This is a genomic window from Flavobacterium soli DSM 19725 (assembly GCF_000422705.1).
GTDB lineage: Bacteria > Bacteroidota > Bacteroidia > Flavobacteriales > Flavobacteriaceae > Flavobacterium > Flavobacterium soli.
On record NZ_AUGO01000006.1, the window covers coordinates 288,358 to 400,553 of the forward strand.

Sequence of the window (112,196 nt, forward strand, 5' to 3'; positions counted from 1 at the left end):
CTTAACGGAAATAATGAGGCTGCTTTAGTAGATTGGGCTCATATCATAAGCGGACCTACTACGTTAGAACAAGGAAGATCTAATTATAATACTACTGAAAATTGGGTAGAACTTACCAATGTAAACGTAGGTGTCTTTTTTCAACCGAATTTTGGGCTGGTGGAACTTACTCTGGACGAATATGAAGCAGGAACTGCAATATGGGATGGTTCAGAGAGTACGTCCTGGACAACTGCAGCAAATTGGGTAGGAAATGCTGTTCCATCAAGTATTACCACAGTTATTATTCCCGATGGGGCAACCACACCAAACGATCCTACCATTAATCCTACTACTGATATTGGAAAATTAAACATTGAAACTGGAGGAATTGTCAATGCACCAGCAGGTTCACAATTTAATATTCATGGAGCGGGAGGGGCTTGGATCAACAATGGGACATTTATTCCAGTTGCTACAAGTACGGTTTCTTTTTTAAACTTAGATGCAACGATTGCAGGAGAAACTACTTTTAATAATATTACGATTGAAACAGGAGCTGGACTCAGACCCCAAACTGGAAACATAATGCACATATCGGGCGTTTTTAATAGGATAGGGATTTTTTCACCTGGTGCTGTAGAAAATACGGTAGATTTTACAGGAACTAACCAAACTATTCCTCAACTCACTACTGGTCTTGTGGCCTATAATAATTTGACCATTACTGGCTCTGGAGCTATTTTTCCAACTCCACTCAACATTACTGGAAATTTGACCTTGAATAACACTGTTGATTTTACGGGGAAAACAATTGTCATGACTGGATTAACAACTCAAAATATATCAGGCAGTACAAGTCCAACTTTCGACAACCTGACAATTGCCAATACAAATGGCAATGTTCTACTTGGAATTAATTCAAGCATAAACGGAACACTTACGCTAAATTCTGGACAGCTTATCGTAGAAAGTACAATTCTAAATCTCGGCACGAATCCAGTTGCAGGAACGTTTGATGCTACGAAGATGATTGTAACAGGAACGACAGGGGAAGTACGAAAATCGTTCACAGGTCTAGGGAGTTATTTCTTCCCGATAGGTGAAAATACTACTCCTGCCTATTCTCCTATCGAAGTGAATATTACAGCAGGATCATTTTCAAGTGCCTATGTTGGCGTTTCAGTAAAAGATGGTAAACATCCTGATAATAACAGCATACAAAATCACCTCACTCGTTATTGGAACGTAAATCAATCGGGGATAACTGGTGCCGTTGCTACTATTACCGCTACTTATTTGCCCGAAGACGCTTCCGCAGATGTTACTACAATTGCTGCAGCACAACTTTCTGGTAACTTTGACCCAATCACCAATCCTTGGGTAAAATTTGATCCCCTTTCAGGTACCACCTTGTCAGTTGTGGGTGCAACTTTAACTTCTGGAGAGACTTCTGCATTTACGGGTATTAAAGGTGGAGATTTTACAGTAGTTCTTTCAGGCTATGGTGAATTTTGTCAAAACCAAGCAGTAACATTATCTGCCGTAACTTCTGGTGGTGATGCTCCATACACCTATGAATGGTCGGATGGACTAGGTAACTCAGCAACAGCGACACCTCCAACGAACACAATTGGAACCGAAAATTATTCGGTAACTGTTAGAGATGCAAACGGAATTGTAGATGTTGATAGTGCTGATGTAACCGTTCTAACTCCATCTTTAGGTGGCTCTTTGAGTCCAAGTCAGGATGTATGTCTAAGAACCGAACCTGGTGAAATTACCCTAACAGGCCATACCGGAAATGTCTTGTACTGGCAACGTTCCGAAGATCCAACATTTGCAACTGGTGTCACTAACCTTTCTAATTTTACTGATGTTTTAACGAGCGAAAATGCAGGTATCATTTTGGCAACGACCTATTTTAGAGCTGTTATCAGCAATGGAAGTTGTGCCGAAGTATTTTCAGGAACTACTAGTGCTATCATTCAAACTACAACTTGGGATGGATTTACTTGGTCTGCAGGTGATCCTGACGGAACTACCAATGCTATTATTACAGATGATTTTACACCCGTAGCAGATTTGATTGCCTGTAGCATTACGGTAGAAAATGGTGCCGATGTAACAATTCCAAGTGACATAAGCATCACATTAAATGGTGCTGTAATTATAGACGATGGAACCTTTACAGTAAATAATGATGCAAGTTTAGTACAAACAGATGATTCTGCTCAAAATTTAGGAAACAACTTTACCATGCAAAGAGATACCGAGCCGATGTATCGCTTTGATTACACTTATTGGTCATCACCAGTTATCAATCAAACTTTATTTGATCTTTCTCCAACTACACTTTTTAATAAGTATTTTGGATGGAATGCAACAACTGATAGCTGGAATCAATATTTAAATGGAAATCATGTCATGGAGCCAGGTGTTGGATACATTGTTAGAGCACCAGAAACTTATTCTACTGATCCACTAACTGTCGTTTCTTATGAAGGTTTCTTTAACGGAACACCTAATAACGGAATCATAAGAGTCCCTGTCATAGGTGATGATGCATTTAATTTGCTTGGAAATCCTTATCCTTCAGCAATTAATGCTGATGAATTTCTTCAAGATGTAGAGAATACTTCGCTCGACGGTACCATTTATTTATGGACCCATAACACGCCAATTGCTCCAGTAGGACAAGTTTATTCCTACTCATCAGATGACTATGCAATTTATAATCTTTTAGGTGGAGTAGGAACTGCCGCTGCACCTTCCGAAGAATTTCCATTAGATCCAGCCAATATTCCAAACGGTTTTATAGCTGCGGGACAAGGCTTTTTTATCCAAGGAATTACAGATGGAACGGCAACTTTTAATAATGATATGCGAGTTGCTGGAAACAACGATCAGTTTTTCAAAAATCCAGTTGTGAATGAAAAAAGTAGAATGTGGATTAGTATTAGTAATTCAGAAGGATTCAAGCAGCAACTAATAGGTTATGCTACAAATGCTACCAACGATTTTGATCGAGGCTGGGATGGAACAGCTAAGGGATCTAGTCTTGAATTTTATTCTTTCATTGCAAATAAAAAACTTTCCATTCAGTCATTCCCACTTCCTTTTGATGATTCTCAAGTAATCTCGATTGGTTTCAAAACAACTTTAGCTGGATTTCACAGCATCAATTTCAATGATAATGATGGTTTATTTGTAAATCAAAATGTTTATCTAAAAGATAATTTACTAAATGTTATTCATGACTTAAAAGCCAATAGCTATGAATTTACAACCCATGTGGGAACTTTTGATGATCGTTTTGAAATCGTATATGTCAATCAAGCATTAGAAAACCCTGAATTTACAAATCAAAAAGGAGTCCTGATCTACAACCAAGAAAGTACAGTTTCAGTAAAATCCTATGACCACGAAATTAGTTCAATAAAAATTATTGATATGCAAGGCAGGATAATTTATACTGTAGAAGATGTCAATAGTTTTCATTCTAGTTTTGAACTCAATCTTCCTAATCAGGTGTTGATTGTTGATGTATTGACCAAAGATGGAAAAATCCACAATAAAAAAATAATCCGTTAATTGAAGCTAAAAAAGCTCTAAAGTTCCAAATGTCCGGATAATCATTACTACATAAAAAGACACAAATTGCACTAATTTTCACGAATCAGATTGTGAAAATTAGTGCAATTTGTGTCTAAGTTTTTTTTCAAAAAAAATTGGTGTCAAATACTTTTCTATTTTAAAACATCGATATAAAATTGATTGGTAAGAACTTCTAGATTTGAAATATTTTTAATACTTGAATCCAATTTTTTCCAATCGGTTGTAGGAAATAATCGAATTTCTTTTTGATTGTAAAGTACATCAACTGGCATATCAAAATCAGCCACATTAGCTTTCCATCTATATTCAAAACCCTTTCCCTTTTTTTGAAATTCAAGAACAGGAATATCTTTAAATTTCAAATATTGATCAAAAATAGGGGTAAGATTCATTTTGCTTTGACTGTTAAAAAAATCTATAACCGTTTTTGTATCAATAATTTGATGTTGATAATTTTCAGAAAATTTTAAAATCATACTCCACCACTTTTCGTCATTATCTATAACATGTCGCAAAGTGTTGAGCAAAAGGGCTCCTTTGTAATATTTATCACTGGGTCCAGCATCATTCACACTGTAGTTGCCAATTATTTTTTTTTCATTTGATACAAGTCTTTTTTGTCCATTTATATATTCGATTGCTTTATCATAGCCATACAAACATTCCACAAATACGGTTTCAGAATAAGTTGTAAATCCTTCATGTATCCACATATCAGCAATATCACGAGAAGTAATGCTGTTCCCAAACCATTCATGTCCTGTTTCATGTATTGTAATAAAATCGAAAAGCAAACCAATTCCGGTTCCAGAAAGATCGCCACCCAGATATCCTTTTCTATATTTATTACCATAAGCTACAGCACTTTGATGTTCCATACCTAAATATGAAGTTTCAATCAATTTATAACCATCACCCATAAAAGGATAAGGTCCAAATTTCAATTGAAAACAATCCATCATTGGCTTTACTTCTTCAAAATGTTTTTTTGCTTTTTCTTCGTTTCCACGTATGACGTAATAATCCAAATCAAGTCCTTTGTGATGGTCGTGCAAATGAACATAATCTCCAATATTAATCGTGATATTATAATTATTGATCGGATTTTTAACTTCCCAATTCCAAGAAGTATAGCCATTTTTCAATTCTTCGGAACCTAAGAATCTTCCGTTTGAAACATTCATCAATCCGTTTGGCACAGCCACTTTTATCGAAGCTCCAAAATCAGGTTCATCACTTTGAGAGTCTTTTACAGGATACCACAAGCTTGCTCCAGTTCCTTGAACCGCAACGCCAATCCAAGGTTTTCCGTTTTTATCTTTATTAAATACAAAACCTCCATCCCAAGGAGCATTTTCTGCAACTTGTGGCTTCCCAGAATAATAAAACCGTAACTTTTTATCAAGAGTATCAACTAATAATTCCTTTTCAAAATGGATAAAAACTGCTCCAAATTCTCTTTTGTAATCCAGTTTTTTATTTTCAAAAACAATACTGTCAACTTGCATGTTTTCGAATAAATCCAACTGTATTGTTTTGGATGGTTTTATAATCTTAAAAGTTATATCGTTGTAACCGATAACGGAACGGTCATCAGGATTTACTTTTATATTCAAATCATATCGTTGCACATCAAAACACATTCTTTCAAACGAAAATCCGCCTTGAAGTGAATCTTTTCGCGTGAAGTTTTGTGCAGAAACAGAAGTTGCAATTGTTAATAATGTCAGTATAAATATTTTTCTCATTTTTTATAATTCAAATATCTGTTTGTTATAAAGTAACCTATGTAAATTCCAAATAAAATAGTTATAATTATATTGATTGTTGAAGGACAAGGATGTGAACCGTTCCATGAAGGAAAATCATAAAATAAATCAATAAAGATATTTGTTGGATGTGAATGGTAATAACATATATCAGGAAATATAATTAATTCAAACCCGAAATTTATAATGTAGGCTAAAATTATCCCAAAAATTGATGAGATAATGTAAAGAATAGTTTTATTTATTTTTGACATTTTTTTAAACGTGTTGCGTATTAACCCTTCATAGAATCTATTTTAGCTACAATTCCATTCTTTTTATATCCTCCAAAATCCAATCCATTTCAGGATCAACTCCATTAATTCTATCTTCCAAAGTTGGCAAAATGGCTACATCTGGAAAGATACCACGACCCACAATATCAGTCTTATGATAAGGAGCGATAAGCATCAATCCCACGCGAACTTTTAATTTAGAATGTGGTAATTTTATCAGTGGCATCCTTCCTGCAACTGTGCCGTTATAAGTTCCTCCTGTTTCTTCACCTACAAATGTGGCCCTTTTTGAACCTTGCAAATTGGAAGATAATATACAAGAAGCCGAAAAACTTCCGCCATTGATGAGAACATAAATCTTTCCGTCAAATGCATTTGGCTTACGATTTTTAAGTCTAGATTCACTCGTTGCATAATAGTATTTATTATCATCGGCTTTTTTTACCTTGAAAAAGGTATAGCCTACATACACAGGATAAAAAATTCCTTTTAATATTTTTATTCCAACTCCGCCACCTTTGAAATAATCGCCACTCAATAAACTCGTTTTAGTTGCAACTTCGGATTTATCGGCAAAAACCATAGTAGTATCTGTAAGATAGGAATATAAATCGCTAATTTCACTCAATCTTCCGCCAGGATTATTACGCAAATCGATGATTAATATTTTGGCGTTGTTTGCTTTAATTTTTTCAAAACTTTCCTTGTAGAATGTACTGTAATTTCCAATAGCGAACGTATTTATTTTCATAACCGCAATACTGCTATCCGCTTCCATAAACATTAGATTGCGGTTGTAGGTTTTCGTTTCAGGATTATAACCATAAACACTTTTCTTGGTTCTTTCAGCTTTTTTTTGAGCTTTGGTTTTAACATTTTTTTCAACTGGATTTGGAATTTCTGTCTTTACCGTATCGGTTTTTACAACTTTTGCCGAATCATTTGGTTTTCTAGCAATCCAAACTGATTTAATAGAATCATTATATTTGAAATTGTAAAGCAAACTGTCTTTTAAACCGTTTTCATTCGTATAAAAACCTCCGAAACCTTTTCCTAACTTGTATTTAAAATAAGTGGTATTGTAACCATCAGAAGTAAACAGATGTTGATAATCTTGTAATAAATCGGCAGTATTTTTACCATCAATTCCTATAACTTCGGCACCTTTTGGTATAGATTTGTCTTTAGAATTGTTTTTTACTACAAACAATTTATCATCAAAAACCTGAAATTCAAATTGCGAAAAAGGTCCGGTTCCTTTTTTCATGATTTGCTTTGTTTCTTTCTTCGTATAGCGTTTCGTTACTGGAAAAACCATCATGTGTCCTTGACGGACTTCGTTCACAACAGGAGCTATTTTTTTGTAAAAAGCAAAACTCGTCATTGGTTGTGTGATAGTCGTTTTTAAGCTATCAAATTTATAATCCAATTTTTCCTTGCTGATGTACCAATATAAATTAGGATGCAATTTTTTGAGTTTCTTATACGTATAATCAACATCTTTTTTCAAATCCTTCACAGATTTTAAAACCGTAAGTTGGCGATTATGTTGCTGAACAGATGAGCAGCTAGCTAAAATGAACAGTAGGAGGAAAGAGAATGCTATTTTCTTCATAAGAAAAGGATCTTTTAATTGCTTTTGGTGGTAGAAACAAAAATAAACAAAAATGGTTCTCTAGATACATTTGTAAATAGAAAACCATTTTCCGTGTTTTTATTTTGCAATTTAAACCTGAATCACACCCAAATTAAATTGCTTTTCAATTGGAGCATGATTGGCAGCTTCAATTCCCATCGAAATCCAAGTTCTGGTTTCCAGAGGATCAATTATGGCATCTGTCCAAAGTCGGGAAGCTGCATAATAAGGAGAAACTTGTGCATCATATTTAGCTTTTATCTTGTCAAATAGTTCTTTTTCTTTTGCTTCATCAACAATTTCGCCTTTTCCTTTTAGGGAAGAAGCTTCAATTTGTGCCAAAACTTTAGCAGCTTGAGTACCACCCATAACAGCCAATTCCGCACTTGGCCATGCAAAAATTAATCTTGGATCGTATGCTTTTCCACACATGGCATAATTTCCAGCTCCATAGGAATTTCCAACGATCACGGTGAATTTTGGTACAACTGAATTTGAAACAGCATTTACCATTTTGGCACCATCTTTAATGATTCCACCGTGTTCCGATTTTGAACCTACCATAAAGCCTGTGACATCTTGCACAAAAACGAGTGGAATTTTCTTTTGATTACAATTTGCAATAAAACGTGTCGCCTTATCGGCAGAATCTGAATAGATTACACCACCAAATTGCATTTCTCCTTTTTTAGATTTTACCACCTTTCGTTGATTTGCAACAATCCCAACAGCCCAACCGTCGATTCGAGCATAACCTGTGATGATGGTTTGACCATAACCATCCTTATAAGGTTCAAACTCTGAATTATCGACCAATCGATTGATGATTTCCATCATGTCATACTGTTCGTTTCGTGCTTTTGGCAAAATTCCGAAGATTTCTTTTTCATCCAAAGCTGGTTTTTCAGCTTTAATTCGGCTAAAGCCAGCCTTACTATAATCACCAATTTTATCGACGATGTTTTTTATTTTATCCAAAGCATCTTTGTCATCCTTAGCCTTATAATCGGTTACACCAGAAATCTCGCAATGTGTCGTTGCTCCTCCAAGTGTTTCATTGTCAATATTTTCACCTATTGCAGCTTTTACCAAATAACTTCCAGCAAGAAAAATACTTCCGGTTTTATCGACAATCAAGGCTTCGTCGGACATAATAGGAAGGTAGGCTCCACCGGCAACACAACTTCCCATAACAGCAGCAATTTGGGTGATTCCCATGCTACTCATGATGGCATTATTGCGGAAAATTCTACCGAAATGCTCTTTATCAGGAAAAATTTCATCTTGCAAAGGCAAATAAACTCCTGCACTATCTACCAAATAAATAATAGGCAACCGATTTTCCATTGCAATCTCTTGAGCACGAAGATTCTTTTTTCCTGTAATTGGAAACCAAGCACCCGCTTTTACGGTAGCGTCATTTGCAACTACGACACATTGTTTTCCTTTAATATAACCAATCTTGATTACAACCCCACCAGATGGGCAACCTCCATGTTCAGCATACATACCTTCTCCAACAAAAGCCCCAATTTCAATACTATTACTATTTTTGTCAAGCAAATAATCGATTCGTTCGCGAGCTGTCATTTTACCTTCGGCATGCAATTTTTCGATTCTCTTTTCGCCTCCTCCTAATTTTACTTTCGCAAACCTTTGTTTTAAATCAGATAGTAAGAGCCTGTTATGATCTTCGTTTTTATTGAAGTTAATGTCCATATTGATAAGGTGTGATTTTTTATTTATTGTTTATAAATTCCTATATTTTTAGGCATTTTTTAGGGATGCTAAAATACGAAAACGTTTGAAATAAAAAAGTATTGAATATAGGAGATATAAATGTTAATTTTTTTTATTGCATAACCAGTAATTGATATTAAGTTAATGTTAACTTAACATTAGAGGAATACATTTGCACCGTAAAACAAAAATTATGTCTATAAACAGTATTTTCCAGTATTTTGTTCCGAAAGATAAAAAATTCTTTCCTTTATTTGAACAGGCTACAAGTAATTTAATTTTGATGGCAACAGCTTTGCACGAAGTTGTGAATTTACCAATCGAAGAAAGAAATGAACTTTTTCTAAAAATTGAAGAATTAGAACAAATAGGAGAGGATATCGCAAGACAAACTAACCTAGAGTTGAGCAGTAATTTCATTACTCCGTTTGACAGAGAAGACATTTATTCTCTAAGTACTGCAATTGACAACATCGCTGGAAACATTCACGGTGCTGCAAGTAGAATGAAATTGTACCACGTTGATAAGATCACAAAATCTATCCGAAAATTAACTGAAATTAACCTTGAAGCATGTCAAAATATAGATGTGGCTGTAAAGGAATTGCGTAACTTCAAGAAAATCAAGAACATTACTGATGCTTGTGCAAGAATCAACAAGCTAGAAAATAAATCGGATACGGTTTATGATAAAGCTGTAGCTGATATTTTTGAAAACGAAACTGATGCTAAAACAATTATCAAATATAAAGAAGTACTTTCTGTATTGGAAACTGCTGCTGATAAATGTAAAAGTGCTGCAAATGTTTTAGAATCTATCGCTGTAAAGCATTCTTAATATCCTCAATTTCATCCTGAAATTATTTTTATGACGCTACTTATCATCATTATAGTACTTGCCCTGATTTTTGATTACATTAATGGTTTTCACGATGCTGCAAACTCAATCGCTACAATTGTTGCTACAAAAGTATTGACCCCATTTCAAGCAGTAGTTTGGGCAGCTTTCTTTAACTTCATGGCCTATTTCATATCGAAATATTGGATTGGAGAATTTAAAATTGGTAATACAATTGCAAAATCAGTAAACGAAGATTTCATTAACCTTGAAGTAATTTTTGCAGGTCTTATAGCTGCAATTATTTGGAATTTAGCTACATGGAAACTTGGAATTCCATCTTCCTCTTCACATACACTATTAGGAGGTTTTATGGGAGCGGCTTTGGCACATGCTGGAGCTTTGGCTGTTAATGGTGTAGATGTTGTAAATTATGTAAAAGTAATTCCAACAGTTGCTTTTATCTTTTTGGCACCATTAATAGGTATGACAATTGCCTATTTCTTGACAATTCTCATCATGAACATCTGCCGAAAGGCAAATCCTAGTAAAGCTGATAAATGGTTCAAAAGATTACAATTAGTATCTTCTGCCTTGTTCAGTTTAGGACACGGAGCTAACGATGCTCAGAAAGTTATGGGTATTATTGGAGCTGCTGTAATCTATTATCACTTAAAAATTGATATGGATCCAAATTACATCAATGCTCCTGATTCTTTCAAATATTTCGTAAACGATTATGCCTGGGTTCCTTTTGTGAGTTTCACGGTTATTGGTTTGGGAACCATGAGTGGTGGGTGGAAAATTGTAAAAACAATGGGTACAAAAATCACCAAAGTAACTTCACTTGAAGGTGTAAGTGCTGAAACTGCTGGAGCGATGACGCTCTATCTTTCGGAACATTTTGGAATTCCAGTTTCAACAACTCATACCATTACCGGAAGTATCATTGGAGTTGGAGTAACAAAACGTGTTTCGGCCGTTCGCTGGGGAGTGACCATCAACCTGCTTTGGGCTTGGATTTTAACGATTCCAGTATCAGCCATTATTGCTGCTATCATTTATTTTTTAATTAGCTTATTCTAAAAAAAAATATTTATTCATACAAAAAGCATCCGTCAATAGCGGATGCTTTTCTTTTTGATAACTATTCATACTTTCAAGCAAACTCATCAATTAGGAAAGTTTTAGCAATTGACTATTCCGATTTGTTAAAATTTAATTGTAATTTAGAATTTCAAACTCATTTTAGAGTAGTAAACCTTAACCTAAATAGCATCTATATATGAGATTATCCATCGAAAGAAAAGAGGTAAAAGTATATCCTGACCCCAAACGTGTAATTGCTAGGTATTTTTTTAACGGCGAAGAGAGAGCTTTATTTTTGATAGAAAAGATTTTAGAAATGAGTAATGAACAAGTCTTTTCCATCGTTTCGCCATTGCTTCAGGATTTCTCCAAAAGGCATCGGAATATTACGAAGAAATTACTCAAGCATTGCGAAAAAGTAAGACATTGCATAGAAAAAAAAGGTGCTGATTTTGACCAAATGAATATTTATACAAAGTATTTAATAGGTGCCTATTTTACACACGAATATTCCATAGAATCGGCGGCTTTTTTTAATCCATCCATTATTTTAGATCCAGATCAAAGTCATCTCGAAGAAGGACAATCCCGACTTATAATTAGTTTTAGGGCGGTTGGAGAAGGACATATATCGTCAGTAGTTTTTCGTCGGGCAATGATTGACAAGAACATGAATATTATTGTTATTCCAGCCGGAAACTATGTAGACGAAGCCGAAAAAATGCATCAGATGATTTATCAAAAGAGTCTGTTTTTGAAAAAAGGCGAAGAAGCTGATATCAATGCAGATTTTCTAAAAGATGTAGATGAACGACTCGAAGAACGCTTTGATTATGAAAGCCTAAAACGATTAGTACTTGAAGCAAAAGAACAAACCAAGGACGAAAAAACCATCAGGCAATACAATCAAATTTTAGCCTTATCGGATAGTTATCGAAAAATAAGTTTTTCAAGGGATACGGATATTAGCGATCGAGTTATTTTTCCGATATCCGACTTTGAAAGCAAGGGAATTGAAGATGCTCGATTTGTAAAGTTCACAAAAGAAAACGGTCAGACGGTTTATTATGCAACTTATACGGCTTATGATGGTGTTCATATCATGCCGAAACTGTTGCAAACCACCGATTTTTATGATTTCAAGACTTCACCTTTAAATGGAGAAGGAGCAAAGAATAAAAATCTGGCTCTATTTCCTCGTAAAATTAATGGCAAATTTGTCATGATGTCCAGAATTGATGGATGGAATAACTATCTCATGTATTCAGACAATATTAATGTATGGGACGATCCAATAAAAATTCAAAGTCCATTATATCCATGGGAATTAGTTCAAATTGGAAATTGCGGTTCACCAATTGAAACCGAACATGGTTGGCTAGTCATGACACACGCCGTCGGACCAATGAGAAGGTATTGCATTGGTGCTTCATTATTAGATTTAGAACATCCGGAAAAAGAAATTGGTCGTTTGAGAGAACCTTTGATCATGCCAAATCCGGACGAACGTGAAGGATATGTTCCTAATGTTGTTTATTCTTGTGGATCAATTGTTCATAATGGGGAATTGATTATTCCTTATGGATTATCCGATCATAGTTCGGGTTTTGCAAGTGTAAATTTGGAACTTTTATTAAATAGGTTAATGAATGGCGGATAATTTTTATACAATAAAAAATATAAAAAACGGATAGCGATCTAATTTCTATCCGTTTTTTATTTAAGACCAATATTTAGCATTTCAATAAAAAATTACCACTAAAATTAAGTACTGCATAAAAATAGAAACTATTTTTTGCACTTTTCTTTTTTATATATTTGCTAAAATAGTATATTTATGCAAAATTTATATACATGGAGATTTTAGCATGTCCAAAATGTCAGGATAATCATATCGTAAAAAGTGGAATCATCAAAGACAGGCAAAGGTATTTGTGCAAAAAATGCAACTACTTCTTTACAGTCAATAAAATCGGAAAAAAGATTGATAATTACTATGTTACCAAAGCCCTTCAACTTTATTTAGAAGGCTTGAGTTTTCGTGAAATCGAGCGTATTATTGGGGTTTCACATGTAACGGTTAGCAATTGGATAAAGGAATTCAACATCAAGAAACCTGCTCAAGCAGATTATCATCCAACCTACAAGATTTTCAACCATTTAGAACTGGTAGAGTACCTTAAAAACAAAGATCAATTATCAGGTGCTGGAATGATTATTACCGAACTTGGCGATAAATTTATGCTTATAAAATGGGAACGTTTTAAAGATTAGCTATACTACTTTACAATTATATATATTAAAATATTTCTACAACGATATAATTATGCAATTTGGTACTGTCGAAAGACATTAACCCGTTAACCAAAAAGCATTATGAAACGAATTTATCTGATAGCAGCCTTAGTCTGCTTTACAGCGAAAGCTTTCTCGCAAGGTTCACCTGATTACGGTTCTGGAATGAAATTCAACCTAAAGGAAGATGGTTCCAAATACCTCAGGGTTTTAGCTTGGAACCAAGTTTGGCTCCGCTCTAGCCAAATGAATCCCGGAACGATGATTAATGGTGAAGAAGCTTCTTCAAGCACGGACATCGGAAACAGACGACTCAGAATTCTTCTTCATGCACAACTTTCGCCACGTTATATGATCGTGACGCATTTCGGAATCAATAATCAGACATTTACAAATGGAGGTGCGGCTGGAACTACAGGAACAGGAGGATATGGACAAGGAAAAAAACCAGGTTTATTTTTCCACGATGCTTGGAACGAATATGCTTTAGTACTTCCGCAACCCGACAAAAAATTCAGTCTTTCTGTTGGAGGCGGTTTGCATTATTATATGGGACTTTCACGTATGACGATGTCTTCAACCTTAAACTACTTGGCTATTGATGCACCCATTTTTAACTGGCCATTAATCGAAAATTCTGATCAATTTGCCCGTCAAGGGGGATTATTCGCTAAAGGAAAATATGGGAAATTTGAATACCGTGTGAGCTACAACAAACCATTTGCTACTAATTTGACTCCAACAGATGTTCCAACTTCAGATTTGGCTGTTGCTGTTGACAATAGTGGCAACACAAAATGGTCGAAAGCAGGTTATTTTGAGTACCAATTTTTAGATGTAGAATCAAATGTACTTCCATATAAAGTGGGTTCCTACCTTGGAACAAAAAAAGTTTTCAACGTTGGGGCTGGTTTCTATAATGCCCCAGATGCAACTAGAACTTCAGTTGCAGGAAATGTTGAAAAACATGACATCACTTTACTTTCTGCCGATGTTTTCGTTGATATGCCAATCGGAAAACCCGAAAAGAAAATGGCCATAACGGCTTACAGTGTTTTCTACGATTATGATTTTGGCCCAAATTATTTGAGAAATTTAGGAATCATGAATGTGGGAGTTGCAAATCCTGATTTTACTGGATCAACTGCATTGGCTGGAGCCGGAAACCTTCAACCAACAATCGGTTCGGGAAATATCTGGTACACCCAAGCGGGAGTTTTGCTTCCAACTTCTCAAGAAAAACCAAAAGTGAGAATCCAACCTTATGGAGCTTTCACCTATAAAGATTTTGATGCTTTGGAACAATCGAGCAGTCAGTTTGATATTGGAGCGAATTTTTTCATAGACGGTCATCACGCCAAAATTACTACACAATATTCAACGCGACCTGTTTACACAGCACCCGACACAAAAACCTCAAAAGGCGAATTTACACTTCAATTGCAAATTTATCTATAAACTAAAAACAACTTTATATGAGTACAACATCTACAAAAGGCATTTGGAAAGTCATCACGGCTTCCTCACTCGGAACACTGATCGAATGGTATGATTTCTACATTTTTGGAAGTTTAGCCGTAGTAATTTCTACCAAATTCTTTCCAGCCGATAACCCAACGGCAGCATTTTTATCTACATTGGCAACCTTTGCAGCAGGTTTCGTAGTTCGACCATTTGGAGCCTTATTCTTCGGAAGATTGGGCGATTTGATCGGAAGAAAATACACCTTTATGGTAACGCTTTTATTAATGGGAGGTGCTACTTTCCTTATTGGATGTGTTCCTGCCTACGAAACCATTGGTTTCATGGCACCGCTTTTAGTATTGATCTTGAGGTTATTACAAGGTTTGGCCCTTGGTGGAGAATATGGTGGAGCAGCAACTTATGTAGCCGAACACGCTCCTAAAGGCGAACGCGGTTATTGGACATCTTGGATTCAGACCACTGCAACTTTCGGATTATTTATTTCATTGATGGTAATCCTTTTAACAAGAAGCGTTTTGACTCCAGAGCAATTTGACGAATGGGGTTGGAGAGTACCGTTTTGGGTATCCATCCTAATGGTTTTTGTATCGTATATCATCAGAAAAAAGATGGATGAATCTCCTGTTTTTGCCAAAGCCAAAGCTGAAGGAAAAACGAGTACAAACCCATTAAAGGAAAGCTTCGGAAACAAATACAACTTAAAATTCGTTTTATTAGCTTTATTTGGAGCTGCAATGGGACAAGGTGTTGTTTGGTACACAGGACAATTCTACGCAATGAGTTTCCTTAAAACGGTAATGTTTGTAGATTCTTCTCAAGCAGATGGATTGTTAGGTTTGGCATTGTTATTCGGAACACCATTTTTCTTGTTTTTCGGATGGTTGAGTGATAAAATGGGAAGAAAAGTAATCATGATGGGAGGGATGCTTCTGGCCATTTTACTATACCGACCAATTTATAAGACAATGTATGAAACTACAGATATCAGTCTGAAAACGGAAATCGTTCAAAACGCAAAATTGGTAGCGATTACCAAAGAAAACAGCCATCAACAATTGGATTCCATCTATACAACAACCAAAGAATTTACTGATGGCACAAAATGGCAACAAGTCAAGACACTACATTTAGAAAACGGCAATCCAGCTTTAGATGAAAAAGGTGTCGCTAAAGCGGATACAAAAACAACCGTTACCATCAATTCATCTGATAGATGGTCATTAATTTGGTTGATTTTTATCCAGGTAATTTTCGTAACGATGGTTTACGGACCAATTGCAGCATTCTTGGTAGAAATGTTCCCAGTAAAAATCAGATATACGTCGATGTCCTTGCCATATCACATCGGAAATGGTATCTTCGGTGGACTTCTTCCGGCAATTTCAACTTATTTTGTAACCAATGCAAAAGAAGGCGGAAATCCAGAATTCTACCTAGAAGGGTTGTGGTATCCGATTGTAATTGCAGCCATAAGTTTCTGTATAGGAATGGTGTATTTGAAAAGAAAAAATAATATTGAAAACGATTAAAAGATAAAAATATGAATTTAATAAAAAGATTTCTCGGATTAATATGGTTGGCATTAGCCCTTGCCGCAGCTTATTTTTGTATTTTTGAGTTTGGATACCCAAAATTCGTTTCTGGCAAACAGGAGGATTTGGTTTTTGGAATAATCATTCTTTTTGTCCTGACACCGTTAATTGTTTTAGGACTTGGAACCTTCGGATATTTTGCCATAACGGGTGAATACGACGATAAGAAATAATAATAGTTTTTAGTTGAAGTTATAGCTCCTGAATTTTCGGGAGCTATGGCTTTTTATAAATCCAATGAAAAAAAGACACGAACAAAAATTAATCATTCTTTCGCTAATATTGATACTTTGCTTCAATATGCCACTGTTGCTCATTTTTGACAGTGCTACTTCAGTTGGAGGAATGCCATTGGTGTATGTGTATTTTTTCTCGCTTTGGATATTTTCCGTATTAATTTCATTGCTGGTTATAAAAAGATATTATGAGTAGCATAGGTTTATTAATCGTCTTATCCATTTATTTGGCTTTGCTCTTTGTAATTGCACACTGGGCCGAAAAGCGAGGCAATTCAAAATGGACCAATAATCCTTATGTTTACACCTTGTCGTTGGCGGTTTATTGCAGTGCCTGGACCTATTACGGAAGCATTGGTGTTGCCGCAAATTCAGGACTGAACTACCTTCCCATTTATATCGGTCCCATCATCATAATACCAGCTTGGATTATTGTTTTGAGAAAGATCATCCGAATTTCCAAAGTAAATAAAATTTCCAGCATTGCCGATTTCATTTCCCTCCGATATGGAAACAGCCGTTTTTTAGGAGCTTTGGTAACTCTGATTTGTATTTTTGGAATTCTGCCTTACATCGCTTTACAGCTAAAAGCAATCTCTGAAACGTTTCACGTAGTAACGAAAACCTCCTCAAATTCCAATATCTTTAATGATACAACCACTTATGTAGCTATTGCATTAGCCTTATTTGCTTCCTATTACGGCACTCGTTATGTAGATGCTTCGGAAAAAAGAAAAGGAATCGTAACCGCTGTTGCAATGGAATCCATCCTGAAATTATTCTTTTTTATCCTGCTAGGAATTTATGTCACTTTTTTTGTCTTTGATGGCTTCGATGATATTTATGCACAAGCAAGTTTGCTCGAAAATTTCAAGGAAAAAAATACAATTGGCGGACTTCCACAAGCTATAAATTGGTTCTTTTTGTGTGTACTATCGTTGTTTGCCATATTTCTTTTGCCGAGACAATTTCAAATGTCGGTAGTTGAAAATAACCGTGAAAGCCACATCAAGACTGCTGTTTGGCTTTTTCCGTTGTATCTTTTATTGTTTAATATTTTTGTGTATCCTGTCGCTTGGGGCGGAAACATTTTATTTGATGGTCAGAATGCAAATCCTGATACGTATTCCTTATTGATTCCTCAATTTTTTAATAATCAGCTTGTTACGGTTATGGTTTTCCTTGGCGGGTTTTCGGCAGCTATTTCAATGATTGTAGTTTCCTCTATTGGACTTTCTACCATGCTAAGCAACAATGTCTTGATTCCATATGGTTTTCTGGGAAGATTGCAGAGTGAAGTCCAAGAAAGCAATACTAAAAAGATTGTAAACATTAGGAAAGTCGGTATTTTTTCACTCATCATTCTATCATATTTTATTTACAGATACTTTGTTTTAGAATACAATCTCTTTTCAATAGGAATGGTGTCATTTGTCATCATTGCACAACTAGCTCCAGCTTTTTTTGGTGCAATTTTGTGGCGAAGAGGTTCCCGAAATGGGGCTGTTACTGGAATGATAATTGGATTCATAATTTGCACTTATACTTTATTGATTCCGTATGCCATCGGAATTACAAATTTTGATAGCAATTTTATAGCAAATGGCCCTTTTGGAATAGCGCTTTTAAAGCCTTTTCAATTGTTCGGAATTGATTATCTCGATCCGGTTCCACAAGCTTTATTTTGGAGTATTTTATTCAATACATTGGCCTATTTAGCTGTTTCTGTAAGCTTCAAGGGAAATTATCGAGAACGAAATTATGCCGAAATGTTCGTTGATATTGACAAATATATTACGATGCACGAAAACGCCTTCATCTGGAAAGGAACAGCTTACACGAGTGATATCCAAAAAGTATTGAATCGATTTTTAGGCGAAGACCGAACAAAAAGAGCACTTAATCTTTTCCGCTTAAAATATAATGTTGAAAAAACCCAAGAATTAGCCGATGCCCGATTGATAAAATTTGCCGAGAATTTACTGACAGGTCATATTGGTACGGCTTCCGCCAAAATTTTAATTGCGAGTGTAGTCAAGGAAGAAAAAGTATCACTTCCGGAAGTGCTGAAGATCTTGGAAGAATCAAAGGAAAATATTATCATCAATAAAAAACTGACCGAAACTTCACGAGAACTGAATACGATCACAGCCCAATTAAAAAAAGCTAATGAAGATTTAATCAGTAAGGACAAGCAAAAAGATGAATTTTTGGATACCATTTCACACGAATTGAGAACACCGATTACTGCAATTCGCGCTGCAACCGAAATCCTGCACGATGATGATGATGTGCCACACGAAATGAAAAAGCAGTTTCTTCAGAATATCATCACTGAATCTGACCGTTTGAACCGATTGATTTCAAAGATACTAGACCTCGAAAAATTTGATTCCGGTAAGCAAAAAATTTATGTGACCAAGAATAATATCTATCACACCATTTCTGAAACATTAAAACAACTCAACCAGCTTATTGAAAATAAAAACATCAAGGTGGATCTTGTTTCCGAAAAAAATATAGTGAAAGCATTTTATGACGAAGATAGAATTACGCAAGTCTTAAATAATTTGCTATCAAATGCAATAAAATTTTGCCCTGAACAAGACGGAATAATTACTATCTTTATTAAAGAAACGGATCAAATAATAGAGGTTGGAGTAGAAGACAACGGAAAAGGAATTGATGTAAACGACTTCGAATCCATATTTGATAAGTTTTATCAATCATCAAACCAAAACATCAGGAAACCTGTCGGAAGTGGATTAGGTTTAGCTATTTGTAAAAAAATAATAGAACATCATAGAGGTAAAATTTGGGCTGAAAATATTCCGAAATCAGGAGCACGAATTATATTTACAATTCCAAAATATATTAAAGAGGAACATTAAATGAAAAAGATATTAATTGTAGACGACGAACCAAATATTGTGATGTCATTGGAATATACTTTTAAGAAAAATAATTTCGAGGTTTATATTGCCCGTGATGGACAAGAAGCGTTGGATATTCTAGAAAGTTCCCAACCCAATATTATCATACTTGATATAATGATGCCAAATGTTGACGGATACAATACGTTGGAACAAATCAAGAAAGATGATCGTTTAAAAGATACTAAAGTCATTTTTCTAACAGCAAAAAACAAGGAAAAAGACATTGAAAAAGGGCTTGCTCTTGGAGCAAACTTATATATTACGAAGCCATTTTCTGTAAAAAAATTGGTAGAACAAGTCAATGAATTACTAGAAAATTAAGGAATATCGTATATACTAATTTAGCATAAATATATGAAATAATAACCTAATGTTATTTATATTTACAATATCAATACAATTAAAAAATTAGACGATTATGAGTTACTATCAAGTCAAAAATCTAGAACAATATTTCAAGCACTATAATAAATCAATTCGCGAGCCTAGAAAATTTTGGGGTAAAATTGCCGAAGAAAATTTCACATGGTACCAACAATGGGACAAAGTGGTAGAATTTAATATGGCTGAAGCCGAAATTAGTTGGTTTAGTGGAGCAAAAGTAAACATCGTTAAAAACTGCATTGATAGACATTTGAATAGACGAGGCAATAAAACTGCCATCATTTTTGAACCAAATGATCCCAAAGAAGAAGCACAACATATAACATATAATGACTTACACCAACGTGTTTGTAAAATGGCAAACGTATTGAGAGAACAAGGCATCGAAAAAGGGGATAGGGTTTGCATCTACCTTCCGATGATTCCTGAATTGGCTGTATCGGTGTTAGCCTGTGCCCGAATTGGAGCCATACATTCAGTTGTTTTCGCTGGTTTTTCAGCTTCGGCAGTTGCAACAAGAATCAATGATTCCGATTGTAAAATGGTAATTACTTCTGATGGAGGATATCGTGGAAACAAGACTATTGATCTGAAAGGAATTATCGACGAAGCTTTAACAACTTGCCCATCCGTTAAGACAGTTTTGGTAGCAAAAAGAATCAATTCCGATGTGAATATGACTGCAGGAAGAGATCAATGGTTACAGCCTCTTCTGGATGAAGTTTCGGATAATAATGTGGCCGAAATCATGGATGCTGAAGATCCTTTATTTATACTTTATACTTCTGGTTCTACCGGAAAACCTAAAGGAATGGTACACACAACGGCTGGATATATGGTGTACACAGCTTATACTTTTAAAAACGTTTTCAATTACGAAGAAAATGATATTTATTGGTGTACAGCTGATATTGGCTGGATTACAGGACATTCCTATATTCTTTACGGACCACTTTTAAATGGAGCGACAACCGTCATTTTTGAAGGAGTTCCATCATATCCTGATTTCAGCAGATTTTGGGAAGTTATTGAAAAACATAAAGTTACACAATTTTATACGGCTCCAACCGCAATTCGTTCATTGGCAAAAGAAAGCCTTGATTTTGTGCAAAGATTTCCTTTAAGTTCTCTAAAAGTGATTGGATCTGTTGGAGAGCCTATCAACGAAGAAGCTTGGCATTGGTACAACGACCATGTAGGTGGAAAACGCTGTCCATTAGTAGATACTTGGTGGCAAACCGAAACGGGCGGAATCATGATATCACCAATTCCGTTTGTAACCCCAACAAAACCAACCTATGCAACTTTACCATTACCTGGAATTCAACCTGTTTTGATGGATGAAAAACGTAATGAAATTGAAGGCAATCAAGTGGTTGGAAGTTTGTGTATCAAATTTCCTTGGCCAGGAATCGCAAGAACCATTTGGGGCGACCATCAAAGGTATAAGGACACATATTTTTCAACTTTTCCAGGTAAATATTTCACAGGTGATGGGGCTTTGAGAGACGAAGTGGGTTATTATAGAATCACTGGTCGAGTTGATGATGTAGTGATTGTTTCGGGTCATAATTTGGGAACTGCTCCAATAGAAGATGCCATCAACGAACATCCAGCTGTTGCGGAATCTGCAATTGTTGGTTTTCCACACGACATCAAAGGAAATGCTTTATATGGTTATGTGATTTTGAAAGATACAGGTGAAAGCCGTGACAGGAAAAATCTTTCGAACGAAATCAATCAATTAATATCCAATCAAATTGGGCCAATTGCAAAACTGGATAAGATTCAGTTTGTATCAGGTTTGCCAAAAACACGTTCAGGGAAAATCATGAGAAGAATTTTGCGTAAGATTGCTGAAGGAGATTTCTCAAACTTTGGAGATACCACTACTTTATTGAATCCAGAAATTGTAGATGAAATTAAAGAAGGAAGATTGTAATTGATCAGTAAAATTTTTATTTAAACTGTCGCATGAATTTATTCTGCGGCAGTTTTTTATTTGATAAAATACATATATTAGCAAAAAATACTATCAATGATGAACATCGATAATTTAATAGAAGCACTCCAGTTTTCGCCTAACAATATTCCACTAAAATTATTACTCGCTAATTCGCTATTAAAAGTCAATAGATATGAAGAAGCTGCCTTGCATTTCCAAGAAACAATTGCTTTAGATCCAACTAATATTGAGGCCAAAATGGGACTTTCAGAACTGCATTTTCAAGAAAGTAATTATTCAAAATCTGTTGTAATTTTAGAAGATATCCTAAGAAATAACAGCAATCATTTGGAAGCATTATTACTGTATACAAAAGTTTTAGTAAAGGAAAATGCTATTCAAGACGCCATTAAAAGTTACCAACAAATTTTACAAATCAATCCTAGATTTGAAAACGAGGAACTGGATAAAATTTTAAGAGTTTCTTCTCAAAGCAAAAATATTTTTGAAGATGAGGATAGTGATTTTGAAGATTTTGGAAGCGAAATGTCCTATTTGATTTCGAAACCTGACATGAATTTTCAAGATGTTGGCGGAATGGAAGAGGTTAAAAAAGAAATCGAGATGAAAATCATACATCCTCTAAATTTCCCAGATTTATACAAAGCTTATGGCAAAAAAGCAGGCGGTGGAATTTTACTGTATGGACCTCCTGGCTGTGGAAAAACATATCTGGCAAAGGCTACAGCAGGTGAAATCAAATCAAATTTTATTTCAGTAGGGCTAAATGATATTTTAGATATGTGGGTTGGAAATAGCGAAAAAAACCTTCACGAAGTCTTTGAATATGCCCGGAAAAACAAACCTTGCGTATTGTTTTTTGACGAAATTGATGCTTTGGGAGCCAGCCGAAATGACATGAAACATTCAGGAAATAAAGTACTCATCAATCAGTTTTTGCAAGAATTAGACGGTGTTGATACTGATAATGAAGGGATTCTGGTTCTTGGTGCTACAAATGCACCTTGGCAGTTAGACAATGCTTTTAGAAGGCCTGGTCGTTTTGACCGAATCATTTTTGTTCCGCCACCAGATGAGGATGCAAAAGAATCAATTCTTAAAATAAAACTGAAAAACAAGCCCGTAAATGCAATTGATTATAAGAAAATCACTAAGAATTTGGCCGATTTTTCGGGTGCCGATATTGAAGCCATAATTGATATCGCGATCGAAAGTAAGTTGCAAGACGCCTTCAAAACTGGAATTCCGCAACCTCTTGAAAATAAAGATTTGGCCGAAGCCGTAAAAAAGCATCGCCCAACAACTAAAGAATGGTTTCAAACCGCAAAAAATTATGCTCTATATTCAAATGAATCAGGACTTTATGACCCTATTTTGAGTTTTTTAAAAATAAAAAAATAAGCTATGCAAAACGATTTGTTAGAAAGAGCATCGGTGTTGTTTGAACAAAAAAGGTTTACCGAATCACAAAAGATTTTAAATGATATTCTAGTTTCTGATCCCAATAATGTGATGGCATTAATCATGATCGCTGAGATCAAAATCCAGCAGGAAAATTGGGACGAAGCACTGAAATTAATCGAAAACGGAATTGCAATTGAGCCTTATTATGATGTTTTATTTTATCTAAAAGCACGTATGCATCTACTTCAAGATCAAACTGATAAAGCGTTGTCTAATATCAATATTGCGATTGAAATGGATCCTTATGAAGCCAATAATTTTGCATTCAAAGGACATGTTTTATTAATAAAAAAACTTTTTTCTGAAGCTCTTGAAGCTGCAAATCAAGCTTTGGAAATTGATGGATCACATATTTTTGCTTTAAATGTTAGAAGTACAGCTCTTTTAAAATTAAATCTAAAAGATGATTCTTTCAGTACTATACAAGGTGCTTTGAACGAAGATCCAAATAATGCTTACACTCACGCCAATTATGGCTGGGGACTATTAGAAAAAGGAAAAACGGATGACGCCTTGAAACATTTTTCAGAATCCTTAAAAAATGATCCCACTTCTGAATATGCTCAAGCAGGAATGACGGAAGCTTTAAAATCAAAATACTTTATTTATAGATGGTTCTTAAAATATTCCTTTTGGATGAACAATTTGACCTCAAAAAATCAGTGGGCTTTTATCATTGGTTTTTTTGTTGTTTCGAGAATTTTGAGAACAACTGCGGCAAAAAATGAAGCATTACAGCCTTTTCTAGACCCAATTATTTATCTTTTGGCTGCATTTGCACTTTCGACTTGGTTAATGACACCATTGAGTAATCTTTTGTTCCGATTGAATAAATTTGGAAAGCATTTATTGACTCCAGAAGAAAAGAAAAGTTCAGTGTTTGTGGGTCTGAGTTTACTTTTTTTGATTTCAGGCGGTATTTTGTACCTGATTACACAAAATAGTATCGCAATTGCAATGTCGATTTTCGGCTTTACAATGATGTTACCGCTAGGACGTTTTTATGAGAAACCAGCAGGCTTTTTCAAAACCTATATACTTGGACTAGTACTGTTGATTATTTTATCCTTTATACAAATTTCTCAAACAGGTGAAATTTTCAATCTCTTTACAACCTTATATTTTATTGGCTTTTTTGTATTTCAATGGGCTGCAAATTATTTTTCAATTAGACAGAATTAGTCTTTTGCTGATCCAAATTTTATAATTTTATAAATTAAAACACAAAGCCTTTCTGCTTTCAAATCTTTATATTTACTCATTATGAAAAATAATGGAGTAATTATAATTGGAGGTGGTTTGGCAGGTTTGACGGCTGCTATTCATCTGTCAAAAATCGGAATCGATGTAACACTTGTCGAAAAAAATGACTTTCCAAAACATAAGGTTTGTGGCGAATATATTTCCAATGAAGTCTTGCCATATCTAACTTGGCTTGATCTTGATATTGAATTTTTGCAACCTCAAGCAATCTCCAAATTTATTTTTGCTACAGCTTCTGGAAAAGCAGTTTCAGGAGAATTGCCGTTGGGAGGTTTTGGCGTAAGCCGATATGCATTGGATCATTTTTTGCATAAAAAGGCTTTGACGAATAAATGCCAAATAATAAAAGATAGTGTTACTTCAATTGATTTTTCAAATGATGAATTTACCGTAAACCTTTCAGAAGGTGGAGAATTAAAATCTAAAATTGTTATTGGCGCTTTTGGCAAAAGATCGAATGTAGACCAAAAACTCAATAGGGAATTTATTCGGAAAAAATCTCCGTGGCTGGCGGTGAAAGGACATTTTAAAGTTGAATTTCCTTTAGAATTAGTTGGCTTGTATAATTTCAAAGGAGGTTATTGTGGTGTTTCAAACGTGGAAAGCAACACTGTCAATATCTGTTATTTAGCTGATTATAAAACTTTTAAAAAATACAAAAACACTAGCGATTATCAAAAATCAATTTTATACCAGAATCCGTTGCTAAAAACTATTTTTGAAAATGCAACACCCCTTTTTGAAAAACCGCTAACCATCAGTCAGATTGCCTTCGACAAAAAGAAGTGTGTAGAAAACCATATTTTGATGATTGGGGATACAGCCGGACTCATACATCCCTTATGTGGAAACGGAATGGCGATGGCAATTCACAGTGCTAAAATTGCTTCTGAACTTGTTAGTCACTATTTTTCAGGACAATTGGATCGTAAAAATTTGGAACAAAAATACACAGATACTTGGAATCAAAATTTCAGTTCTCGATTAAAAACAGGCAGAATGCTATCAAAGATTTTACAAAATAAAAAATTGTCCGAAGTCATAATGCAAGGTCTGAGTGTTTTTCCTTTTTTATTGCCTAAAATCATTCGGAAAACACACGGAAAAACTCTCACGATATGAAAATAGATACTAAATATCGTAGCCAAGCTCCAGAAATTATGGACGATTTTTCGCTGGAAGGTGAAGAACTTCGTGATGCACTGGATAAAATTGCAAAAATTAATCAGCTTCTTGGAGGCAATAGCCTAACTTTAGATGGTGTAAAGCAGTTGCTCAAAAAAATCCCCACGAATGAAGAAATTACGATTGTAGATATTGGTTGCGGAAACGGAGATATGCTTCGGAATCTGGCTGATTTTGCCAATGAAAATGGTTATAATTTTAACCTTATCGGGATTGATGCCAACTCTTTCACCATAAATTATGCCGAAAAATTGTCTATCGATTACAGTAATATTGCTTTTAGATGTGAAAATATTTTTGATGCAGCTTTTGAAAAATTAGAGTATGATATTGTGGTATGCACCTTGACACTTCATCATTTTAATGATTCAGAAATTATTGATTTACTTAATATTATCAATATAAAAGCAAAAATCGGAATCGTAATTAATGATTTGCATAGAAGTAGTATAGCCTATAAATTATTCAAAATTTTATGTTCCGCTTTCAAGTTGAATAAAATGTCTGAACAAGACGGATTAGTTTCGATATTGAGAGGATTCAAAAAAGAAGATTTGGTTCTTTTTTCTAAAAAATTAAATTTAAAAAAATATACAATCCAATGGAAATGGGCTTTCCGATACCAATGGATTATTTCAAAAATATGAGTGTAAAAATAGTAACAGTTGCCAAGCAATTACCCAAATATTCAAGGACAACAGCCGAAATAATTCCATTTCTAGACAGTTGGCTTTTTGGAAAAGACGAACGTTTTATTAGAAAAGTAAAGAAAATATTCGAAGGTGCAGCCGTTGATAAACGCTACTCGATAATGGAACCTTCGGAGGTTTTCACAGCCACGTCTTTTGCTGATAAAAATGATATTTACAGTAGGGAAGTGGTCATTCTTGGAGAACAGGTGCTACAAAAAGCACTAAAAAAAGCAAACTGGAATCCCGAAGATTTGGACTATATCATCACAGTAAGTTGCACTGGAATTATGATTCCGTCACTTGATGCTTATCTGATCAATAAATTGAAATTGCGTCAAGATATTGTCAGGCTTCCTGTAACCGAAATGGGCTGTGTAGCTGGAATTTCAGGAATTATTTATGCCAAGAATTTCCTAGATTCAAATCCTGGAAAACGAGCTGCCGTAATTGCTGTAGAAAGCCCAACAGCAACTTTTCAGCTCGATGATTTTTCGATGGCAAATATCGTGAGTGCTGCTATTTTTGGTGATGGGGCTGCTTGTGTTTTGCTTTCTTCTGATGAAAAAGATAAAGGCCCGGAAATTATAGCCGAAGAAATGTATCATTTTTATGATAACGAACACATGATGGGGTTCAAGTTGACAAATTCAGGCTTGCAGATGGTATTAGATATTGAAGTTCCTGATACAATTGCTTCTCATTTTCCAGCGATAATACATCCGTTTCTAGCGAAACACGATCTTAAGATAGGGGACATCGAGCATTTAATTTTTCATCCAGGTGGAAAGAAGATTGTACAAACAGTTGAAGATTTGTTCAAGGATTCCAATCAAAATATTGATGTTACAAAAGACATTTTGCGTTTATATGGAAATATGTCGAGTGCAACGGTTTTATATGTATTGGAAAGTATTTTGGCAAATCATCCAAAAGAAGGAGAAAAAGGCTTGATGCTGAGCTTTGGTCCAGGATTTACAGCACAAAGGGTCTTGTTACAATTTTAATTTTTAAATATGACAACAAAAGAAATACTAGAAAAATTGCCCTATTCAAAGCCTTTTTTGTTTGTAGATGATATTTCCAAAATCGATAAAAATGGGGTAGAAGGTTGTTATACTTTTGATGAAAATTTGGATTTTTACAAAGGTCATTTCAAAGACAATCCTATAACTCCTGGAGTGATTTTGACCGAAACAATGGCACAAATTGGAGTGGTTTGCTTAGGGATATTTTTATTAAATAATGCATTGAATAAAAAAATGATAATCTCCTTAACATCAAGTAGTATTGATTTTTTTAAACCTGTTTTTCCAAATGAAAAAGTAACAGTAATTTCAGAAAAAATATATTTTAGATTTAATAAATTAAAATGCAATGTCAAAATGCTAAATGAGCGAAATGAAGAAGTTTCTTCGGGAACAATTTCAGGAATGATCATTAGCAAATAAAGCTGTAGCGTATGCAAAGAAGAGTTGTCATAACAGGACTTGGCGTTGTTGCTCCAAACGGAGTAGGAATTGCTGCGTTTTTGGATGCCATAAAGTCTGGAAAATCAGGAATCAAATTCGATCAACAATTAGCGGAATTGCAATTTTCATGTCAGATTTCTGGAACACCAGAAATTGATGAAAACTTAAAACTAGAATATTTTACCGAACTGGAACTCCGAAATTTTAACTCAACCGGAATTCTATATGGCGTTATTGCGGGAATCGATGCTTGGAAAGATGCTGGTTTGCCTATAGAATTGAACGAACAACCCGATTGGGACAGCGGAACCATATTTGGAACAGGAACTTCTGGTATCGAAAAATTTCGCGAAAGCATCTACAAGATTGATGATTTACAAACGCGGAAACTAGGAAGCACTGCTGTTGCTCAAACCATGAATAGCGGCATCAGTGCATATCTTGGAGGAAAATTGGGCTTGGGAAATCAAGTTACAACCAATTCATCGGCTTGTACAACCGGAACTGAAGCTATCATGATGGCCTACGAAAAAATAAAATCAGGCAAGGCAAAACGTATTTTAGCAGGAAGCACAAGTGATTCAGGGCCTTACATTTGGGGCGGATTCGATGCAATGAAAGTATGTACTTTTAAGCATAATCAAACACCCGAATCAGGCTCAAGGCCAATGAGTTCGAGTGCTTCCGGATTTGTTCCAGGAAGTGGAGCAGGAGCTTTATTGCTCGAAGATCTAGAATCGGCTTTGGATCGTGGAGCTCGAATTTATGGAGAAATTTTAGGCGGCAATATTAATTCTGGAGGTCAAAGAGGTGGCGGAACTATGACAGCACCAAATCCAGTTGCAGTTCAAAAATGTATTGTAGATGCTTTAAATGACGCTGGAATTCTTGCCGAAGAAATCGACACTATCAACGGACATTTGACCGCGACTTCCAAAGATTGTTTGGAAATTTTCAACTGGAGTGAAACTTTGGGGCTAAGAGGAATATCATTTCCTTATATCAATTCACTGAAATCAACAACCGGGCATTGCCTGTCAGGTTCTGGAAGTATTGAAAGTGTTGCATCAATTTTGCAATTGCATCACGGGTTTGTTTTTCCAAATATTAATTGTGAAGATTTAAATCCCGAAATTACAGCAATTATTAACCACTCTAGAATCCCGCAGGAAATTATCCATAAGGAAATAAATATTGTTGCTAAAGCTAGTTTTGGTTTTGGCGATGTAAACGGATGTATTATTTTTAAAAAATTTTAGATATTATGAGAGAAGAAAACTTAATCAATAAATTAAAGATTATTATAAAGCCTTACGTTAAGGACGAAGAAGCTTTAAAAAACTTAAATGAGAAAACAGATTTCATCAATGATTTAATGATTAATTCTGCAAATCTTGTAGATATAGTTCTAGACATAGAAGAAACTTTCGATATAGTTATCGATAATGAATCGATGGAAAAAATGCTCAATGTTGAAGCTGCTTTGCAAATTATCGAAACCGAATTGGCAAAAAAATGATTGGCAACGACATTGTAGATTTGGCTTTAGCCAAGACAGAAAGCAACTGGAAACGTAAAGGCTTTTTAGAAAAGATTTTTACTGAAAATGAACGAAAAATAATTCTATCCTCTAAAAATCAAGAACTAATGGTTTGGATTTTATGGAGCTGTAAAGAAGCAGCTTATAAAATTTATAATCGAGCCGCACAATTTAGAGGCTTTATTCCTTTGCAACTTGAATGTGAATTAGAATATGCTGAAAATAAGATTTCAGGAAAGGTGAGGTGTTTTGGAAATGAATATTATACAGAAACAGATATAACTTCACAGTTTATTTATACGGTTGCAGCCACAAATAAAAATAAATTGCAATCAATTAAAGAATTTGACAAAGACTTAAAAATTATTAAGAACAACGGAATTCCATACCTCGAAAGCAATAAAAACCCAATATCAATCACACACCACGGAAAATTTGACAGAAGAATTTTTCTTGAAATTAATTGATTCCCAAGCGGGATTTTAATTTCAAAAACAATAAAGCGATCGTATACGCATCTTCGGAAGCAGAAACTCTATCACTTGTTTCGATCTTGAAAAGTTCGCTCAATTCATCCAACGAAAATTCCTTGCCATCACTGAGTTCCTTCCATTTTCGATACATGACTTCTATATCAAGAGCTTCATTTTTGAGTCGGCCACATTTTAATTTTTCTAATGCTTTGTTGATTACTTCAACATCAAAATCAATTCGATGACCAATTAACACAGAGTTGCCCAAATACTCTACAAACCCCTGAATTGCTTGAGGTTCTAGCGATTTTGGTTGTTTGCTTTCAATAATGAATTCATTCGAAATACCATGATCATGATTGTAGATATATTGCAACAGGACCACCTCAAAAACATCTCCAATTAGAATCGTATTGTTTTCGATCGCAATGGCCCCAATCGAAAGAATGACATCACTATTAGCATCCAAACCAGTAGTTTCGGTACTTAGAACAACAAACCTATTCGATTTTTTTTCAAATTTCGAAAGATATTGTTTCCAAAATTCAGGATAATCCTTGTTGATGTTTTTTAACCAATCGATCATATCTTAGGTGAAATAAGTTAGTTGGAATTTATTTTTTATAATTTCTTCAAGATCTTTCATTGGAAGGAAAGCATTTTTGAGTTTTTCCTTATCTGATTTTGAAAGTTCTTCCAAGTTTAAATACTGCCCCGTCGTTCCATTTTTTATACCTTCTTGAGTTCTAAATTTTGATAAAGTCAGGAAGGCATCGGCTGCATTCAAATATACTTCAGCGTATTTAGGTTCTGTAATCGCTAATTGCTTGAATCTTAGAAATGTATTATTAATTCCTTTGATATTGTGGCTTATTGTCAAAACTCTCGCTGCATCTACAAAAGGCATTATGGCACGCGTCTTCACATCAAACTTATCTTTGTGTTCGCCTTCTTCCTCCAGATTGAATTGTTTGAAAAAACTCAAGGGAGCTGGTTTTTTTAACGTATCAGTTCCTAAAAAAGCAAAGAATTTTTTATTTTTTTCGGCATTCTTAAAAATCATTTCTGTGAGTGCTTCTTCCAATAGAATTTCACCAAAAGCAATTTCATAATCGAAAAAAATACTGCAAATTTCATCCGTTCTCTCACCTGGAGTATTCATCCAACTACTGTATTGGTTCTTCCAATCAGTCAATGACTTACACCAAACTGAATTGCTAGCCATGTGACCATAAGGACAATAAGGGTAACCGGCATTTTCTAAAGTTGTAGTAACTTTCTTGGCCAATTTCAAAAAGTATTCTTTTACCTCTCTATACTTATCTGGAGCAACATCTTCAAACACTAAAATACTATCCTGATCCGTTTGCAAAAGCTGCTCTTTTCTTCCTTGGCTTCCAATGCTCAACCAAGCAAATCGAGCAGGAGGAGAGCCAAACTCCAAAATTGCCAAATCGATAGCTCGTTTGATTATTGCCATGTTTACTTCACCTGCAATGTTGTTAATATGCGAAAGCGGAATTTTTTTATCCATAGAAGTTCGGATAAATTCGGCTAATTTTTCTCTCAAACGTTTCAGTTCATCGGGATTTTGAGCTCGCTTGATTTCTTTTATTAAAATTCCCGGATTATTGGCTTGAGCTGCAATAATATCGTGTTGTGAAATTACACCCTTAATTTGTGTTTTATCCGAACCATCAACAGTAACACACAAATGGGTCACATTATGACGTAACATAAAAAGTTGTGCTTCGGCAAGCGAAAGATTTTCTGGAACGGTAACCACTGGTGAGGACATTATATTGCTAACCAATGCCGTGATGTAAAATCTTCCCGTTGCAATTTTTGAACGTAAATCCATATCCGTTACAATTCCGATTGGCAAATTATTTTCCTGAATAATCACACAACCCGAAAGATTATCGGTCATGATTTGTGCAACATTTTGAATAATTGCGTTAGGAGTGGAGGTCAGCGGATTTTTATTATAATCTAAAGATTGAAAATATTGAATTTCCGATTGATTATCAATATGTCTAACAGAATCATTCAGCAATTTTCCTTGGGAACGTTCGGCTGGATTTGATGATGTATTGGCAAAACTCAGCAATAAAAAGTCTAAAACCTCAGCATTTTTGGCTACAAAAGGTCGAAAAGTTGCAATAGGAATGGCATAGACAATACTTTCCTCACGAGCTTTTGCTGTCATCATATAATTGTTTTTGGCAAAAAACGGACGTAATCCTAAGATATCACCTGGAACACATTTGTTCAGTAACGTTTCTTCAGCATCCGAAATTACCGACAGATTGATAACTCCGGAAGCTACAACATAGAAGCTTTCGTGAAGCAAGTCGTTGATTTGGAAGAGAGTTTTGTTTTTTTCTAAATTTAAAACCCTAATATCCGAAGCAATATCGGTTATCTCATCATGCGACAAATCGGAAAAAGGTGGATGGGCAATAAGGAAATCGGCAATTCTCTCGGCAATACTATTTTTCATAACTTAGATAAAGCCTAAAATTAATAAATTAAAACCTGATTATGAAACTATAAACTCACGAAAATAGAAATGATTTTAATTTTATGAAAGTCACAATAAATTAAGCTAAAATCTTAAATGTATTATAATTAACACTTCATAATTTAGGTCTTGTGTTTATATTTACTGTACATATTAATCTAAACTTTTAAAATTATGAACTTAATAAACAAGATTTGTGCTGTATTTTTTACATTAACAGCAGCACTAGCTGGAGCTCAGGAAAAAAAAGCGGCTGCTAGTCCGGCAGAAACAGCTCAGGGAAAAGTTAACGGAGCTGCAATAACAATTAACTATGGAAGTCCTTCTGTGAAAGGAAGAGAAATTTGGGGTGGATTGGTTCCTTACGGAAAAATTTGGCGTGCTGGAGCTAATGATGCCACAACAATTGAAACTGATAAGGATTTGGTTATAGAAGGAAAAACATTGCCAGCTGGAAAATATTCGATTTTTATTATTCCTGAAAAAGATGAGGCAACTGTTATTTTCAATAAAGTAGCAAAACAATGGGGAGCTTATAAATATGAAGAAAAAGAAGATGCTTTGAGAGTAAAAGTAAAACCGGTTGCAACAAAAGAAAAGACTGAAAAACTAGTTTATAAATTTGAAAAGAATAGCATAGTTTTGAGTTGGGACAATTGGAATATTCCAATTAAAGTTAAATAATTTCCAGAAGATTATTATTTGAAGAACACCACACATCGTGGTGTTTTTTTGTTAAAAGCTGTCAATGGAAGTATATATTCTGAAATATTCTATTTTACATAATATAAATTATAGTGCAAAAATAATAAAACTTAAAATTCGCAACATGGCGAATCTAAAGGACTTACGGACTATTTCAACGAACGTGATATTTCGATTATTTGATATAGCAATACTACACAATGATTTTGAATAAAGCAAATTTATTTTTAGAGCAGTTTTAAGGCTGATTTTAACACATTTTTAAGAAAACTTCAATTTCTTGTGTTAATCGTTTGTAATACAGTTTAATAACTTAAAAAAACTGTGCGTAATACGGACTGTGGGAGGACATAGTTATAGGCGATGTCCTCAAAGTTCTGACCCACTCCCCGATTAAAATTTTAACATTTATTTTTGTAGGAAAATAGTACTTCGTACAGCCAAAGGAAGTATTCCGTTTATTTTTCCATTGTTTGAACTCACACGAACAGCCTAACCATTGCATGAGTTTCAAGTCCCTGCCATTTTATAACAAATGTTCAAAATCAAAATTCAAACACAAATAACGAAACCGCCTTAAAAAGGTTTGCAGTCGTTTGGCAGAAAAAGCCAAACGACGCAAAGCTAGATTTAAACGGTTTGTTTTTGCTTATTGAATTATTGCTTTTGGTGTTAGGGTTATAAAAGGGCAAGAACTCAAAACTCAAAGGATGCAATGATTTAGACAGGCGGGTGTTTTCCTTAAAACGAAAAATAAAGATTAAAAAGGGGCTTCAAATCTAAAATCTAAATCTGCAATGAAAATTTTTAAAAACTTAAATTTTTGAATCATGGAAGAAAAAAAATTAGATGAAACCGTAAAGGAAAAAGTAGAGGTTTGGGTCAAGGAATCAAGCAAAAAATTGGATGAATTGTTTGTTGACAACAAGGCATCTAACCTGTTTGATTTGAGCCTTTTGGCAATTGAGGAAATGGAGCGTTTACGATTTTACAAGAGCCTTGCAAAAGATACGTTTGAACAGGCAAAAAAAAGAAGCTTCATTGTTGCAAGGGAAGATTTGAAATACTGGTATTTTGACAGCAACTATAACCGCTTACCTAAACTATCAGTTGAAGTAAAAAATATGATTGAAAAGGTTGCAGAGGCTTCAAGATTGGATGTGGCGCTACGCACACATACTTGGCTGAAAAGCATTGAAAGCGGAACAGCCAAACAAGCGGATATGTTTGATATGCTTGACGAGAAAATAAAATTTGAACCGTATTTACAAATCAAAGAAAATATAAAAAACAATTTCTAATCATGGGAAAAATAGCAAAAAAAGAGATACCGTTAAATGAAATGGTAAAGGAAATAAATAAAAATTTTATAATCCGTTATAGCTTCCATAAGCTTGATAAAATAACATCATTGATTGGTGCAGGGAAATATAACACCATTGTGGGGAGAGAAAAGCAAATAGAGCACTTTAGAAAGGTTTTGGAATCAAAGCAGGACAAAGTGACCTTTAAGATAAGAGGAAGCCTTAAAATTGATTTTATAAATAAATAACTTTAAGATTATGACAAAAGTAATAGCATGTTATGTGAATGGAATATTTACATTGAGGAGTGAAAAATCGTTTCAAAAAATGGTAAACGAATTAGAAGTTAAAGAACCATTGGATTTATCAAAACCCGATGGGAAACAAATTTCTATGTTTGAAACAAAAGGATTTATTAAAACAACTAAAAAAAGGAGAAAATGAATATAGATTTAAGGAATATAGATTTTGTGTTCGAGGAAGATGTTAAAAGGATTATGAGTGAAAAACGTATCAATACAGCTACAAAGGCTGTGCGATATGCGGTTACAAACAGCAAGATAAAGGATTTAGAAATTGAACAACTAAAAAAAGATTTGGCCAATGCAAAAAAAGAAAAACTTTACCAAATAGGCTTAAAAAAAGCTCTTATAGAGGAAAAGGAAAGAACAATTGAAGCTTTGGAGTTTCTGAAAAATTTAACGTGAAAAAAAAATCAGATCCGTTTCCTGGTCGAGCTGAAGGAAAAAAAAATAACGTGATAATTTTTCTGCAGACAAAAGCCAGGACAAAAACCGGAACAAAAAATAACGTGAAAATCTAAGATCATGATACAGATAAAAATAAAATGCAAGAAGTTGGAAAAAAAATTGCAGGAAGTAAAGGAAATAGAAGCCATAAAATGCAACACGAAGCTAATAGCGTGGCTATTGCAAAAATATGATGAGGATATAAGGAAAGAACAGATTGAAACGAAAAAACCCCACCAAAATTAATCTGGCGGGGTTTTGAATTATGAGGGTAAAGGATTGGCAACATAACCGATAAATTGGGTCTGGTCGCTTCCTGCCACCACCCTATCAAATAGAACCTTATTATCGTATTCGGTATGGATAATATTGCCGTTGTAACTGCAGTTAGAACCTGCATCGGACAAAGTTCCGAAATAAATTCTGTCTTGGCTAGCAATCAAATCGGTCGTTAAAACTACTGGTTCGATATCAAACTTTTGATGTACAAAATTCTTTTTTAGCCAAGCTTGAAAAAAACACAAATCAACCATTCTTTTGGGTATTAAAGTTATTGTTTTGGTTCGGCTGTCTTGTTCCGTAGAAAAAGGACATAACTTGAGAACCGCCGATAATAAAAGTGAAGCTATAGTACATCATGACTAATTCCTTGTTAGCTTCGGGGAAAGCGACAAAGAAAGACATGAGACCCGCAACAATGGAATTTAGCAGGACACCGAGAGAAAGGATATAGATAAAGCGTTTAGAAAAATTATCGGTTTGGTTTAACGCTACCTTTTGCATGTCCCTAGCATCCTGCACATCCTTAAGATAAAAATCAAGTTCCTTTGTCAAGGATTCCCTAAGCTGAAATTCAAATTTCAATTTGTCGGACTTATCAGGAAAGAACTTATCTAAAATGGAGGTTATAGGGTTACTTGTCAGTATCCCCGATATTATTTTTGGAATTTCGAACATAATCTTTGAGTTTTAATCGTTCGTTAATGGTCTTGTAAACTGTAAAAATCAACGTTGCAATCAAAATTAAAAATTGAACGCAATCGTTGACAAGGTCGAGATTTGTCAATATGAATGATATGACGGCTAAATAATAGACTTTCATACTATCCAAAAAATAACAAGGCACCAATTCCCAAAGCAACTATCTCGTTAGTCACGTTCTTTGCGCTTGGATTGATAAAAGGTAAGATTCCGTAATCCTGCATGAAAAGAGCCTTTTCCGACTCTCTCCTACCGATTATACCACTTGGCTTATTCCAAACAAGAAACTGTTCGGAAGCACCGATATAGTCATTAGCGTTAAGCTTCTTTAAAAGTGTTGATTTTCCGAAATTTCCCTGACCTACATTGAAGCAGAAAGAAACAAGCGCATCAAATTGATTTTGGTTATAATCGACCTTTACAAGCCTTACGACCTGTTTTTCAAAATAGTCCAAATCCTGCCTTAAAAGTTCGGTTGCCTTTTCCTTTGTGATGGTCTGATTCGGAAAGGCTGTTTTTGTGTGACCGTAACCTATGGTCAAAGTTCCCAAGACTTGCGTTTCGCTTGTGATGGTCTTGTTAGGCTGTTTGTCATCATACGCTCTTAAGCGCAGACCCTCATGGTTCTGTAGATGACGAATTCCGTTTTCTGATATTTTCATGATTTCTAGGTATAAAATGTTTGGCATTCTTGATTGCATAATCAAAAAAGCTTGTAGGTTCTTTTTCTCTTGGTTTCTTTTCGGTAAAAAGTGCCAGTATAAAATACAGAGTAGCAAAAGGTATTGCAAAAAGGATGATGAGTACCAAAAAGGGAAGAAAAAAAAAAGCCAACAGGATTAATAAATATTTCATTACTCGAAATAGTTTTCAGGGTTCAAGTAAACGCCCTGTTTTTTTAGTGTAAGGTGCAAATGAGCGCCTGTGACCCGACCAGTAGTACCAACGTAGCCAATTAATTGACCCTTTTTAACGTTATCGCCCGATTTTACAGCGTAATCGCTCAAATGGGCATAGCCTGTCACATAGCCGTTAGAATGCTCAATTATTAGCTGTTTACCGCCTGTTGCATTTTCATAACGATTTATGACCCTGCCCGATTCGGGGGATAATATAGGAGTTCCGCTTGGTGCAGCAATATCAATTCCGTTGTGGAATGATGGAGATTTTGTAACAGGATGGATTCGGTTGCCAAAAGGTGATGAAATTCGACCCTTGACAGGATAGGGAAAAGTATCTTTTGCCATGATATAACGGATTAAGAGGATTAATAAAAGAAATTCCATATTTTTGAGATTAAATTTTAAATGATTGAAATATGGCGGAGTTTTTAAATACTAGGGAAACATCTAAAGAAATCAAAAATATTCTTACAGAAGCTAAGGAATTTGTAGTTTTTGTAAGTCCTTATATACATATTAATCAAAAACTGAAAGAAGATATTTTTTGCAAAAAAGGAATAAACATAACACTAGTTTTTGGTAAAAAAAATATGAAAGAAGAAGAACTAAATTTTTTAAAGGTTTGTAAAAACGTTAGTATTCTTTTTCACAAAGACCTACATGCTAAAATTTACATGAACGAAAAAAATTGTATTATTAGTTCAATGAATCTTTACGAATACTCTGAAATAAATAATATAGAGGCTTCAGTAATAGTAGATAAAAATGAAAAGGCATATAAGGATATTTCTAAACAAATAGACAAACTATTAGAAAAAAGCGAAATAATACAGTTTTCAGAAGAAATAAAAAAGTTTACTAAAAATATAGGATACTGCATACGTACAGGGGTAAAAATAGATTTCAATCCTAAAAGACCATTTTGTTACGAAGCGTATCAAAGCTGGGCGATTTTTGAAAACGAAAACTATAAAGAAAAGTTTTGCCATTACTCAGGAGAACCAAGCAACGGCAAAACTTCATTTTCAAATCCAATACTTAAAAAATATCTTTAAAAGAAACTTGGAAATTGTTTTGCAAGCTTTTGAATGGTTGAGACAGAACAATCTTTTATAAGATATTCAACCAAAGACAAAGCCTCGCCAAATCCACCAATACCACTTCTAACATAACCAAATGATTTGTCAATCATTATAAAATCAGCCTCATTCAAACCTTTGAATAAGGAAAGAATTTTTGAATCTGAAGTTATTGCAAAAAGTTCCTCATCCAATTGCCTTGCAATAGCTTCCGCCTTTGCCTGACTAATAGTTGATTTTACAGTTATTGAACCATCGGGGTTAGTAGTTGTAGAACCTGCACCTGCAGGAGGGGTCGTATAAGAGCCTGAACCCTGCTGATAATAAGCAGGGTCATCTCTTGGATCATCTTTTCGAAAGAAAAAGAACCAAATAAGGATAAGAGGAATAAGAAAAATCATAAAATAGAATATTTTAACCACCAAGGACGCTTCTTTATTGGTTTACGTTTTACAAAACTCTTCTTAAAGGTATAATCACTATTTCGAACAGAAGAGGGTGGCATGGGATAAAAAGAAGTTCTTCCAGCATCATATAATTTTACCCATTGTCTATATTGATTCCAACTCATGGCTCGCCTAGCAGGTAGTCTATCGCCTAGCCTTCTTCCTGCGTCATAAAAAGCATCAAAACTCATAACTAATAACGTCTTCTTCGTGGTTTAACTCTACGAACAACAGCGTTAACAATCTGTTTTTGAGAAGCATTTAGGCCTCTTTTTCTAGAAGTTCTTCTTCTTCTAGGTGTAGAACCTTTGAACATTTTGAACAAAGGGTCATTTTTTAAAATATTGCCAAACATAGACATAATATTAAGGTATTAAATTAGTAATTGTTTTTTTAATCGTTTTCGATATCCTTTTCAATCATGCGTTGCAAATACTCCTGATTGGTGTATTTCATAGCCAAAAATTTAAGATACACGAATAAGATTGGAGAAAGAAGATAGAACCACTTGTTCTTGAAAATCTTTGCATACATGGCTTGCATTTGGTTTTCACTTTCAGGAAGAGCTTCACGGTGAAATGAATGCAAATCATTAAAAGTCCTGTCCATATCAAACTCAGTATCAAAGGCCCATGAAAACAAATCCATGTAAATCTTCTGGAACATCATTATTAGATTCATAATGTTTTTTTGTAAAAAATCCGCTTCTAGGTTAGAAGCGGATTTTGGTTAATAATTAAATAAATAAGATACCGATAAGCCACCAAGGAAAAAAACCGCCACCGTCAGGCGTTGGCTGTTTTGGTGGAGCTTTTACGGTTACGGTTTGGAGCGTTCCGCCATCAAAGGTTTCCAAATCAACTTCCGCCTTGATTGCAAGTGCAGGCTTGATAGGTAGCTTTGTATTGCCAACAAGAACATTCTTTGTACCGCCTGTTCCGTCTTCAACCTTTGGCTTTGTGGTAGAAGTCATGTAAATCTTTGAAAGGTTCATCATGTAGGCGGTGGCTCTTTCAGTTCCATTCTTGTCGATGGTTTCTGTTTTTCCATCAAGGAAAGTCAAAGTAAGTGGTCCTTTGACTTCGTAAGGTGTGGATGTTGCACCCAAACGAACGTACTCACTAATCAAAGGAGTGACAGCAGAGTTATAGATGCCAACGGCCAAATTACGAAGCTCTTTCCAACCGTCCCTAGTGCATTTAGCAAAAGAACCGTCATTAATATGCACCTGCTTGATAACCATGTACAAAGAAAGTTGCTGTATAAGGAAATTCAGAGCCTTTTCATGCTCGACACGGTTTTCAACGGTTGATGTTACACGGTCAATTAAGCTTTGCCAATAGGGAGCGTATTTCTTTGCAATTTCCTGTTTTGCCTCGTTCGGAGAATACGAAGAACCCCAACAGGACAAATCGCCACCATTGGAAAGGACATTGCCAATTGTACCGCTGACAATACCGCCAGCACCGATTGCATCAAGCGCACCATCCAAGGTTGAGATTGCGGAATTAATACCCGTGACAGAACCGATAGTTCCGACAGGGTCTTTAATTGCACCCTTGACATCACCGATAACACCAATAGCACCTCTTACAGAACCGATTGCAGTTGTTAAACTCATAATGTTTTTTTTTAAAGTTAGTGAGTACAACCGCACATACCATCATTTGATTTGAGGTGTGCGATATTTTCAGCTTGGTGTTCGGCTGTCTTGCGTTGCAAGTTATTGAAAATCTGAGGGTTCTGAACAGCTCGGCAAACAATAAGCTGACGGTTTGGAGATGCATTAGCACACTCTAAAGTAACCTTCAAATTATTCAAAATATTTTTTGAAGAAAGAAGAATTACAGGAGCTCCAGAAGAATCTAAACCGCCCATATAAGTGCGATTTTGAATGTAGATCAATTCTTTTGATAATTGAGCATCAAGCTTATCTGATTTAATGCTAAGCTTCTTTAAAGGAGTTCTCAAAAGAGCAGTTACAGCGTTAGGAAGCTCCCTTTGTAGAAAAATAATCTTAGAAACGTCATTACCAAAATTAAAATCATACTTGGTCAACTGGGTATCAACATTGTAAACATCAAAAACAGGCACAAAAGATTGCAAACCAATTGAAGGAATAGTTTCAATGACAGCAGAAACAGGCTCGGCATTAAAAGAAGTGTTTGTGAATTCCAAACGGAAATACTCTCCATTTTTTAGGACAAAATTAGTTCCGATTAAAAACTGCAACAAAAAGGTATTTGAGCCGAAAAGACCAGTAAAAAACGAATTTTGTGTAAAATCGTTATCGCCAGCATGTACGATAGCGTAAATCTGATAGAGAGAAAGCCTAAAGAGGTCACCTTGGCTTTTGCCATCAAGGAAACGGGAAAGAGTGACGATGTGATTGTCAAAAAGATGAACAGAAGAAGCATCGAGAGCTCCGTCGGTTGTCAATTTAAAAATAAAACCGCCTATTGTTTCCTCTTTGATATCGATAAAAACCTTTTTATCGGTATCTCTTACAATTAATTCTGCCATTTTTTAAGGGTTTTGGGTTGCTGTTTGAGTACCACGCAAGGCATTAGCCACGCTTGGTGCTGATTTGTCCAATTTACCCATAATCTGAGGGTAAAATTTGAGAATGACAAAGCCGACAACAAAAATTGTGAAAATCGGCAATTTCTTTAGTAAATTCATAGATGAAAATTTTTAAATGATTATTGTATAAGTGCATTATAAGGCACGTTTTGAAATTGTTTCAAAATGGATTCATTTTTTTTCATTTATTTTTTATTGGGTAAAATTTGTATGTATGGTATCGAATGAAATAAGGTAGGGATTTGGGAATAATTTTCGGTGATAGTTGCGGTCTAGAAAGAACTTTTCGTAATAGTCACGGAAATCCGTCCTTATGTGTTTTGGATTGAACTTACTCCTTACCGATTGCTTATGGATGTTGAAGATTTTCAAATCGTTTTGGAGCTGGTAAGCTGCAGATTTTGAAATAGCCAATTTGGTTGCAATCTGTTCAAGGCTCAAACCTTGGTCTAGCTTTTCGAGGACATTAACCAAACGTGGCTTATTGAGTGTTGAATAGCCAAGCTTGCGTTTTTTGGTGTGTGTAAGTTTCTTTAGGGCATCGTTGCCGAATTGCTTCTTATAGAATTCAATCTTTTGCGTTACCTTTTCGTTATAAAGGTCAATTTGCTTGATTATACTCATACTGTCATCAACTTCCTTTATCTGAAAAAAGTCAATCTCTTCCTTGAACTTGGTAAGCATGAGCTTTAGCAAATCATGGCTTAATGTAGCCTCGTGGCTTTCCTCAAGTTTGTATTTCTTAAAGGTTGAGATATTGGAATAATCCAAAAAGCGTTGTTCAAAGAGTTGCGTGCGTTTTGGGGTTTGGATGAAAAAGGCGTGTTTCTTATGGAGGCTTCGGTCTATAGCCTCATAGATAAATCGGTCTTCGGGATTGAGCGAGTATTTGAATTTAAAATGCTTTGCCTTGTTTTGTGAGCCTTGCGATAGTAACAAGTCGTACCGCTTGATAAGGTTGTGTTTCTTTAGCAGTTTTTTCCAATTGGTATCGTCTTTCCTGTAGATTGATTTTTTATAGATGGTAGAAATGTATGAAGAGGTAAAAGACATCTCATATCTCAAAATCTTTTCAGCTTCATTTTTCAAGAAGTTCAATTTGAAAGGAAAATGCGCTTCTATTTCAAAGCAAAAGGAATCGTACTCCCTTGATTTGGAATAGGTCTTATAATACTGAAAAATCAAATCTTGGACATTTCCGTTATGCTTTTGATAAGCTTCGGGAAAGTGTTTCCTGAATATGGAAGAAAGTTCGGGGTAAAGTTTCTTAGTGTTTTCGCTGTAGAATGTATTGTTTATCTTTTGAAGCCTTGGAAAATCGTTCGCCATAAACTCATCGCCCTTTTTGTAAATCTTGAAGAAAAAACCATCGGTTGAATGACGGTAGTAAAGGGATGTGTTACGGTCATCGGCAATTTGTTTGGATGATATTCCTTGAGAGTTTGCACGACCCCTGTAAAATTTCTTTTGGCATTCGATAAAATCGGTAACCATTGCGGAATCTTTGAAGCATTGGTTGTAACAGAAATCAAGGCGTTTTATCTCAACATCTGAAATGTCAAAGTTGTACAATTCCGGAATGCTTAACATAACGGACAAATCGGCAAAGAATGTGAAAATGAATTCCCTTATACGGTCATGCAAAATATTGGTCTGACCAAAAAATTCACGGACTGAAAAAGGATTGTCCTTAAACCGTTTGCTGTCTATGTTTGGAACAAATTGAGCAATGTTGTGACCGTAAAAATATTTGGGTATTGCCAAAGTAAACTCGATAGTATCCTTATTATCCAAAACCCGAAAATTAGTGTGATAGTCGGATGATTGGGATTGCATCTTTCCACTAACAGGAAAAAAAAATACTTCCGTCTTTTCCTTATTGTCATAGATTGCCCCGTTACGGTTCATCATGAAAATCTTTTGATTTGATTGCCTTAAGAAATGGGTATCGAGGTCATTTTGAATCTCGCCCTGTTCCTTGAATTTTATGGAGCGTTCGATATATTTGGACTCATAATTTAAAAGCCTTTCGTACACAAGACGGTTAAAGTTGGATTTATACACCTTACCGTTCTTTACATCGGGAGCTAAATTTATAGTCTTGGAGTTTATCGAATGCAATTGAAATACTATAGTATCAATCACGTTTCAGGTGTTTTTTGGTGTAGTAATAAATGAGATAAAAAGGCATTGAAATAATGCCTACCAATAACCTAATCATAACGAAAGGAGTAAAAAAATCGTAATGAAAAAGATTATGATTGTAATTATATCAGCTTGGTTTTTAGGTTCTTTTGCTGTCATCTTCAAGGATATTTTTAATTAAATCACAAGCCTCACCATAAGCGGAACATTTACCCATTTCCAAATAATAATCAGCGTTTTTTGTTTCTGTTCCTGCATAAGAATTAAAAGATTCATCTGCCAAATTTTCTAATTGCGTAAGCAATAAAATAAATTGTTCTTTCATCGTGGGTACTTGTTAAATTGTTCAACATCGAGAATGTGGAGAAATTCCACGTATGAATAATAGGCGTTGCAGACTTGGAAAGAGCAATCGGTTTCGGGTACGGTCTTATTTTGGTTTACCCTGTCATCAAGATTTTTTAAAAGCTTGACAGTATCGAAAGAACTGACATTCAAAAGGGAAGTCAGGGAGTTAGTAAGCAATGATTTTAGAAGATTGTCAGAAATTGACAAATTAATAGTTTGCTGTTTTTCGGTTGTCATGATTTCAGATTAAAAAGGTTATAATCAATGATGATTTTTTGCAAAAACTCACGTTCATTCTTTACCCAAACCGTAAAGGGATAGCTTTCGCCAAATTTGGTTGAAACAACCTTGAAACAATACAAGCCGTTAGCATCTTCGAGTAGCCACGCATTGATTGAAAGGCTGGTGTGTTTTAGGTTAAGACCTAAAAAAGTAGTTGATTTTCCGAGGGTAAAGGTTCGGAAGAAAGGACGGGTTTTTATTCGAAGATTTTCAATGTTAAAGCCTTCCCGATTGTGCATTTTTTTTAATGCAAATAGCAAAGCTTCGCCATTAGCCAATGATTGCAAATGTTGCTTTTGGGTGATGGGTTTTTCTATCATGTTGTTTTTCTTTGTAAAACAACACGAACGTGAAAAAGTGGTAAGTGAGTGTTTTTATGTTAATATTAACATAAAGTCTTATATTCTGCTGAACTTACTATAAATTATAGTGCAAATATTGCTCAGATAATTATGTTGTGTAAATTTACTTTAAACCCAATAAAAGCTACAGTTTATAAGCTTTTTGGCAGGTATATAATAAAAGTCGAACCAATACCAGGATTGCCTTGAGCTTTTATAAAACTGTTATGGTTTTCTATAATATTTTTACAGATAGCCAATAAAAGCTACAATTTATAAGCTTTTTGGCAGGTATATAATAAAAGTAGCACCAATACCAGGATTGCCTTGAGCTTTTATAAAACCGTTATGGTTTTCTATAATTTTTTTACAGATAGCCAAACCCAAACCAGTTCCTGTATATGACATCTCAGTTTCTAATCGTCTGAAAAGTTGAAAAATCTTTTCAGAATATTCTTGTTTGAATCCGATTCCGTTGTCCGAAATTATGATTTTAAAATAGGTTTTATTGGTGATGATTTTATCTGATTTTTCATTGATAGAATCCTCTAAATTATCAGCAAAAAAATCATCGGTCGTAATTTTAATTTCTGGAGTTGTATTCGGCTTAGTATATTTCAATGAGTTGGAAATCAAATTGATAAACAATTGCTGTATTTGAAATTTTGTACCCAAAACGTTCGGAAGCTCATCAATAGCTATTTTGGCTTTTGTTTCTTCGATGGTTGGCTGCAATTCTTCCAAAATTTCTTGCAGAATGGCATTCAGATTTATTTCTACAAAAATTTTATCGCTCTTTATCGTTCGGGAATAATTTACCAAATCAATCATCAAATGCTGCATTCTATTGGCAGAAACCTTGATTTTAGAAAAATATCCTTGGCTTGCTTCTGAAATTACAGACAAGTCATTGGCTTCAATTCTAGAAATGAACATTTGAATTTTTCGCAAAGGCTCTTGCAAATCGTGACTTACAATGTTATTAAAAGACTCCAATTCAGCATTGATGGCAATTAATCTTTTATTGTTTTCTTCTAATTCAAAGGTTTTTTTAAATTGCTCGGTAACATCATGGATTACACCTATTTTAATATTCTGACCTTTATCGTTTGTTCTAAAATTAGCCGTAGAAATTACATATTTCAAGACTCCTGATGGCAAAATATAACGAAAAAGCATCGAAGTTGGAATCTGATTATCTATGGACTCTTTATTGGTTTTAATGACATATTCATAATCTTCTGGATGAATATATTTGTTGAAATTTTCCCAATTCGGCTTAAATTTTTTCGGATCTTCCTCTAAAAGCCTGTATAAATTATCCGAAAAAGTGTAGGCATTTGTAGATAAATCAATTTTCCAATATCCAAAACCAGCAATCTTTTCGGCACTATTAAAAGTATCATTCAACAATTTAAGATCATTGTTTATCTTCTTTAAATACAGTAAGTTATCATTCATCTTGCTATACGATAAAAGAAAAATTACGATAGAAACCAAAGCTAAAATAAAGACCGTTTTTCTTGTAGTTGCAATTTTTTCTGGATAATTGCTGTCGTGCAGCTTGATTCCATTAATGTTAGGCTGTACATCGTCTTCAATAAACTTGTAAAGCGAATGATTAAATCTTTTATTTTCAAAAAGTTTTTCAGTAAAAGTATTCTCGTCGTATGGAATAGCTTTTGAAGAGGCCATAATTTCATCGAAAAGCGTATATTTCTTTTCAATAAAAGACGCCAATTTTAGAATACTTTGATGCAAAAACCTATTATTTGCAGAAAGTTGTTCTAGGTTTTTAATTTTTTCGCTAGCCTCTTCCCTATTAAAAATTCCTTTTGAAATTGCTACATCATCTGCAATTATTAGATTGGAAAGCTTTATTTCGTCTTCTTTTAGAATAGAAAAAAGTTCGTCCAATTCGTTTTGAGTAGCATTTATATTTTCAATAGATTGAAAGGAAGAATCCAGATCTTTCATCTGGAAATAGAACATTGTGGTCAAGTAACCAATGGCAATGATTGAAATTCCTAAAGCAATCCTTAATAAAAAGAAATATTTATTTTGTTTTAGGAATTTCATTCTATGTTCTTAAATACTCAAGAAAAAAGTTTCTTTGTTTAAGCCAGATGTATGGTATTGCCAGTTCATGTTAACCACATCCTTGATAACTTTCTTCAGTTTTGAAAAGTCATTTGGTTTTTTAATGTAAATATTTGCTCCACCAATAAAGGTTTCTTCAATATCTTTTTCGGATGATGAAGTAGAGTAAATTGCAATTGTCAAGTCTTTGAATTTAGGATTTGCCCTAATTTCCTTCAAGCATTCCGCTCCTGTCTTGCAAGGCATGTTAAGATCCAGGAACAAGATATGTGGCAACAAAGTTGTTTCGGGATTTTCTAAATAATCCATTAAATCACGTCCGTCTTTAAACGTCATCAATCGATTATTCATCTTCAATTCATTGATAGCATCGTTAAAGAAAAGGCGATCATCTTCGTCATCTTCCGCTAAAAGTATTCGCATTTGTGAACTATCAGAATTCATTTCTTTTAGAATTTAATTTGTTATTGGTTTAAATTTCTACGTCTGTCAACAATTCTTTTGAACATTGAAGGCGTTAATCCGGTTACTTTTTTAAACTGAGCCGATAAATAGGCAACACTGCTGTAGTTTAATTTATAAGATACCTCGGTCAAAGTTAAGCCATCTTCTACAATTAATTTCTTCGCACGTTCAATTTTTTGAATAATAATAAAATTCTCAATGGAAGTATACGTATATTCCGAAAAAACATTCGCAATATATCCATAACTCAGGTTCAATTTATCAGCAAGATAATTAGAAATAGTAGAAGTTGGAAGTTTATCCTTTTCATAAATCATCTCAATAATAGTATCCTTGATTCTTTGAACCAATTGACTTTTTTGATTGTTAATGATCTCAATTCCATAGCGTTCTAGGCTATATTGAAGTTCCGTGAAGCTTTCATCAGAAACAGAATCGCTGATTTCGATTTCTCCAAATTCTAAAAGCTCATATTTAATTCCGAGTCGTTCAAGCTGTTCTTGGACAATTATTCGGCATGCCAAATTGATATCGTATTTTACGTACAGTTTCATTAAATGTGGGTTGTTTTTGGTTCTATAAATATATACATTTTTTTTTACTTCAAAGAAGCATAATAGAATATTTAATAATCCCACAAGCTCCTCATTATCAAATTGTTAATTTAATCACAATTCAAACAACAAAAAAGTGGAGTAGCTAATATGGCTACTCCACTTTCTCGTGATGTTATAAATTTATAGATGATAATGATGTAAAAACTCCTATATATACGGCTACAAATTTCTAAATAATTCCGAAATAGAGTTTATAAGATTTTAGTAAATTGTTATACAATTCACACTTTTTGATCGATTGTTTTGGTTCTTTTTTCTGGACGAATAATCATTCTGAAAGATTGATCCTTTGCAAAATAAGCAATCATCCAATTGTAAAAAGTTTGCAATCTATTTCTATAGGTTATTAGAGAAATCAAGTGAATAAAAAGCCAAACCATCCAGGCTATGAATCCTTTGAAGTGCATTTTTGGTTTCGGAATATCAACGACTGCTTTGTTTTTTCCAATGATTGCCATTGAACCTTTATCATTATATTCAAAAGGTTTTTGTGGTAAATTTTTCAAAATCGCAACAAAGTTTTTTGCCAGATTTTTTCCTTGCTGTATCGCTACTTGCGCAACTTGTGGATGTCCACCAGGAAAATTTTTATCTGTCAATTGAATACAAGTATCACCAATGGCATAAATATTTTTAGTCCCAATGATTTTATTAAATTCATCCGTAGCCAATCGTTTTCCTCGTCCATAACTTTCTGGGGCAATCCCCGGAAATTCCTTAGCCGTTACACCAGCTGCCCAAATTAAGTTTTTAGTAGCAATCGTTTCACCATTCCCAAAAAAGACCGTATCTCCATCATAATCAACTACTCTTGTATTCAATTTTACGACGACTCCCATTTTGGTCAATGCATCAAACGTATCTTGTTGCGATTCCTTACTCATTGGCGAAAGTAACGCATCTCCACCATCAACTAAGTAAATATTACTGGCAGATGTAGCCAGTTCGGGATATTCTTTTAGCAAAACACCTCTTCTCATTTCGGCAAACATTCCTGAAACTTCAACCCCCGTTGGTCCCCCTCCAGCAACAACAATAGTTACTAATTTTCGTCGTTTTCTAATGTCTTTACAAATAGCTGCTTTTTCCATATTTTGCAGTAATTTGTTTCGCATTTCGATGGCATCATTCAATGTTTTCATCGGAATGGCGTTTTTCTTTACATTTTCCATTCCAAAATAACTCGTTTCGGCACCAGTTGCAAAAACAAGATAATCATAGCTTAATTCGCCATTGCTCAATTCAATGGTATTTTGCTCCTGATTCACTTTTATAAGTTCCCCCAAACGAAACGTGAGATTTTTTTTGCCTGCAAAAAATTTCCTAAAAGGATAACTGATACTCGAGGGCTCAAGATAGGCAGTCGCCACTTGATATATTAAAGGTGGAAAAAAATTATAATTATTTTTATCGACCAAAGTCACTTCGACATCTTTCACATTCGTTAGTTCCTTTGCTAAATTTATTCCTGCAAATCCACCACCAATAATCACTATTTTCATACAAGTTTATTTAAATTTTGAACTTTAGTTAGCTTTTTTTGTTGTTTTATTTCGGCTAAAATTCATCTTTTAAAGTTAAATAAAAATCAGCAAATGATCGCTAAACCAATGCTTTTTTATCGAAAAATTAATAAAAACATTTCTTTTTAATCAATTGATTTTCGCTTATTGATATTTGTATCGACTTTACTTCAATAATAGAATCAAAAATCATAAACTTATATATTTTTCTGAATCAAGAATTCCAATGCTTATCTTTGCATTTTTATAATTAGCCCTTCCCTATTTTTATAATGGACAAAAAAAAATACTTCTCGCTCATTCTAGTTTTAGGTTCTTTAACCGCTCTTGGCCCATTTTCTATCGACATGTATCTTCCTGGTTTTAGTGCAATTGCAAAAGATCTGAATACAACAGTAAATAGTGTTTCCCTTTCTTTATCAAGCTATTTTATCGGGATTTCAGCTGGACAGTTGCTTTACGGACCATTATTGGATCGTTTTGGAAGAAAAAAACCACTCTATATTGGGCTTCTAGTTTACATTTTGGCATCTCTCTGTTGTGTTTTTGTAACCGATATTGATAGTTTCATAATACTTCGTTTAATACAAGCCGTAGGAAGCTGTGCCGCTTCTGTTGCAGCAATGACAATGGTTCGCGATTTATTTCCTGTAAAAGAAACCCCAAAAGTTTTTGCAAAATTAATGCTGGTTTTAGGGCTTTCGCCGATGTTAGCTCCAACGATTGGTGGTTATGTAACAGCCGATTTTGGCTGGCATGCCGTTTTTATAATCCTAACCTTAATGGGTTTTGCAATTTTAACTGCCGTAAAATTTGCCTTGCCAAGTAATTATAAGCCTGACACAACCATTTCTTTGAAACCAAAACCTATTATTGCCAACTTTTTATTGGTTTTAAAAGAACCTCAATTTTATACTTATGCTTTTACAGGTGCCGTAGCATTTGCTGGATTATTTACCTATGTTGCTGGTTCACCCATGATTTTTATGGACATATATAAGGTAGATGAAAAAACATACGGTTGGATTTTTGCACTATTATCTATAAGTTTTATAGGCTCAAGCCAATTAAATTCATTGCTGCTTAGAAAATATTCGAGCGAACAATTGATTCGCGTAGCTTTAATTTCGCAATCCATCATTAGTGTGTTTTTTCTAATTGGTGTGATGAATGGCATCTTTAATTTATACGGAATCATCGCCATGTTTTTCCTTTATCTTTCTTGTCTAGGATTGGCTAGCCCTAATACCGCCGGACTCTCGCTAGCTCCTTTTGCAAAAAATGCAGGAAGTGCATCGGCTCTGATGGGTGCTGTTCAAATGATTTTGGGGTCAATTGCTTCAATTGCTGTCGGAATTTTCGTTAAAGATTCAATGACACCTATAACCTTAATTCTATTGATGTCTTCTACCCTAGCCTTATTAATTTTGACCATCGGAAAAAGAAACATCAAAAAAACGCAAAAAAATTAGTTTCTCATTTAATTGTTTAGATATATCAACTAAAATTATATTTTTGCTCTAAATCAAGTTTTACAAATGGATACTACAAAAATCATCGAGTTACTAAGCTATACTTTACCTGCCATAATCACTGGAGGTGTTGCCTATTTTTTATTTACATCTTATTTCAAGGACCAGCAAAATACCAGAAGATGGTTGTTGCAGAAAGAAGCTCAAAAAGATGCATTGCCTTTGCGTTTGCAAGCTTACGAACGATTGTCACTTTTTTTGGAACGTATCAATCCATCGAAATTATTGATTCGGGTTGCTCCAATTTCTAATGATAAAAATGATTATGCCAATTATATCATTGCACAAATTGAACAAGAATTTGAGCATAATTTGACGCAGCAGATTTATATCTCGAATGCGTGCTGGAATTATATCTCGACTGCAAAAAATGCAACCATTCAAATGATTAGAAAGGCTTCTACATTAGAAACTGTTAAAGATGCAAACGATTTGAGGGAAGTAATCTTGAAAGATTTATTCGATAAAGAAGTTCCAAGCAATGCCGCTTTGGCGTATATCAAAAATGAAGTGAGCGAATTATGGTAGTTTATTCTCACTCATAACTTCACTTTTGTTTTGAGCATATTCAAAACCGTCGTGCCACCACTTTTTCATTTGTTTCTTATTAAAAATCAAAGCATTATCAGTTAGTTTTATCGGAGTATGGTAAAGATTTAATTTTACATCTTTATTTTTAGCCGATAATTTTCCTATCGTAATATCGTGCTTTTCAACCTGATCCAGCAAAATTTGGAATAAATCGACCATCAATGAAAAGGGATTTTTCCCGATGATTCTAGGAGCAGTTTGGGTTTCGGTTTCCAAAACAATCACATCAATTTCTGTCGCACCACGATTAATGGCTTCACGAATTGGAACCAGGCTCGAAAATCCGCCGTCGCCATATTCGCATTCGTTTTTGGTAACCAAGCTCATAAAAGGAATGTAGTTACAGGAAATCCAAATCCAATCGCAAAATTCCTCGTATTCAAAATCACGAATGCACTTGTATTCGACATCATTCTTGGACAAATTGGTAACCGTGATGACAATATTACAATTCGAAGATTTTAGTTGATTGAATTCTGCCAAAGAGAAATTCTGCTTGATGTATTTCTTTAAATTTTGGCTTTCGCCGAAAGTTCGCTTGCCCTTAAAAAACTGCTTGATTACATTTAAGTGATTGATAGTCACAATATCAACTTCATTTTTTTGCTTGATCACAAACGGATTAATACTGAAAATTTTTTCCATATTGACATTCGTATAAATGTCATAAATTTTATCAATATTTCCCAAAGCCAAGTGCGGAATCAGCAAACTACCTGTTGAAGTTCCCAACAATAAATCATATTGGTATTTCTTTTCCTGCATCAAATATTGGGCAACACCACCAGCAAAAGCACCTTTACTTCCACCTCCTGAAATGACTAATGCTCTCATATTTTTTCGTTTAGCAATCGGTTCAACTGAAATTGTTCGTTCTCTGGAAGTTCGGAAATAATTGACTCAAAATACTTTCTGTGCTTGTCACTTTTCAACAAAGCTCGGATATTATCCCTCGAATATTTCGAAAATTGCCATCTGTGACTTACTAATCCGTTTACCAAAAATTTCATCGGATTGATATCGTTTTTATCCAAATATAAAAGCTTTGTCAAGGCATTTTGTCGGAGTGTACTTTCATAATTTGGCGAAGCATAATGCAACAATTCTTCATAAAACTGCACTTTGTTTTCTTGCTCATAATCTTTGGCTCTTAAAGCAAGAGTCAACCAAAGTACCCGAAGATTTTTATCATTGAAACCTACCCAAGTTTTCGTCTTATCCAACAACCATTTTTGTTGCTCAGGAAACTCTGAAAAATAAACATTCAAGGCAATTTCTTTGGTAATATAAGAATCGTCATCCAACAACGTTTCATATTGGGATTTAAAATCTGCTGGAACCTCACGCATTGTTTTGGCAATTGCTTGACGCGTTTTGAAATCTTTTGTTTGCATGGCAATCTTCAAAAAATCGGCTTTTTCTTCGTAAGGCAAATCCTGTAATTGATAAATAATTTCTTCTTTTATAGGATAAAAAACATCAGATTTTAAGAGTGCTTCAATTTCATTTATCTTTTGAGCAAACGGCATATCTTTCAATTCCGAAACTTCAAAATACTTTTGGATGAATTTATTTTTATTTAAGATTGCCATCGCTTCTTTCACTTGAAAAACAGGACTTTCCAACCAAAGCTGTTGGAATTTCTTCGTATCGTACTTTGAAACTCTATTGATTTCTGATAAAAAATTATCTGTGTTTACATTTTTAAAACCATACTTTTTCAAGTAACTTTTTACCGCTTTTTGAAAATTTTTAGCTCCAACGTTTTCACGCAAAACATGCAAAGCCCAAGCTCCTTTTTGGTAAAACGTCAGCGAACTTGCCTTTTCATTCAAAATCGGTATTGTATCTGTTTTGGAAGCTTGTTGCAATCGTTCAGCAATTTCATACATTTCCCAATTAAAATGGTCTTCGCCAAAGAGTTCCTTCTCGGCCAAAAGTGCATAATACGTTGCAAAACCTTCCTGAAGCCAATGATGCTTTCCCGAAGTTGCCGTAATCATGTCGCCAAACCATTGATGTGCCAATTCGTGGGCATTTACATTGATGTAAGTCAGATCATTAAAACCGATTTTATCTACTACATAATATTGCGAAAATATCGTGGAAGTCGTGTTTTCCATTCCGCCATACAAAAAATCCTTTGCCGGAATCTGACGGTAGATTTCCCACGGATAATTTACGCCAATTTCCTTTTCGAAAAAATCAAAAATTTGTTTGGTATAGCGATAAGTTGGTTCAAATTTCGAAACATCTTCGGGAGAAATATAATTTTCCAAAGGAGTTCCTGATTCTGAAGTAAGGGTTTGTTTTTCGAATTTTCCAATGGCAAGCATCAATAAATACGAGCTCATCGGTTTTTTCATTTTATAATTCCAGATAAAATTATTTCCGCTTTCGGCTTTGCTATCTAGAATTCCATTTGAAACAACTTCATACTTTTTATCATAATTGATTGTCATGCTAAAGATGACTTTTTCATTCATATCATCAAAACTTGGAAACCAATGACTGGTGTATTTTCCTTGACCTTGTGTCCAAATCTGCATGTTCTCCCCTTCTCCAACAAAATACATGGTTTGCTTTGGAGTAGCAGAATATTCGAAACTTACTGTGTTTTTTCCCTTCTTGAAACCTTCAAAAAGCAATACTTCTTTCGTTGAATTCTTAAAGTTGCAGATTTTATTATTGATTTTTATTTCTTCGAAATTCATGTTCTTGGCATCTATCCGAATCGTATCAATTTTTGAAAGCACCTCAAATGTATAATTGACAGTTCCCGACACCTTTTTTTCGATAGGATTTACCGAAATTACAGCATCAACTGTTTTAAAATCAACTGATTTAGTTTGTTGCGAAAAAAGAAAATAAGGAAAAAAAAGTATAAAAAAAAGAAGTTGCTTCATCATAAAATAAATATGAACTTCAAAGTTACAAAGCTTTGTAAAAATCTTCGTCCTTTTTTAGAATATTTTAATGACTTGAAAAGTGAGACTTTTAAGTTTATTCGATTATCGTTCTTCAAACATTTTCAAGAGTTGCGTAACGGTATTCCAATTTCTAATAGTTGATGTAACGTTCAATTTCTTCTCGATATATTTTTGGTCAAATCGCGTTTTTCCAGCTCCAACCGCATATTTGATGTAAATTCTGTTTTCATCAATTGCCACTTCATCAGGCTTAAACTGACTCATTTTTAAATCGTTGATACTTTCTTTTTTTAATGGAATAGAAACAAAAGAGACATATAATTTTTTAATATCAACTTCCTTTTCTTTCAAGAAAGGATTGTTTTTAAAGCAAGCTGACAAATCTTCCTTATTAATGACGATAACAGGAACTTCGTGTCCAAAAACCTTGAAGATTTCCTGTTTGATGAGGAAACCAACCTTAGGAGCATTTTCTTCTTCGGTATCCACAAAAACATTACCCGATTGGATATAAGTGGTTACATTTTGAAAACCAATGGCTTCCAAGGTCGTCTTCAAAGCTTCCATTTTAATCATATTATGTCCAGAAACATTGATGCCACGAAGTAATGCGAGATGAGTTGTCATTTTTTGAATTTAATTTGAATCAAATATATCATAAAAAATCAAACCATTAGTCCCGAAGCTTCGGGAAAGAAAATTAAGACTTAATGAACCTTAATCTCTTAATGGTTCTAAAAAAATCCATTTTAAAATTTCCCAATTAAAAACTATCTTCGCTTTAGATAATTGAAAGATTGAAAAATTGAAAGATTTTACAGTTTTTTTTCGATAAAGCTATTTTCAAATTACAGAATCAACACATTTTCAAATCAACCAAATGTCCAATAATCTCCTCCAAACTCCAATCGAATATCTAAAAGGTGTTGGCCCGAATCGTGGCGAACTGCTTCGAAAGGAACTGGGGATTCATAAATACCAAGACTTAATCAATTTATTTCCAAATAGATATATTGACAGGACTCGTTATTATAAAATCAACGAACTTCAAAACAATAATGCCGAAGTTCAGATTATTGGAAAAATCATCAACATCAAAACCGTCGAGCAAAAACGAGGAAAACGTCTTGTAGCAACTTTTGTGGACGATACCGGACAAATGGAACTGGTGTGGTTTCAAGGTCACAAATGGATTCGCGAAAGTTTGAAATTAAATGTTGTGGTAGTAATTTTCGGAAAATGCACTTCTTTCAACGGATTGTTCAACATGGCACATCCAGAAATTGAATTGCTTTCGGAACATGAACAGAGCCTTCGTTCAGCAATGCAACCCGTTTATCCATCGACAGAAACACTTACCAACAGAGGACTCAGCAATAGAGCCATCAATAAAATGATGCAACAATTGTTTCTGGAAACCCAAGCATTGTTCAGCGAAACCTTGCCCGATTATTTGGTGAATGAATTGAAATTGATTCCGAAAAATGTAGCGTTATTCAACATACATTTTCCAAAAAGTGCCGATCTTTTGGCGAAAGCCCAATTCCGATTGAAGTTTGAAGAATTGTTTTTTATTCAATTGCAATTGATCACTAAAAATCTGATTCGAAAACATAAAATCAAAGGACATCCTTTTGATAAAGTAGGCGAAAATTTCAATGATTTCTTTAAAAATCATTTGCCTTTCGACTTGACAAATGCCCAAAAAAGAGTGATCAAGGAAATCCGAAACGATATGGGAAATAATGCCCAAATGAACCGTTTGCTTCAAGGAGATGTGGGTTCAGGAAAAACAATTGTGGCTTTGATGAGTATGCTTTTGGCCTTGGACAATGGCTTTCAGGCTTGCTTGATGGCACCAACAGAAATTCTCGCCAATCAGCATTTTAAAGGGCTTACGGAATTGGCTCAAAATCTAGACATCAATATAAAAATACTGACAGGTTCTACAAAAACTGCCGATAGAAAAATAATTCATGAGGAACTGGAAAACGGCACTTTACACATTCTTATCGGAACACATGCTTTACTTGAAGATAAAGTACAATTTCACAACCTTGGTCTTGCCGTAATTGATGAACAGCATCGTTTTGGCGTTGAACAAAGATCTAAACTTTGGAAAAAAAATGATATCCCGCCTCATATTTTAGTGATGACTGCCACACCAATTCCGAGAACTTTGGCGATGAGTTTGTATGGCGATTTAGATATTTCCGTGATTGATGAATTACCTCCTGGTCGAAAACCAATAGAGACTGTTCATAGATTTGATTCTAATCGATTGAAAGTTTGGAAATTTATCAAGGATGAAATTGCAAAAGGCCGACAGATTTATATTGTTTATCCGTTGATTCAAGAATCTGAAAAAATGGATTATAAGGACTTGATGGACGGTTATGAAAGTATTTCCAGGGATTTTCCGTTGCCCGAATATGCAATTTCCATCGTTCACGGAAAAATGAAACCAGCCGACAAGGATGCCGAAATGGAACGCTTTTCTAAAGGTAAAACCCAAATTATGGTGGCAACAACCGTTATTGAAGTTGGCGTGAACATTCCAAATGCAAGTGTGATGATTATAGAAAGTGCCGAACGTTTCGGGCTTTCGCAACTTCATCAGCTTCGTGGTCGGGTTGGTCGCGGAGCTGAACAGAGTTATTGTATTATGATGACTTCGCATAAACTTTCCAGCGATAGCAAAATCCGAATGGAAACGATGGTTCGAACCAATGATGGTTTCGAAATTGCCGAAGTAGATTTAAAACTTCGTGGTCCAGGCGATTTGATGGGAACTCAGCAAAGTGGTGTTTTAAACCTTCAAATAGCTGACATTGTCAGAGATAAAGACATTCTTCAATTAGCAAGGCATCACGCTATGAAAATTCTCAAAGACGATGCTCCAATGGAAAAACCTGAACATCAAACCTTAAGAAGAGTGTTTCTTGAACTTTCAAAAAAGAAAAACATCTGGAATTATATCAGTTAGCATTTTTTTGGTTAAAAATTTAACACACAACAACTGTTAAAATAAAATTAACTTCAAAAAGAGTACCGTTTATAACCGTTAGTTTTGTTGAAAACTAAATAGTATCCCTTCTTTTATAACATTATGAAAATAAAATATATCGTTTATGCTTTACTTATTTTAGGCATTGGAGCATTTGTAGCTTATAGAATTTCAGAAAACAAAAGTGAAAAAGCAAAAAACGAAAACTCGGGTGGTGCTAAAAAGCAACCCATAGCTGTAAGCGGAATGGTTTTAAAACCACAAGAATTTGCAGATAATCTTTCGCTTTCAGGATCTATCGAAGCCAATGAACAGATTGATATCAGAAGTGAAGTTTCGGGAATTGTAGAAAGCATCAATTTTAAGGAAGGAAGTTCGGTTACAAAAGGACAAATTCTTTTTAAAGTCAATGATATGGAACTTCGTGCACAATTGGCACAAGTCAAAACAGCCCAAAATTTATCTTCGGAAAATGAAAGAAGAGCCAAATTGCTTTTGCAAAAAGAAGCGATTAGTCAGGAAGAATATGACATTGCAAGTGCCGAATTTTTATCTGCGAAAGCACAAGCACAACTTATACAGGCACAATTGGCAAAGGCAACTGTTCGAGCTCCGTTTTCTGGAAAAATAGGTTTACGCTATATTTCACAAGGAACTTACGTTACTCCAACTACTTTGATTGCAAAGCTTGTCAATACGAATCAACTTAAAATTACCTTTTCAATTCCTGAAAAATATGCATCCCAAATGAAAGTCAACAATACACTTTCGTTTACAGTAGCAGGTTCGAAAGAAGTATTTACAGCAAAAATTTATGCCATCGAACCTGAAATTGAAGTAGCAACAAGAACCTTGAAACTTCGAGCCATTGCTCAAAATCCTGAAGGCAAATTATTACCTGGAACTTTTGCAAATGTCACGCTTCCTTTGGAAAAACTGACAGATGCCCTACTCGTTCCTACCGAATCCTTGATTCCTATTCAAAACGGCAAGAAAATCTTTGTGGTAGAAAATGGTCAAGCCAAAGAAATAATTGTTGAAACTGGAGCAAGAACAGACAAAGATATTTTAATCACATCTGGTTTGAAAGCTGGAGATACCATCCTGACTTCTGGAGTAATGACACTAAAAGACGGAAGCCCTGTAAAAGTAAAACTTCAAAAATAGATATTCATTTTTGGATAAATCCTAAATCTGATCCCGAAGCTTCGGGACTAAAATATAAAATTCAATGAGTTTATCTACTTTAAGTATAAAAAGACCGGTTCTTACAATTGTAATGAATATTTCCCTGATTCTGTTTGGGATTATTGGTTACACGTATTTAGGAATCCGCGAATTTCCATCGATTGATCCTGCACAAATTTCGGTGAGAACGAACTATTCTGGAGCAAATGCCGACATTATCGAGTCACAAATCACTGAACCTTTAGAAAAAGCGATCAACCAAATTGATGGAATTCGAAACATAACTTCTTCTTCCAACCAAGGTTCGAGCAATATTACCGTCGAATTTAATTTGGACAAAGACCTTGAAGCAGCTGCTAATGATGTTCGTGATAAAGTTTCACAAGCCATCAGAAGTTTGCCACAAGATATTGATGCTCCACCGGTTGTTTCTAAGGCTGATGCCGATTCGGAACCAATTATTACCATGACGGTTCAGAGTGATAAAAAAAATGTTCTAGAACTTTCTGATTATGCCGATAACGTGATTGCACAGCGGCTTCAGACGATTCCAGGAGTAAGTAGCGTTCAAATTTGGGGACAACGAAAATATGCCATGCGATTGTGGATTGACCCTGTTCGATTAGCTTCTTATGGTGTTACCGTTTCGGATGTTAGAACAGCCTTGAATGCTCAAAATGTAGAACTTCCATCGGGAAAATTGACCGGAGCCAATACCGAATTGACGGTTAAGACTTTAGGAAATCTTTCTACAGAAGAACAATTCAATAATATTATCATTCGTGCCGAAGGTGAAAAAGTGATCCGCTTGAGCGATATCGGAAAGGCATCTTTGGAAGCTGAAAACCTCGAAACCAAATTAAGTGATTCCGGTCAGCCGATGGTGGGTATGGCAATTATTCCACAACCAGGAACGAATTATATAGAAATTGCCGATGCTTTTTATGTGCAATACGAACAATTAAAAAAGGATTTACCGAAGGATTTTAAATTAAATATTGCAATAGATAACACTGTTTTTGTAAAAAAAGCGGTAATAGAAGTTGCTGAAACCTTATTGATTGCCATTATCTTAGTGGTTTTAATCATTTATTTGTTCTTTAGAAATTGGGCCATTGCTTTCCGTCCGTTGATTGATATTCCAGTTTCATTGATTGCAACGTTCTTCATCATGTGGCTTTTCGGATTTTCGATTAACGTTTTGACTCTTTTGGCAATTGTTTTGGCAACCGGATTGGTTGTAGATGATGGAATTGTCGTGACCGAAAACATCTTTAAGAAAGTAGAAGAAGGAATGTCGCCAATTGAAGCAGCCATCAAAGGTTCCAACGAAATTTTCTTTGCTGTAATTTCGATTTCAATCACACTTGCTGCAGTATTCTTACCTGTAATTTTCTTGGAAGGATTTGTCGGACGATTGTTTCGGGAATTTGGCGTCGTCATTGGTGCTGCAGTTTTAATTTCTGCATTTGTATCCTTAACGCTAACACCAATGTTAAATGCCTATCTGATGAAAGGTGGCGAACAGAAAAAATCTAAATTCTACAATTGGAGCGAGCCCTATTTCTTGAAATTGAATTCGGGATATGCAAATTCATTGGGTAAATTCATGAAACGTAAATGGCTGAGTTTTCCAATTCTCATTGGATGCATCGGCTTGATCGTATTGTTTTTTAGCACTTTACAAAAGGAAACAGCCCCTTATGATGACAGAAGTTTTATTAGTGTAAACGTTAGTGCTCCCGAAGGTTCTTCCTATGATTATATGGATCGCTTTATGAACGAACTTACTGAATTGATAAACGATTCGATTCCAGAAAAGAAAGTCAGCTTGATCATTACTTCTCCAGGATTTGGATCTTCGTCTGTTAACAGTGGTCGAGCAAGAATTGCATTGGTTGAACCTGGCGACAGAGAACGTTCTCAAAAAGAAATAGCAAATGATCTTACAAAATGGACCAAGCAATTTGTAAATGCAAAAACATCGGTTTCAGAATCGCCAACTATTGCAGTAAATCGTCGTGGAGGATTGCCAATTCAATATATCATTCAGGCTCAAAATTTTGAAAAGTTACAAGAGAAAATTCCTGAATTCATGGATGAAGTTGCAAGTGACCCAACTTTCTCAATTACAGATGTTAACCTAAAGTTTAATAAACCAGAAATTTACGTAACGATTGACCGTGAAAAAGCTCAAAGTTTAGGAGTTTCGGTTATTGATGTTGCGCAAACCTTACAACTTTCTTTGAGTGGACAGCGTTTTGGATATTTTATGATGAATGGGAAACAATACCAAGTAATGGGGCAATTTGATAAGAAAGACCGTGATGCTCCAATGGATTTGACTTCGATGTTTGTCAGAAATACGAACGACGATTTAATACAATTGGACAACTTGGTTACAGTTGAAGAACAAAGTAGTCCGCCACAATTGTATCACAACAACCGTTATATGTCGGCTACGGTTTCTGCAGGTTTGGCTCCAGGAAAAAGTATCAGCGACGGAATCGAGGCTATGGAACGTGTAAAGGAAAAAGTCTTGGATGAAAGTTTTACGACCGATTTGGGTGGAGAATCCCGAGATTTTGTTGAAAGTAGCTCCAACACTTCTTTTGCATTTGGGTTGGCATTATTGCTTATTTTCTTGATTCTTGCTGCACAATTTGAAAGTTTTATCGATCCGTTTATCATCATACTAACAGTTCCAATGGCGGTTGCAGGAGCTTTATTCTCGCTGTGGCTTTTTGATCAGACTTGGAATATCTTTAGCCAAATTGGAACCATCATGTTGATTGGTTTGGTAACAAAAAATGGTATCTTGATTGTAGAATTTGCCAATCAACTTCGGGAACAAGGAAAAACAAAAATGGAAGCCATTATGGAGGCTTCGGAATCCCGTCTTCGTCCAATTTTAATGACCAGTTTAGCGATTGCTTTGGGAGCTTTGCCAATTGCAATGTCACTTGGTGCCGCATCTACCAGTAGAATTGGTATGGGAGTCGTAATTGTGGGTGGAACTTTATTCTCCTTAATTTTGACCTTATTTGTAATTCCAGCCATTTATTTTATGTGGTCGAGAGAGAAAAAACACCGACCTGAGTTTGATAATATTAAAGAGTATGAAAATGAATAATGCAATGAAAAATAAAATCTTTTTTAGTATTACCACCCTTTTTCTTGTTGTTTTCAATATGCAATCACAAGAGATTCTTACGGTTGAAGACGCCGTAAAAATTGCCTTGGAAAATAATTTTGAAATAAAAATCGCTTCCAATGATTTGAAAATCGATCAGCAAAATGTGAGTTTGGCAAATGCTGGAATTCTTCCCAATTTAATTGCAAACGTAACCAACAACAATAGTCTTTTGGACACTAAACAAACTCAATCTGACGGAACTGAAAGAGAACTTGACAATGCAAGAAATTTAAATCTTTCCTACGGAGTTGCTTTAAATTGGACTGTTTTTGATGGAATGCGAATGTTTGCCCGACATAATCAGTTGAAAGAATTAGAAAAATTAGGCGATGCCGAATTGAAGCTGACCATCTTGACAAAAATCAGCGACGTCATCACGACTTATTATGATATTGTGCAGCAACAACAGCAATTAGTAGCATTAGATACGACAATTGTAATCTCTAATGTTAGGGTGACGACTGCAAAAAACCGTTATTCAATTGGAAAAGCTTCAAAACTTGAAGTCTTGAATGCCGAAGTAGATTTGAATACGGATACAACTGCCTTTTTAAGACAAAAAGAATTGTATGCCAATACCAAAATCCTATTGAATCAGATTTTAGCAAGAGACCCAAATATTGATTTTAAAGTAATTGAAGAAGTCGAAATTGATGAAAACCTACTCCTGCCAGATTTGATGCTTTTGGCAGAAAAACAAAATCCACAGTTGCAAAGACAAGTCATCAACAAACGAATTGCTGAATTAGAATTAAAACAAATTAAAGGTGATCGTTATCCGATTGTAAACATTAGTTCTGGCTATAATTTTACACGTTCCGAAGCTTCCTTGGGATTCGTCACGCAATCTTCTGGAAGAGGTTTGGTGTATGGAATCAATGCCACAATGAACATCTTTAATGGTGGATTGCAAAACCGAAACGAACGAATTGCAAAGCTTCAGATAGAGAATTCTCAAATCCTGATTGACCAACAGAAATTAGCTTTGGATACTCAATTATCAACTGCGTATCAAACCTATATGACTAATTTGCAGTTGAGCAAACTCGAAGCCAAAAACGAGGAAATTGCCAAGCAAAATATGGATATTACCTTCGAAAAATTCAGAATTGGAACCATTACGACCACTACTTTAGAGTTTAGGACAGCTCAAATCAATTATATCAATGCAAAAGTGAGAAGCAGCAATGCTCAATTTCAAGCCAAGATCTCGGAAATTGCTTTGAAAGAATTGGCAGGAAATCTTACATTTCAATAGTTGCTGGAATCATTTTTTCATTTAAATTTGAGGAAAATTCAACGCTAAATGGTTTCATACAACACAAAAGATTGGTTCACATTTATTTTCCGTTTTCACAAGGCTGATACCTTTCGAAAGTTACTTCCGATAATGATTGCAATAGGTATTTATTCTGGTATTGTTGGCTATTTGGAAGTTCAATATTGGCAATTATCCGACACCAATTACATCAAAAATATTACGATAATGCACGGAATGCTTGGTTTCGTGATTTCGTTATTACTTGTTTTTAGAACCAATACCGCTTATGATCGTTGGTGGGAAGGTCGGAAATTATGGGGAGCTTTGGTAAATAACAGTCGAAATTTTGCCATCAAACTCGATGTGATGTTGAAAGATGAAAATGATAAGGCCTTTTTCCGTAAAAAGATTCCCAATTACGCATCGGTTTTGCATATCCATTTGCACAACAGCGATACCGCGAAACAACTTTTTGATAATCTCGATTTGGAGATTGACCATCATAAGCACAAACCCAATCAGGTTGCTAAATTGATTTTTCAAAAGTTAAATGAATTGCATCTTGAAGGAAAAATTTCTGGAGATCAATTGATTGTCTTGAACAACGAATTCATGTCGTTTACCGATATTTGTGGTGCTTGCGAAAGAATAAAAAACACTCCCATCCCCTATTCTTACAGTGCTTTCATTAAAAAATTTATTTTCTTTTATGTTATGACACTTCCTTTCGGGTATGCTTTTAGCCTGGGTTATTATGTGGTTCCAGTTGTAGTTTTTATTTTTTATGTCTTGGCAAGTTTGGAATTAATTGCCGAAGAAATCGAAGATCCTTTCGGAGAAGATGAAAACGATTTGCCTACGCGAAAAATTTCCGAAAATATAAAGAAACATGTTGAGGAATTGATCTAAAAAAGTCGCCCAAAGAATGGGAATTTTGTTCTTTTCCAACTTTGAACCTCGCCAAACAATGACTATATTTGCATCCTTATTAAAATTGACACATGAAAATATCCTATAACTGGTTAAAACAATTCATTAAAACCGACTGGAATTCCGAAGAAACATCTGCTTTATTGACTGATTTAGGTCTTGAAGTTGAAGCCGTTGAGAAATATCAATCTGTAAAAGGCGGATTGGAAGGAATTGTGGTAGGCCACGTTTTAACCTGTGTTCAACATCCAAATGCCGACCGATTAAAAGTTACAACCGTAGATTTAGGCGATGGAGTTCCTGTGCAAATTGTTTGTGGAGCGAGTAATGTAGCTGCCGGACAGAAAGTACCTGTTGCAACAATCGGAACGACTTTATACGATAAAGACGGTAATTCATTTGTAATTAAAAAAGGAAAAATCCGCGATCAGGAAAGCCACGGAATGATTTGTGCCGAAGATGAACTAGGACTCGGAACAAGTCATGACGGTATCATGATTTTGGATTCAGATTTAGCACCAGGAACTCCAGCTTCAAAAGTATTTAATATCGAAAATGATGAAGTTTTTGAAATTGGCTTGACGCCTAATCGTGCCGATGCCATGAGCCACATGGGTGTCGCAAGAGATTTAAGGGCTGGATTATTGCAGAAAAATATCTCAACCGAATTAATAACGCCATCGGTTTCAAATTTTAGGATCGATAAGCGAATTTTAAAGATGGACGTTTCGGTTCAAGATTCAAAGTTGGCTCCGAGATATTGCGGGATTACGATTTCAAATATTACGGTTAAACCTTCACCTCAATGGCTGCAAAACCGTTTGAAAGCAATTGGTTTGACACCAAAAAATAATATTGTGGACGTTACCAATTATGTTTTACATGAATTAGGACAACCACTTCACGCCTTTGATGCATCAAAAATAAAAGGAAATAAAGTAATTGTAAAAACTGTTGAAGCTGGAACAAAATTTACAACCCTTGACGATGTAGAGCGAACTTTACACGAAGAGGATTTGATGATTTGTGACGAAAATGGTCCAATGTGTTTCGCAGGTGTTTTCGGAGGAAAAAACTCTGGCGTTACCGAAACCACAAGTTCTATCTTTTTGGAAAGTGCTTATTTTAATCCAGTTACGATTAGAAAAACAGCAAAAAGACATACTTTGAGTACGGATGCTTCTTTTAGATTTGAAAGAGGAATTGATCCAACGATTACGGAATATGCTTTGAAAAGAGCTGCTATTTTGATTTTGGAAGTTGCAGGAGGCGAAATCACTTCGGATGTAGTAGATATTTATCCGAAAAAATTAGAAGATTTTTCAGTGGTTTTGAATTTCAATAAAACTGCAAAAATCATAGGTCAGGAATTACCAAAGGAAACTATAAAAAAGATTTTGGCTTCGCTTGACATCAAAATTAATAGTGTTTCAGATGTTGGTTTGGGATTAACGATTCCAGCCTACAGAGTTGATGTTCAACGAGAAATTGATGTTATCGAGGAAATATTAAGGGTTTATGGATACAATAACATTAATTTTTCTAAAAAATTTAATGCTTCTGTTTCCAATTCTCCACGAACAGAAGATTATAAGGTTCAGAATATTGTTGCCAATCAATTGACTTCGGTTGGTTTCAATGAAATGATGGCCAATTCGCTTACCACTCCAGATTATGTGGAACTGTCGGAGAAATTGAATGCTGATTTTAATGTAATAATGTTGAATCCTTTAAGTAAGGATCTATCAGCAATGCGACAATCTTTATTATTTTCAGGTTTGGAAGCCATCTCTTTTAACATCAACAGAAGAAATGCTGATTTGAAATTATTCGAATTCGGAAAATCCTACCATAAATTTCCTTCTGGATATGAAGAACACAAGCATTTGACACTGTTCATTACTGGAAATAGATTGGCAGAAAGTTGGACAAACACTCAAAAAGTATCGGATTTCTTTTTATTTAAAGGATATGTAAATGCCATTCTTTCAAGATTAGGAATTGAGAAAACGCAAAATAAACCAGTTGAATCGGATGTTTTTGCTGAAGGTGTTGCAGTAGTTTTAGGAAATGAAACGATTGTTGAATTCGGGACCATCAAAAAATCAATAGCAAAAGAATTCGATATTAAACAAGAAGTTTTCTATGCTGATTTTGATTGGAACAGAATTCTAAAATTAATTTCAAATAAAATCAAATTCACAGAAATCCCAAAATACCCAGAAGTTCGTCGTGATTTGGCACTTTTGGTAGATGAGAATATTCAATTTGATGCTATTTACAATATCGCAAGACAATCAGAAAAAGGATTATTGAAAGGCATCAATCTTTTTGATGTGTATCAAGGAAACAATCTGCCGGAAGGCAAAAAGTCTTATGCGGTAAGTTTTACCATTCAAGATGCAACAAAAACATTAACTGATGTTCAGATTGATAAGATAATGAGTAAGTTACAGAAAAGCTTCGAAACAGAATTAGGAGCTGTTTTGAGATAGTTCACTATTCAAAGATAATTTATAAATTAGAAAGAGGCCTTAATAGCCTCTTTCTTTTTGTAACATGTAACAATAATCAACCAAATCCAACTATCCTTTTGGAGTAACTACAGCATCAATAACATGAATCACACCATTAGATTGGTTTACATCAGCAATTGTAACTTTTGCTTTTCCTCCATTTTCATCAGATATATATAAATCTTTTCCTTCCATCCAAGCAGTTAACTTTCCACCTTGAACGGTTGTCAATGTTGCTTTTCCGTTTCCAGATTTGATTGCTTTTGCAATATCCGAAGCATTCATTTTTCCTGCTACAACATGATAGGTCAAAACAGATTGTAACATTGCTTTATTTTCGGGTTTCAATAATGTTTCAACAGTTCCTTTCGGTAATTTATCAAAAGCTGCATTTGTAGGAGCGAATACCGTAAATGGACCTTTTCCCTGCAAAGTCTCAACCAAACCAGCGGCTTTTGCAGCTGCCACTAAAGTCGTGTGGTCTTTTGAATTTACAGCATTTTCAACAATATTTTTTGAAGGATACATTGGAGCTCCTCCAACGGTTACAGTTTTTTCTTTTTGAGCCAATACTGAAGTACCAGTCATCATTGTAATAGCTAAAATTGAAGCGGATAAAATTTTGGTGATTTTCATAATAATTTATTTTTAAAGTTTTATAAATGCATTTACGCCATAACTCAAACTTTGGTTTTAGCAGTTAATTTCTTTAACAATAAATTATAATTTAGTCCACAAAAAAAGCCCCGTATTTCTACGAGGCTTTTTATATTTAGATTAAGAAAGATTAGTTTCCTCCTTTTTCCATTTTAGCTTTCAATTCAGCAAGAATATCATTATTATCTCCTAATGTAGATGCAGAAGCATTGTTGTTAGATGATGAATTGTTGTTATTCTCTGTTTGAGCTTTCACGTTTTTCTCTTCTTCTTCACGGAAGATCGCAGTGTGAGAAGCTACAACTCTTTTGAATTCTTTATTGAACTCGATTACTTTGAATTCAGCTGAGTCACCTTTTTTCAATTTTTTACCGTCTTCTTTTTCAAGGTGACGAGTTGGAATAAAAGCAACAACATCTTCTCCAAATTCTACAGTAGCTCCTTTGTCAACGATTTCAGAGATTTCACCTGTGTGGATAGTTCCAACTGCGAAAGCATCTTCATGTTTGTCCCAAGGATTAGCAGTAGTTTGTTTGTGACCTAAAGATAATTTACGTCCGTCAACATCTAATTCTAATACTACAACGTCAAGTTTTTCTCCAACGTTTACAAATTCAGATGGATGTTTGATTTTCTTAGTCCAAGATAAGTCAGAGATATAAATCAATCCGTCGATACCTTCTTCTAATTCTACGAAAATTCCAAAGTTTGTAAAGTTTCTAACGATACCTGTGTGTTTAGAACCAACTGGGTATTTAGAAGTGATATCAGTCCATGGATCTTGAGTCATTTGTTTGATACCCAATGACATTTTACGGTCATCTCTATCAAGAGTCAAGATTACAGCTTCTACTTCATCACCAACTTTTACGAAATCCTGAGCACTTCTCAAGTGAGTAGACCAAGACATTTCAGAAACGTGGATCAAACCTTCAACACCTTCAGCAACTTCGATAAATGCACCGTAATCAGCGATTACAACTACTTTACCTTTTACTTTGTCACCAACTTTCAAGTCAGCACTCAAAGCATCCCATGGGTGAGCGTTCAATTGTTTCAAACCTAATTGGATTCTTGTTTTCTCATCATCGAAATCAAGGATAACAACATTCAATTTTTGGTCTAATTCAAGAACTTCACTTGGGTGGTTGATTCTTGACCAAGAAAGGTCAGTAATGTGAATCAATCCATCAACACCACCTAAGTCAATAAACACACCATAAGAAGTAATGTTTTTAACAACACCTTCTAATACTTGTCCTTTTTGCAATTGACCGATGATTTCTTTTTTCTGTACTTCAATATCCGCTTCGATAAGCGCTTTGTGAGAAACAACAACGTTTTTAAATTCGTGGTTAATTTTCACAACTTTGAATTCCATCATTTTGTTTACGTAAACATCATAATCTCTAATTGGCTTAACATCAATTTGAGATCCTGGCAAGAAAGCTTCAATACCAAAAACGTCAACGATCATACCACCTTTAGTTCTGCATTTCACAAAACCATTAACGATTTCACCTGTTTCGTTAGCAGAGATAACTCTATCCCAAGCTTTGATAGTACGTGCTTTTCTGTGAGAAAGAACCAACTGACCTGTTTTATCCTCACGGATATCAATCAATACTTCTACTTTGTCACCCACTTTCAAGTTCGGGTTGTAACGGAATTCGTTCAAAGAAATAACTCCCTCAGATTTAGCGTTGATATCAACGATAGCATCTCTGTCAGTAATTCTTACAACAACACCTTCCACTACTTCTTCCTGATCAGTTGCTATAAAAGTTTTAGCTACTAATTCTTCAAATTCTAACAAGTTTTTCTCATCAACAGCATCAATACCTTCTTGGAAATTGTGCCAGTTAAAATTAGCTAAAAACTCTTCTTGTGATTTTAATTGTTCAGACATTTGTTCTGATAAAAATTTGTATTCTGTATTTTCTTGCGTTTCATGATGCGATAAGAAAAAAACAGAAGTTGTTTTACTTAAATATTTGATACCTAATGGAAACGCCTCCCGCCAAAAGGTGTGCAAAAGTAATAATAAATTTTAAATCTGCAAAATATTATAGTTTAGATTTTTAGGAGCGAAAGGCTTGTGCAAAAAATAATCCATTTTCCAGCCTTCCTTCCAAATCTTTTTGTTTTTAAAGAAAAAACAAAAAGGATTTTCCCTCCAGTCTGGGCTAGATGAATAACTTTAGGCTTCTATTAATCTTTTGGACTCAACTTTGTCTATAATGTTTCGCCCTTTCAGGGCTGAAACCATAACGGTTTGCGGGTTTGACAGGGAGTTGCAAAACCGTTAACAGAAGTGTTTCAGAGTTTTGTTTTCATACCCCCTCCATCTATTATATATTCAAATCCTTTTTCAATGAACAAACCCTTTGTTTTATTAGAGTTTTTTTCTTGTCCATGAGAAACGTCAATATTTATTAGTTTTCCATTGTAGTCTTTTTTGATGCTGTTATTAATAGTATGCCCAAATACTATTTTATTTGCTTGATAAAAGTTCAAAACATTATCTAATTCAATTTCTGATATTTTGTCATAATGCTTATAATCAATTGCTAAACCACGATACCAATAAATTCCTTCTCTACCAATCAAAAAATTAGCTTTTTCATTGTTTTCTGGCTCATTGTATAAATCTTTAAACCAGTTTTGTTTCGAAAGAGTATTGATCTCTGAAATTGATAAATTATGTTTTAAAATGTTTGGACTTAATCCTGCGTGAACAAAAATATAATTTCCTATTTTTTCAATTCCATTCTTTGACTGCAACCATTTCCCCAATTCTGTTTTATCGGAATACATAAATTGAGTTGCCTTTTTCCAATCTTCTGTCTTGCCTATTAAGGTCGCAATCTTAATATATTTTTCATCATTATATTTAAACCGTCCTTGAAAATTAATAATTTCATGATTTCCTAAAATATAATGAACTTTTCCACCTTGTTTTTCTGCCTGTTCTTCTAGTTTATAAATAAGCCAAAGAACTGGAACCACATTAGAACCTCTGTCAACAAAATCTCCTGTCAAAACCAAATGCCCGTTACCAAATGTCCAGTTGTAATTTGTATCAATAATGTTATTATTAATTAGGAAACTTGAAAATGCGTTGAAATTCCCTTCAATATCAGAAATCGCAATTAGTTTTTGAGGCATTAAATAAGTATCTGCATTTTTTTGAATCAAATCTTTTTTAAAGAAGTAGAATTTATCTAAATCTTTATTGTTTACTTGAACTAAAATTGAATCACTCTTTTTGTATCCTGCAGTTTTTACATTATTTAATGAATCAACACGATATACTATTGAATCAATAATATAAGGTCCGTCTATTCCATTTAGCTTGACAATATGTTTCTTTTTATAAGAGAATTCGAATTCCCTATCTTCAAATAAAACTCTCAATCCTGACCACGTAGAATGTGTTCCATCTTGGTATTCAATATTAATCCCAAAAATTAATAAAAAAAATAAAATTGAAGAAATAATTGTAATTGCTATAATCTTTAAAATTTTCATTGTTGTTTTAATAACGGTTGTTTCATAATAGGTCAGCTAACTAATTTTTTAACTCATCTTTCATAGGCATTTGTGTCGCCCTTTCAGGGCTAGAATTCACGGACGTTTGATTCCATATTACATAGGGTTTTACCCTATGCTAAAATGTTTCGCCCTTTCAGGGCTACCCAACAATTCTGGTTATTTCAACAAGAGTTCGAACAACTTTGGAGCTTCAAGTTTAGAATCATCCAAGATAAAATTCTTGTCATACAATTTCCAAGGAGAATTGGCAAAAAAGTATAATTTGTTCCCGAAAACACTTGCCAAAGCTGGCTCGTTGAATTCATTTCTATTTTGGTCCAAAACAACAAAATCGATAATCTTGTTATTTTCTTGGTTTAATTGATACTGCACAATCCGAATTGGAGTAACACCATTGTGAATCGCAATCAATGAATTTTTATAAAAAACCAAACCATCAATTCCTTTTTTCGTTGCATTTTCAGGGAATTTCAACCAGGAATGGCTGTTGCTTTTCAAATCAATCATTACAATTCCCTTCAAATAATCGGCAATAAATAATTTCGTATAATTTTCATCAAAAGTAATTCCTTGCAAATTAAAAGCCTCATTTCGCAAATCTTTCCAAACCGAAATTGTATCATCCGATATTTTATAAATCAAAGGTTCTGCACTATCAGAAACATAAACCTCATTATTTTTCCCTACAATCAAATCCCCAAAAACGTGATTTCCTTCAACGGAAAAGCGTTGCACTATCTTTTTTGTAGTAATATCAATTTTCAAAATCTCATTCTTCCCTTCCATTTCCTTGCTAAAATACTTCATTTCTGGAATTGCCGAAGTCGCCACCCATAAAAATTGCTCCTTTGCATCCACTTTCATTGCAAAAACCGAATACTTCGCATCTACAAACCAATCACTGCATTTTCCTGAAGCCACATCAAACGAAACAATTTTCTTATTTCGAATACTCGAAGCCAGCCAAAGTTTTTTATTTGAAATGCACAAAACACTTTCAGGATGCAAATCCTTTTCTGAAAGACTAACTTTAAATTTAGATTGCGTAATGGTTTTATTCTGTGAAGCTTTCAACTCTTTTATAAGTTGGAAACCTTTTAAATTTCTCAAGGACTCAAAATCGGCATCATCTTCAAAAGCAACGGTATTATTTGCCAAAATCATCTGCCTTAAAACAGAAAAAGCCTCAGTACTTTTCCCATTCAAGGCAAAAGCTGAGGCTAAATTATAAGTAAAGGTTGGATGTGCTGGTCTGATACTGTCCAATTGCTGAGTCAGTTTCAAAAACAAAGCATAGTCCTTGTTTTGATAGGCTTCAACACTTTTATTGTAAACAGCTTTGGTTTGCGAAAATCCAGAAATTCCGATTAATAGTAAAAGTAAAAATTTATATTTTATCATTATTTCCGAATTTAAAATTAAAATTTTAGTGACTTACCGTTTCCACATCTTTTGGATCATGCTTGTGCTTGAATAAAAAGGCAAAGGCAATTGCAATAATCAAAGCATAAATTGCAAATGATAGCCAGATATTGTGCCAATCTTTTATCCCGTCTTGCGTAAAATATTTATCAATTGCATAACCACTTATTTTACTTCCCAAATAAGCACCAACACCATTGGTCATCATCATGAATAATCCTTGTGCAGAAGAACGAATCTTAGAGTCTGTTGTAGTTTCTACAAATAAAGATCCTGAAATATTGAAGAAGTCAAACGCCATACCATAAACAATGCATGAAAGGATAATCATCCACAAACCTCCCATCGGGTCTCCATAGGCAAATAACCCAAAACGCAAAACCCATGCAATCATAGAAAATAACATCACTTGCTTTATTCCAAATCGTTTCAAAAAGAAAGGGATTGCTAATATAAATAAGGTTTCAGAAACTTGAGAAATAGACATGATGATGGTTGAATATTCCACCACAAACGAATTTGCATATTCTGGTATTTTGGCAAAATCATTTAAAAAAGCATCGCCATACATATTAGTAAGCTGTAATGCCCCACCTAAAAACATGGAGAACACAAAAAAGAGTGCCATTTTATAGGACTTAAACAATTTAAACGCGTTTAAACCCAATTGCTCCACAAAACTTGCATCTTGTGAAATTGATTTCTGTGGAGGGCATTTTGGTAAGGTGAAGGAATAAATTCCTAACAAAATTGCAACAACTGCTGCAATATAAAATTGATTTGCATAAATTGGATTTCCTGAAATGTTGGATATAGCCGTACCAATACTTAATCCAAAACTTTCAAAAATTTGAGGCGGAGTTGGCGAACTGAATACATTTGTGATCCACATGGCGACAATAAAACCTATTGTTCCCCAAACGCGAATTGGAGGAAAAACCTTTATCACATCATAATTGTTGTTTTTCAAAATCGTGTAGGCTATCGAGTTTGACAAGGAAATGGTTGGCATATAACAAATCATTGCTCCAAAAATGATATAATATAAAATATTTGGATCATTAACTTCTGGAACATAAAACAAAAATAGTCCATACAAAATATGCAGAATTCCATAAAGCTTTTCAGCATTAACCCATTTATCTGCTATAATTCCCGTAAGTGCAGGCATAAATAATGACGACAAACCAAGTGTAGAAAATATGGCTCCAAATTCGGCTCCAGTCCATCCTTTTGCATTAAAGCAATAAGTTCCAATCGTGATTAGCCAAGCTCCCCAAACAAAAAACTGTAGAAAACTCATTAAAGTCAATCTGCTTTTTATGCTCATAAGAAAATTTTGTATTTATGTTTTTTGAAAATTTTACAGCCCGTAAATCTACTATTAAAAATGAAAATAACAAATTAATTAAAAAAATTGAAAAATTTGAAAGTTTATACCATTTTACAGCAGCAAAATAAATTGATTCGAAATTTTAAATGTACTCATTTAAAAAACCTCAAAGACTTTATTTAATTCGATTCTTGAATGGGATAATAATAATTTCGTAGAAAATGATTAGCTTTCTAATTCATCTGTAACCAATTCTAAAACAGCTGTAAATTGTTCTTCTCTTGAAAGGTAGGAATTATCGATTTCGATAGCATCATCTGCAATAATTAAAGGAGAATCTTTGCGATGCGTATCAATATAATCACGTTCTTGAACATTTTTCAACACTTCTTCATACGAAACTTCATCACCTTTTGCTTGAAGCTCATCAAAACGCCTTTGAGCTCGTGTTTCGGCACTTGCTGTCATGAATATCTTGAGTTCGGCATCTGGGAAAACGACAGTTCCAATATCTCTTCCGTCCATGACGATGGCTTTGTCTTTTCCCATTTGCTGTTGCTGTTCGACTAATTTGGCACGAACTTCAGATACTTCGGCAACTCGGCTGACGAATTTTGAAACTTCAATGGTTCTGATTTCCTTTTCTACATTTACATCGTTCAAAAACATCTCGGCAAAACCTAATTCGGGATTGAATTGAAATCTTAGATTGATATCCGGCAAGGCATTGATTAAAGTTTCTTTGTCAAAAGATTCTTCGTTGATGTAACCGTTATCCATTGCAAAATAGGCAACGGCACGGTACATTGCTCCAGTATCTACATAAACATATCCGAGGTGTTTGGCCAATTGTTTGGCTAAGGTGCTTTTTCCTGTAGAGGAAAATCCGTCGATGGCGATGGTGATTTTTTTCATATTTATTTTCGCCACGAAGGCACTAAGTCGCAAAGATAAAATAAAGTTTGAGAAAGGGAGAAGTTGTAATTTAAATAGTTTTGGTTGACTACGTTCGCTTGCGTGAGGGATTGCAGTGGAAATCCTTTTTATTTTTTTTCTTTAAAAAAATAAAAAGATTGTAACGGAAAGCCCGACAGCATCTTCAAAAAGGCTGTAGACAAACTGAATTTGCCTTTTTGAAAATGGTGGCACGCCCAAATATTAATCTTGAAAGTTAATCGTGAGTCCGAAAAGGCTTGTGTTTCCTGCCAAGGTATAACGCGAATAGGAATAATCAAACTTGATTTTGTTGAAACGTAGTCCGAAACCAACTGATATTCCAGAAAAATTCCGCTGGTCGAGAATACGGAGCTCCTCGCCTCTTCTAAAATTATAACCCAATCTAAGGTTGAAGGCTTTTGCTGGAAAAAGTTCGGCTCCAACGATAACGTGACGCAAGGCGTTGTTGAAAAAAGAAACTTTTTCTTCACTTTCGCCACCATCTATTGTGCCTTCGGATCTTGCTGGATTAGAAAAAGCGATGTCCCATTGTTGCAAATTTTCTAACGTTAGATGCCATCTCAAGGGAACATGTTCTAGTTCTTGCGAAATTCCAGCCATTATTTCGAGTGGCAATTGTTCGCGTGTTCCTGCATAAGTTGTAAATTGTGTTCCGATGTTTCGAATGGCAAGTGCAATGTTGATGTCGTTATTTTCATCGATATACAAAGCTCCAAGATCGATAGCTCCACCAAAAGAATTATAGGTTTCTAGGGTTGAAGAAATGAGTTTAGCATTGGCACCAAGGTAAATATCGGTCCAAGGAATGTTAAAAGCATAGCCGAAGGAAAGTGCAGTTTCACTTCCTGTAAAATCCGAAGTATAGTTTCCATTTTCGTCATATCCTTCAAAATTTCCGTAGTTTACATAGTTCACACCTGCGTGAAAAGTTTGCAGATGTCGGTCATAGGTATAGGCATAATTGGCAGTTCCGTAGGTTACTTCTCCAAACAAACTTCCATAGTTTAGAGAAAGGTGATTGTCCATTTCTGGATTAATCGTCGCCGGATTATACATCGCTTGATTGACATCGTAGTCATGAATGGTAAGGATTTTTCCACCCAAAGCGGCCTGTCTAGGAGAAGTAATAAGATTTAAAAACTGATAAACTGATTGACCGCCTATCTGACTGTAATTTACAGTACAAAAAAGCATAAAAACAGCAACGGTTATTTTTTTAAACATAGGGTGAAAACCAATTTACATATCCTATAACGGAAATGCGAAGATATTATTTTTAAAATAAAGTTGATTTATTAAATTTCATCAAAAACAAAAAAGTTTAACCGATGATGATTAAACTTTTTTGAATATAATTATTGATCTAAAAACTATTAGTTCAATATTTTAGCATTTTTAGCATTTTGGTCTGTAATGGCGATTGCTAAAACTTCGCTCATTTCTTTCACATAATGAAAAGTCAAACCTTCCAAATATTCAGGTTTAATTTCATCAATATCACGCTTGTTTTCATGACAAAGAATAATTTCCTTGATATTGGCTCTTTTTGCAGCAAGGATTTTTTCCTTGATTCCTCCCACAGGAAGGACTTTTCCTCTCAAGGTAATTTCTCCTGTCATGGCAAGGTTTTTCTTGATTCTTTTTTGTTTGAAAACTGAAACAAGAGAAGTCAACATTGCAATTCCAGCACTTGGTCCATCTTTTGGAGTAGCTCCTTCTGGAACGTGAATGTGAACGTTGTATTTGTTTAGCATTTCAGGATCAATTCCTAATTTATCGGCATTAGCTTTGATGTATTCCAAGGCAATTGTGGTAGATTCTTTCATAACCGTACCCAAATTTCCTGTCATGGTCAAGCTTCCTTTACCTTTGGAAATTAGGGATTCTATGAACAAAATATCACCCCCAACACTTGTCCAAGCTAATCCTGTTACCACACCAGCAACTTCATTACTTTCGGATTTGTCACGTTGCATTCTTGGAACACCAAGTATTTTTATAATATCTTCGTCGGTTAATTTTATATTGTATTCTTCTTCCATTGCAACTGATTTGGCTGCATTTCGGATGACTTGTGCAATTTTATTTTCTAAACCTCTCACACCTGATTCACGCGTGTAACCTTCTACAATTTGCTCCAATTGTTTTTTTCCAATAACCAAATGTTTCGAGGTAAGTCCGTGCTCTTTTAATTGTTTTGGAAGCAAGTGCTTACGAGCGATTTCAACTTTTTCTTCTATCGTATAGCCTGACATTTTGATGACTTCCATCCTATCGCGTAAGGCGGGTTGAATGGTTGACATATTATTTGAAGTTGCAATGAACATCACTTTTGATAAATCATAACCCATTTCAAGGAAATTATCATAAAACTCCTTGTTTTGTTCTGGATCTAAAACTTCAAGTAAGGCAGATGACGGATCGCCATTATGACTGCTTGATAATTTATCAATTTCATCCAACACAAAAACAGGATTTGATGTTCCTGCCTTTTTCAAACTCTGAATAATTCTTCCTGGCATTGCTCCAATATAGGTTTTTCGATGTCCGCGGATTTCAGCTTCGTCACGCAAACCACCTAATGAAATACGAACATATTCCCTACCCAAAGCTTCTGCAACAGACTTCCCAATAGAAGTTTTACCAACTCCTGGGGGTCCCGTCAAACAAAGAATAGGTGATTTCATGTCGTTTCGCAATTTTAAAACTGCCAAGTGCTCGATCATTCTCTTTTTCACATCTTCCAACCCAAAATGGTCTCTGTCTAAAACTTTTTGAGCATGTTTTAAGTCGAATTTATCCTTTGAATAATGGTTCCAAGGTAACTCTAGAAACAATTCAAGATAATTTCTTTGGATGCCAAAATCAGGAGCTTGCGGATTCATACGTTGCATTTTTGACAATTCCTTTTCAAAATGCTTCAACGTTTTTTCGTCCCATTTTTTGGTTTTTGCTTTTTGACGCATCTCTTCGATTTCTTCCTCATGAGAAACGCCACCAAGCTCTTCCTGAATGGTTTTTATTTGCTGATGTAAAAAATATTCACGCTGTTGCTGGTCTAAATCAAAGCGAACTTTAGACTGGATGTCGTTTTTTAATTCGAGTTTCTGCAACTCTAAATTCATAAAACGAAGTGTTGCTAAAGCTCTATCTTTTAAATCATTAATAGCAAGTAAATCTTGTTTTTCTTTAACTGTGAGATTCATATTCGAAGAAACAAAATTCACCAAGAATGATTGACTTTCAATGTTCTTAATAGCAAACGTAGCTTCAGTTGGAATATTTGGACTTTCCTGAATAATTTGGGTAGCCAATTCCTTTAATGAATCGATTATTGCAGAGAATTCCTTCTCACCTTTTTTAGGACGCTTTTCCGGAACTTCTTTAATGGTCGCTTTGATGTAGGGAATCTCTGTTGTAACGGTATCAATTTCAAAACGTTTTTTTCCTTGAAGGATAACGGTAATGTTTCCGTCAGGCATTTTTAGAACACGCAAAATTCTTGCAACAGTACCAACGCTATTAATATCATTGAACGTTGGATCTTCGTCTTCTTCATTTTTTTGAGAAACAACTCCAATTATTTTGCTTCCAGCATTCGCATCATTGATTAATTTGATCGATTTGTCGCGACCAGCTGTAATTGGGATTACAACTCCTGGAAAAAGGACCGTATTTCGCAAAGGCAAAATAGGCAATGCTTCAGGAAGCTCCTCGTTGTTCATTTCTTCTTCGTCCTCTGGTGTCAATAGTGGAATTAACTCGGCCTCAGAATCGAATTCTTGTAGTGACAAGTTGTCAATGGTGATTATTTTTTGATTCGACATATAGTATTTAAGTCATTTTGTCATTAAACAAAAACAGCAGTCATACAAATTTAAAGTATTCTTGATGTTTATTTCACTGTAAATCAATAATTAATAAAAATTTATTATTTGATTTCAACTCATAAAGTCAATCTTTATGCCATAAAAAAATCCGCTTATGCGGATTTTTTAATAATTTATTTTGAAACGATTTTAATATTCGACATCAAAAGATCCGGCTGTAATTACTTCACCTGTTGTTGTTGTAAAATTGAACGTTCCACTAATTCGATCAGCGGTTTTAGTGCTAATTGTTAAGGATCCCGTTGCAGAATAGGAAGGATTTGCATCTCCAATACGATAAGCAGCTCTTGCCATATTACCAAGCGGCTCGTTTGTCATGACGTGTGTTCCAACTTCTGCATCATCATTAATGAAAAGAGAAATTTGCTGATCTTGTTCATTTATACCATTGATTGTTATGATATCAAATTCTCCTGAAGAGGCAAAAGCGGTTGTAATGATTTCATCTTCAAAATCGATTCCATCTATTTTTGCTTTAACAAAATCCCCATCACCAGGATCTTCTGATGAGATATAAGGAATTGAAAAAGACCCATTTGTAAATTCAATTGCAGCAGGCGGATTTTCATCTGTAAAATCAGACCAATATCCTGTAAAAGTGAAAGTTCCAGTAATCGTTTTCGCTTCGGTATCTATTTCTGTTATAACAACCGAACCATTGCTGATGTAATTTCCGTCAGCGTCTTCATTAAAATTCACATAGTCATATTCTGAGTTTGGACTCGGAGAATAGGAAAGGATATTGTTTTCATTATCATAAGTTCCAACAGCAGCACCATCGAGAGCGATACTTACCGTTTGTCCAGTAGATTTTACTCCCGAAATTAAAATATTTCCGCTTGAAACATAAGCGATAGTTGTATTTGCTTCAAAGGTATCTCCGTTAAAATCAACTTGAAAAAAACCACCTTCTGGTTGTTCTGGCGTTACGATTACGGCTGGATCCAAAGGTTCTACATCACCTGAACAGGAGGTTAAAAAAGCTGAAAACACTATAAAACAAACTGATAAAAATTTAAATCTTTTCATTAAAATTATGGTTATAAAGGTCAATTGATTTTTCAAATATAATTTTTTTTATTCGTTAGACAATACTTTTTTAGGAACACGAAGTAAAAGTAGTAATCCTACAATAAAGAATACCGTTAAAAAAACGATTGAATTTCGCATACTTCCTGTAATTTGATCGATAAAACCATATAGCAACATCCCGATTACAATTCCTACCTTTTCTGATACATCATAAAAACTAAAAAACGAAGTTGTATCGTCTGTTTTTGGCAAAAACTTAGAATAGGTTGAACGTGAAAGTGCTTGAATTCCACCCATTACAAGACCTACAAAACTAGCAGTAATATAAAAATGCATTGGTGTTGTTACAAAATAGGCAAAAACACAAATAACAGCCCAAATGGCATTAATGAAAATAAGTGTTTTAATGTTTCCGAATTTACTCGAAGCCAATGAAGTGAGAATTGCACCAAAAACTGCTACTATTTGAATGACCAGAATGCTGATAATTAACCCTATCGTTTTTTGATCATCATTTTCCCAATTAATTTCTTGTTCACCAAAATAAACTGCAACCAACATGACAGTTTGAACCGCCATGCTATAGACGAAAAAGGAAATTAAATACCTTTTTAAAGGAAGATTTTCAAACAATTGATTTTTAACTTTTTTCAATTCCCTAAAACCATTGAAGAAAACGGCTCGGGTAACTTTGTCGTTATTCTTGTTGCCTTTCGGCAGATGATAAAACGTATATTGACTAAAAGCAATCCACCAAATACCCGTCAAGACAAAGGTTAATTTCATGGTTTCCACCTTATCGGCATCTGTTTCTTGGCTCATTACCAATGCCAAACTAATCAGAAGTAAAATCACACTTCCAAAATAACCTAAAGAATACCCTTTGGCACTCAAACCATCTTGTTGCTCATTAAAAGCCACGTCTGGCAAATAGGAATTATAAAACACCAAACTCCCCCAAAAACCTATCAATCCAAAAAAATAACAGGCTAATCCAAAATAAATATTTTCTAAAGAAAACCAATACAATCCTATACAAGACAAAGCCCCGAGATAACAAAAAAACTGCATAAACCGTTTTTTATTCCCTACATAATCGGCAATTCCTGAAAGCAACGGTGAAATAAAAGCAACAACTAAAAACGCAGCTGCTGTAACAAAACTAATCAAGGCGGTATTTTTGATGGTTGTTCCAAAAACGGCTACTTCAGTTTGATTTCCAGGAAAAAGAGAAGCATAAAAAATAGGAAAAATAGCCGACGAAATAACCAATGGATAAACCGAATTCGCCCAATCATAAAATGCCCAAGCGTTTAATAATTTACTACTTCCCTTTTCTAGATTTGCCATATTTTTATTTTTTAGACATAAAAAAACCACGCCGTTTAGCGTGGTTCGAAGATACTATTTTTATTTAAACGTTACTCCAAATTTTGCAGCATCTGCTTTAGCTTTCGGAATTAATCTTTTCAAGTTAGAAATCCTTGTTTGATCAGATGGGTGTGTACTTAAAATTTCCGCTGGAGCTCCACCTCCAGATTTAGCTGACATTCTTTCCCAAAACGGAACTGAAGCATCTGGATTATAACCTGCAATTGCCATCAAGGTCAAGCCAATTTCATCTGCCTCTGATTCATGGCTTCTGCTAAATGGAAGCATCCCTCCTACTTGACTCCCAACTCCATAAGCTTGCATTACCAAAGCTTGAGTCTCGGCACTTTTACTTCCAACTGCTGCTTGAGCAACTCCAGCACCAAGTTGTTGAGCCAAACCAGCACTCATTCTTTGTTGACCATGATTGGCCAAAGCATGTGCAACTTCATGTCCCATAACCGTTGCCAAGCCCGCTTCATCTTTAGTTACAGGTAAAATTCCAGAATAAATAACGATTTTTCCACCAGGCATACACCAAGCATTAACTTCCTTGTTTTCAACAAGTTTGTATTCCCATGCATACCCCTCTAAAGCATCGGCTGTTCCTCTAGATTTAAGTAACTTTTCGGCAGCGGCTCTAATTTTGGCACCTACTCGTTCTACCATTTTTGCATCGGAAGTTCCCGTAACAACTTTGTTTTCCTTCAAAAATGCCCCATATTGGCTAAAAGAAGAAGCAAAAATTTCACTATTTGGCACAAATGCCATTGTTTTTTTTCCTGTTACAGGGTTAGTTGCACAAGAAATAACTACTCCTAAAATTGCAGCAGCTGTTCCTAAATAAATGTACTTTTTCATAATGTTTTGTTTTTGTTGTAAAAATAAACATTTTTCTACTTACCTGTGATATGAAGTTCCGTAAAATCTTTATGAATAAACAATATGGTTTTTCCATCAAATTGTGCATTTTCTAAAGAAATACTATCATTATCAAACTCAATTGAAGCAATTTCAAAGGGCAATCCGTGTAAAACAATCTTGAAACGTTTATAGTTAGTTTCAAATTTACCTTCGATGTGCTGTTGGATAATCAGTTCGTTTTCTTTTCCTCTCAAACTAAAAGTCGAAAGACTGAACCTTCCTTTATTGTAGTCATATCCATCTTGCGAATCTTCATACAACATTGATTTTTCCTTGCCTAATTTATAATATACGTCAAGCGTAATTTCCTCAAATTCTAATTCGCCAACATATTGCTGAACCGGATATTTTGGTATAATGGCACCTTCTTTTATAAAAATCGGAATCTGGTCATAATCAGTTCCTACCCAAAATTCTTTTCCTCCCGAAACCACTTCATTCGTCCAGTAGTTGTACCAATTTCCTTTCGGAAGATACATTCTTCGTCCGATAGCATTTGGTTCTAAAATCGGGCAAACCAAAATCTGATTTCCAAAAATAAATTCATCGGTTCTATAATGCGTTTGTGGATCTTCTTGATCAAAATACACCAATGGCTTCAACATCGGGACACCGTCATTGATGTATTCCCAAAACATGGTATATAAATAAGGAAGCAATTGATAACGCAATTCAACAAATTTTCTAGTAATATCAACCACTTCTTCGTCAAATGACCAAGGTTCCTGATCACCGTGATCTCCAGAAGAGTGGGTCCTGCAAAACGGATGAAAAACACCTAGCTGAATCCATCTTGCATATAATTCGCCCGAAGGCTGTTCTGCAAATCCACCAATGTCAGATCCTGTAAAACCCATTCCCGACATTGACATTCGTTGCATTTGGATGTTTGCAATCCATAAATGTTCCCAACTTGCTACGTTATCTCCTGTCCAAGACGAAGTATAGCGTTGTGCTCCAGAATAAGCCGAACGCGTGATAATAAAAGGTCTTTTTGGATACGAGAATCGCTTTACTCCTTCATAAGTGGCACGTGCCATCTGAGTTCCATAAATATTATGGGCTTTCCTGTGACTGCAAGGGTTTCCGTCATAATGATGGCGAACATCCATCGGAAAAGTCTTTCCAGGAATGTCCATCACGGCAGGTTCGTTCATGTCGTTCCAAACACCTTTTACACCGATATCTGAAATCAATTCCTTAAACAATCCAGCCCACCATTCTCTAACTTCTGGGTTGGTATAATCTGGAAAATTACATTCTCCTGGCCAAACTTTTCCTTTCATATAAGGACCATCGGCTCTTTTGCAGAAATAATCATTTGCCAAAGCTTCGGCATAAACCGAATATTCCTTATCAATTTTAATTCCCGGATCAATGATAACAACGGTTTTAAAACCATCTTCTGCCAATTCTGCAACCATCTTTTTCGGATCTGGAAAATAATCTTTGTTCCATGTAAAACATCTGAAACCATCCATATAATCAATATCTAAGTAAATGGCGTCACACGGAATTCGAAGTTCACGGAATTTACTCGTCACTTCCTTCACCTTATTTTCCGGATAATAACTCCACTTACATTGGTGATATCCTAAAGCCCAAAGTGGCGGTAATTCTGGTTTTCCTGTTAGATGTGTATAAGTTGTAACCACATCTTGCATTTTTGGACCATAAATGAAGTAGTAATTCATCTCTCCTCCTTCGGCCCAAAAACTGGCTACGTTTCTTCTTTCGGCACAAAAATCAAAAAAGGTTTTGAACGTATTATCAAAGAAAACACCATAGGCCATCTTGTTTTGCAAGCCAATATAAAACGGAACAACCTTATACAAAGGTTCTTGGTCTTTATGAAAAGCATATTGATCGGTTGCCCAATTTTCTAATCGCTTTCCTTTCAAATTCAAATGTGAAGCCTTGTCGCCCAAACCGTAAAAACTTTCACCTTCTTTCGAAGCCTTACTCATTTTCACGATGTTTCCACCAAAATTATAATTCTCTTCCCAATGAAAACCGAGCTCATCTTCCAAGATGCTTTTCCCATCCAAATCAAAAATTGCGACTTTCATGTCAACTTTTCTGATGATGCAAACTACCTTGCTGGTTTTGATTTGATATACATCGTCACTTTCTAGAAGTTCTAGAAAATTATATCCATGTGATTGACTTTTGTCTATTGCATACGAAAAATCATTGCTAAAATAACCTTTTGTAGTATACCTGAAACGGATCAAGCTATCTCGGATAACCGAAACGCGAAGGATTACACTATTATCTGAAAAGAAATCGAAAGAATTGACTTCTTGTGTAAATGAAACTATTTTGGAAGGAAATAAATCTCCTTTATATTCTAATTCTTGATTTAAAATCATAGCTTAAATTTAAATGGTAAATGCCAAATTTACAAAGTTGCTAACTACTTTAGCCATTTAGCTTTAAGTAGTTTTTAACTATAACGTTTTCGGCTCTTGATAATTTATTTTGGAGTTTGAATTTTCGCTTTTAATAATTCCATTAAGGATTTAACACCAAAGAAAGTGCCTTCGAAATATTTCCCCTCTTTATAACTCGAAACAAAATAAGAGTTCACTTTTTCCTTGGTTTCTTCGTCAGAAATTAGTTTTACAAGTTCATCCGAATTTTGAATCCTAATCCTTCTAAATTCCTTCGAAATATTGATGGTCATTTTTCTTTCAACCAAAGAAGGAAGGAAATTTGCCAATCCCAACGTAAACTTTTCAAAGTTTTCCTTATTGGTAAATTCGCTATTGATGGTAAAGATCGAAATCTCAATTCCGGTTTCTTTTTTAAAATCAATCAACATTTCGACAAGTTTTTCGGCTTCGGTTTGATTGAAAAGATTTTCAAAATCATTCAGTGGTTTAAAACCTTTCTGAACCGCTTTTCGCAGTTGCTCTTCTCTTTGTAGTTTGAAAGAATTTACGGTGTCATTTCCTTGAGAGAAAGAACACATTGAAGAGAACAGAACAACTAGGACAATTATTTTTTTAAACATTTTTTATTTTTTTTGCCCTAATAAGGCATTTAAGATTTTCAAGCCAAAGTAATTATAGGAACTTAAATGCCTTATAGGGTTAACTTTATTTTATGAAATTTTAAAAGCCATAACACCCAAAGGCGGTAAAACCAAGGCTGCCGAAAACGCCCTTCCGTGGTACTCTTCCTTATCAATTTTTATTTTAGCCTCATTTGTCACGCCACTTCCTCCATAACGTTCATCATCACTGTTGAAAATCTGAACCAGTTTTCCTTTTCTCGGAAGTCCAATCCTGTAATCAGTTCGAACCACAGGCGTGAAATTGCAAACCACAATCACATCAGCTTTTGCATTATTTCCCTTTCGGATAAAAGCCAAAACCGCATTCTGATGGTCATCATAGCTAATCCACTCGAAACCTTCTGGAGAAAACTGCTTTTCATACATCGAAGGGTTTGATTTATAAAGTGCATTCAAATCGGTAATTATATTTTTAATACCTAAATTAAACTTCGATTCTAATAAATGCCAATCCAAACTGCCTTCAAAATTCCACTCACGCCTTTGCCCGAATTCCGAACCCATGAACAACAATTTTGCTCCAGGATGCGTGAACATATACCCATAAAGCAATCTCAAATTCGCAAATTGTTGCCATTCGTCACCCGGCATTCTTCCCAAAACCGAATATTTACCGTGCACCACTTCATCATGTGAAATCGGCAACATAAAATTCTCCGAAAAGGCATACGTCATCGAAAAAGTCAAATCATTTTGGTGGTATTTTCTATAAATCGTTTCACGCTTAAAATACTGCAAGGTATCGTGCATCCAACCCATCATCCATTTCATTCCAAAGCCAAGTCCACCCTGAAAAGTAGGTCGCGAAACCATTGGGAAAGCCGTACTTTCTTCGGCAATTGTCTGGACGCCTTCAAAATTGGTATAAACCGCTTCGTTGAATTCCTTCAAAAAACTAACGGCGTCAAGATTCTCTCTTCCACCAAAAATATTCGGTTCCCAACCGCCTTCGTCACGAGAATAATCGAGATAAAGCATCGAAGCAACGGCATCTACACGAAGTCCGTCGGCATGATAATGTTGGCACCAAAAAATGGCATTGCTGATTAAGAACGCTCGAACTTCATTTCGTCCATAGTTAAAAACCAAGCTCTTCCAATCCGGATGGTAGCCTTTCCTCCTGTCGGGATGTTCGTATAAATTGGAACCGTCAAAATACCCCAAACCGTGACCGTCATCAGGAAAATGCGAAGGCACCCAATCCAGAATCACGCCAATTCCAGCCTGATGCAACTTGTCAACCAAATACATAAAATCCTGTGGCGTCCCAAAACGAGAAGTTGGTGCAAAATAACCCACCAACTGATACCCCCAAGAAGGGTCATATGGGTATTCCATAACCGGCATCAGCTCGACATGAGTAAAACCGGTTTCTTTTACATAATTCACAAGGTCTTCCGCTAATTCACGATACGTCAGGAAACGATCTTCCTTTTCTTGGCGTTTCCAAGAACCTAGATGCACCTCATAAACCGAATAAGGTCTATCCAAAGCATTGGTGTCTTTTCGGGACTTCATCCATTTATCGTCCTTCCATTTATAGTCCAAATCCCAAACAATCGAAGCCGTTTGTGGCGGATGTTCACAGTAAAGACTAAACGGGTCAGCCTTTTCGGTCAATGCATTATTATTGAACGAACGAATCCTGTATTTATAAACCGCCCCTTTCTGCACCCCGGGAATAAAGCCTTCCCAAATGCCCGAACTGTCCCATCTCACTTCAAGTTGGTATTCATTTCCATCCCAAGAATTAAAATCGCCAATCACCGAAACACTTTGAGCCGATGGAGCCCAAACTGCAAAATAAACGCCCTGTTCACCATTGACTTCTATCAAATGAGACCCTAATTTTTCATACAACCTGAAATGTTTCCCAGCCTTAAACAGACTGATATCAAAATCAGTAAAAAGAGAATGCGATATAATTTTGCTCATGTTTTGTTTTTGTTTCTGTCGTATTGTATAATATTTTTTAAATCTAATTATTTTTTTTGGTGTAATACTTAAGGTTATGCAAAATTTGGGTTTTTAAGGAGGATTTATAAAATTTACTTTATATCCTTTTCATACTGTATTCAATATTCTATCCCTAACTATCTCTTTAATTAATTCATACTCTTGATTTGTCATTGATTTTTTTGGAAACATATAGTTTACAGTACTGCACAAGATTATTAATTCATCATTAATATCAGCTTTCTTGAACTCTGACCATTTTTCTATATGTTCTTTATCATCTTGAATTATTGAAATTGAAACCTCACTTACTATCAGTTTATTAATTTTATATTTTGATGTTTTGTCTAAAAACGTTTTTATAGATTTTCTCCACTTTAAAACAGTATAAATTTTTCCACCAAGAATTATTGCTGATAAAATCCACAAGATACATACAAATAGCATATTCTCTTGTGATTCATTAGTTATTCTAAAATGCACTAAAAAGAAAAGAAATAGTAATCCTAAAAATATAAAAATGTGCGTTTGAGTTTTTGCAGTTGGTGAGAAAAAAAGATTCTCATTACCGTTTCTGAAGTAAAGTTCTTCGAAATCAGCTCTTCTAAAAGTTAAATCAATTTCTATTGTTTTCATAAAATTTCTGGTCGCTTGTTTACCAATAAAAAACATCAATTCCAAAAAATAAAAAACCCCAACAACAAAAATTGTATGAGGTCCAATCTAATTAATCTTAAGTTTAGAATGAGATTGTTCACTTTAGTTATTTATGCTTTTTTTATGATTCCTAAATTTAATAAAAATAACAGAAAATAATAACTTGCATAAAAATTTAGTGAAATGGCAAAGAATTCAAAAATTCGCAAACAATCTTTAAACATTCCGAAGTCAATTCTTGTCACAGTACAGATTTTACAATTTATATCGCTAAAACTAGTCACACTCTTTGCCGCAAGATTGTTCATGACACCAATAAAACATAAGATTCCGAAGCGCGAATTGGAAATGGACAAAAAAAGCCGTCAGGAAAAAGTGAGAATCCCAACAATTTCAAAGGAAGTTGTGGTCTATCATTATGGTGCTTCCGCAAAAAAAATCCTGCTCGTTCATGGATGGTCAGGCAGAGGAACTCAACTGGTCAAGATCGCCGATGCATTTTTAGAATTGGGCTATTCCACCGTAAGTTTTGATGCACCAGCCCACGGAAAATCAGCAGGAAAAACTACTTTGATGCCTGAATTTATTGCCGCAATATTTGAACTCGAAAAACAATTTGGCCCGTTTGAAGCCGCTGTTGGCCATTCGCTTGGCGGAATGTCACTCTACAATGCTACCCGTCAAGGATTGAAAATAAAAAAATTAGTCACCATAGGTAGTGGCGATATCGTTCAAGATATTATGGATGATTTTACGTATAAACTAAAAATGAAACACCAAGTGAGCAACCGAATGCGATTGTATTTCGAAAACAGATTTGGCGAAACTATGGACAGCTTTTCTGCGTATCTATCTGCAAAGGAAATCGACATTCCGGTTTTGGTAATTCATGATAATGATGATGACGAAGTCCCTGTAAAATGCGGAATCCACATTCACAAATTCCTGAAAAACGGACAATTAATGATTACAAAAGGTCTCGGGCATCGAAAAATCCTTGGAGACGAACAAGTAGTAGAAAGTACAACTGCATTTATAACAAATTAAAGAAAGAAAAAATGAAAAAGATAGTGCTGTTTTTGACCGTTTTAATAAGCTTAAATTCTTGCCAAGGTCAGGAAAAGAAAAAAAATACGGCTGAAGCCAAAACCACTCCCATCACTAAAACTGATGCCGAATGGAAAAAGGAATTAACACCTGAACAATATGAAGTACTGAGAGAAAAAGGTACTGAAAGAGCTTTCACTGGCGAATATTGGAATCATTTCGAGAAAGGAAAATATGTTTGTGCTGCTTGCGGAAACGTCCTCTTTGACTCCGATGCTAAATTCGTGTCAGATTGTGGATGGCCTTCGTTTGATAAAGCCATAAAAGGATCTGTAATTTATGAAACCGATACTTCTTTTGGGATGCAACGAACCGAAGTGATGTGTGCCAAATGTGGCGGACATCTAGGTCATGTTTTTGATGATGGTCCTGAAGAAACTACGGGAAAACGTTTTTGTACCAATTCGGTTTCGGTGAAGTTTGTTGCGAAATAAAAGACTTGATTACACCTGACAGGTTTCTAAAACCTGTCAGATGTTTGAAAAAAGATTAAAGAATGCCTTTTGATTTCTCCCGAAGTTTCGGGATAGCCCCGATGCTGGAATTGTTTGAGCTCTCAAACCTGTGACCAAACAGGTTTGAAGCGAGTTCCTGCAGCGGGAAAATGGATTGAACAAATGCCCTAAAGTAATGCTCCTAAAAATTATAAACTATGGAATATCCAATAAAAAAAACAGAAGAAGAATGGAAAGCCGAGTTAGGCTTGGAACGTTATAAAATACTGCGTCAAAAAGGAACCGAGTTTCCGCATTCGGGAAAATACAACCTTCATTATGAGAAAGGAACCTATTGTTGTGGCGCTTGTGGAACGCCTTTGTTTGAAAGCAACTCAAAGTTTGATGCGCATTGTGGATGGCCTTCCTTTGACGAATCTATTCCCGGAACGGTGGAATATATAAAGGACACCACTCACGGAATGATTCGCACGGAAATTGTGTGTGCCAATTGTGGTGGACATTTAGGTCACGTTTTTGATGATGGCCCTACGAAAACAGGACAACGGTATTGTGTGAATTCGCTTTCGGTGGATTTTAAGGAAGAATAAACACAGATTGCACAGATTATCACAGATTTTTTAAAACCAAAAACGCCGTCAAAATAATTTTTGACGGCGTTTTTGTATTTGAAGTTTTAAATTTTAGTTTCCTAAAAGATAACTAACGGTTACATTCGCGATGATTTCGATTTCACCAATAGCAAGTGTTTCTTTGGCTTCAGCACCATCAAATGATTTCATTTCCATTGCAGCATACATTGGTCCTGGATAGTACGGTTGTGAGTTATCGGTAATAGTGTAAGCCATTCCAACTTTTTGTCCAGTTACAGAAACGAAGTCATCCGCTTTAGCTTTAGCATCTTTCATCGCTAACTTTCTAGCTTCTGATTTATGTTGCTCCATTTTTGAAGATTTGAATTCGATGTTTCCAATTGAATTTACCCCTGAACTTACCAAACCTTCCATCAATTCATCATACTTATTAAGGTCTTTCAATAAAATTTGAATCGTTTGTGTTGCATAAAAAGTGGTTTTCTTTTTCTCATAATCATATTGAGGATTTAGCGAAACTCTTTGTGTCTGATAATCTTCCTTGGCGATGTTGGCTTTTTTAATGTATTTGATAACGGCATCAATTTTTTCATCGTTTTGTTTTTTTACTTCTGCCGAATTGTTTCCTCTAGTTTCAACCGAAACCGAAATGCTAACTTGGTCTGGAACTACTTTTACTTTACCTTCTCCAGAAACCGAAATTAAAGGAACTTGCTTGAACTCTTGTGCTTGTGCAACCGTCATGACCATTGTCATTAAGATTAAAAATGTCTTCTTCATGATTGATTTTTTTTTTTATTAAGATTGATTGTGGGTATTCAAAAGCTGTGCCATTATAGCTTGCCGAGCTTGGCCATTATGAAAAGAATTACGATTGGAATGGCTAAAGCAACAACTGTCAGCGTGTTATCTAAAAACATATGTGGTTCTTTTACCAATGTAATTAAATAACCTCCAATTGCTCCACCAAAGTGTGCCGTGTGTCCGATGTTATCATTTTTAGCTCTCATTCCATAGATTGAATATAATAGGTATAGAATTCCAAAAAGATAAGCAGGAATAAAGAAGTTAATCATCATCATTGGCTCAAATAATATAGCGGAAAATAAAACTCCCGTTACCGCTCCAGAAGCTCCAATGGCACGGTAACTATAATCATCCTTGTGCATCATTAACGTCAAAAGGCTTCCAAAAATTAAGCTAAAAAAATATACTAACACAAACGAAAGTTCGCCCATATAGGCAATCACAACGGGTGCAAAAAAGAAAAGTGTTAACATATTAAAGAATAAATGCGAGATGTCAGCATGTAAAAATGCCGAAGAAAACATTCTCACTTGGTCTCCAGAACGAATACTACCTATGTGGAACTCATATTTCCGAAAAAACATGATGTCATTAAAACCCTTGAAACTAACCAATACATTCAGCAAAATAATTGCGATTAAAACTATGCTCATTAAATAAATATTTATTTACAAATTTAGTCTTTTTAGATTCAACACTTTTATAGAAGTTATCAAATTCGGAGAATTAGCAGTATATTTGCACAAAAATAATAATACCCTTATGCAGTTACTTGCCTTTCTATTGATATATCCAATATTATGGTGCATTTCAATATTACCCTTCCCTATTTTCTATAAACTTTCCGATTTTGTTTGCTTCTTTGTTTACCGTGTTTTTGGTTACCGTAAAAAAACAGTTCGTAAAAACTTGGCCATGACTTTGCCTCATCTTTCAGACAAAGAGCGTTTAGAAATCGAAAAGAAATTTTATAAACACATGTGTGATTTATTTATGGAAATGATCAAAACCATGACCATTTCTGAAAAGGAAATCAACAGACGATTTGTGATCACTAACATCGAACTGATTGCCGAATATGAAGCAAAAGGTAAAAGTGTGGTTTTGATGTGTGCTCATTATGGAAGCTGGGAATGGCTGATTAATATTGCAAAGAAAATTAATTTTAGAAGTATTGGTGTTTATAAAAAGATTGGGAATAAATATTTTGATAAATTGATCCGCGATATTCGTTCTCGACTTCACGCTGAATTGGTTGAAACCAAAAGAACCGTTGAGCTAATGGAGTATAATGCTGCTCATGGAATCAAGGCTTTTTATGGCTTTGCAAGCGATCAATCCCCTCAATTGATGAAAGCCAAATACTGGGATGATTTTATGGGTTTTGAAGTTCCTGTTTATACGGGTGCCGAAATGTTAGCCAAAAGACTTGACATGAACATGCTTTTTGTAAAAGTCAGAAAAATAAAAAGAGGTTTCTATGAAGCTACACTCATGCCATTAGTTGACAATCCTAGAGATTATCCAGATTATGAAATTACAAGTTTATTCTTGAGAGAAGTTGAAAAACAAATCCTAGAACAACCTGAATATTATTTTTGGACGCATAAACGTTGGAAACATATCGGTAAAAAAGCTCATGCTCCAAAAACTAAGCAAACCAGCTAGCTACCATTTCTTTTTCGAATGATTGAGCTTCCTTGTGTATAAATTCGTTAGAATTTTTATTATAATCGTATTCTTTTGACCACTCTTCGTGGTTTTCTGCCAATGCTTTTATACTATTACAAACAAATTCGATTTCTTCATTCGTAGTCGTTGGATGAATAGACATTCTGATCCATCCTGGTTTTTGAATCAAATCTCCTGAATCAATCTGACAGATTAAATTATGTGAAGTTTCTTGGTCGACATGAAGTAAATAATGGCCATAAGTTCCAGCACAACTACAACCACCACGAGTCTGGATTCCGAAACGGTCGTTTAATAATTTTACACCTAAATTAAAGTGCAAATCATCAATATAAAACGAAATCACTCCTAGCCTATTTTTATGCTGATTGGCTAAAATTTTGATATTGGAAACACTTCCTAATTCTTCAAAAACAAATTCCACGATTTCATTTTCTCGTGCCAAAATGTTGTCAATTCCCATTTCTTCTTTCAACTGAATAGCAAGTGCTGTTTTGATAACCTGTAGGAAACCTGGTGTTCCACCATCTTCGCGATCTTCAATATTATCGACATATTTATGTTCGCCCCAAGGGTTTGTCCAACTTACGGTTCCTCCTCCTGGATTATCCGGAATCATATTATTGTATAATTTCTTATTGAAAATCAGTACTCCAGAAGTTCCTGGTCCGCCCAAAAATTTATGTGGCGAAAGAAAAATAGCATCCAAATAACTTTCTGGATCTTCAGGATGCATATCGATTTTTACATAAGGCCCTGAACAAGCAAAATCTACGAAGCAAACACCATCGTTTTGGTGCATGATTTTGGCTACTTCGTGATAAGGCGTCTTGATTCCTGTAACATTCGAACACGAAGTTATGGAAGCAATTTTTATCGGGCGATCTTGATATTTAGTTACTAAATCTTTAAAATTATTCAAACAGAAAAGTCCTTTCTCACAAGCCGGAACCACCACTACATCGGCAATTGTTTCAAGCCAAGAAGTCTGGTTCGAATGATGTTCCATGTGAGTAATAAAAACAATCGGTCTTTTTTCTGAAGGAATATTTACATGAGGTTTCAAATTTTCAGGTACTTTCAAGCCGAGAATTCTTTGGAATTTATTGATAACTCCCGTCATTCCGCTTCCATCGGTAATCAAAACATCATCCTGATTGCTGTGAACGTGTTTCTTGATGATGTGTCTTGCCTCATGATAGGCCATTGTCATAGCGGTTCCCGAAACCGTAGTTTCGGTATGGGTATTGGCTACAAAAGGACCAAATTGGTTCATTAATTTTTCTTCAATCGGACGGTAGAGTCTTCCACTTGCTGTCCAATCAGTATAGATGATTTTTTTTCTGCCGAAAGGCGAATTGAATTCTTGGTCAATCCCAATAATATTCTCTCTGAATTTTTGAAAATATACTTCTAGTTCGGTTTTTGGTTTGCTTTGTGTAGTAATCATCTTTTGAAACTTTAATGAAGCCCAAAGGTATAATTATTTTATCAAAAAAATAATAAAGAGGTTTCAATACTATCGATATGATTTTGTAATTCACAAAAAGGATAGTTTCTTTGATAAAAATGAAAAAAAAAAAAAAAAAACACTATATGGGTTTATATATAAGTATCTTATTTTTAAACTTTAAACTCTTTCCATATTTTTTTTTAAAATCTTGAATGAGGTTGTTCACATCACTTCCAGATTTAGGAAACTTTGAACTTACTACAAAACCAAAACGCTTGTCTTTTGGAATTTTTATTATATTTTCTTCAAAATAGGTAATAGTGTTTATTATTTGCTTTTTAGCTTGTTCAACATCACTACCTTTTAACTCAACAAAATAAAATTCATCATTCAAATTTCTTATAAATCCAAAATCACATTTTTTTTCTTGATTATTAACGATAAGACAATTATCAATTCTCATTTTAATAAAATTTTCTTTTGAATCTATTTCAAACTTTTTGCCTTTCTCATTAGCTACTTTATTATTTACACAACAATCATTATTTTGACAAGATTGCTTATGTGATTCAATAAGTTCATTATAATTACTGTGCATATCTTAAATCTGTTAGTTTATCAAATTCAACAGAAATAATATCAGAAACACTGTCTATTACATTCGTGTCTATACTTTTAAATTCTTTATTTTTGATAGAATAGACTTTCCCATTTTTTACTTCATAAACTGAGATATCGTTATAATCAATCCAATTGCTTTCAGGAACTATTGCATTTATTTCTTCTTTTAAATCAGGATGTTCATTAAAGGTATTTTTGGCCAACATTAAAGTGTCTAATGAGGATAAAACATAAGGGCTATGAGTAGTAAAAATAATTTTATGACTCTTATTTTTTATTTTCCCAATTAAGTAATCTATCAATTTTTTTTGCTTTACTGGGAAAAGGTTCAATTCAGGTTCTTCAATAATAAATGATTTATTATAATCACCTTCATATTTATTGGTTTCATATTCAATTACTAATAATAATGGAACTAATGACTGAATACCACTTGATGATTGGCTCAAAAGCAATCTTGTCTTATTGAGAATTATTTCATCATTACCATTATTAAAATTGTAGTCTAAATCAAATTTTTTATAACTAGAGGAATTAATCTCTTTTCTAGCAACTTCATATTTTGATGCAAAATCTTTATAACACTCAGGTAATGCAACATTATTAGCCCACAACCCCGAGAGAGAATTATTTATTAATGAAAATAATATTCTTTCAGCCGGGATATAAGTTGAATACATATTAACTAAAGATAATTCTAAAGCCTTTTCAATAAAACTATTTTTATCAAGTTCTAAAAATTTAGCCTCAGGAGTTTCTTTTATAAACTTTTCTATAACAGATTCTACTATACTTTCAATTCGTTCTAAATTTTTTTTCTTTGTCTCAGCATCAACAAGAACTATTTGATTATCAATTAATTCTAATAATTTATTATTACCGTCATAATAAGCAATTTTTGCTTTGCTAGTGTTGAATTCTATATTAAATTTTTTTAATTCTCCAGCAAAATCAATACTCTCATTTTTTTTTGTTGATAAGATTAAAAAACTATCTCTAAATATTGAAACCAATTTAGCCAAAACACTTTTCCCTGTCGAAGTATCGCCAATAAAGACAACATATTTAGTTAGCTCGATTTCTGCTTTTTTTATAGGTCCGAAATTTCTAACAATTAATTTTTCCATCTTCTTGATTTATGTAGTGTAAAGATATAAAAAAAGCGAACCAATTAAAGTTCGCTTTTCTATATATAAAAGTGTTTTATTATTTCACTTCTTCGTAGTCAACGTCTTGAACGTTATCTCCTTGAGCTTCACCTTGTGGTTGAGCATCTTGAGCTTGTTGTCCAGCTTCACCTTGAGCATACATTGCTTCAGTAGCTGTTTTCCAAGCTGCATTGATGTTGTCAAGCGCTTTTTGAATTGCAGGAAGATCTTGGTTTTCGTGAGCTAATCTCAATTCTGTTAAAGATTGCTCAATAGAAACTTTATGTCCATCAGTTAATTTATCACCAAGTTCTTTCAATTGACTTTCTGTTTGGAAAATCATAGAATCAGCTTCGTTTAATTTCTCTGCTTTTTCTCTTGCAATTTTATCTGCATCAGCATTTGCTTCAGCATCTTTTTTCATTCTTTCGATTTCTTCAGCTGTCAAACCAGAAGAAGCTTCGATACGGATATCGTGAGATTTTCCAGTTCCTTTGTCTGTTGCAGAAACTTTGATGATACCATTAGCATCAATATCAAAAGTTACTTCAATTTGTGGAACTCCTCTTGGTGCTGGTGGAATACCATCCAAGTGGAAACGACCGATAGTTTTGTTATCAACCGCCATTGCTCTTTCTCCTTGCAATACGTGGATTTCAACTGTTGGTTGAGAATCTGCAGCAGTAGAGAATACTTGCGATTTTTTAGTTGGGATCGTTGTGTTAGCCTCAATTAATTTTGTCAAAACACCACCCATAGTTTCAATTCCTAAAGATAAAGGTGTAACGTCAAGCAACAATACATCTTTTACATCTCCAGAAAGTACACCACCTTGGATTGCAGCACCAATTGCTACAACTTCGTCAGGGTTAACACCTTTTGAAGCTTTTTTACCAAAGAATTTTTCAACTTCGTCAGCAATTCTTGGCATACGTGTAGAACCTCCAACAAGGATTACTTCGTCAATGTCAGATGTAGAAAGACCTGCATCTTTTAACGCTTTAGCAACTGGCTCCATAGAACGTTTTACTAAAGAATCTGTCAATTGCTCAAATTTAGAACGTGACAATTTTTTAACCAAGTGTTTTGGTCCTGAAGCCGTAGCTGTTACGTAAGGCAAGTTGATTTCTGTTTCAGCAGAAGATGACAACTCGATTTTTGCTTTTTCAGCAGCTTCTTTCAAACGTTGCAATGACATTGGATCAAGACGCAAGTCAATACCTTCTTCAGATTTGAATTCGTCTGCCAACCAGTCAATGATAGTTTGGTCAAAATCATCTCCACCTAAGTGAGTATCTCCATTTGTTGACAATACTTCGAAAACTCCGTCTCCTAATTCAAGGATTGAGATATCAAAAGTACCACCACCTAAATCGTAAACTGCGATTTTTTGATCAGTTCCTTTTTTATCCAAACCGTAAGCTAAAGCTGCAGCTGTAGGCTCATTGATAATACGCATTACTTTCAAACCAGCAATTTCACCAGCTTCTTTTGTAGCCTGACGTTGAGCATCGTTAAAGTAAGCTGGAACAGTGATAACCGCTTCAGTAACGGTTTGACCTAAATAGTCTTCAGCCGTTTTTTTCATTTTTTGAAGTGTCATTGCTGACAATTCTTGTGCAGTATATAAACGACCGTCAATATCAACACGTGGTGTATTGTTGTCTCCTTTTACTACATTATAAGGTACTCTTTTTGCTTCTGCTGTAGTTTCTGAGAAACTGTGTCCCATGAAACGTTTGATAGAAGCAATAGTTTTTGTAGGATTGGTTACCGCCTGTCTTTTAGCAGGATCTCCTACTTTAATTTCTCCACCTTCTACAAAAGCGATGATAGATGGCGTTGTTCTTTTTCCTTCCGAGTTAGGGATTACCACTGCCTCGTTACCTTCCATTACAGAAACGCAAGAGTTTGTTGTTCCTAAATCGATTCCAATTATTTTACCCATTTTATTATATTTAATTTTAGTTTTTTATTTGTTTCAAACTTATTCGTCTAAAAGCAATGACTGTGCCATGAGAAAAAAACTATGGAAATTGTCAGTTTTGAAGTGACTGACTTTATTAAATATGACAAGATGACATTTTGAACCGTCTTTTTTTAATGACAAAGATTGGCAAAATGTTTATCCCGAAGTTTCGGGAGAAGCCTAAAGTTTTTAGACTAACCCCCGACTGGAGGGAAAATGGTATAAATAAATGCCAAAGTGATGTTTCTAAAAAAATTACCATATGAGGCATTTAAGGACATATAAATTTTATGTTAAATTTAATACGTTTACTTACTTCAACAACCTATTTAATTGTCAGTTGGTTTATCAAGAAACTTTATCTCACCAACTTCAAACGATTTAACCGTCCCATCTTCTAATTCAACAATTGCACTAATGCCTTTATCTTTTCCTTCTTCATAATGTTCCCAACAATGAAAATATCCATTTGCGTACGTTGGTTCAATGAATTTCCATAACCTTCTTCCTGTATCGTCTGACAATTGTTTCCTCTTTGTCAACTGAACTTCAACTTTTCTTAATTTCATGACTTACTATATTAAATTATTGAAAGCCAAAGATAATTTATTTCATCTATTAAAACAAACAAAATAATAGAAAAAATCTATAGTAAGTTTTTTCTTAAAAATAAAAATGTACATTATCGAATATTTTATACTTACGAAAGGTAAAGGCAATTTTAGAGCTATCCTTTTAAGTTAAATACAAATTTTAAAAATCACTTGTACTAAACTATGATTCGTATTCAGCCCATTTCTTTCTAACTTTATTTACAAAAAGAAGTGTGCAGCTTAAACCATGATAAAATATTCAAGGAGCAAAAACCAAACAAACTGGTGAACATACTTCGATTTTTTTACCAGTATCCGTGAGCTTTCCTGTTTTGATATCGCGCTTGAAAATAATGATGTCGCTGGTGTACTGATGTGCGACAAGCAGGAAATTTCCAGACGGATCGATGGCAAAATTTCTCGGACCTTCACCACCTGTTTTCATAAAAAACTTGAAGTTCAGCTTCCCGTTTGGTTGTATTTCGAAAGCTGTAATATCGTTTGCATCACCTCTATTTGTGGCATACAGGAATTTTCCGTCAGGTGAAATATGGATGTCAGCGGCACTTGTCTCGCCTTTGTAATCGTTGTCGACAATTTGGGCTTCTTCGAGTTTGAGAAGCTGCTCATTTTGATAGGCAAAAACCGTGATGGTCCCGTCGAGTTCTTGAAGCAGATAGGCAAATTTCGCGTTTGGACTAAAGGTAAGATGTCTTGGTCCACTTCCTCTTTTTACACCGATGCTGTCCTTTATTTCAAGAATATTGGTTTCAGAATCAGGGTTGTATTTGTACATATAAATCTTGTCTGTTCCTAAATCGTTCGCCAAAACATATTTTTTGTCGGGTGTAAATTGCACCATGTGAACGTGTGGAGCTTCCTGGCGTTGGGGATTTCGGCTTTTTCCCTTGTGTTGGATGATTTGCTTGGCTTCGGTCAGACCGCCTTTTGCATCTTTTTTGAAAACCGAAATATTGCCACCCGAATAATTGGCGGTAATTACGTTTTTAGTGTCATTTAATAGGTAACAGGGATCGGCTCCACCTGCATTTTGAGTATTGACTGGAGTTAATGTTCCTTTTTTTGGATTGAAACCGAAAGTACTGACTTTACTGTCGCTACCATTTTCATTAACACTGTACACAAATTTATTATCTTCTGAAACAGCAAGAAAACTTGGATTTACTACTTTTTCGGTTGACGCTTTTAGTTTAAAATCGGCCGTTTCAGTATTGAAATCATACACATAAATGCCTTTGCTTTCGCAAGATTTGGTGTAGGTTCCCACAATTAGATTGACGCTTTTTTGTTGGGCCAATATGCTTTTTGACATTAAAAGGATGATTACTATAAAGGAAAACTTTTTCATTTTTATAAATTTATGGAAAACAAAAATAGGTTTTTGTGCGTTTGAAACCACAACCTGATAACGGCTTTTGCAAATTTTTATGATTTAAAATTTAAAATTTAAATGGTAAAAAAATAAAAAGTAGTATTTTTGACAGCAGTTCAGTGAACTCCACTGACAGTAATGCTTTTGAAGTAAATTTAAATCGGAATGCAGTTTAAACATCCAGAAATTCTTTATTTTCTTTTTCTCCTTCTCATTCCAATTCTGGTTCATTTATTTCAATTAAGACGCTTCAAAAAAGAATATTTCACGAATGTTCGCTTCCTTAAAGAACTTTCCATACAAACTAGAAAAAGTTCCAAACTCAAAAAATGGCTACTTCTTGCTACAAGGCTTTTGATTTTGGCGTGTATTGTTTTGGCTTTTGCACAACCTTTTTTCAAGGCAAAAGACAGTAACAATACGACAAACGAAATGTACATCATTTTGGATAATTCGTTCAGCATGCAAGCCAAAGGACAAAAAGGCGAATTGCTAAAAAGAGCCGTTGAAGATGTATTGGAACATGCTCCAGAAAACCAGACCTTTTCATTGATTACGAATTCTGAAACGTTTTGGAACACCGATGTAAAATCAATTCAAAAGGAACTTCAGAACCTGAAATACAGTGCTTTTCCATTTCAATTGGAAAGCCTGATGGCGAAGGTAAAATCGCGAAAGTCTCCTTATAATAAGGATGTAATTATTATTTCAGATGCTGTTGGTTTGGAAGCCAAGGACCTGAAAAGTATCAGTCCGGAGTTCAATACTTATTTTATTAATCCGAAAAGTGAACAGAAAAATAATATTTCTATCGATAGCGTTTTTATCGAAAATACATTGGATAATTTCTATGAAATTGGTGTAAAATTATCCGCTTATGGCGAAAATTCCGCAGAAACGCCAATTGCCATTTACAACAATAAAAAGCTGATTGCTAAAACGTTGGTTCAATCTGAAGAAAAACAAAAAACCATCAACTTTACGATTCCAAAGGAAGATTTCCATGGTTATGCTTCGGTTTCGGATAATTCTTTGGAATATGACAATCAGTTGTTTTTCAGCATTACAAAACCAGAAAAAACAAATGTAATCAGTATTGGAAGTGCTGAAAAAAACCAGTTTCTTTCTAAAATTTATACCGAAAAAGAATTTACCTATTCTAATTTTGAGCTGAATGCTTTAGATTATAATCTGCTTGAAAAACAAGATGCAATTGTGCTGAACGAGTTAAAGGAAATTCCGCAGGCTTTGCAAACTACCTTGAAATCGTTTATTGAAAAAGGCGGAAATGTGGTGCTGATTCCTTCAGAAGAAAGTTCAATTTCAAACTTGAACAGTTTTGTTTCAAATTTTGGAAACATCCAATTTAAAACTTTACAGAATACAGAAAAGACAATCACTAAAATTGCTTTCAATCATCCGCTTTACGCAAGTGTTTTCGAAAAGAAAATTGATAATTTTCAGTATCCAAATACTAAGATTGGATTTCAAGTTGCATCAAATTCTCCAGCTGTTTTGGGCTATTCGGATCAAAGTGCGTTTCTAACTGCTTTACAAAACCAAGTGGCTTCGCTTTATGTTTTTTCGGCTCCGATAAACAAAGCAAACAGCAACTTTCAGAATTCCCCTTTGATTGTTCCAACATTTTATAATATGGCTCAAAGTAGTCAGAAAACGGGTATTTCGGCTATAAAAATCGGAAACAACAATCCTGTTTTAATTGATGCTTTGATGACAAAAGACGAAATCGTTTCGGTAAAAAATGCTGATGAAAATTTTGTTCCAGTTCAGCAGATTTTAAATAATAAAGTTAAACTGACCTTTAACGATTATCCTAAATTGGCAGGAAATTTTGGTATCTACAAAAAAGACGAACTATTAAAAAATATAAGTTTCAATTATGACCGAACCGAAAGTGATGTCACTTCCGCAAATAGTGATTTGCTTGATGACTACAAAGTAATTGATTCCATTGAAACCGTATTTGACACCCTACAAACCGACCGAACAAATAATGAAATCTGGAAATGGTTTCTATTCCTAACACTACTCTTTTTAATCACTGAATTATTTATTCAAAAATTTGTAAAATGAACCTGATCATCCGAGACGCAAAAATTATTGATGCTAAGAGTCCTTTCAACAAGAAAATTGTTGATATTGAAATTTCTGACGGAATTATCAAGACAATTGGTTCAAACCTTGAAAATAAAAATAATACGAAGGAATTGAAACTAGATAATCTTCACGTTTCACAAGGCTGGTTTGACAGCAGTGTTTCCCTTGGAGAGCCTGGTTTTGAAGATAGAGAAACAATTCTTCACGGTTTGAATGTGGCAGGAAAAAGTGGTTTTACTGGAATTGCCTTGCAGCCTAACTCCTTCCCGATTATCGATAATCAATCGCAAGTTAGTTTTGTAAAATCTAAGGCAAATAATCTTGCTACAGAACTTTTTCCAATTGGAGCTTTGACCAAAAACAGTGAAGGAAAAGATTTGGCCGAACTTTTTGACATGAAAAATGCAGGAGCTGTCGCATTTGGAGATTATAATAAAAATTTAGATAATGCTAATTTGTTGAAAATCGCCTTGCAATATGTTCAAGATTTTGATGGTTTGGTAATCGCTTATAGTCAGGATACAAACATTAAAGGAAGCGGTGTTGCTAATGAAGGAATAGTTGCAACAAGACTTGGGTTGAAAGGTATTCCGGCTCTTGCCGAAGAATTGCAAATCGCTAGAAACCTTTTTATTTTAGAATATACAAGTGGAAAATTACACATTCCGACGATTTCTACTGCAAAATCAGTCCAGTTGATTAAAGAAGCTAAAGCGAAAGGCTTACAAGTGACGTGTAGTGTTGCAGTTCATCACTTGGTTTTAACCGATGAAAAACTAGAAGAGTTTGACACCCGTTTTAAAGTAACACCACCACTTCGAACCGAAACTGATCGAAAAGCCTTAATCAAAGGTGTAAAAGATGGCACGATTGATATGATTACATCCGACCATAATCCGATGGATATCGAACATAAAAAGATGGAATTTGATTTGGCAAAAAATGGAACTGTCGGTTTGGAAAGTGCCTTCGGAGCTTTGATGACGGTTTTACCATTAGAAATTATAGTTGAAAAATTAACTTCAGGTAAGAATATTTTTTCAATTGAAAATCAATCAATTGAAGAAAACAAAAAAGCAAACTTAACTTTGTTTTCTCCAGAAGAAGAATGGATTTTTGAAAAGAAAGACATCATTTCAAAATCTAAAAATTCAGCCTTTATCGGAACCAAAATGAAAGGAAAAGTATTTGGAATTTACAACCAAGAAAAATTAAATATTTACAAATAATTGAAAAGCATGAATAGTATCGAAGAAGGGAAAAACATTGCCATTGTAAGTTATATTACCATAATTGGTTCGGTAATCGCCTTGATTATGAACAGCGAAAAGAAAAATGCATTTGCCTATTTCCACATTCGTCAGGCCTTGGGCATTTTTATTACGTTTTTTGCTTTTGGCTATTTTATTGGTTATTTTGATAGCTGGATGATCACTTCAGCCTTTTGGGTTTTTATTTTTATCTTGTGGATTTATGGGTTTTTAGGAGCCTTGGAAGGAAAAATGAGAGTCGTTCCGATTGTTGGAGAATTATACCAGAAACTTTTTAAAGGAATACAATAAACATGAATCTATCCCTATTTCATCTTGTTAGAGAACCAAAAATAAAATCAGATAAGAATCCATTGATTTTGTTACTTCATGGATATGGAAGTAATGAACAGGATTTATTTTCGTTTGCAAGTGAACTGCCCGAAGAATATTTTGTAGTATCAGCAAGAGCTCCTTATGACTTGCAATATGGAAGTTATGCTTGGTATGCCATCAATTTTGATGCGAATGAAAATAAATTTTCAGATCATGAACAAGCCAAAACCTCACGTGATTTGATTGCCGAATTTATCGATGAATTGATTGCGAATTACCCGATAGATAAAGAAAACGTAACGTTAATTGGCTTTAGCCAGGGAACTATTTTGAGCTATGCCGTTGGTTTATCTTACCCTGAAAAAGTACAGCGAATTATCGCCTTGAGCGGATATTTGAACGAAGAAATCATAAAAGAGAATTTTCAAGAGAATGATTTCAGCAATTTAAAAATGTTTATTTCCCACGGAACTGTTGACCAGGTTATCCCTGTTGATTGGGCAAAAAAAGCACCTGGAATTCTTGAAAAATTAGGAATTAAAACGGTTTATAAAGAATATCCTGTTGGTCATGGTGTAGCACCACAAAACTTCTTTGACTTAAAAAACTGGTTAGAAAGTAATTAAAAATTTGTCACAGATTCACAGATTGTTAAGTTTAAAAATCTGTGAATCTGTGGCTACTATTTTATTGTTTATGATGCAAAACCGTTTCAGCTACTTCAAACGAAACCGTTTTATCCTCATTGATAAAATATTTTATAATCACTTCTCCCCAAAGACTTCCATCGCTAAAATCCGCAATAATCCATCTGTGATTTAAGACTTTAGCTTTGTTGATAATGAACTTTTGAGCATTCATTTTATCAAAACCTACATACGGATTTCCATTTGGTAAGTCATTGAATTCCATTAGTTTATCTTTTACAAAAGGAATTAATTTTTCGTGATTTATAAATTCACCAGTTGCATCATCAGCAAAATAATCCTGAGCATTCTGGTTGGTTTCCAAGGCAAAATAATTAGCATCATCCAACTGATTGACAACCAAATTCAAACTATCTCTTAACTTCGTATCGAGTTTTTTATAGCTTTCTTGTTCTGCTTTTACCTGTTTGCTGTAAAACATATAAGTGAAAATATTGAATAAAACAGCAAGAATAAAAAGATAAAGCAATAATGATTTCTTCATTGTAGTGTTAAATTTTAAATGGTTATTTCTAAATTATCATAAGCCAAAAATACGTTTTCTGGCAAAGTTTTTTCAATTTCTGCATGAAAGCCAAAAATGTGGCTGATGTGTGTCAAATAAGTCTTTTCGGGCTGCAGTTTTTCTATAAATTCCAAAGCTTCTTCGAGATTAAAATGGGTGTCATGAGGCTCTATTCGCAAAGCATTTACCACTAAAACTTTAATCCCTTTTAATTTTTCCAACTCGCTTGGTTCAATCGTTTTTACATCTGTGAGATAGGCAAAATCATCAATCCTGTAGCCAAAAACCTGAAGATTTCCGTGCATTACATCAATTGGAATCACTTTTTTATTTGCAATTTCAAAAGGATGGTTGTTTATAACTTCGTTCGTTTGAACTGATGGAGCACCTGGATATTTGTTTTCATTTTCAAAAATATAATCAAATCTCTTGGTTAGATTATCGAGAACTCTTCGATGTGCAAAAACGGGAATATCGCCTTGCTTGAAGAAAAAAGGCCGAATATCATCCAGACCGGCTGTATGATCCGCGTGTTCATGGGTGAATATAATTCCGTCTACTTTTTGGCAGTTGGAAGTTAGCATTTGTTGCCTAAAATCTGGGCCACAATCAATTACATAGGAGGCATTTTCCCATTCAATCCATACTGATACTCGAAGCCTTTTGTCTCTCGAATCAGTACTTTTACAAACAGAATGGTTGCTACCGATAACTGGAATTCCCTGTGATGTGCCTGTACCTAAAAAATAGACCTTCAATTGCGTTAATTTTTTACAAAAATAAGATTAATTCTCTTTCGGAAAAGTCCTATTTTGTTAACTTTGTCATTATTATAATCCTAAAAAAATAAATGGATACCGAAATAACATTAAAGGGTGATAAAGTTATTGAACAAATCCCCTCAATCAAGGACAAGGCTTTACGAATAAATTTAAACGAAAACATATACGGCACTTTTGCCGAAATTGGTGCGGGTCAGGAAACTGTAAGACATTTTTTTAGAACAGGTGGTTCCTCTGGAACTATTGCGAAAGCAATGTCTGCCTACGACAAAGACTTTAGCGACTCGATTTATGGCATTGAAGCAGATGGAAGATATGTTACAGAAAGTCGTTTGAAAAAAATGTTATCCCATGAGGTAAACCTTATTGAAGACCGTTTGAAGAGAGAAAAACATCCGAGTAAAATGTTTTTCAGTTATGCCAATACGGTTGCTACAATCGATTTTGCAAAGCAATTTAAAGGTCATGGTTGGGTTGGTATTAAGTACCAGATTGAACCAGATGAGGATTATAATGAAATCATTATCCATATTAGATTTAAAGAGACTGATGCACGTTTGCAACAAGAAACACTTGGAGTTTTAGGTGTTAATCTAATATATGGTGCTTTCTATAAATATAATGATCCTAAAAAATTACTTCGTTATTTATACGATCATTTAGACAAAGATCAATTAGAGATCGACACTATCAACTTTTCAGGACCTCGTTTTGCAGATGTTGACAATCGTTTGATGAGCTTGCAATTGGTTAAAAATGGAATGACAGATGCCGTAATGTTTAATCCTGACGGAAACAACATCTTACCTGCTGCTATCCTTTACAAAAAAAATATTCTTGCCTTGAGGGGAAGTTTCCGTCCGGTTACGAAAGTAAATATGGATATGTATGAAAAATCCTTGAATATGTTCCTTCAAGAAAACAAGGTAGAGAAAGACAATACTTTGGTTGTATTTGAGATTACACTTTCAAACCTTCGTTCCGATGGGGAAATTGATGAACGAGATTTTATGGACAGAGCCGAATTGCTTTGTTCTTTGGGGCAAACCGTAATGATTTCAAATTTTCAAGAATATTATAAAGTTGTCGAGTATTTCTCTAACTATACTAAAGCTCGAATGGGATTAGCTATGGGTGTCAACAACCTTATTGATATTTTTGACGAGAAATACTACCGTCATCTAAGTGGTGGAATCTTGGAAGCTTTTGGAAAATTATTCTATAGAGATTTAAAAGTTTTCCTTTATCCGATGCTTGACGAAGAAGGTCATGTTATAAATTCAGAAAATCTAAAAGTACATCCTCGAATGAAAGAATTATATAAATTCTTTAAGTTCAATGGTAAAGTAATTGATATTGATGAATTTGATCCACAGCATTTACAAATCTTTTCAAGAGAAGTTCTAAAAATGATAAGCAAAGGAAAACCAGGATGGGAACCTTTACTTCCAACTGGTATTGCAGAATTAATCAAAGAACACCGTCTTTTTGGATATGATCCAAATAAAGTGTTAGAAGCAAATTAGTGTTCAGTGTTCAAATTTCGGAAACTTATAAAAAGAAAGCTATTTTCATATTTTGAAAATAGCTTTCTTTTTATTTAGCAAACTGAAAACTGCCAAGAACACTATTTTAAAATCTGCGAAGCATGTGCTTTAGTTTTTACATCGGAAATAACTTCTTCAATTATTCCATTTTCATCGATTATAAAAGTCACACGGTGAATTCCGTCATACGTTCTCCCCATAAATTTTTTAGGTCCCCAAACCCCAAATGCCTCAATAACTGATTTATCCTCATCTGCCAAAAGCGGGAAAGGAAATTTAAATTTGTCCTTGAACTTTCCCTGAGCCTTTTGAGAATCGGCACTCACTCCAAGAAGTGCATAATTGTTCGCCTGAAAACGTTCATAATTATCTCTCAAGTCGCAAGCTTCGGCAGTACAACCTGGCGTATTTGCTTTTGGATAAAAGAAAACCACTAACTTTTTTCCTTTATAGTCTTCAAGTTGGTGAAAGTTATTGTCCTGATCAAATCCTGAAAAATCTGGAGCTTTGTCTCCCTTTTTTAATGTCGTCATAACGCTTATATTTGTTAGGTTAAAACTACACAAAAATGAACAAAGAAGAACGTGCAACGTTTGTTATTAATACGTTAAAAGAAATATACCCTACGATTCCAATTCCACTTGATCATAAAGACCCTTATACTTTACTGATTGCCGTGTTACTTTCAGCTCAATGCACCGATGTTCGGGTGAATCAAATCACGCCTTTACTTTTTGCGAAAGCTGATAATCCGTATGATATGATAAAAATGTCAGTGGAAGAAATCAAAGAAATTATTCGTCCTTGTGGCTTATCGCCAATGAAATCAAAAGGAATTCACGGTTTGTCCCACATTTTGATTGATAAATATAATGGAGAAGTTCCACAAAGTTTTGAAGCATTGGAATCTTTGCCTGCAGTTGGACACAAAACAGCAAGTGTTGTCATGTCGCAAGCTTTTGGAGTTCCCGCTTTTCCTGTTGACACACATATTCACAGGTTGATGTACCGATGGAATCTGACCAATGGCAAAAATGTAGTTCAAACCGAAAAGGATGCAAAACGGATCTTCCCGAAAGATTTATGGAACGATTTACACCTGCAAATCATTTGGTATGGAAGGGAATATTCTCCGGCACGAGGCTGGAATTTAGAAAAAGACATTATCACCAAAACCATCGGGAGAAAATCAGTGTTGGAAGAATATTATAAAAAAAATCCCGTATCATTCTAAACGATACGGGATTTTCTTAGTTAGCGATACACTCAATTTTCATCTTACCCACTTTAACAAAGCTCAATGCTTTCGAGTAATTTAGTAAAAAAGAAACGGTTTCTTTCTTTGGTTTCATAGTTGAATTCGCTAACGCTTTTTTAGAGTAAATTTTTGCCATATGATAAGGGGTTTTATCATATAACGAAATTCAGCTCCAAATATTGTTAGTTTGTCAAAATTATTTGATTTTTTTCGATCACTTTTCGCAAATTCATTAAAGCATAACGCATTCTTCCAAGTGCAGTGTTGATACTAACACCAGTCAATTCTGATATTTCCTTGAAACTCAGGTCTTGATACATTCGCATTACCAAAACTTCTTTCTGATCATTTGGTAGCTCATCGATTAATTTTTGCAAATCATTTTCAACCTGACTTGTAATCATTTGGGTTTCGATGTTCGGATTATTATCAGACATGATAGAAAATATAGAAAATTCTTCTGTTTCTCTAAACATAGGCATTTTTTGTGCTTTCCTGAAATAATCTACAATCAAGTTATGGGCAATTCGCATCACCCAAGGAAGAAATTTACCTTCTTCATTGTATGAGTTTGATTTCAAGGTTTTGATGACTTTGATAAAAGTATCCTGAAAAATATCATCTGATAAATCTCTATCACCAATTTTTGAATAAATAAAACCGTAGATTTTCGATTGATGCCTGCTGATTAATGAAGCCAAAGCGTTTTCGTCTCCTGCAACATATTTCCGTACCAACAAAGCATCGGGGATTTGAACATTAGCCATAAAATTAACTTTTTAGTTTTTGGTTTAAGTTTCCGAGAATTTCTCTAAAAAGTAATTTTTTGTTATAGGCAACTGTTAATTAAAGATTAAATAATACCCAAATGTAACATAAAATATTTTCAACATCCAAATGTAAATTGAAATTTTAACATTTTTCGTACAATAAAACTTAAAAACAATTCGGTTTTATTGCAAAAACACTTGAGTTTAGTAGATAATATTACACAATAAGCATACCATAGTCGTTTTTAAAAATTATATAATATTTGACATTTGCCACACAATAAATCTATAAGCAGAATGATTACCTTTGTGAAAATTCACTTTTTCTAATGCAAATAGACATCTCCACTCTCGAACCGAAGAAAAATATAATCATCAAAGGAGCTCAAGTTCATAACCTGAAAAACCTTGATGTTGCCATCCCACGAAATAAACTAGTAGTGATTACAGGCCTTTCGGGGTCTGGAAAATCTAGCTTGGCTTTTGATACGTTGTATGCCGAAGGCCAACGTCGTTATGTAGAAAGCTTGTCTTCCTACGCAAGGCAATTTCTTGGACGACTCGACAAGCCAAAAGTAGAATACATCAAAGGAATCGCTCCCGCAATTGCCATCGAGCAAAAAGTAAATACTACAAATGCTCGTTCTACTGTTGGTACATCTACCGAAATATATGATTATTTGAAATTGCTTTTTGCCCGAATCGGAAAGACCTACTCTCCTATTTCTGGACTTGAAGTCAAAAAAAATACGGTTTCGGATGTTATCAATGATGTAAAAACATTCGAAGTTAACAGCAAATGGTTGCTTCTCGCTCCAATTCACGTTGAAAAAGGACGAACGCTCGAAGAGAAATTAGGCGTTCTATTGCAGCAAGGTTTCTCGAGGATTTTGGTGAACAATGAAACCATCCGCCTGGATGAATTTGCGGAAGCGATGGAGAAAATCAGCAAATTGAAATCCAAGAAAGAGGTTTATTTAATTGTAGATAGAATTGTCTTGAATCCAGAAGTTTCGGGAGAAGAAGAATTCTACAACCGCCTTTCGGATGCGGTGCAAACTGCCTTTTTTGAAGGCAAAGGCGAGATTTATCTTCAGGAATTAAATACTGAAAAAAAATATACTTACAGCAATAATTTTGAGTTGGACGGGATTACCTTTCTAGAGCCAAACGTGCATCTCTTCAGCTTCAACAATCCGTATGGAGCTTGTCCGGTTTGCGAAGGTTATGGCAATATCATTGGGATTGATGAAGAACTTGTGGTTCCAAATACTGCCCTTTCTATCTATGAAAATGCCGTTTATGCTTGGCGTGGCGAAAGTATGGGCTGGTACCGCGACCAACTCGTGAATACCGCCTATTTGTTTGACTTCCCTATCCACAAGCCGTATTATCAATTATCCGAAGAGCAAAAAGACGTGCTTTGGAAAGGAAACAAGCATTTTACAGGACTCTATGATTTCTTCAAGGAATTGGAAGAAAAAAATTATAAGATCCAAAACCGCGTGATGCTGTCGCGTTACAGAGGCAAGACCAAGTGTTATGCTTGCAAAGGAAAACGTTTACGTCCAGAAGCTTCATATGTGAAGATTGCCGGGAAAACCATTTCTGATTTGGTCGATTTGCCTATTAAAAATCTGACTGCTTTTTTCAAGCAAATGGAATTGTCGGAATTTGACCAGAAAGTAGCCAAACGTTTATTGATTGAAATCAACAACCGCTTGAGTTTCCTGGTAGAAGTTGGTTTGGAATACCTTACCCTAAACCGTAATTCTGCCACACTTTCGGGGGGTGAATCACAGCGTATCAACCTTGCCACTTCATTGGGAAGCAGTTTGGTGGGTTCGATGTATATCTTGGACGAACCAAGTATCGGATTGCATCCAAAAGATACCGAACGACTGATCAATGTGTTGATTTCTTTACGTGATTTGGGCAATACCGTTATCGTGGTGGAGCATGACGAAGACATCATGAAAGCCGCCGATATGATTATTGATATTGGTCCCGAAGCAGGAACTTTCGGTGGAAAACTCGTTGCTCAAGGAACCTATGACGAAATCTTGAAATCGGATTCGTTGACTTCTAAATATTTGAATGGAAGCCTAGAAATCGAAGTTCCAAAAAGCCGAAGAAAATCAGGTGCTTATATCGAAATATTAGGAGCTCGTGAAAACAATTTGCAGAATGTGGATGTTCGCTTTCCGTTGGAAGTGTTGACCGTAATTACAGGCGTTTCTGGTAGCGGAAAAAGTACATTGGTCAAGAAAATCCTGTTTCCAGCGATGCAAAAAAAGCTTGACGGTGTTGGCGAAAAGGCTGGACAGTTTACCGAAATGCGAGGCCATTATCACAAGATTCACCATATTGAGTATGTAGATCAGAACCCGATTGGGAGAAGTTCGCGTTCCAATCCGGTGACGTATATCAAGGCGTATGACGATATCCGTGATTTGTATGCCAAGGAAAAACTATCCAAAATAAGAGGCTATCAGGCCAAGCATTTCTCTTTTAATGTAGATGGCGGAAGATGCGAAACCTGCAAGGGCGAAGGCTCGATCAACGTGGAGATGGTGTTTATGGCCGATGTGCAATTGCCGTGTGACACCTGCAACGGCAAACGCTTCAAGAAGGAAATCCTGGAAGTGAATTTTGAAGGAAAAAATATTGACGACATCCTGACGATGACCGTTGACGATGCCTTGGCGTTTTTCAAGGACACCAAGCAGACCAAAATAGTGCAGAAACTGCAACCTTTACAGGATGTTGGTTTAGGCTATGTGCAATTGGGGCAGTCCTCTTCTACCCTTTCTGGTGGTGAGGCCCAGCGAATCAAGCTGGCGTCGTTCTTGGTGAAAGGTAGCACGAAGGAAAAAGCCCTGTTTGTTTTTGACGAACCTACCACGGGACTGCACTTTCACGACATCAAGAAATTGCTGACTTCCTTTGATGCCCTGATTGAAAAAGGCCACTCGATTATTGTGATTGAGCACAACCTCGATATGATAAAATGTGCCGATTGGATTATTGATCTAGGTCCCGAAGGTGGCGAAAATGGCGGACAGATTTTGGCCATTGGAACACCTGAAGATGTGGCGAAAAATAAATCATCGGTTACGGGGAAATATTTGAAGGAGAAGTTGTAGGTTTTAATACTATAATGATTTAATGGAATTTATTCACTTTGTTGAGACGCAAGAAGTCACAAATATTTTAAATAATGGTATCAAAGCTACAGATAATTATCGTGGTTTAGGAATTCTTATCTATCCATATCTTAAAATTCCTTTTCGAGCACCAACTGTAGATTATTTATCTGAGGAAATTGAAGTAAATAAAAAATCAATTGAAGAATGTTGGGCTATTATTGCATCCGCAAAACTAAGACAAGAAAAAAAGAAAATTACAGCCTTAATTTTTCAGTGCGAACTTAAAAATTGGCCAATTGAAGTCTTCATTGATATAGATAGTGAAATTGCTACTGATTTTGCAAAAGCATTTGAACTTATTGAAGATGATTTAGTATCTTATTATAATTCCAAGAACTTGTCTGAAGTTTTAAAGTCAATAGAGTTTTCCAACTTTGTCCTTGAAAGTAGGTTTAAAGTTTACTCTGAATTGGGTCTAAAGTTGCTGATAGATAGTTTTACAAGTGTGAATGGTGGAATTTGGAAAGCCCATTCTTTTGATTGCATGACATTAAACTGCATAGATCCAAAATCAATAATTAAGATTATAGATTTATAAAATTTCCCTCGGCTGGCGCATTCTATGATAAAAAACAAATAAAATATTAAAAATTAACAGGCAAATTTATATGTATTTACATATGGAGTTTGTCTGTTAATTACGCTAAAAACACGACTTATAATTTTACATCTAATGTTGTTTAATACTAGCATCGAATTTTTACCTTCGGCTTTCTTTTTATTATAATATTCTTTTAACTGTGGATCATATTTGATAGCCGTCAATGCACACATGTGAAGCAATGATTTCATCTTTTTGTCTGCTAAATGACTCACCTTGGTCCTGCCTTTTACACTGGTTCCTGATGAATATTCAAAGGGTGCTACTCCCGAATAGCAAG

General features: G+C 34.8%; 101 protein-coding genes (1 of these 101 running past the window's edge). 48 read left to right on the forward strand and 53 right to left on the reverse strand.

Annotated elements, in window-relative coordinates:
- A protein-coding gene (locus tag G508_RS0108585; RefSeq protein ID WP_026704938.1) for a fibronectin type III domain-containing protein crosses the window boundary here: on the forward strand, positions 1-3,573 show its 3' portion. Its footprint begins 3,411 nt before the window's first position; the window shows 3,573 of its 6,984 coding nt (coding positions 3,412-6,984); its start codon lies beyond the left edge, outside the window; it ends in the stop codon at positions 3,571-3,573.
- A 155-nt stretch (positions 3,574-3,728) separates the two neighbouring features.
- Here G508_RS0108585 and G508_RS0108590 read toward each other — a convergent pair whose 3' ends face one another.
- From G508_RS0108590 to G508_RS0108600, 3 genes are all read right to left on the reverse strand, one after another.
- Positions 3,729-5,345, reverse strand: coding sequence for a M1 family metallopeptidase (locus tag G508_RS0108590; protein WP_026704939.1), 1,617 nt, complete (start codon positions 5,343-5,345; stop codon positions 3,729-3,731).
- A 321-nt stretch (positions 5,346-5,666) separates the two neighbouring features.
- On the reverse strand, positions 5,667-7,256 hold the full coding sequence (locus tag G508_RS0108595) for a S41 family peptidase (RefSeq protein ID WP_026704940.1): 1,590 nt from the start codon (positions 7,254-7,256) through the stop codon (positions 5,667-5,669).
- A gap of 111 nt (positions 7,257-7,367) precedes the next feature.
- Complete coding sequence (locus G508_RS0108600; RefSeq protein ID WP_026704941.1) at positions 7,368-8,996, reverse strand: acyl-CoA carboxylase subunit beta; 1,629 nt, start codon at positions 8,994-8,996, stop codon at positions 7,368-7,370.
- 214 nt (positions 8,997-9,210) lie between these two features.
- On the opposite strand from G508_RS0108600, the gene G508_RS0108605 reads away from it, so the two are divergent.
- The 20 genes from G508_RS0108605 (at position 9,211) to G508_RS0108710 (ending at position 29,918) form a co-directional block, all read left to right on the forward strand.
- Positions 9,211-9,855, forward strand: a complete 645-nt coding sequence (locus tag G508_RS0108605; protein ID WP_026704942.1) for a DUF47 domain-containing protein — start codon at positions 9,211-9,213, stop codon at positions 9,853-9,855.
- Positions 9,856-9,885: 30 nt separating this feature from the next.
- Positions 9,886-10,941 (forward strand): inorganic phosphate transporter, encoded by a 1,056-nt coding sequence (locus G508_RS0108610; protein WP_051197517.1) that lies wholly within the window; start codon positions 9,886-9,888, stop codon positions 10,939-10,941.
- A 199-nt stretch (positions 10,942-11,140) separates the two neighbouring features.
- Positions 11,141-12,604 (forward strand): glycoside hydrolase family 130 protein, encoded by a 1,464-nt coding sequence (locus G508_RS0108620; protein ID WP_026704944.1) that lies wholly within the window; start codon positions 11,141-11,143, stop codon positions 12,602-12,604.
- A 194-nt stretch (positions 12,605-12,798) separates the two neighbouring features.
- A complete protein-coding gene (locus G508_RS0108625; RefSeq protein ID WP_026704945.1) occupies positions 12,799-13,218 on the forward strand; it encodes a transposase-like zinc-binding domain-containing protein in 420 nt (139 codons plus the stop codon).
- Positions 13,219-13,320: 102 nt separating this feature from the next.
- The gene (locus G508_RS0108630; RefSeq protein WP_026704946.1) at positions 13,321-14,697 is read left to right on the forward strand and encodes a hypothetical protein; all 1,377 of its coding nucleotides are present in this window, start codon (positions 13,321-13,323) and stop codon (positions 14,695-14,697) included.
- A gap of 17 nt (positions 14,698-14,714) precedes the next feature.
- The gene (locus G508_RS0108635) at positions 14,715-16,253 is read left to right on the forward strand and encodes an MFS transporter (RefSeq protein WP_026704947.1); all 1,539 of its coding nucleotides are present in this window, start codon (positions 14,715-14,717) and stop codon (positions 16,251-16,253) included.
- A gap of 11 nt (positions 16,254-16,264) precedes the next feature.
- Positions 16,265-16,489, forward strand: a complete 225-nt coding sequence (locus G508_RS0108640; protein ID WP_026704948.1) for a DUF6814 family protein — start codon at positions 16,265-16,267, stop codon at positions 16,487-16,489.
- A 64-nt stretch (positions 16,490-16,553) separates the two neighbouring features.
- Positions 16,554-16,748 carry a hypothetical protein gene (locus G508_RS19820; protein WP_084625946.1) on the forward strand — a complete coding sequence of 65 codons (195 nt, stop codon included), beginning with the start codon at positions 16,554-16,556 and terminating at the stop codon, positions 16,746-16,748.
- A complete protein-coding gene (locus G508_RS0108650) occupies positions 16,741-19,443 on the forward strand; it encodes an ATP-binding protein (protein ID WP_035694427.1) in 2,703 nt (900 codons plus the stop codon). Before G508_RS19820 ends, G508_RS0108650 begins: the two co-directional genes overlap by 8 nt.
- Complete coding sequence (locus G508_RS0108655; RefSeq protein ID WP_026704950.1) at positions 19,444-19,809, forward strand: response regulator transcription factor; 366 nt, start codon at positions 19,444-19,446, stop codon at positions 19,807-19,809.
- Positions 19,810-19,906: 97 nt separating this feature from the next.
- A complete protein-coding gene (gene acs, locus G508_RS0108660) occupies positions 19,907-21,814 on the forward strand; it encodes an acetate--CoA ligase (RefSeq protein ID WP_026704951.1) in 1,908 nt (635 codons plus the stop codon).
- 96 nt (positions 21,815-21,910) lie between these two features.
- Positions 21,911-23,239, forward strand: coding sequence for an ATP-binding protein (locus tag G508_RS0108665; RefSeq protein ID WP_026704952.1), 1,329 nt, complete (start codon positions 21,911-21,913; stop codon positions 23,237-23,239).
- 3 nt (positions 23,240-23,242) lie between these two features.
- On the forward strand, positions 23,243-24,484 hold the full coding sequence (locus tag G508_RS0108670; protein WP_026704953.1) for a tetratricopeptide repeat protein: 1,242 nt from the start codon (positions 23,243-23,245) through the stop codon (positions 24,482-24,484).
- An 81-nt stretch (positions 24,485-24,565) separates the two neighbouring features.
- Complete coding sequence (locus G508_RS0108680; RefSeq protein ID WP_026704954.1) at positions 24,566-25,687, forward strand: NAD(P)/FAD-dependent oxidoreductase; 1,122 nt, start codon at positions 24,566-24,568, stop codon at positions 25,685-25,687.
- Positions 25,684-26,397, forward strand: coding sequence for a methyltransferase domain-containing protein (locus G508_RS0108685; protein WP_026704955.1), 714 nt, complete (start codon positions 25,684-25,686; stop codon positions 26,395-26,397). Before G508_RS0108680 ends, G508_RS0108685 begins: the two co-directional genes overlap by 4 nt.
- Positions 26,394-27,446, forward strand: coding sequence for a type III polyketide synthase (locus G508_RS0108690; protein ID WP_026704956.1), 1,053 nt, complete (start codon positions 26,394-26,396; stop codon positions 27,444-27,446). The genes G508_RS0108685 and G508_RS0108690 overlap by 4 nt, the downstream gene beginning before the upstream one ends.
- 9 nt (positions 27,447-27,455) lie before the next feature.
- A complete protein-coding gene (locus G508_RS0108695; RefSeq protein WP_026704957.1) occupies positions 27,456-27,890 on the forward strand; it encodes a 3-hydroxyacyl-ACP dehydratase FabZ family protein in 435 nt (144 codons plus the stop codon).
- Between the two features lie 11 nt (positions 27,891-27,901).
- The gene (locus G508_RS0108700; protein WP_026704958.1) at positions 27,902-29,170 is read left to right on the forward strand and encodes a beta-ketoacyl-[acyl-carrier-protein] synthase family protein; all 1,269 of its coding nucleotides are present in this window, start codon (positions 27,902-27,904) and stop codon (positions 29,168-29,170) included.
- Between the two features lie 5 nt (positions 29,171-29,175).
- Positions 29,176-29,430, forward strand: coding sequence for an acyl carrier protein (locus G508_RS0108705; RefSeq protein WP_026704959.1), 255 nt, complete (start codon positions 29,176-29,178; stop codon positions 29,428-29,430).
- Positions 29,427-29,918: a 4'-phosphopantetheinyl transferase family protein gene (locus tag G508_RS0108710; RefSeq protein WP_026704960.1), complete on the forward strand. Its 492-nt coding sequence runs from the start codon at positions 29,427-29,429 to the stop codon at positions 29,916-29,918. Before G508_RS0108705 ends, G508_RS0108710 begins: the two co-directional genes overlap by 4 nt.
- Here G508_RS0108710 and G508_RS0108715 read toward each other — a convergent pair.
- Together G508_RS0108715 and G508_RS0108720 are read right to left on the reverse strand one after the other, a co-directional pair.
- Positions 29,911-30,510, reverse strand: coding sequence for a 3'-5' exonuclease (locus G508_RS0108715; protein ID WP_026704961.1), 600 nt, complete (start codon positions 30,508-30,510; stop codon positions 29,911-29,913). The genes G508_RS0108710 and G508_RS0108715 overlap by 8 nt on opposite strands.
- Before the next feature lie 3 nt (positions 30,511-30,513).
- Complete coding sequence (locus G508_RS0108720) at positions 30,514-32,427, reverse strand: DUF294 nucleotidyltransferase-like domain-containing protein (RefSeq protein WP_026704962.1); 1,914 nt, start codon at positions 32,425-32,427, stop codon at positions 30,514-30,516.
- A gap of 195 nt (positions 32,428-32,622) precedes the next feature.
- Between G508_RS0108720 and G508_RS0108725 the strand changes: the two genes are divergently transcribed.
- The 6 genes from G508_RS0108725 (at position 32,623) to G508_RS20060 (ending at position 35,452) form a co-directional block, all read left to right on the forward strand.
- A complete protein-coding gene (locus G508_RS0108725) occupies positions 32,623-33,132 on the forward strand; it encodes a DUF2911 domain-containing protein (protein ID WP_026704963.1) in 510 nt (169 codons plus the stop codon).
- An 851-nt stretch (positions 33,133-33,983) separates the two neighbouring features.
- A complete protein-coding gene (locus G508_RS0108730) occupies positions 33,984-34,454 on the forward strand; it encodes a hypothetical protein (protein ID WP_026704964.1) in 471 nt (156 codons plus the stop codon).
- 2 nt (positions 34,455-34,456) lie between these two features.
- Positions 34,457-34,705, forward strand: coding sequence for a hypothetical protein (locus G508_RS0108735; RefSeq protein WP_026704965.1), 249 nt, complete (start codon positions 34,457-34,459; stop codon positions 34,703-34,705).
- Positions 34,706-34,715: 10 nt separating this feature from the next.
- Positions 34,716-34,901 (forward strand): hypothetical protein, encoded by a 186-nt coding sequence (locus G508_RS0108740; RefSeq protein WP_026704966.1) that lies wholly within the window; start codon positions 34,716-34,718, stop codon positions 34,899-34,901.
- Entirely contained in the window at positions 34,898-35,164 is a 267-nt protein-coding gene (locus G508_RS0108745; RefSeq protein ID WP_026704967.1) for a hypothetical protein, read from the forward strand. The genes G508_RS0108740 and G508_RS0108745 overlap by 4 nt, the downstream gene beginning before the upstream one ends.
- Positions 35,165-35,284: 120 nt before the next feature.
- Positions 35,285-35,452 carry a hypothetical protein gene (locus G508_RS20060; protein WP_157485916.1) on the forward strand — a complete coding sequence of 56 codons (168 nt, stop codon included), beginning with the start codon at positions 35,285-35,287 and terminating at the stop codon, positions 35,450-35,452.
- A gap of 17 nt (positions 35,453-35,469) precedes the next feature.
- Here G508_RS20060 and G508_RS0108760 read toward each other — a convergent pair whose 3' ends face one another.
- The 4 genes from G508_RS0108760 to G508_RS18760 form a co-directional block, all read right to left on the reverse strand.
- Positions 35,470-35,739, reverse strand: coding sequence for a hypothetical protein (locus G508_RS0108760; protein ID WP_026704968.1), 270 nt, complete (start codon positions 35,737-35,739; stop codon positions 35,470-35,472).
- Positions 35,732-36,163 (reverse strand): hypothetical protein, encoded by a 432-nt coding sequence (locus G508_RS0108765; protein WP_026704969.1) that lies wholly within the window; start codon positions 36,161-36,163, stop codon positions 35,732-35,734. Before G508_RS0108765 ends, G508_RS0108760 begins: the two co-directional genes overlap by 8 nt.
- A gap of 146 nt (positions 36,164-36,309) precedes the next feature.
- Positions 36,310-36,888, reverse strand: coding sequence for a lysozyme (locus tag G508_RS18755; RefSeq protein WP_211223380.1), 579 nt, complete (start codon positions 36,886-36,888; stop codon positions 36,310-36,312).
- Between the two features lie 153 nt (positions 36,889-37,041).
- Positions 37,042-37,473, reverse strand: a complete 432-nt coding sequence (locus G508_RS18760; RefSeq protein ID WP_051197522.1) for a M23 family metallopeptidase — start codon at positions 37,471-37,473, stop codon at positions 37,042-37,044.
- Between the two features lie 32 nt (positions 37,474-37,505).
- Here G508_RS18760 and G508_RS0108785 point away from each other — a divergent pair, with 32 nt between their 5' ends.
- On the forward strand, positions 37,506-38,144 hold the full coding sequence (locus G508_RS0108785) for a phospholipase D-like domain-containing protein (protein ID WP_026704970.1): 639 nt from the start codon (positions 37,506-37,508) through the stop codon (positions 38,142-38,144).
- Here G508_RS0108785 and G508_RS0108790 read toward each other — a convergent pair.
- The 13 genes from G508_RS0108790 to G508_RS0108860 form a co-directional block, all read right to left on the reverse strand.
- Positions 38,141-38,569: a hypothetical protein gene (locus G508_RS0108790; protein WP_157485917.1), complete on the reverse strand. Its 429-nt coding sequence runs from the start codon at positions 38,567-38,569 to the stop codon at positions 38,141-38,143. The two genes, G508_RS0108785 and G508_RS0108790, sit on opposite strands and share 4 nt — an antisense overlap.
- A gap of 238 nt (positions 38,570-38,807) precedes the next feature.
- On the reverse strand, positions 38,808-38,969 hold the full coding sequence (locus G508_RS20065) for a hypothetical protein (RefSeq protein ID WP_157485918.1): 162 nt from the start codon (positions 38,967-38,969) through the stop codon (positions 38,808-38,810).
- Between the two features lie 38 nt (positions 38,970-39,007).
- Positions 39,008-39,295 carry a hypothetical protein gene (locus G508_RS0108805; RefSeq protein WP_157485919.1) on the reverse strand — a complete coding sequence of 96 codons (288 nt, stop codon included), beginning with the start codon at positions 39,293-39,295 and terminating at the stop codon, positions 39,008-39,010.
- A 55-nt stretch (positions 39,296-39,350) separates the two neighbouring features.
- A complete protein-coding gene (locus tag G508_RS0108810) occupies positions 39,351-40,271 on the reverse strand; it encodes a hypothetical protein (RefSeq protein ID WP_157485920.1) in 921 nt (306 codons plus the stop codon).
- Complete coding sequence (locus G508_RS0108815) at positions 40,253-41,137, reverse strand: hypothetical protein (protein WP_026704975.1); 885 nt, start codon at positions 41,135-41,137, stop codon at positions 40,253-40,255. The genes G508_RS0108810 and G508_RS0108815 overlap by 19 nt, the downstream gene beginning before the upstream one ends.
- A 3-nt stretch (positions 41,138-41,140) precedes the next feature.
- A complete protein-coding gene (locus G508_RS20070) occupies positions 41,141-41,296 on the reverse strand; it encodes a hypothetical protein (RefSeq protein WP_157485921.1) in 156 nt (51 codons plus the stop codon).
- Positions 41,297-41,389: 93 nt separating this feature from the next.
- Positions 41,390-43,342, reverse strand: a complete 1,953-nt coding sequence (locus tag G508_RS0108825) for a hypothetical protein (RefSeq protein ID WP_157485922.1) — start codon at positions 43,340-43,342, stop codon at positions 41,390-41,392.
- A gap of 139 nt (positions 43,343-43,481) precedes the next feature.
- On the reverse strand, positions 43,482-43,667 hold the full coding sequence (locus G508_RS0108830) for a hypothetical protein (RefSeq protein WP_026704977.1): 186 nt from the start codon (positions 43,665-43,667) through the stop codon (positions 43,482-43,484).
- Between the two features lie 256 nt (positions 43,668-43,923).
- A complete protein-coding gene (locus G508_RS0108840) occupies positions 43,924-44,292 on the reverse strand; it encodes a hypothetical protein (RefSeq protein WP_026704979.1) in 369 nt (122 codons plus the stop codon).
- 294 nt (positions 44,293-44,586) lie between these two features.
- Positions 44,587-46,392: a sensor histidine kinase gene (locus G508_RS19520; protein WP_051197524.1), complete on the reverse strand. Its 1,806-nt coding sequence runs from the start codon at positions 46,390-46,392 to the stop codon at positions 44,587-44,589.
- A gap of 9 nt (positions 46,393-46,401) precedes the next feature.
- Entirely contained in the window at positions 46,402-46,857 is a 456-nt protein-coding gene (locus tag G508_RS0108850) for a response regulator (protein ID WP_026704980.1), read from the reverse strand.
- Between the two features lie 20 nt (positions 46,858-46,877).
- On the reverse strand, positions 46,878-47,432 hold the full coding sequence (locus G508_RS0108855; protein ID WP_026704981.1) for a helix-turn-helix domain-containing protein: 555 nt from the start codon (positions 47,430-47,432) through the stop codon (positions 46,878-46,880).
- 284 nt (positions 47,433-47,716) lie between these two features.
- The gene (locus G508_RS0108860) at positions 47,717-48,997 is read right to left on the reverse strand and encodes an NAD(P)/FAD-dependent oxidoreductase (protein ID WP_026704982.1); all 1,281 of its coding nucleotides are present in this window, start codon (positions 48,995-48,997) and stop codon (positions 47,717-47,719) included.
- A gap of 293 nt (positions 48,998-49,290) precedes the next feature.
- Here G508_RS0108860 and G508_RS0108865 point away from each other — a divergent pair, with 293 nt between their 5' ends.
- Positions 49,291-50,490: a multidrug effflux MFS transporter gene (locus G508_RS0108865; RefSeq protein ID WP_026704983.1), complete on the forward strand. Its 1,200-nt coding sequence runs from the start codon at positions 49,291-49,293 to the stop codon at positions 50,488-50,490.
- A 66-nt stretch (positions 50,491-50,556) separates the two neighbouring features.
- A complete protein-coding gene (locus tag G508_RS0108870; RefSeq protein ID WP_026704984.1) occupies positions 50,557-51,078 on the forward strand; it encodes a DUF7935 family protein in 522 nt (173 codons plus the stop codon).
- Here G508_RS0108870 and G508_RS0108875 read toward each other — a convergent pair.
- The 3 genes from G508_RS0108875 to G508_RS0108885 all read right to left on the reverse strand — a co-directional run bounded on the left by G508_RS0108875 (position 51,070) and on the right by G508_RS0108885 (position 54,698).
- Complete coding sequence (locus G508_RS0108875; protein ID WP_026704985.1) at positions 51,070-51,975, reverse strand: patatin-like phospholipase family protein; 906 nt, start codon at positions 51,973-51,975, stop codon at positions 51,070-51,072. The genes G508_RS0108870 and G508_RS0108875 overlap by 9 nt on opposite strands.
- On the reverse strand, positions 51,972-54,050 hold the full coding sequence (locus G508_RS0108880) for a M1 family metallopeptidase (RefSeq protein ID WP_245569859.1): 2,079 nt from the start codon (positions 54,048-54,050) through the stop codon (positions 51,972-51,974). The genes G508_RS0108875 and G508_RS0108880 overlap by 4 nt, the downstream gene beginning before the upstream one ends.
- A gap of 102 nt (positions 54,051-54,152) precedes the next feature.
- On the reverse strand, positions 54,153-54,698 hold the full coding sequence (locus G508_RS0108885; RefSeq protein ID WP_026704987.1) for a DUF1697 domain-containing protein: 546 nt from the start codon (positions 54,696-54,698) through the stop codon (positions 54,153-54,155).
- Positions 54,699-54,951: 253 nt separating this feature from the next.
- Between G508_RS0108885 and recG the strand changes: the two genes are divergently transcribed.
- The 6 genes from recG to pheT all read left to right on the forward strand — a co-directional run bounded on the left by recG (position 54,952) and on the right by pheT (position 66,148).
- Positions 54,952-57,057: an ATP-dependent DNA helicase RecG gene (recG, locus tag G508_RS0108890; RefSeq protein ID WP_026704988.1), complete on the forward strand. Its 2,106-nt coding sequence runs from the start codon at positions 54,952-54,954 to the stop codon at positions 57,055-57,057.
- 123 nt (positions 57,058-57,180) lie between these two features.
- Complete coding sequence (locus G508_RS0108895) at positions 57,181-58,245, forward strand: efflux RND transporter periplasmic adaptor subunit (RefSeq protein WP_026704989.1); 1,065 nt, start codon at positions 57,181-57,183, stop codon at positions 58,243-58,245.
- 64 nt (positions 58,246-58,309) lie between these two features.
- A complete protein-coding gene (locus G508_RS0108900) occupies positions 58,310-61,399 on the forward strand; it encodes an efflux RND transporter permease subunit (RefSeq protein ID WP_026704990.1) in 3,090 nt (1,029 codons plus the stop codon).
- Between the two features lie 4 nt (positions 61,400-61,403).
- Positions 61,404-62,720, forward strand: a complete 1,317-nt coding sequence (locus G508_RS0108905; RefSeq protein ID WP_026704991.1) for a TolC family protein — start codon at positions 61,404-61,406, stop codon at positions 62,718-62,720.
- 48 nt (positions 62,721-62,768) lie between these two features.
- Positions 62,769-63,632, forward strand: coding sequence for a bestrophin family protein (locus G508_RS0108910; RefSeq protein WP_026704992.1), 864 nt, complete (start codon positions 62,769-62,771; stop codon positions 63,630-63,632).
- Positions 63,633-63,724: 92 nt separating this feature from the next.
- A complete protein-coding gene (gene pheT / locus G508_RS0108915) occupies positions 63,725-66,148 on the forward strand; it encodes a phenylalanine--tRNA ligase subunit beta (RefSeq protein ID WP_026704993.1) in 2,424 nt (807 codons plus the stop codon).
- Between the two features lie 90 nt (positions 66,149-66,238).
- On the opposite strand, the gene G508_RS0108920 is transcribed toward pheT, so the two are convergent.
- From G508_RS0108920 to G508_RS0108995, 15 genes are all read right to left on the reverse strand, one after another.
- The gene (locus G508_RS0108920; protein WP_026704994.1) at positions 66,239-66,805 is read right to left on the reverse strand and encodes a fasciclin domain-containing protein; all 567 of its coding nucleotides are present in this window, start codon (positions 66,803-66,805) and stop codon (positions 66,239-66,241) included.
- A gap of 151 nt (positions 66,806-66,956) precedes the next feature.
- On the reverse strand, positions 66,957-68,735 hold the full coding sequence (rpsA, locus tag G508_RS0108925; RefSeq protein WP_026704995.1) for a 30S ribosomal protein S1: 1,779 nt from the start codon (positions 68,733-68,735) through the stop codon (positions 66,957-66,959).
- A gap of 410 nt (positions 68,736-69,145) precedes the next feature.
- Positions 69,146-70,357 carry a metallophosphoesterase gene (locus G508_RS0108930; protein WP_211223381.1) on the reverse strand — a complete coding sequence of 404 codons (1,212 nt, stop codon included), beginning with the start codon at positions 70,355-70,357 and terminating at the stop codon, positions 69,146-69,148.
- A gap of 180 nt (positions 70,358-70,537) precedes the next feature.
- Positions 70,538-71,782, reverse strand: a complete 1,245-nt coding sequence (locus G508_RS0108935; protein ID WP_026704997.1) for a YncE family protein — start codon at positions 71,780-71,782, stop codon at positions 70,538-70,540.
- A 25-nt stretch (positions 71,783-71,807) separates the two neighbouring features.
- Complete coding sequence (locus G508_RS0108940; protein ID WP_026704998.1) at positions 71,808-73,133, reverse strand: nucleoside permease; 1,326 nt, start codon at positions 73,131-73,133, stop codon at positions 71,808-71,810.
- A 228-nt stretch (positions 73,134-73,361) separates the two neighbouring features.
- The gene (gene cmk / locus G508_RS0108950) at positions 73,362-74,051 is read right to left on the reverse strand and encodes a (d)CMP kinase (RefSeq protein WP_026704999.1); all 690 of its coding nucleotides are present in this window, start codon (positions 74,049-74,051) and stop codon (positions 73,362-73,364) included.
- Between the two features lie 243 nt (positions 74,052-74,294).
- Entirely contained in the window at positions 74,295-75,317 is a 1,023-nt protein-coding gene (gene porQ, locus G508_RS0108955) for a type IX secretion system protein PorQ (protein ID WP_026705000.1), read from the reverse strand.
- A gap of 149 nt (positions 75,318-75,466) precedes the next feature.
- Entirely contained in the window at positions 75,467-77,920 is a 2,454-nt protein-coding gene (gene lon / locus G508_RS0108960; protein ID WP_026705001.1) for an endopeptidase La, read from the reverse strand.
- Between the two features lie 192 nt (positions 77,921-78,112).
- Complete coding sequence (locus tag G508_RS0108965) at positions 78,113-79,012, reverse strand: DUF6252 family protein (RefSeq protein ID WP_026705002.1); 900 nt, start codon at positions 79,010-79,012, stop codon at positions 78,113-78,115.
- 48 nt (positions 79,013-79,060) lie between these two features.
- The gene (locus tag G508_RS0108970) at positions 79,061-80,365 is read right to left on the reverse strand and encodes an MFS transporter (protein WP_026705003.1); all 1,305 of its coding nucleotides are present in this window, start codon (positions 80,363-80,365) and stop codon (positions 79,061-79,063) included.
- A 60-nt stretch (positions 80,366-80,425) separates the two neighbouring features.
- Complete coding sequence (locus tag G508_RS0108975) at positions 80,426-81,247, reverse strand: M48 family metallopeptidase (RefSeq protein WP_026705004.1); 822 nt, start codon at positions 81,245-81,247, stop codon at positions 80,426-80,428.
- A gap of 35 nt (positions 81,248-81,282) precedes the next feature.
- The gene (locus G508_RS0108980) at positions 81,283-83,682 is read right to left on the reverse strand and encodes a glycoside hydrolase family 31 protein (protein ID WP_026705005.1); all 2,400 of its coding nucleotides are present in this window, start codon (positions 83,680-83,682) and stop codon (positions 81,283-81,285) included.
- 104 nt (positions 83,683-83,786) lie between these two features.
- Positions 83,787-84,326, reverse strand: coding sequence for a TPM domain-containing protein (locus G508_RS0108985; RefSeq protein WP_084625947.1), 540 nt, complete (start codon positions 84,324-84,326; stop codon positions 83,787-83,789).
- 90 nt (positions 84,327-84,416) lie between these two features.
- Positions 84,417-86,324 (reverse strand): 1,4-alpha-glucan branching protein GlgB, encoded by a 1,908-nt coding sequence (gene glgB, locus G508_RS0108990; protein WP_026705007.1) that lies wholly within the window; start codon positions 86,322-86,324, stop codon positions 84,417-84,419.
- A gap of 129 nt (positions 86,325-86,453) precedes the next feature.
- Positions 86,454-86,981, reverse strand: coding sequence for a hypothetical protein (locus G508_RS0108995; RefSeq protein ID WP_157485923.1), 528 nt, complete (start codon positions 86,979-86,981; stop codon positions 86,454-86,456).
- Between the two features lie 204 nt (positions 86,982-87,185).
- On the opposite strand from G508_RS0108995, the gene G508_RS0109000 reads away from it, so the two are divergent.
- From G508_RS0109000 to msrB (G508_RS0109010), 3 genes are all read left to right on the forward strand, one after another.
- Positions 87,186-88,049 carry an alpha/beta fold hydrolase gene (locus G508_RS0109000; protein WP_026705009.1) on the forward strand — a complete coding sequence of 288 codons (864 nt, stop codon included), beginning with the start codon at positions 87,186-87,188 and terminating at the stop codon, positions 88,047-88,049.
- A gap of 11 nt (positions 88,050-88,060) precedes the next feature.
- Complete coding sequence (msrB, locus tag G508_RS0109005) at positions 88,061-88,543, forward strand: peptide-methionine (R)-S-oxide reductase MsrB (RefSeq protein ID WP_026705010.1); 483 nt, start codon at positions 88,061-88,063, stop codon at positions 88,541-88,543.
- Between the two features lie 218 nt (positions 88,544-88,761).
- Complete coding sequence (gene msrB / locus G508_RS0109010) at positions 88,762-89,154, forward strand: peptide-methionine (R)-S-oxide reductase MsrB (protein ID WP_026705011.1); 393 nt, start codon at positions 88,762-88,764, stop codon at positions 89,152-89,154.
- Positions 89,155-89,247: 93 nt separating this feature from the next.
- Here msrB (G508_RS0109010) and G508_RS0109015 read toward each other — a convergent pair whose 3' ends face one another.
- Together G508_RS0109015 and G508_RS0109020 are read right to left on the reverse strand one after the other, a co-directional pair.
- Complete coding sequence (locus G508_RS0109015) at positions 89,248-89,937, reverse strand: SIMPL domain-containing protein (RefSeq protein WP_026705012.1); 690 nt, start codon at positions 89,935-89,937, stop codon at positions 89,248-89,250.
- 53 nt (positions 89,938-89,990) lie between these two features.
- Positions 89,991-90,617 (reverse strand): rhomboid family intramembrane serine protease, encoded by a 627-nt coding sequence (locus G508_RS0109020; protein WP_026705013.1) that lies wholly within the window; start codon positions 90,615-90,617, stop codon positions 89,991-89,993.
- Positions 90,618-90,726: 109 nt separating this feature from the next.
- Between G508_RS0109020 and G508_RS0109025 the strand changes: the two genes are divergently transcribed.
- On the forward strand, positions 90,727-91,632 hold the full coding sequence (locus G508_RS0109025; RefSeq protein WP_026705014.1) for a lysophospholipid acyltransferase family protein: 906 nt from the start codon (positions 90,727-90,729) through the stop codon (positions 91,630-91,632).
- Here the strand turns inward: G508_RS0109025 and G508_RS0109030 are convergent.
- From G508_RS0109030 to G508_RS0109060, 6 genes are all read right to left on the reverse strand, one after another.
- Positions 91,616-93,106, reverse strand: coding sequence for an aminotransferase class V-fold PLP-dependent enzyme (locus G508_RS0109030; RefSeq protein WP_026705015.1), 1,491 nt, complete (start codon positions 93,104-93,106; stop codon positions 91,616-91,618). The genes G508_RS0109025 and G508_RS0109030 overlap by 17 nt on opposite strands.
- A 142-nt stretch (positions 93,107-93,248) precedes the next feature.
- Complete coding sequence (locus G508_RS18770; RefSeq protein WP_035694429.1) at positions 93,249-93,707, reverse strand: hypothetical protein; 459 nt, start codon at positions 93,705-93,707, stop codon at positions 93,249-93,251.
- Positions 93,697-94,857, reverse strand: coding sequence for an AAA family ATPase (locus G508_RS0109040; RefSeq protein WP_026705016.1), 1,161 nt, complete (start codon positions 94,855-94,857; stop codon positions 93,697-93,699). The genes G508_RS18770 and G508_RS0109040 overlap by 11 nt, the downstream gene beginning before the upstream one ends.
- A gap of 79 nt (positions 94,858-94,936) precedes the next feature.
- Positions 94,937-96,826 (reverse strand): molecular chaperone DnaK, encoded by a 1,890-nt coding sequence (gene dnaK / locus G508_RS0109045; RefSeq protein WP_026705017.1) that lies wholly within the window; start codon positions 96,824-96,826, stop codon positions 94,937-94,939.
- 350 nt (positions 96,827-97,176) lie between these two features.
- Complete coding sequence (locus G508_RS0109055) at positions 97,177-97,416, reverse strand: hypothetical protein (protein WP_026705018.1); 240 nt, start codon at positions 97,414-97,416, stop codon at positions 97,177-97,179.
- 283 nt (positions 97,417-97,699) lie between these two features.
- The gene (locus tag G508_RS0109060; RefSeq protein ID WP_026705019.1) at positions 97,700-98,809 is read right to left on the reverse strand and encodes a lactonase family protein; all 1,110 of its coding nucleotides are present in this window, start codon (positions 98,807-98,809) and stop codon (positions 97,700-97,702) included.
- A gap of 189 nt (positions 98,810-98,998) precedes the next feature.
- On the opposite strand from G508_RS0109060, the gene G508_RS0109065 reads away from it, so the two are divergent.
- Genes G508_RS0109065 through G508_RS0109080 form a run of 4 tightly spaced genes read left to right on the forward strand, consistent with a single transcriptional unit; the run spans position 98,999 to position 103,163 of the window.
- Complete coding sequence (locus G508_RS0109065; protein ID WP_026705020.1) at positions 98,999-100,927, forward strand: vWA domain-containing protein; 1,929 nt, start codon at positions 98,999-99,001, stop codon at positions 100,925-100,927.
- A complete protein-coding gene (locus G508_RS0109070; RefSeq protein WP_026705021.1) occupies positions 100,924-102,180 on the forward strand; it encodes a dihydroorotase in 1,257 nt (418 codons plus the stop codon). The genes G508_RS0109065 and G508_RS0109070 overlap by 4 nt, the downstream gene beginning before the upstream one ends.
- A gap of 9 nt (positions 102,181-102,189) precedes the next feature.
- Entirely contained in the window at positions 102,190-102,513 is a 324-nt protein-coding gene (locus G508_RS0109075; RefSeq protein ID WP_026705022.1) for a DUF4870 domain-containing protein, read from the forward strand.
- Between the two features lie 2 nt (positions 102,514-102,515).
- Complete coding sequence (locus tag G508_RS0109080) at positions 102,516-103,163, forward strand: alpha/beta hydrolase (RefSeq protein WP_026705023.1); 648 nt, start codon at positions 102,516-102,518, stop codon at positions 103,161-103,163.
- 61 nt (positions 103,164-103,224) lie between these two features.
- Here G508_RS0109080 and G508_RS0109085 read toward each other — a convergent pair whose 3' ends face one another.
- Together G508_RS0109085 and G508_RS0109090 are read right to left on the reverse strand one after the other, a co-directional pair.
- Positions 103,225-103,728 carry a hypothetical protein gene (locus G508_RS0109085; RefSeq protein ID WP_026705024.1) on the reverse strand — a complete coding sequence of 168 codons (504 nt, stop codon included), beginning with the start codon at positions 103,726-103,728 and terminating at the stop codon, positions 103,225-103,227.
- Positions 103,729-103,742: 14 nt separating this feature from the next.
- Positions 103,743-104,507 carry an MBL fold metallo-hydrolase gene (locus G508_RS0109090; RefSeq protein ID WP_026705025.1) on the reverse strand — a complete coding sequence of 255 codons (765 nt, stop codon included), beginning with the start codon at positions 104,505-104,507 and terminating at the stop codon, positions 103,743-103,745.
- Between the two features lie 92 nt (positions 104,508-104,599).
- Here G508_RS0109090 and G508_RS0109095 point away from each other — a divergent pair, with 92 nt between their 5' ends.
- On the forward strand, positions 104,600-106,057 hold the full coding sequence (locus G508_RS0109095) for a nicotinate-nucleotide adenylyltransferase (protein ID WP_026705026.1): 1,458 nt from the start codon (positions 104,600-104,602) through the stop codon (positions 106,055-106,057).
- A gap of 101 nt (positions 106,058-106,158) precedes the next feature.
- Here G508_RS0109095 and bcp read toward each other — a convergent pair whose 3' ends face one another.
- A complete protein-coding gene (gene bcp, locus G508_RS0109100; RefSeq protein ID WP_026705027.1) occupies positions 106,159-106,611 on the reverse strand; it encodes a thioredoxin-dependent thiol peroxidase in 453 nt (150 codons plus the stop codon).
- 35 nt (positions 106,612-106,646) lie between these two features.
- Between bcp and G508_RS0109105 the strand changes: the two genes are divergently transcribed.
- A complete protein-coding gene (locus G508_RS0109105; RefSeq protein ID WP_026705028.1) occupies positions 106,647-107,312 on the forward strand; it encodes an endonuclease III domain-containing protein in 666 nt (221 codons plus the stop codon).
- A 206-nt stretch (positions 107,313-107,518) separates the two neighbouring features.
- Here the strand turns inward: G508_RS0109105 and G508_RS0109110 are convergent, their stop codons facing one another.
- Positions 107,519-108,103, reverse strand: a complete 585-nt coding sequence (locus G508_RS0109110; protein ID WP_026705029.1) for an RNA polymerase sigma factor — start codon at positions 108,101-108,103, stop codon at positions 107,519-107,521.
- Between the two features lie 332 nt (positions 108,104-108,435).
- Between G508_RS0109110 and uvrA the strand changes: the two genes are divergently transcribed.
- A complete protein-coding gene (uvrA, locus tag G508_RS0109115; RefSeq protein ID WP_026705030.1) occupies positions 108,436-111,252 on the forward strand; it encodes an excinuclease ABC subunit UvrA in 2,817 nt (938 codons plus the stop codon).
- 22 nt (positions 111,253-111,274) lie between these two features.
- Positions 111,275-111,853: a hypothetical protein gene (locus G508_RS0109120; protein ID WP_026705031.1), complete on the forward strand. Its 579-nt coding sequence runs from the start codon at positions 111,275-111,277 to the stop codon at positions 111,851-111,853.
- Between the two features lie 53 nt (positions 111,854-111,906).
- On the opposite strand, the gene G508_RS0109125 is transcribed toward G508_RS0109120, so the two are convergent.
- Positions 111,907-112,196 (reverse strand): transposase (locus G508_RS0109125; protein WP_026705032.1); only part of this gene is annotated, 290 nt, incomplete at its 5' end.

Coding starts and splice junctions, on each gene's coding strand:
- G508_RS0108590 (WP_026704939.1), bottom strand. CDS start 5,345: ATGAGAAAAATATTTATACTGACATTATTAACAATTGCAACTTCTGTT.
- G508_RS0108595 (WP_026704940.1), bottom strand. CDS start 7,256: ATGAAGAAAATAGCATTCTCTTTCCTCCTACTGTTCATTTTAGCTAGC.
- G508_RS0108600 (WP_026704941.1), bottom strand. CDS start 8,996: ATGGACATTAACTTCAATAAAAACGAAGATCATAACAGGCTCTTACTA.
- G508_RS0108605 (WP_026704942.1), top strand. CDS start 9,211: ATGTCTATAAACAGTATTTTCCAGTATTTTGTTCCGAAAGATAAAAAA.
- G508_RS0108610 (WP_051197517.1), top strand. CDS start 9,886: ATGACGCTACTTATCATCATTATAGTACTTGCCCTGATTTTTGATTAC.
- G508_RS0108620 (WP_026704944.1), top strand. CDS start 11,141: ATGAGATTATCCATCGAAAGAAAAGAGGTAAAAGTATATCCTGACCCC.
- G508_RS0108625 (WP_026704945.1), top strand. CDS start 12,799: ATGGAGATTTTAGCATGTCCAAAATGTCAGGATAATCATATCGTAAAA.
- G508_RS0108630 (WP_026704946.1), top strand. CDS start 13,321: ATGAAACGAATTTATCTGATAGCAGCCTTAGTCTGCTTTACAGCGAAA.
- G508_RS0108635 (WP_026704947.1), top strand. CDS start 14,715: ATGAGTACAACATCTACAAAAGGCATTTGGAAAGTCATCACGGCTTCC.
- G508_RS0108640 (WP_026704948.1), top strand. CDS start 16,265: ATGAATTTAATAAAAAGATTTCTCGGATTAATATGGTTGGCATTAGCC.
- G508_RS19820 (WP_084625946.1), top strand. CDS start 16,554: ATGAAAAAAAGACACGAACAAAAATTAATCATTCTTTCGCTAATATTG.
- G508_RS0108650 (WP_035694427.1), top strand. CDS start 16,741: ATGAGTAGCATAGGTTTATTAATCGTCTTATCCATTTATTTGGCTTTG.
- G508_RS0108655 (WP_026704950.1), top strand. CDS start 19,444: ATGAAAAAGATATTAATTGTAGACGACGAACCAAATATTGTGATGTCA.
- acs (WP_026704951.1), top strand. CDS start 19,907: ATGAGTTACTATCAAGTCAAAAATCTAGAACAATATTTCAAGCACTAT.
- G508_RS0108665 (WP_026704952.1), top strand. CDS start 21,911: ATGATGAACATCGATAATTTAATAGAAGCACTCCAGTTTTCGCCTAAC.
- G508_RS0108670 (WP_026704953.1), top strand. CDS start 23,243: ATGCAAAACGATTTGTTAGAAAGAGCATCGGTGTTGTTTGAACAAAAA.
- G508_RS0108680 (WP_026704954.1), top strand. CDS start 24,566: ATGAAAAATAATGGAGTAATTATAATTGGAGGTGGTTTGGCAGGTTTG.
- G508_RS0108685 (WP_026704955.1), top strand. CDS start 25,684: ATGAAAATAGATACTAAATATCGTAGCCAAGCTCCAGAAATTATGGAC.
- G508_RS0108690 (WP_026704956.1), top strand. CDS start 26,394: ATGAGTGTAAAAATAGTAACAGTTGCCAAGCAATTACCCAAATATTCA.
- G508_RS0108695 (WP_026704957.1), top strand. CDS start 27,456: ATGACAACAAAAGAAATACTAGAAAAATTGCCCTATTCAAAGCCTTTT.
- G508_RS0108700 (WP_026704958.1), top strand. CDS start 27,902: ATGCAAAGAAGAGTTGTCATAACAGGACTTGGCGTTGTTGCTCCAAAC.
- G508_RS0108705 (WP_026704959.1), top strand. CDS start 29,176: ATGAGAGAAGAAAACTTAATCAATAAATTAAAGATTATTATAAAGCCT.
- G508_RS0108710 (WP_026704960.1), top strand. CDS start 29,427: ATGATTGGCAACGACATTGTAGATTTGGCTTTAGCCAAGACAGAAAGC.
- G508_RS0108715 (WP_026704961.1), bottom strand. CDS start 30,510: ATGATCGATTGGTTAAAAAACATCAACAAGGATTATCCTGAATTTTGG.
- G508_RS0108720 (WP_026704962.1), bottom strand. CDS start 32,427: ATGAAAAATAGTATTGCCGAGAGAATTGCCGATTTCCTTATTGCCCAT.
- G508_RS0108725 (WP_026704963.1), top strand. CDS start 32,623: ATGAACTTAATAAACAAGATTTGTGCTGTATTTTTTACATTAACAGCA.
- G508_RS0108730 (WP_026704964.1), top strand. CDS start 33,984: ATGGAAGAAAAAAAATTAGATGAAACCGTAAAGGAAAAAGTAGAGGTT.
- G508_RS0108735 (WP_026704965.1), top strand. CDS start 34,457: ATGGGAAAAATAGCAAAAAAAGAGATACCGTTAAATGAAATGGTAAAG.
- G508_RS0108740 (WP_026704966.1), top strand. CDS start 34,716: ATGACAAAAGTAATAGCATGTTATGTGAATGGAATATTTACATTGAGG.
- G508_RS0108745 (WP_026704967.1), top strand. CDS start 34,898: ATGAATATAGATTTAAGGAATATAGATTTTGTGTTCGAGGAAGATGTT.
- G508_RS20060 (WP_157485916.1), top strand. CDS start 35,285: ATGATACAGATAAAAATAAAATGCAAGAAGTTGGAAAAAAAATTGCAG.
- G508_RS0108760 (WP_026704968.1), bottom strand. CDS start 35,739: ATGGTTGATTTGTGTTTTTTTCAAGCTTGGCTAAAAAAGAATTTTGTA.
- G508_RS0108765 (WP_026704969.1), bottom strand. CDS start 36,163: ATGTTCGAAATTCCAAAAATAATATCGGGGATACTGACAAGTAACCCT.
- G508_RS18755 (WP_211223380.1), bottom strand. CDS start 36,888: ATGCAATCAAGAATGCCAAACATTTTATACCTAGAAATCATGAAAATA.
- G508_RS18760 (WP_051197522.1), bottom strand. CDS start 37,473: ATGGAATTTCTTTTATTAATCCTCTTAATCCGTTATATCATGGCAAAA.
- G508_RS0108785 (WP_026704970.1), top strand. CDS start 37,506: ATGGCGGAGTTTTTAAATACTAGGGAAACATCTAAAGAAATCAAAAAT.
- G508_RS0108790 (WP_157485917.1), bottom strand. CDS start 38,569: ATGATTTTTCTTATTCCTCTTATCCTTATTTGGTTCTTTTTCTTTCGA.
- G508_RS20065 (WP_157485918.1), bottom strand. CDS start 38,969: ATGTTTGGCAATATTTTAAAAAATGACCCTTTGTTCAAAATGTTCAAA.
- G508_RS0108805 (WP_157485919.1), bottom strand. CDS start 39,295: ATGAATCTAATAATGATGTTCCAGAAGATTTACATGGATTTGTTTTCA.
- G508_RS0108815 (WP_026704975.1), bottom strand. CDS start 41,137: ATGGCAGAATTAATTGTAAGAGATACCGATAAAAAGGTTTTTATCGAT.
- G508_RS20070 (WP_157485921.1), bottom strand. CDS start 41,296: ATGAATTTACTAAAGAAATTGCCGATTTTCACAATTTTTGTTGTCGGC.
- G508_RS0108830 (WP_026704977.1), bottom strand. CDS start 43,667: ATGAAAGAACAATTTATTTTATTGCTTACGCAATTAGAAAATTTGGCA.
- G508_RS0108840 (WP_026704979.1), bottom strand. CDS start 44,292: ATGATAGAAAAACCCATCACCCAAAAGCAACATTTGCAATCATTGGCT.
- G508_RS19520 (WP_051197524.1), bottom strand. CDS start 46,392: ATGAAATTCCTAAAACAAAATAAATATTTCTTTTTATTAAGGATTGCT.
- G508_RS0108850 (WP_026704980.1), bottom strand. CDS start 46,857: ATGAATTCTGATAGTTCACAAATGCGAATACTTTTAGCGGAAGATGAC.
- G508_RS0108855 (WP_026704981.1), bottom strand. CDS start 47,432: ATGAAACTGTACGTAAAATACGATATCAATTTGGCATGCCGAATAATT.
- G508_RS0108860 (WP_026704982.1), bottom strand. CDS start 48,997: ATGAAAATAGTGATTATTGGTGGTGGATTTGCAGGAATAAATTTAGCA.
- G508_RS0108865 (WP_026704983.1), top strand. CDS start 49,291: ATGGACAAAAAAAAATACTTCTCGCTCATTCTAGTTTTAGGTTCTTTA.
- G508_RS0108870 (WP_026704984.1), top strand. CDS start 50,557: ATGGATACTACAAAAATCATCGAGTTACTAAGCTATACTTTACCTGCC.
- G508_RS0108875 (WP_026704985.1), bottom strand. CDS start 51,975: ATGAGAGCATTAGTCATTTCAGGAGGTGGAAGTAAAGGTGCTTTTGCT.
- G508_RS0108880 (WP_245569859.1), bottom strand. CDS start 54,050: ATGATGAAGCAACTTCTTTTTTTTATACTTTTTTTTCCTTATTTTCTT.
- G508_RS0108885 (WP_026704987.1), bottom strand. CDS start 54,698: ATGACAACTCATCTCGCATTACTTCGTGGCATCAATGTTTCTGGACAT.
- recG (WP_026704988.1), top strand. CDS start 54,952: ATGTCCAATAATCTCCTCCAAACTCCAATCGAATATCTAAAAGGTGTT.
- G508_RS0108895 (WP_026704989.1), top strand. CDS start 57,181: ATGAAAATAAAATATATCGTTTATGCTTTACTTATTTTAGGCATTGGA.
- G508_RS0108900 (WP_026704990.1), top strand. CDS start 58,310: ATGAGTTTATCTACTTTAAGTATAAAAAGACCGGTTCTTACAATTGTA.
- G508_RS0108905 (WP_026704991.1), top strand. CDS start 61,404: ATGAAAAATAAAATCTTTTTTAGTATTACCACCCTTTTTCTTGTTGTT.
- G508_RS0108910 (WP_026704992.1), top strand. CDS start 62,769: ATGGTTTCATACAACACAAAAGATTGGTTCACATTTATTTTCCGTTTT.
- pheT (WP_026704993.1), top strand. CDS start 63,725: ATGAAAATATCCTATAACTGGTTAAAACAATTCATTAAAACCGACTGG.
- G508_RS0108920 (WP_026704994.1), bottom strand. CDS start 66,805: ATGAAAATCACCAAAATTTTATCCGCTTCAATTTTAGCTATTACAATG.
- rpsA (WP_026704995.1), bottom strand. CDS start 68,735: ATGTCTGAACAATTAAAATCACAAGAAGAGTTTTTAGCTAATTTTAAC.
- G508_RS0108930 (WP_211223381.1), bottom strand. CDS start 70,357: ATGAAAATTTTAAAGATTATAGCAATTACAATTATTTCTTCAATTTTA.
- G508_RS0108935 (WP_026704997.1), bottom strand. CDS start 71,782: ATGATAAAATATAAATTTTTACTTTTACTATTAATCGGAATTTCTGGA.
- G508_RS0108940 (WP_026704998.1), bottom strand. CDS start 73,133: ATGAGCATAAAAAGCAGATTGACTTTAATGAGTTTTCTACAGTTTTTT.
- cmk (WP_026704999.1), bottom strand. CDS start 74,051: ATGAAAAAAATCACCATCGCCATCGACGGATTTTCCTCTACAGGAAAA.
- porQ (WP_026705000.1), bottom strand. CDS start 75,317: ATGTTTAAAAAAATAACCGTTGCTGTTTTTATGCTTTTTTGTACTGTA.
- lon (WP_026705001.1), bottom strand. CDS start 77,920: ATGTCGAATCAAAAAATAATCACCATTGACAACTTGTCACTACAAGAA.
- G508_RS0108965 (WP_026705002.1), bottom strand. CDS start 79,012: ATGAAAAGATTTAAATTTTTATCAGTTTGTTTTATAGTGTTTTCAGCT.
- G508_RS0108970 (WP_026705003.1), bottom strand. CDS start 80,365: ATGGCAAATCTAGAAAAGGGAAGTAGTAAATTATTAAACGCTTGGGCA.
- G508_RS0108975 (WP_026705004.1), bottom strand. CDS start 81,247: ATGAAAAAGTACATTTATTTAGGAACAGCTGCTGCAATTTTAGGAGTA.
- G508_RS0108980 (WP_026705005.1), bottom strand. CDS start 83,682: ATGATTTTAAATCAAGAATTAGAATATAAAGGAGATTTATTTCCTTCC.
- G508_RS0108985 (WP_084625947.1), bottom strand. CDS start 84,326: ATGTTTAAAAAAATAATTGTCCTAGTTGTTCTGTTCTCTTCAATGTGT.
- glgB (WP_026705007.1), bottom strand. CDS start 86,324: ATGAGCAAAATTATATCGCATTCTCTTTTTACTGATTTTGATATCAGT.
- G508_RS0108995 (WP_157485923.1), bottom strand. CDS start 86,981: ATGAAAACAATAGAAATTGATTTAACTTTTAGAAGAGCTGATTTCGAA.
- G508_RS0109000 (WP_026705009.1), top strand. CDS start 87,186: ATGGCAAAGAATTCAAAAATTCGCAAACAATCTTTAAACATTCCGAAG.
- msrB (WP_026705010.1), top strand. CDS start 88,061: ATGAAAAAGATAGTGCTGTTTTTGACCGTTTTAATAAGCTTAAATTCT.
- msrB (WP_026705011.1), top strand. CDS start 88,762: ATGGAATATCCAATAAAAAAAACAGAAGAAGAATGGAAAGCCGAGTTA.
- G508_RS0109015 (WP_026705012.1), bottom strand. CDS start 89,937: ATGAAGAAGACATTTTTAATCTTAATGACAATGGTCATGACGGTTGCA.
- G508_RS0109020 (WP_026705013.1), bottom strand. CDS start 90,617: ATGAGCATAGTTTTAATCGCAATTATTTTGCTGAATGTATTGGTTAGT.
- G508_RS0109025 (WP_026705014.1), top strand. CDS start 90,727: ATGCAGTTACTTGCCTTTCTATTGATATATCCAATATTATGGTGCATT.
- G508_RS0109030 (WP_026705015.1), bottom strand. CDS start 93,106: ATGATTACTACACAAAGCAAACCAAAAACCGAACTAGAAGTATATTTT.
- G508_RS18770 (WP_035694429.1), bottom strand. CDS start 93,707: ATGCACAGTAATTATAATGAACTTATTGAATCACATAAGCAATCTTGT.
- G508_RS0109040 (WP_026705016.1), bottom strand. CDS start 94,857: ATGGAAAAATTAATTGTTAGAAATTTCGGACCTATAAAAAAAGCAGAA.
- dnaK (WP_026705017.1), bottom strand. CDS start 96,826: ATGGGTAAAATAATTGGAATCGATTTAGGAACAACAAACTCTTGCGTT.
- G508_RS0109055 (WP_026705018.1), bottom strand. CDS start 97,416: ATGAAATTAAGAAAAGTTGAAGTTCAGTTGACAAAGAGGAAACAATTG.
- G508_RS0109060 (WP_026705019.1), bottom strand. CDS start 98,809: ATGAAAAAGTTTTCCTTTATAGTAATCATCCTTTTAATGTCAAAAAGC.
- G508_RS0109065 (WP_026705020.1), top strand. CDS start 98,999: ATGCAGTTTAAACATCCAGAAATTCTTTATTTTCTTTTTCTCCTTCTC.
- G508_RS0109070 (WP_026705021.1), top strand. CDS start 100,924: ATGAACCTGATCATCCGAGACGCAAAAATTATTGATGCTAAGAGTCCT.
- G508_RS0109075 (WP_026705022.1), top strand. CDS start 102,190: ATGAATAGTATCGAAGAAGGGAAAAACATTGCCATTGTAAGTTATATT.
- G508_RS0109080 (WP_026705023.1), top strand. CDS start 102,516: ATGAATCTATCCCTATTTCATCTTGTTAGAGAACCAAAAATAAAATCA.
- G508_RS0109085 (WP_026705024.1), bottom strand. CDS start 103,728: ATGAAGAAATCATTATTGCTTTATCTTTTTATTCTTGCTGTTTTATTC.
- G508_RS0109095 (WP_026705026.1), top strand. CDS start 104,600: ATGGATACCGAAATAACATTAAAGGGTGATAAAGTTATTGAACAAATC.
- bcp (WP_026705027.1), bottom strand. CDS start 106,611: ATGACGACATTAAAAAAGGGAGACAAAGCTCCAGATTTTTCAGGATTT.
- G508_RS0109105 (WP_026705028.1), top strand. CDS start 106,647: ATGAACAAAGAAGAACGTGCAACGTTTGTTATTAATACGTTAAAAGAA.
- G508_RS0109110 (WP_026705029.1), bottom strand. CDS start 108,103: ATGGCTAATGTTCAAATCCCCGATGCTTTGTTGGTACGGAAATATGTT.
- uvrA (WP_026705030.1), top strand. CDS start 108,436: ATGCAAATAGACATCTCCACTCTCGAACCGAAGAAAAATATAATCATC.
- G508_RS0109120 (WP_026705031.1), top strand. CDS start 111,275: ATGGAATTTATTCACTTTGTTGAGACGCAAGAAGTCACAAATATTTTA.